The sequence below is a fragment of the Cytobacillus oceanisediminis genome (genome assembly GCF_004366035.1).
Classification (GTDB): Bacteria; Bacillota; Bacilli; order Bacillales; family Cytobacillaceae; genus Cytobacillus; species Cytobacillus oceanisediminis_C.
Genome location: NZ_SOEE01000007.1, coordinates 56,889 through 169,957 on the forward strand (window position 1 = coordinate 56,889; position 113,069 = coordinate 169,957).

The 113,069-nt window shown below is 40.6% G+C and carries 122 protein-coding genes and 2 riboswitches (2 of these 124 cut by a window edge); of the genes, 78 read left to right on the forward strand and 44 right to left on the reverse strand.

The annotated features are described in order from the left end of the window. The 12 genes from DFO72_RS17850 to DFO72_RS17900 all read left to right on the forward strand — a co-directional run. Positions 1–953, forward strand: partial view of a SpoVR family protein gene (locus DFO72_RS17850; RefSeq protein WP_113883507.1) — the 3' portion only. It extends 460 nt beyond the left edge of the window; 953 of the gene's 1,413 nt are visible here — the last part of the coding sequence; its start codon lies off the left edge, out of view; its stop codon occupies positions 951–953. Between the two features lie 365 nt (positions 954–1,318). Then, positions 1,319–1,453, forward strand: coding sequence for a hypothetical protein (locus DFO72_RS30430; RefSeq protein WP_258549823.1), 135 nt, complete (start codon positions 1,319–1,321; stop codon positions 1,451–1,453). Between the two features lie 116 nt (positions 1,454–1,569). Continuing rightward, complete coding sequence (locus DFO72_RS17855) at positions 1,570–1,914, forward strand: rhodanese-like domain-containing protein (RefSeq protein ID WP_113883506.1); 345 nt, start codon at positions 1,570–1,572, stop codon at positions 1,912–1,914. Positions 1,915–1,935: 21 nt separating this feature from the next. Next, positions 1,936–2,196, forward strand: coding sequence for a metal-sensitive transcriptional regulator (locus DFO72_RS17860; protein WP_113883505.1), 261 nt, complete (start codon positions 1,936–1,938; stop codon positions 2,194–2,196). 103 nt (positions 2,197–2,299) lie between these two features. Then, entirely contained in the window at positions 2,300–2,659 is a 360-nt protein-coding gene (locus DFO72_RS17865) for a rhodanese-like domain-containing protein (protein WP_113883504.1), read from the forward strand. Positions 2,660–2,674: 15 nt separating this feature from the next. After that, positions 2,675–2,974, forward strand: a complete 300-nt coding sequence (locus DFO72_RS17870; protein ID WP_113883503.1) for a rhodanese-like domain-containing protein — start codon at positions 2,675–2,677, stop codon at positions 2,972–2,974. A gap of 155 nt (positions 2,975–3,129) precedes the next feature. Next, positions 3,130–3,606 carry a DsrE/DsrF/DrsH-like family protein gene (locus DFO72_RS17875; protein WP_113883502.1) on the forward strand — a complete coding sequence of 159 codons (477 nt, stop codon included), beginning with the start codon at positions 3,130–3,132 and terminating at the stop codon, positions 3,604–3,606. A gap of 21 nt (positions 3,607–3,627) precedes the next feature. After that, positions 3,628–4,206: a sulfurtransferase TusA family protein gene (locus DFO72_RS17880; RefSeq protein WP_113883501.1), complete on the forward strand. Its 579-nt coding sequence runs from the start codon at positions 3,628–3,630 to the stop codon at positions 4,204–4,206. Between the two features lie 42 nt (positions 4,207–4,248). Continuing rightward, entirely contained in the window at positions 4,249–5,370 is a 1,122-nt protein-coding gene (locus DFO72_RS17885) for an MBL fold metallo-hydrolase (RefSeq protein ID WP_113883500.1), read from the forward strand. A gap of 53 nt (positions 5,371–5,423) precedes the next feature. Continuing rightward, on the forward strand, positions 5,424–5,651 hold the full coding sequence (locus tag DFO72_RS17890) for a sulfurtransferase TusA family protein (protein WP_035326750.1): 228 nt from the start codon (positions 5,424–5,426) through the stop codon (positions 5,649–5,651). A gap of 62 nt (positions 5,652–5,713) precedes the next feature. Continuing rightward, positions 5,714–6,490 carry a sulfite exporter TauE/SafE family protein gene (locus DFO72_RS17895; RefSeq protein WP_113883499.1) on the forward strand — a complete coding sequence of 259 codons (777 nt, stop codon included), beginning with the start codon at positions 5,714–5,716 and terminating at the stop codon, positions 6,488–6,490. 100 nt (positions 6,491–6,590) lie between these two features. After that, positions 6,591–6,953 (forward strand): YidH family protein, encoded by a 363-nt coding sequence (locus DFO72_RS17900; protein ID WP_113883498.1) that lies wholly within the window; start codon positions 6,591–6,593, stop codon positions 6,951–6,953. Positions 6,954–6,987: 34 nt separating this feature from the next. Here DFO72_RS17900 and DFO72_RS17905 read toward each other — a convergent pair whose 3' ends face one another. Beyond that, a complete protein-coding gene (locus DFO72_RS17905; RefSeq protein WP_113883497.1) occupies positions 6,988–7,881 on the reverse strand; it encodes a YitT family protein in 894 nt (297 codons plus the stop codon). Positions 7,882–8,232: 351 nt separating this feature from the next. On the opposite strand from DFO72_RS17905, the gene DFO72_RS17910 reads away from it, so the two are divergent. Continuing rightward, positions 8,233–9,135 carry a YihY/virulence factor BrkB family protein gene (locus tag DFO72_RS17910; RefSeq protein ID WP_113883496.1) on the forward strand — a complete coding sequence of 301 codons (903 nt, stop codon included), beginning with the start codon at positions 8,233–8,235 and terminating at the stop codon, positions 9,133–9,135. A gap of 31 nt (positions 9,136–9,166) precedes the next feature. Here the strand turns inward: DFO72_RS17910 and DFO72_RS17915 are convergent, their stop codons facing one another. Then, positions 9,167–9,481 carry a DUF948 domain-containing protein gene (locus DFO72_RS17915; protein ID WP_113883495.1) on the reverse strand — a complete coding sequence of 105 codons (315 nt, stop codon included), beginning with the start codon at positions 9,479–9,481 and terminating at the stop codon, positions 9,167–9,169. A 288-nt stretch (positions 9,482–9,769) separates the two neighbouring features. Next, positions 9,770–9,871: riboswitch (purine riboswitch) on the forward strand. Between the two features lie 89 nt (positions 9,872–9,960). Here DFO72_RS17915 and DFO72_RS17920 point away from each other — a divergent pair. Together DFO72_RS17920 and DFO72_RS17925 are read left to right on the forward strand one after the other, a co-directional pair. Then, a complete protein-coding gene (locus DFO72_RS17920) occupies positions 9,961–11,256 on the forward strand; it encodes an NCS2 family permease (RefSeq protein WP_113883494.1) in 1,296 nt (431 codons plus the stop codon). A gap of 211 nt (positions 11,257–11,467) precedes the next feature. Then, positions 11,468–12,391 carry a cation diffusion facilitator family transporter gene (locus DFO72_RS17925; RefSeq protein ID WP_113883493.1) on the forward strand — a complete coding sequence of 308 codons (924 nt, stop codon included), beginning with the start codon at positions 11,468–11,470 and terminating at the stop codon, positions 12,389–12,391. 13 nt (positions 12,392–12,404) lie between these two features. On the opposite strand, the gene DFO72_RS17930 is transcribed toward DFO72_RS17925, so the two are convergent. Continuing rightward, positions 12,405–12,722: an ArsR/SmtB family transcription factor gene (locus DFO72_RS17930; protein WP_113883492.1), complete on the reverse strand. Its 318-nt coding sequence runs from the start codon at positions 12,720–12,722 to the stop codon at positions 12,405–12,407. 82 nt (positions 12,723–12,804) lie between these two features. Next, the gene (locus DFO72_RS17935) at positions 12,805–13,443 is read right to left on the reverse strand and encodes a hypothetical protein (RefSeq protein ID WP_113883491.1); all 639 of its coding nucleotides are present in this window, start codon (positions 13,441–13,443) and stop codon (positions 12,805–12,807) included. A 183-nt stretch (positions 13,444–13,626) separates the two neighbouring features. Between DFO72_RS17935 and DFO72_RS17940 the strand changes: the two genes are divergently transcribed. Both DFO72_RS17940 and DFO72_RS17945 read left to right on the forward strand, forming a co-directional pair. Beyond that, on the forward strand, positions 13,627–14,328 hold the full coding sequence (locus tag DFO72_RS17940) for a response regulator transcription factor (RefSeq protein ID WP_113883564.1): 702 nt from the start codon (positions 13,627–13,629) through the stop codon (positions 14,326–14,328). Continuing rightward, a complete protein-coding gene (locus DFO72_RS17945) occupies positions 14,318–15,739 on the forward strand; it encodes a sensor histidine kinase (protein WP_113883490.1) in 1,422 nt (473 codons plus the stop codon). The genes DFO72_RS17940 and DFO72_RS17945 overlap by 11 nt, the downstream gene beginning before the upstream one ends. Before the next feature lie 46 nt (positions 15,740–15,785). Here DFO72_RS17945 and DFO72_RS17950 read toward each other — a convergent pair whose 3' ends face one another. The 5 genes from DFO72_RS17950 to DFO72_RS17970 form a co-directional block, all read right to left on the reverse strand. Further along, complete coding sequence (locus DFO72_RS17950) at positions 15,786–17,141, reverse strand: hemolysin family protein (protein WP_113883489.1); 1,356 nt, start codon at positions 17,139–17,141, stop codon at positions 15,786–15,788. A gap of 64 nt (positions 17,142–17,205) precedes the next feature. Then, positions 17,206–17,607 (reverse strand): MerR family transcriptional regulator, encoded by a 402-nt coding sequence (locus DFO72_RS17955; protein ID WP_113883488.1) that lies wholly within the window; start codon positions 17,605–17,607, stop codon positions 17,206–17,208. Positions 17,608–17,959: 352 nt separating this feature from the next. Next, positions 17,960–19,252, reverse strand: a complete 1,293-nt coding sequence (locus DFO72_RS17960) for a hemolysin family protein (RefSeq protein ID WP_113883487.1) — start codon at positions 19,250–19,252, stop codon at positions 17,960–17,962. Between the two features lie 242 nt (positions 19,253–19,494). Then, on the reverse strand, positions 19,495–20,037 hold the full coding sequence (locus tag DFO72_RS17965) for a GNAT family N-acetyltransferase (protein ID WP_113883486.1): 543 nt from the start codon (positions 20,035–20,037) through the stop codon (positions 19,495–19,497). Positions 20,038–20,168: 131 nt separating this feature from the next. Further along, the gene (locus DFO72_RS17970) at positions 20,169–21,308 is read right to left on the reverse strand and encodes a histidine kinase N-terminal domain-containing protein (protein ID WP_113883485.1); all 1,140 of its coding nucleotides are present in this window, start codon (positions 21,306–21,308) and stop codon (positions 20,169–20,171) included. 270 nt (positions 21,309–21,578) lie between these two features. On the opposite strand from DFO72_RS17970, the gene DFO72_RS17975 reads away from it, so the two are divergent. Beyond that, the gene (locus DFO72_RS17975) at positions 21,579–22,046 is read left to right on the forward strand and encodes a helix-turn-helix transcriptional regulator (protein ID WP_009331481.1); all 468 of its coding nucleotides are present in this window, start codon (positions 21,579–21,581) and stop codon (positions 22,044–22,046) included. A 50-nt stretch (positions 22,047–22,096) separates the two neighbouring features. On the opposite strand, the gene DFO72_RS17980 is transcribed toward DFO72_RS17975, so the two are convergent. Further along, a complete protein-coding gene (locus tag DFO72_RS17980) occupies positions 22,097–22,633 on the reverse strand; it encodes a universal stress protein (RefSeq protein ID WP_113883484.1) in 537 nt (178 codons plus the stop codon). Between the two features lie 513 nt (positions 22,634–23,146). Here DFO72_RS17980 and DFO72_RS17985 point away from each other — a divergent pair. Further along, entirely contained in the window at positions 23,147–25,222 is a 2,076-nt protein-coding gene (locus tag DFO72_RS17985) for a transglycosylase domain-containing protein (RefSeq protein ID WP_113883483.1), read from the forward strand. Positions 25,223–25,765: 543 nt separating this feature from the next. On the opposite strand, the gene DFO72_RS17990 is transcribed toward DFO72_RS17985, so the two are convergent. After that, positions 25,766–26,089 carry an HPr family phosphocarrier protein gene (locus DFO72_RS17990; RefSeq protein WP_113883482.1) on the reverse strand — a complete coding sequence of 108 codons (324 nt, stop codon included), beginning with the start codon at positions 26,087–26,089 and terminating at the stop codon, positions 25,766–25,768. Between the two features lie 262 nt (positions 26,090–26,351). Between DFO72_RS17990 and DFO72_RS17995 the strand changes: the two genes are divergently transcribed. The 10 genes from DFO72_RS17995 to fumC all read left to right on the forward strand — a co-directional run bounded on the left by DFO72_RS17995 (position 26,352) and on the right by fumC (position 36,776). After that, entirely contained in the window at positions 26,352–27,638 is a 1,287-nt protein-coding gene (locus tag DFO72_RS17995) for an MFS transporter (protein ID WP_113883481.1), read from the forward strand. Between the two features lie 152 nt (positions 27,639–27,790). After that, positions 27,791–28,354, forward strand: a complete 564-nt coding sequence (sigY, locus tag DFO72_RS18000) for an RNA polymerase sigma factor SigY (RefSeq protein WP_113883480.1) — start codon at positions 27,791–27,793, stop codon at positions 28,352–28,354. Further along, complete coding sequence (locus DFO72_RS18005; RefSeq protein ID WP_113883479.1) at positions 28,308–28,658, forward strand: YxlC family protein; 351 nt, start codon at positions 28,308–28,310, stop codon at positions 28,656–28,658. Before sigY ends, DFO72_RS18005 begins: the two co-directional genes overlap by 47 nt. Further along, the gene (locus DFO72_RS18010; protein ID WP_113883478.1) at positions 28,655–28,855 is read left to right on the forward strand and encodes a sigma-Y antisigma factor component; all 201 of its coding nucleotides are present in this window, start codon (positions 28,655–28,657) and stop codon (positions 28,853–28,855) included. The genes DFO72_RS18005 and DFO72_RS18010 overlap by 4 nt, the downstream gene beginning before the upstream one ends. Before the next feature lie 15 nt (positions 28,856–28,870). After that, the gene (locus tag DFO72_RS18015; protein ID WP_113883477.1) at positions 28,871–29,074 is read left to right on the forward strand and encodes a hypothetical protein; all 204 of its coding nucleotides are present in this window, start codon (positions 28,871–28,873) and stop codon (positions 29,072–29,074) included. After that, positions 29,055–29,372, forward strand: coding sequence for a YbjQ family protein (locus DFO72_RS18020; protein WP_019381404.1), 318 nt, complete (start codon positions 29,055–29,057; stop codon positions 29,370–29,372). The genes DFO72_RS18015 and DFO72_RS18020 overlap by 20 nt, the downstream gene beginning before the upstream one ends. A 381-nt stretch (positions 29,373–29,753) precedes the next feature. After that, positions 29,754–30,542 carry an alpha/beta fold hydrolase gene (locus DFO72_RS18025; protein ID WP_113883476.1) on the forward strand — a complete coding sequence of 263 codons (789 nt, stop codon included), beginning with the start codon at positions 29,754–29,756 and terminating at the stop codon, positions 30,540–30,542. Between the two features lie 628 nt (positions 30,543–31,170). After that, positions 31,171–32,928, forward strand: coding sequence for an ABC transporter ATP-binding protein (locus tag DFO72_RS18030; protein WP_113883475.1), 1,758 nt, complete (start codon positions 31,171–31,173; stop codon positions 32,926–32,928). Beyond that, a complete protein-coding gene (locus DFO72_RS18035) occupies positions 32,925–34,937 on the forward strand; it encodes an ABC transporter ATP-binding protein (protein WP_113883474.1) in 2,013 nt (670 codons plus the stop codon). Before DFO72_RS18030 ends, DFO72_RS18035 begins: the two co-directional genes overlap by 4 nt. A 456-nt stretch (positions 34,938–35,393) precedes the next feature. Then, positions 35,394–36,776 (forward strand): class II fumarate hydratase, encoded by a 1,383-nt coding sequence (gene fumC, locus DFO72_RS18040; RefSeq protein ID WP_113883473.1) that lies wholly within the window; start codon positions 35,394–35,396, stop codon positions 36,774–36,776. Between the two features lie 67 nt (positions 36,777–36,843). Here the strand turns inward: fumC and DFO72_RS18045 are convergent, their stop codons facing one another. Further along, on the reverse strand, positions 36,844–37,062 hold the full coding sequence (locus DFO72_RS18045; RefSeq protein WP_035326833.1) for an alpha/beta-type small acid-soluble spore protein: 219 nt from the start codon (positions 37,060–37,062) through the stop codon (positions 36,844–36,846). Positions 37,063–37,356: 294 nt separating this feature from the next. Here DFO72_RS18045 and DFO72_RS18050 point away from each other — a divergent pair, with 294 nt between their 5' ends. Further along, positions 37,357–37,599, forward strand: coding sequence for a hypothetical protein (locus DFO72_RS18050; RefSeq protein ID WP_113883472.1), 243 nt, complete (start codon positions 37,357–37,359; stop codon positions 37,597–37,599). 108 nt (positions 37,600–37,707) lie between these two features. Here DFO72_RS18050 and DFO72_RS18055 read toward each other — a convergent pair whose 3' ends face one another. Both DFO72_RS18055 and DFO72_RS18060 read right to left on the reverse strand, forming a co-directional pair. Continuing rightward, positions 37,708–38,817, reverse strand: a complete 1,110-nt coding sequence (locus tag DFO72_RS18055) for an ABC transporter ATP-binding protein (RefSeq protein WP_113883471.1) — start codon at positions 38,815–38,817, stop codon at positions 37,708–37,710. A gap of 113 nt (positions 38,818–38,930) precedes the next feature. Continuing rightward, positions 38,931–39,824, reverse strand: a complete 894-nt coding sequence (locus tag DFO72_RS18060) for a PucR family transcriptional regulator (protein ID WP_113883470.1) — start codon at positions 39,822–39,824, stop codon at positions 38,931–38,933. A gap of 128 nt (positions 39,825–39,952) precedes the next feature. Between DFO72_RS18060 and DFO72_RS18065 the strand changes: the two genes are divergently transcribed. Next, the gene (locus tag DFO72_RS18065) at positions 39,953–40,213 is read left to right on the forward strand and encodes a metal-sensitive transcriptional regulator (RefSeq protein WP_113883469.1); all 261 of its coding nucleotides are present in this window, start codon (positions 39,953–39,955) and stop codon (positions 40,211–40,213) included. 115 nt (positions 40,214–40,328) lie between these two features. Here DFO72_RS18065 and DFO72_RS18070 read toward each other — a convergent pair whose 3' ends face one another. Both DFO72_RS18070 and DFO72_RS18075 read right to left on the reverse strand, forming a co-directional pair. Further along, complete coding sequence (locus tag DFO72_RS18070) at positions 40,329–40,514, reverse strand: hypothetical protein (RefSeq protein ID WP_113883468.1); 186 nt, start codon at positions 40,512–40,514, stop codon at positions 40,329–40,331. A 90-nt stretch (positions 40,515–40,604) separates the two neighbouring features. Then, entirely contained in the window at positions 40,605–40,811 is a 207-nt protein-coding gene (locus DFO72_RS18075; protein ID WP_113883467.1) for a YheE family protein, read from the reverse strand. A gap of 96 nt (positions 40,812–40,907) precedes the next feature. Here DFO72_RS18075 and DFO72_RS29575 point away from each other — a divergent pair, with 96 nt between their 5' ends. Then, complete coding sequence (locus DFO72_RS29575) at positions 40,908–41,081, forward strand: hypothetical protein (protein ID WP_166672517.1); 174 nt, start codon at positions 40,908–40,910, stop codon at positions 41,079–41,081. A gap of 57 nt (positions 41,082–41,138) precedes the next feature. On the opposite strand, the gene DFO72_RS18080 is transcribed toward DFO72_RS29575, so the two are convergent. Genes DFO72_RS18080 through DFO72_RS18095 form a run of 4 tightly spaced genes read right to left on the reverse strand, consistent with a single transcriptional unit; the run spans position 41,139 to position 46,155 of the window. Beyond that, positions 41,139–42,338 (reverse strand): YheC/YheD family protein, encoded by a 1,200-nt coding sequence (locus tag DFO72_RS18080; RefSeq protein ID WP_113883466.1) that lies wholly within the window; start codon positions 42,336–42,338, stop codon positions 41,139–41,141. Further along, positions 42,335–43,699, reverse strand: a complete 1,365-nt coding sequence (locus tag DFO72_RS18085; RefSeq protein ID WP_113883465.1) for a YheC/YheD family protein — start codon at positions 43,697–43,699, stop codon at positions 42,335–42,337. Before DFO72_RS18085 ends, DFO72_RS18080 begins: the two co-directional genes overlap by 4 nt. Then, positions 43,677–44,780: a YheC/YheD family protein gene (locus DFO72_RS18090; protein ID WP_113883464.1), complete on the reverse strand. Its 1,104-nt coding sequence runs from the start codon at positions 44,778–44,780 to the stop codon at positions 43,677–43,679. The genes DFO72_RS18085 and DFO72_RS18090 overlap by 23 nt, the downstream gene beginning before the upstream one ends. Further along, a complete protein-coding gene (locus tag DFO72_RS18095; RefSeq protein ID WP_113883463.1) occupies positions 44,740–46,155 on the reverse strand; it encodes a YheC/YheD family protein in 1,416 nt (471 codons plus the stop codon). The genes DFO72_RS18090 and DFO72_RS18095 overlap by 41 nt, the downstream gene beginning before the upstream one ends. Before the next feature lie 224 nt (positions 46,156–46,379). On the opposite strand from DFO72_RS18095, the gene DFO72_RS18100 reads away from it, so the two are divergent. From DFO72_RS18100 to DFO72_RS18110, 3 genes are all read left to right on the forward strand, one after another. Beyond that, the gene (locus tag DFO72_RS18100; protein ID WP_113883462.1) at positions 46,380–47,525 is read left to right on the forward strand and encodes a DUF445 domain-containing protein; all 1,146 of its coding nucleotides are present in this window, start codon (positions 46,380–46,382) and stop codon (positions 47,523–47,525) included. Positions 47,526–47,633: 108 nt separating this feature from the next. Further along, positions 47,634–47,984, forward strand: coding sequence for a YlbF family regulator (locus DFO72_RS18105; protein ID WP_113883461.1), 351 nt, complete (start codon positions 47,634–47,636; stop codon positions 47,982–47,984). Between the two features lie 131 nt (positions 47,985–48,115). Further along, complete coding sequence (locus DFO72_RS18110; RefSeq protein ID WP_113883460.1) at positions 48,116–48,640, forward strand: D-glycero-alpha-D-manno-heptose-1,7-bisphosphate 7-phosphatase; 525 nt, start codon at positions 48,116–48,118, stop codon at positions 48,638–48,640. 73 nt (positions 48,641–48,713) lie between these two features. Here the strand turns inward: DFO72_RS18110 and DFO72_RS18115 are convergent, their stop codons facing one another. The 5 genes from DFO72_RS18115 to DFO72_RS18135 form a co-directional block, all read right to left on the reverse strand. Continuing rightward, a complete protein-coding gene (locus DFO72_RS18115) occupies positions 48,714–48,914 on the reverse strand; it encodes an alpha/beta-type small acid-soluble spore protein (protein ID WP_009331452.1) in 201 nt (66 codons plus the stop codon). Positions 48,915–49,134: 220 nt separating this feature from the next. After that, positions 49,135–49,914: an energy-coupling factor transporter transmembrane component T family protein gene (locus tag DFO72_RS18120; protein ID WP_113883459.1), complete on the reverse strand. Its 780-nt coding sequence runs from the start codon at positions 49,912–49,914 to the stop codon at positions 49,135–49,137. Next, complete coding sequence (locus DFO72_RS18125) at positions 49,901–51,601, reverse strand: ABC transporter ATP-binding protein (protein ID WP_113883458.1); 1,701 nt, start codon at positions 51,599–51,601, stop codon at positions 49,901–49,903. Before DFO72_RS18125 ends, DFO72_RS18120 begins: the two co-directional genes overlap by 14 nt. After that, the gene (locus DFO72_RS18130) at positions 51,585–52,181 is read right to left on the reverse strand and encodes an ECF transporter S component (RefSeq protein ID WP_113883457.1); all 597 of its coding nucleotides are present in this window, start codon (positions 52,179–52,181) and stop codon (positions 51,585–51,587) included. Before DFO72_RS18130 ends, DFO72_RS18125 begins: the two co-directional genes overlap by 17 nt. Before the next feature lies 1 nt (position 52,182). Beyond that, positions 52,183–52,788, reverse strand: a complete 606-nt coding sequence (locus DFO72_RS18135) for a YkoF family thiamine/hydroxymethylpyrimidine-binding protein (RefSeq protein WP_113883456.1) — start codon at positions 52,786–52,788, stop codon at positions 52,183–52,185. A gap of 88 nt (positions 52,789–52,876) precedes the next feature. Then, a riboswitch (TPP riboswitch) is annotated at positions 52,877–52,978 on the reverse strand. A gap of 231 nt (positions 52,979–53,209) precedes the next feature. Between DFO72_RS18135 and DFO72_RS18140 the strand changes: the two genes are divergently transcribed. The 4 genes from DFO72_RS18140 to DFO72_RS18155 all read left to right on the forward strand — a co-directional run bounded on the left by DFO72_RS18140 (position 53,210) and on the right by DFO72_RS18155 (position 58,572). After that, entirely contained in the window at positions 53,210–54,076 is an 867-nt protein-coding gene (locus tag DFO72_RS18140) for a Cof-type HAD-IIB family hydrolase (protein ID WP_113883455.1), read from the forward strand. Positions 54,077–54,327: 251 nt separating this feature from the next. Beyond that, entirely contained in the window at positions 54,328–55,842 is a 1,515-nt protein-coding gene (locus DFO72_RS18145; protein ID WP_113883563.1) for a coproporphyrinogen III oxidase, read from the forward strand. A gap of 150 nt (positions 55,843–55,992) precedes the next feature. Continuing rightward, positions 55,993–57,621 carry a long-chain fatty acid--CoA ligase gene (locus DFO72_RS18150; RefSeq protein WP_181782346.1) on the forward strand — a complete coding sequence of 543 codons (1,629 nt, stop codon included), beginning with the start codon at positions 55,993–55,995 and terminating at the stop codon, positions 57,619–57,621. Between the two features lie 159 nt (positions 57,622–57,780). Continuing rightward, positions 57,781–58,572 carry an enoyl-CoA hydratase gene (locus DFO72_RS18155; RefSeq protein ID WP_113883453.1) on the forward strand — a complete coding sequence of 264 codons (792 nt, stop codon included), beginning with the start codon at positions 57,781–57,783 and terminating at the stop codon, positions 58,570–58,572. Positions 58,573–59,005: 433 nt separating this feature from the next. Here the strand turns inward: DFO72_RS18155 and DFO72_RS18160 are convergent, their stop codons facing one another. Beyond that, positions 59,006–59,191 (reverse strand): YhzD family protein, encoded by a 186-nt coding sequence (locus DFO72_RS18160; protein ID WP_113883452.1) that lies wholly within the window; start codon positions 59,189–59,191, stop codon positions 59,006–59,008. 179 nt (positions 59,192–59,370) lie between these two features. Between DFO72_RS18160 and DFO72_RS18165 the strand changes: the two genes are divergently transcribed. Both DFO72_RS18165 and DFO72_RS18170 read left to right on the forward strand, forming a co-directional pair. Next, on the forward strand, positions 59,371–60,270 hold the full coding sequence (locus DFO72_RS18165) for an ABC transporter ATP-binding protein (RefSeq protein ID WP_113883451.1): 900 nt from the start codon (positions 59,371–59,373) through the stop codon (positions 60,268–60,270). After that, positions 60,263–61,513, forward strand: coding sequence for an ABC transporter permease (locus DFO72_RS18170; RefSeq protein WP_113883450.1), 1,251 nt, complete (start codon positions 60,263–60,265; stop codon positions 61,511–61,513). The genes DFO72_RS18165 and DFO72_RS18170 overlap by 8 nt, the downstream gene beginning before the upstream one ends. 338 nt (positions 61,514–61,851) lie before the next feature. Here DFO72_RS18170 and DFO72_RS18180 read toward each other — a convergent pair whose 3' ends face one another. Continuing rightward, complete coding sequence (locus DFO72_RS18180; protein ID WP_113883562.1) at positions 61,852–62,484, reverse strand: LysE family transporter; 633 nt, start codon at positions 62,482–62,484, stop codon at positions 61,852–61,854. A gap of 213 nt (positions 62,485–62,697) precedes the next feature. Between DFO72_RS18180 and DFO72_RS18185 the strand changes: the two genes are divergently transcribed. From DFO72_RS18185 to DFO72_RS18210, 6 genes are all read left to right on the forward strand, one after another. Then, positions 62,698–63,927 (forward strand): metallophosphoesterase family protein, encoded by a 1,230-nt coding sequence (locus DFO72_RS18185; RefSeq protein ID WP_113883449.1) that lies wholly within the window; start codon positions 62,698–62,700, stop codon positions 63,925–63,927. 14 nt (positions 63,928–63,941) lie between these two features. After that, positions 63,942–66,935, forward strand: coding sequence for an ATP-binding protein (locus DFO72_RS18190; RefSeq protein WP_113883448.1), 2,994 nt, complete (start codon positions 63,942–63,944; stop codon positions 66,933–66,935). A gap of 176 nt (positions 66,936–67,111) precedes the next feature. Beyond that, positions 67,112–67,450 (forward strand): CidA/LrgA family protein, encoded by a 339-nt coding sequence (locus tag DFO72_RS18195; RefSeq protein WP_258549824.1) that lies wholly within the window; start codon positions 67,112–67,114, stop codon positions 67,448–67,450. Beyond that, the gene (locus tag DFO72_RS18200) at positions 67,447–68,136 is read left to right on the forward strand and encodes an LrgB family protein (protein WP_113883446.1); all 690 of its coding nucleotides are present in this window, start codon (positions 67,447–67,449) and stop codon (positions 68,134–68,136) included. The genes DFO72_RS18195 and DFO72_RS18200 overlap by 4 nt, the downstream gene beginning before the upstream one ends. Positions 68,137–68,338: 202 nt before the next feature. After that, on the forward strand, positions 68,339–69,283 hold the full coding sequence (yhaM, locus tag DFO72_RS18205; RefSeq protein ID WP_113883445.1) for a 3'-5' exoribonuclease YhaM: 945 nt from the start codon (positions 68,339–68,341) through the stop codon (positions 69,281–69,283). A gap of 122 nt (positions 69,284–69,405) precedes the next feature. Next, positions 69,406–69,591 (forward strand): sporulation YhaL family protein, encoded by a 186-nt coding sequence (locus DFO72_RS18210; RefSeq protein WP_113883444.1) that lies wholly within the window; start codon positions 69,406–69,408, stop codon positions 69,589–69,591. Positions 69,592–69,651: 60 nt separating this feature from the next. Here DFO72_RS18210 and DFO72_RS18215 read toward each other — a convergent pair whose 3' ends face one another. Then, complete coding sequence (locus DFO72_RS18215) at positions 69,652–70,548, reverse strand: peptidylprolyl isomerase (protein ID WP_113883443.1); 897 nt, start codon at positions 70,546–70,548, stop codon at positions 69,652–69,654. 359 nt (positions 70,549–70,907) lie between these two features. Between DFO72_RS18215 and DFO72_RS18220 the strand changes: the two genes are divergently transcribed. Continuing rightward, positions 70,908–70,991 (forward strand): YjcZ family sporulation protein, encoded by an 84-nt coding sequence (locus tag DFO72_RS18220; RefSeq protein WP_064503397.1) that lies wholly within the window; start codon positions 70,908–70,910, stop codon positions 70,989–70,991. Positions 70,992–71,053: 62 nt separating this feature from the next. Further along, positions 71,054–71,146: a YjcZ family sporulation protein gene (locus DFO72_RS18225; protein ID WP_076261102.1), complete on the forward strand. Its 93-nt coding sequence runs from the start codon at positions 71,054–71,056 to the stop codon at positions 71,144–71,146. Positions 71,147–71,560: 414 nt separating this feature from the next. Here DFO72_RS18225 and DFO72_RS30020 read toward each other — a convergent pair whose 3' ends face one another. From DFO72_RS30020 to DFO72_RS18245, 4 genes are all read right to left on the reverse strand, one after another. Next, a complete protein-coding gene (locus DFO72_RS30020; protein WP_009331432.1) occupies positions 71,561–71,740 on the reverse strand; it encodes a hypothetical protein in 180 nt (59 codons plus the stop codon). A gap of 156 nt (positions 71,741–71,896) precedes the next feature. Continuing rightward, entirely contained in the window at positions 71,897–72,445 is a 549-nt protein-coding gene (locus DFO72_RS18235) for a DUF3267 domain-containing protein (RefSeq protein WP_113883441.1), read from the reverse strand. 229 nt (positions 72,446–72,674) lie between these two features. Beyond that, positions 72,675–73,250, reverse strand: a complete 576-nt coding sequence (locus DFO72_RS18240) for an HTH-type transcriptional regulator Hpr (protein ID WP_113883440.1) — start codon at positions 73,248–73,250, stop codon at positions 72,675–72,677. Between the two features lie 288 nt (positions 73,251–73,538). Then, complete coding sequence (locus DFO72_RS18245; protein ID WP_113883438.1) at positions 73,539–73,895, reverse strand: YtxH domain-containing protein; 357 nt, start codon at positions 73,893–73,895, stop codon at positions 73,539–73,541. A gap of 190 nt (positions 73,896–74,085) precedes the next feature. On the opposite strand from DFO72_RS18245, the gene DFO72_RS18250 reads away from it, so the two are divergent. Continuing rightward, complete coding sequence (locus DFO72_RS18250) at positions 74,086–74,277, forward strand: hypothetical protein (RefSeq protein ID WP_113883437.1); 192 nt, start codon at positions 74,086–74,088, stop codon at positions 74,275–74,277. A 41-nt stretch (positions 74,278–74,318) separates the two neighbouring features. Here DFO72_RS18250 and DFO72_RS18255 read toward each other — a convergent pair whose 3' ends face one another. The 3 genes from DFO72_RS18255 to DFO72_RS18265 all read right to left on the reverse strand — a co-directional run bounded on the left by DFO72_RS18255 (position 74,319) and on the right by DFO72_RS18265 (position 76,650). After that, complete coding sequence (locus DFO72_RS18255) at positions 74,319–74,846, reverse strand: tryptophan transporter (protein ID WP_113883436.1); 528 nt, start codon at positions 74,844–74,846, stop codon at positions 74,319–74,321. Between the two features lie 128 nt (positions 74,847–74,974). After that, the gene (gene serC / locus DFO72_RS18260; RefSeq protein WP_113883435.1) at positions 74,975–76,057 is read right to left on the reverse strand and encodes a 3-phosphoserine/phosphohydroxythreonine transaminase; all 1,083 of its coding nucleotides are present in this window, start codon (positions 76,055–76,057) and stop codon (positions 74,975–74,977) included. Positions 76,058–76,230: 173 nt separating this feature from the next. After that, complete coding sequence (locus DFO72_RS18265) at positions 76,231–76,650, reverse strand: HIT family protein (RefSeq protein WP_113883434.1); 420 nt, start codon at positions 76,648–76,650, stop codon at positions 76,231–76,233. A 649-nt stretch (positions 76,651–77,299) separates the two neighbouring features. Here DFO72_RS18265 and DFO72_RS18270 point away from each other — a divergent pair. From DFO72_RS18270 to DFO72_RS18280, 3 genes are all read left to right on the forward strand, one after another. Beyond that, positions 77,300–78,040 carry an ABC transporter ATP-binding protein gene (locus tag DFO72_RS18270; protein WP_113883433.1) on the forward strand — a complete coding sequence of 247 codons (741 nt, stop codon included), beginning with the start codon at positions 77,300–77,302 and terminating at the stop codon, positions 78,038–78,040. Next, on the forward strand, positions 78,033–79,253 hold the full coding sequence (locus tag DFO72_RS18275) for an ABC transporter permease (protein ID WP_113883432.1): 1,221 nt from the start codon (positions 78,033–78,035) through the stop codon (positions 79,251–79,253). Before DFO72_RS18270 ends, DFO72_RS18275 begins: the two co-directional genes overlap by 8 nt. Positions 79,254–79,316: 63 nt before the next feature. Next, positions 79,317–80,042, forward strand: a complete 726-nt coding sequence (locus tag DFO72_RS18280; RefSeq protein WP_113883431.1) for an EcsC family protein — start codon at positions 79,317–79,319, stop codon at positions 80,040–80,042. 197 nt (positions 80,043–80,239) lie between these two features. On the opposite strand, the gene DFO72_RS18285 is transcribed toward DFO72_RS18280, so the two are convergent. Continuing rightward, positions 80,240–81,448: a M20 family metallopeptidase gene (locus DFO72_RS18285; protein WP_113883430.1), complete on the reverse strand. Its 1,209-nt coding sequence runs from the start codon at positions 81,446–81,448 to the stop codon at positions 80,240–80,242. 159 nt (positions 81,449–81,607) lie between these two features. Between DFO72_RS18285 and DFO72_RS18290 the strand changes: the two genes are divergently transcribed. Continuing rightward, positions 81,608–82,264 (forward strand): phosphatase PAP2 family protein, encoded by a 657-nt coding sequence (locus DFO72_RS18290; protein WP_243856212.1) that lies wholly within the window; start codon positions 81,608–81,610, stop codon positions 82,262–82,264. 38 nt (positions 82,265–82,302) lie between these two features. On the opposite strand, the gene DFO72_RS18295 is transcribed toward DFO72_RS18290, so the two are convergent. Then, positions 82,303–83,709, reverse strand: coding sequence for a hypothetical protein (locus DFO72_RS18295; RefSeq protein ID WP_113883428.1), 1,407 nt, complete (start codon positions 83,707–83,709; stop codon positions 82,303–82,305). Between the two features lie 252 nt (positions 83,710–83,961). Between DFO72_RS18295 and liaF the strand changes: the two genes are divergently transcribed. Genes liaF through DFO72_RS18310 form a run of 3 tightly spaced genes read left to right on the forward strand, consistent with a single transcriptional unit; the run spans position 83,962 to position 86,474 of the window. Continuing rightward, on the forward strand, positions 83,962–84,786 hold the full coding sequence (gene liaF, locus DFO72_RS18300) for a cell wall-active antibiotics response protein LiaF (protein WP_113883427.1): 825 nt from the start codon (positions 83,962–83,964) through the stop codon (positions 84,784–84,786). Positions 84,787–84,792: 6 nt separating this feature from the next. After that, positions 84,793–85,839: a sensor histidine kinase gene (locus DFO72_RS18305; RefSeq protein ID WP_113883426.1), complete on the forward strand. Its 1,047-nt coding sequence runs from the start codon at positions 84,793–84,795 to the stop codon at positions 85,837–85,839. Then, a complete protein-coding gene (locus DFO72_RS18310; protein WP_113883425.1) occupies positions 85,836–86,474 on the forward strand; it encodes a response regulator transcription factor in 639 nt (212 codons plus the stop codon). Before DFO72_RS18305 ends, DFO72_RS18310 begins: the two co-directional genes overlap by 4 nt. Before the next feature lie 34 nt (positions 86,475–86,508). On the opposite strand, the gene DFO72_RS18315 is transcribed toward DFO72_RS18310, so the two are convergent. Further along, positions 86,509–87,018, reverse strand: a complete 510-nt coding sequence (locus DFO72_RS18315; RefSeq protein ID WP_113883424.1) for an antibiotic biosynthesis monooxygenase family protein — start codon at positions 87,016–87,018, stop codon at positions 86,509–86,511. A gap of 290 nt (positions 87,019–87,308) precedes the next feature. On the opposite strand from DFO72_RS18315, the gene hemE reads away from it, so the two are divergent. The 5 genes from hemE (at position 87,309) to DFO72_RS18340 (ending at position 93,813) form a co-directional block, all read left to right on the forward strand. Beyond that, complete coding sequence (gene hemE, locus DFO72_RS18320) at positions 87,309–88,355, forward strand: uroporphyrinogen decarboxylase (protein WP_113883423.1); 1,047 nt, start codon at positions 87,309–87,311, stop codon at positions 88,353–88,355. A gap of 126 nt (positions 88,356–88,481) precedes the next feature. Next, positions 88,482–89,414, forward strand: coding sequence for a ferrochelatase (gene hemH, locus DFO72_RS18325; protein WP_113883422.1), 933 nt, complete (start codon positions 88,482–88,484; stop codon positions 89,412–89,414). A 30-nt stretch (positions 89,415–89,444) separates the two neighbouring features. Next, on the forward strand, positions 89,445–90,884 hold the full coding sequence (gene hemY / locus DFO72_RS18330; RefSeq protein WP_113883421.1) for a protoporphyrinogen oxidase: 1,440 nt from the start codon (positions 89,445–89,447) through the stop codon (positions 90,882–90,884). 114 nt (positions 90,885–90,998) lie between these two features. Continuing rightward, complete coding sequence (locus DFO72_RS18335; RefSeq protein WP_113883420.1) at positions 90,999–91,571, forward strand: TetR/AcrR family transcriptional regulator; 573 nt, start codon at positions 90,999–91,001, stop codon at positions 91,569–91,571. Between the two features lie 73 nt (positions 91,572–91,644). Next, entirely contained in the window at positions 91,645–93,813 is a 2,169-nt protein-coding gene (locus tag DFO72_RS18340; protein WP_113883419.1) for a YhgE/Pip domain-containing protein, read from the forward strand. Positions 93,814–93,865: 52 nt separating this feature from the next. Here DFO72_RS18340 and yhfH read toward each other — a convergent pair whose 3' ends face one another. Next, complete coding sequence (yhfH, locus tag DFO72_RS18345) at positions 93,866–94,000, reverse strand: protein YhfH (protein ID WP_009331400.1); 135 nt, start codon at positions 93,998–94,000, stop codon at positions 93,866–93,868. Between the two features lie 227 nt (positions 94,001–94,227). Here yhfH and DFO72_RS18350 point away from each other — a divergent pair, with 227 nt between their 5' ends. From DFO72_RS18350 to DFO72_RS18380, 7 genes are all read left to right on the forward strand, one after another. Beyond that, positions 94,228–94,962, forward strand: a complete 735-nt coding sequence (locus tag DFO72_RS18350; RefSeq protein ID WP_113883418.1) for an MBL fold metallo-hydrolase — start codon at positions 94,228–94,230, stop codon at positions 94,960–94,962. A 12-nt stretch (positions 94,963–94,974) separates the two neighbouring features. Then, entirely contained in the window at positions 94,975–95,964 is a 990-nt protein-coding gene (locus DFO72_RS18355; protein ID WP_113883417.1) for a lipoate--protein ligase, read from the forward strand. Positions 95,965–96,167: 203 nt separating this feature from the next. After that, positions 96,168–97,724 carry a fatty acid--CoA ligase family protein gene (locus DFO72_RS18360; RefSeq protein ID WP_113883416.1) on the forward strand — a complete coding sequence of 519 codons (1,557 nt, stop codon included), beginning with the start codon at positions 96,168–96,170 and terminating at the stop codon, positions 97,722–97,724. A gap of 126 nt (positions 97,725–97,850) precedes the next feature. Beyond that, on the forward strand, positions 97,851–98,627 hold the full coding sequence (locus DFO72_RS18365; protein ID WP_113883415.1) for an enoyl-CoA hydratase-related protein: 777 nt from the start codon (positions 97,851–97,853) through the stop codon (positions 98,625–98,627). A 191-nt stretch (positions 98,628–98,818) separates the two neighbouring features. Further along, on the forward strand, positions 98,819–99,829 hold the full coding sequence (locus DFO72_RS18370; protein ID WP_113883414.1) for an ABC transporter substrate-binding protein: 1,011 nt from the start codon (positions 98,819–98,821) through the stop codon (positions 99,827–99,829). 54 nt (positions 99,830–99,883) lie between these two features. Continuing rightward, positions 99,884–100,906, forward strand: a complete 1,023-nt coding sequence (locus DFO72_RS18375; protein ID WP_113883413.1) for an ABC transporter permease — start codon at positions 99,884–99,886, stop codon at positions 100,904–100,906. Next, positions 100,881–101,675: an ABC transporter ATP-binding protein gene (locus DFO72_RS18380; RefSeq protein ID WP_113883412.1), complete on the forward strand. Its 795-nt coding sequence runs from the start codon at positions 100,881–100,883 to the stop codon at positions 101,673–101,675. Before DFO72_RS18375 ends, DFO72_RS18380 begins: the two co-directional genes overlap by 26 nt. A gap of 99 nt (positions 101,676–101,774) precedes the next feature. Here the strand turns inward: DFO72_RS18380 and DFO72_RS18385 are convergent, their stop codons facing one another. Continuing rightward, positions 101,775–102,326 carry a helix-turn-helix domain-containing protein gene (locus DFO72_RS18385; RefSeq protein WP_113883411.1) on the reverse strand — a complete coding sequence of 184 codons (552 nt, stop codon included), beginning with the start codon at positions 102,324–102,326 and terminating at the stop codon, positions 101,775–101,777. Positions 102,327–102,462: 136 nt separating this feature from the next. Here DFO72_RS18385 and DFO72_RS18390 point away from each other — a divergent pair, with 136 nt between their 5' ends. The 3 genes from DFO72_RS18390 (at position 102,463) to DFO72_RS18400 (ending at position 104,949) form a co-directional block, all read left to right on the forward strand. Beyond that, positions 102,463–103,179 (forward strand): AzlC family ABC transporter permease, encoded by a 717-nt coding sequence (locus DFO72_RS18390; protein ID WP_113883410.1) that lies wholly within the window; start codon positions 102,463–102,465, stop codon positions 103,177–103,179. A 5-nt stretch (positions 103,180–103,184) separates the two neighbouring features. Next, positions 103,185–103,490 (forward strand): AzlD domain-containing protein, encoded by a 306-nt coding sequence (locus DFO72_RS18395; protein ID WP_009331384.1) that lies wholly within the window; start codon positions 103,185–103,187, stop codon positions 103,488–103,490. Positions 103,491–103,656: 166 nt separating this feature from the next. Further along, positions 103,657–104,949 carry a M48 family metallopeptidase gene (locus DFO72_RS18400; RefSeq protein ID WP_113883409.1) on the forward strand — a complete coding sequence of 431 codons (1,293 nt, stop codon included), beginning with the start codon at positions 103,657–103,659 and terminating at the stop codon, positions 104,947–104,949. 45 nt (positions 104,950–104,994) lie between these two features. On the opposite strand, the gene DFO72_RS18405 is transcribed toward DFO72_RS18400, so the two are convergent. Together DFO72_RS18405 and DFO72_RS18410 are read right to left on the reverse strand one after the other, a co-directional pair. Beyond that, positions 104,995–105,639: a Type 1 glutamine amidotransferase-like domain-containing protein gene (locus DFO72_RS18405; RefSeq protein ID WP_113883408.1), complete on the reverse strand. Its 645-nt coding sequence runs from the start codon at positions 105,637–105,639 to the stop codon at positions 104,995–104,997. A 62-nt stretch (positions 105,640–105,701) separates the two neighbouring features. Beyond that, positions 105,702–105,938: an IDEAL domain-containing protein gene (locus DFO72_RS18410; RefSeq protein WP_113883407.1), complete on the reverse strand. Its 237-nt coding sequence runs from the start codon at positions 105,936–105,938 to the stop codon at positions 105,702–105,704. A gap of 199 nt (positions 105,939–106,137) precedes the next feature. Here DFO72_RS18410 and DFO72_RS18415 point away from each other — a divergent pair, with 199 nt between their 5' ends. Continuing rightward, positions 106,138–106,692 (forward strand): competence protein ComK, encoded by a 555-nt coding sequence (locus tag DFO72_RS18415; protein ID WP_113883406.1) that lies wholly within the window; start codon positions 106,138–106,140, stop codon positions 106,690–106,692. Between the two features lie 98 nt (positions 106,693–106,790). Here DFO72_RS18415 and DFO72_RS18420 read toward each other — a convergent pair whose 3' ends face one another. Continuing rightward, a complete protein-coding gene (locus DFO72_RS18420) occupies positions 106,791–107,180 on the reverse strand; it encodes a hypothetical protein (RefSeq protein WP_113883405.1) in 390 nt (129 codons plus the stop codon). A gap of 232 nt (positions 107,181–107,412) precedes the next feature. On the opposite strand from DFO72_RS18420, the gene DFO72_RS18425 reads away from it, so the two are divergent. From DFO72_RS18425 to lepB, 4 genes are all read left to right on the forward strand, one after another. Continuing rightward, entirely contained in the window at positions 107,413–109,398 is a 1,986-nt protein-coding gene (locus DFO72_RS18425) for a S9 family peptidase (RefSeq protein ID WP_113883404.1), read from the forward strand. Between the two features lie 435 nt (positions 109,399–109,833). Further along, positions 109,834–110,763 (forward strand): LCP family protein, encoded by a 930-nt coding sequence (locus DFO72_RS18430; protein ID WP_243856201.1) that lies wholly within the window; start codon positions 109,834–109,836, stop codon positions 110,761–110,763. Positions 110,764–110,894: 131 nt separating this feature from the next. Continuing rightward, the gene (locus DFO72_RS18435; RefSeq protein ID WP_113883402.1) at positions 110,895–111,518 is read left to right on the forward strand and encodes a TVP38/TMEM64 family protein; all 624 of its coding nucleotides are present in this window, start codon (positions 110,895–110,897) and stop codon (positions 111,516–111,518) included. A gap of 28 nt (positions 111,519–111,546) precedes the next feature. Continuing rightward, complete coding sequence (gene lepB, locus DFO72_RS18440) at positions 111,547–112,101, forward strand: signal peptidase I (RefSeq protein ID WP_113883561.1); 555 nt, start codon at positions 111,547–111,549, stop codon at positions 112,099–112,101. Positions 112,102–112,245: 144 nt separating this feature from the next. Here the strand turns inward: lepB and DFO72_RS18445 are convergent, their stop codons facing one another. Next, the gene (locus DFO72_RS18445) at positions 112,246–112,572 is read right to left on the reverse strand and encodes a hypothetical protein (protein ID WP_113883401.1); all 327 of its coding nucleotides are present in this window, start codon (positions 112,570–112,572) and stop codon (positions 112,246–112,248) included. A 253-nt stretch (positions 112,573–112,825) separates the two neighbouring features. Between DFO72_RS18445 and fabG the strand changes: the two genes are divergently transcribed. Beyond that, a protein-coding gene (gene fabG / locus DFO72_RS18450) for a 3-oxoacyl-ACP reductase FabG (RefSeq protein WP_113883400.1) crosses the window boundary here: on the forward strand, positions 112,826–113,069 show its 5' portion. Its footprint extends 497 nt past the window's final position; the window shows 244 of its 741 coding nt (coding positions 1–244); it begins with the start codon at positions 112,826–112,828; its stop codon lies off the right edge, out of view.

Consider the following 113,069-nt stretch of genomic DNA (forward strand, 5'->3'; position numbering starts at 1 on the left):
CAGTGCTGGCAATTGAAGAACATATTGATCCGTCTCTTATGAGACCGAAGCTCGCATGGAGTACGGAAGATGAATATGAAAGCAGCGGTGATACGGCAGCGCCTAGCCCTTATGATGATTTATGGGGTTTGGATGAAAGGAACAAGAAGCATGAGCCGAAGAAGAAGAAAAAGAAATTCCCTCCAAAACCTGAAAAGGATTTACTATTATTTATTGAAAGCTACAGCAGGGAGCTGACCGATTGGCAGCGGGATATATTAACTATGATGCGGGAAGAAATGCTCTATTTTTGGCCGCAGCTAGAAACAAAAATCATGAATGAGGGCTGGGCTTCCTATTGGCATCAGCGTATTTTAAGGGAAATGGATTTGACATCTGCAGAAGCGCTTGAATTTGCCAAATTGAATGCAGGAGTGGTTCAGCCGTCAAGAACCGGAATCAATCCATATTATCTGGGTCTGAAAATTTTTGAAGATATCGAAGAAAGGTATAACAATCCGACGCAAGAAATGAAGAGACGCGGTGCAGTTCCAGGTTCAGGCAGGGAAAAAATGTTTGAGGTACGTGAAATCGAATCAGATATTTCTTTTTTGAGAAATTATTTAACAAAAGACCTTGTCATGAGAGAAGATATGTATCTTTTCCAAAAGCAGGGAAAGGATTATAAAGTTGTTGATAAACAGTGGGAGCATGTTCGTGATCAGCTTGTCAGCATGCGTGTAAATGGAGGATTCCCGTATTTGACGGTTAATGACGGCGATTATATGAAGAATGGAGAGCTTTACCTAAAGCACTGGTTTGAAGGAGTGGAGCTTGATCTTAAGTATCTAGAAAAAGTACTGCCATATGTATACCAGCTTTGGGGAAGAGGAGTCCATATGGAAACCATGGTTGAAGGCAAGAACATGCTTTTTACTTACGATGGGAAGAGCATCCACAGAAAATATTTATAGAAAAACGGACGAACCACATATGTTGCGGTTCGTCTTTTTGGGTTATGAAACAAACAGTTTTTTCAAAAATGGGCAGAATAAAACTAAATACTTTCCTTCCTAAGGTGTATTGCAGTAATATTAACGTGTACAGGCGGGGGTATTGGGCAGGTAATTTGATGACCCCCAGTTACTGATATTTGCTTTATATTTATTGATAAACTGAGGAAAGGATGATGATCTTGAAAATTTCAGATTCAGCTCGGGATCTGCTGAAACAGGTTCTTCAAGAGAAAAATACTGGCGGCATTAGAGTTTATTTTGCAGGCTTTGGCTGAGGAGGCCCGCAAATTGGACTGGCTCTGGATGAGCCGGAAGCAGATGATATGATTGAAACAATAAATGAAATCCAGGTGGCAATCGACCCGGAAATCAAACCGCATACGGAAAGTATGATTCTAGACTATGATCAGGAAAATGAAAGACTAGTCTTGTTAGGCAATGAAAGCGACTGCTGCTAAATCAAAAACACCCGCTTGGGTGTTTTTTTATTTTTAAAAACTAAGGTATTGACTATATACCTATTAGGGTATATTGTATGAATTGTAATTGAATTATTTATGCAGAGGAGAGAAATATGCTGCTGATTTTTTTAACCTTGCTGCTAGGCAGTTTCCCATTAATTAAAAGGTATTATCCTGTTAGAGACATCCCTTGTTATCATTTGGATCAATGCCTGCCCAAGGAAGGCATAGCACTGCTGGATGTCAGGGATTATAATGTTTCCTGTCATTGTGAAATACCCGGAGCGATCAATCTGCCCATTCCATATATAAATAGGCATATAAAAGATATACCTTATAACCAAATCCATTTAGTTGCATCCAGTTCATTAGAGAAAAATATGGGAATAAGGTTGCTCCGAAAAAAAGGGTTTAAGATAGTTGGTTTTTCAATGCCTGATTGCCAATGTGTAAAATAAAACTATAATGGGGTGAAGCTTGTGCTGTTCGATGCAAAAACTAAAAATCGAATCAAAAGGGCGGAGGGCCAGCTTAGAGGGATTTTAAAAATGATGGAGGATGAAAAAGATTGCAAATCTGTTATTACCCAGCTAACAGCTTCAAGATCAGCAATTGATAAAGCAATTGCAGTTATTGTCAGTTCGAATCTTGAACAATGCATTATTGAAAACTCGGAAAAGGGAATTGAGAGTTCCATGATGATTAAAGAAGCTGTCAACTTACTTGTTAAAAGCAGATGATGGTTAGTTGACTTCCTTTTTTTATTTAGTTATAATATACCCTACAGGGTATTATTAACCGAGTATAAAAAAATTTGAATCACCTAAATTCGGAGGGAAGCAAATGACTATTGCAAATGGAATTATTATCGCCCTGCTTATTATTTTTCTGGCTCAGAAGCTGATTCCGGTAAAGGGCGTAAAGCAGTTGACAACTGCTCAGCTCAAGAATGAAATGAAGGACAAAACAAAGCAATATATTGATGTGAGAACATCAGCAGAATTCAACAGCTTCCATATTACGGGATTTAAGAACATACCTCTTCATCAGCTTCACCAGAAAATGGGACAGCTATCAAGGGACAAGGAAATAGTTGTTATCTGCCAAAGCGGAATGAGAAGCAGCAAAGCAAGTAAAATGCTAAAAAAATCTGGATATAAGAACATTACTAACATAAAAGGCGGAGTAAGCGCCTGGAGATAAAGGGGAGAATATTATATGAAAACAACTACTGTGAAAGAAGTTGAGCAGCAACTTGCTGCCGGAGTAAATTTAAATATCATTGATGTGCGTGAAGCAGATGAAGTAAAAGAAGGAAAGATACCTTCAGCTATTCATATTCCGCTTGGATTAGTTGAATTTCGTATGCATGAGCTGGATAAGAATCAAGAATATGTTATGGTTTGCCGATCAGGCAACCGCAGCGGATTAGCTGCACGCTTACTTGAAGGGCAGGGGTTTAGTGTAATTAACATGCTTGGCGGTATGGTGAATTGGGAAGGGCCATTAGATTATTGATCTGCAAAACAACCAAGAATAGGGTATTGACAGAAAGTCAAATATACTCTAGTATATACCCTGTTAGGTATTTAAGTTCTTTTTAAAAGCGATAAGAAATAAATATATTTTTTTGATTATAAATATACCCTGTAGGGTAAAGGGAGGATAAAAGATTGGAAAAGAAAAAAACAACAATTGTTCTATTCAGCGGAGATTATGACAAAGTGATGGCGGCTTATATTATTGCAAACGGTGCAGCTGCTTACGATCATGAGGTAACCATCTTTCACACTTTCTGGGGACTGAATGCTCTTAGAAAAGATGAGCCAATTCAAGTTAAAAAAACATTTATGGAAAAAATGTTTGGCAAAATGATGCCAAGAGGTCCGGAAAAGATGGGCTTATCGAAAATGAATATGGCTGGAATGGGTCCTAAGATGATAAAAGATATTATGAAAAAGCACAACACTATGCCAGTAAGCGACCTTATTGAAATGGCTAAAGAACAGGACATTAAGCTTGTAGCATGTCAAATGACTGTTGACCTTCTTGGATTTAAACAGGAAGAAATAATTGATGGTGTGGAATTTGCCGGAGTAGCTGCTTATCTTGCAGATGCAGAAGACGGCAATGTCAACTTATTTATCTAAAAATATAAGGAGGAATTATAAATGGAAGTTTTAAAAACAAACTTTTCAGTAGATGCAAAGGGGCTTGCCTGCCCAATGCCGATTGTAAGAACGAAAAAAGCAATCAATAATCTGAATCCGGGGGAAGTGCTTGAGGTGCTTGCAACAGATAAAGGTTCAAAAGCAGATATCCAGGCTTGGGCAAAAAGCTCGGGACACCAATATCTTGGCACCATGGAAGAAGGCGAAGTGCTTAAGCACTATATACGAAAAGCAGGTGAAAATGAAGAGCGCGAAGCTGCAACATTTGAGCCTGTTGCCTCTAACGATGATCTTTTAAAAGAGATGGAGTCAAATAATGATATAGTTGTTCTAGATGTCAGGGAACCTGCTGAATATGCATTCGGCCATATTCCCAATGCCATTTCTATCCCCTTCGGAGAATTGGAGGAGAGAATTAGCGAGCTGAACCAGGATAAAAAGATTTTTGTAGTATGCCGTACAGGGAGCCGAAGTGATATGGCATCCCAGGTATTAGCTGAAAAAGGCTTCTCGAATGTAATTAATGTAGTCCCGGGGATGTCTGAATGGAATGGACCAACAGAAACGAAGCTTAACTAAAAAATTTTTAAACATAACTATACATCAGGGGGTATATAAACAATGAAAGCAATGTCTGCTAAAGAAGTAACAAAAAAGGTTATTCATAATGAAGAACTATTTATACTTGATGTCCGTAATGAAACCGACTTTAATGATTGGAAGATTGAAGGCAAAAAATTTGATTACTTGAATGTTCCATACTTCGATCTTCTTGATGGGGTAGAACCTATTCTTGATAAAATTCCGGCTGATAAAGAGCTTTTAGTAGTGTGTGCAAAAGAAGGTTCTTCTGTAATGGTCGCAGAAATGCTTGAAGAAGCAGGACGCGATGCTTCCTACCTGAAAGGCGGGATGAAATCTTGGAGTGAACACCTTGAGCCTGTTAAAGTGGGCGATTTGAAGAATGGCGGAGAAATGTATCAATTCGTCCGCATCGGAAAAGGCTGTCTGTCCTACATGGTGATTTCAAACGGTGAAGCTGCAATTGTCGATGCAACAAGAATGACAGACGTATTTACTGATTTTGCTGCTGAAAAGAATGCAGAGATCAAGCATGTCTTTGATACACATCTGCATGCAGATCATATTTCAGGCGGCCGCAAAATTGCTGAAAAAACGGGTGCTTCTTACTGGCTTCCTCCTAAGGATGCAGAGGAAGTAACATTTGAATACAGCCGTCTTGAAGATGGAAACGAAGTAATGATTGGTTCTACTAAGATCAGTATTCAAGCTGTTTATTCACCAGGCCATACAATCGGTTCAACATCTTTTGTAGTGGACGATCAATACCTTCTTTCAGGTGATATTCTATTCATCGATTCAATCGGACGTCCAGACCTTGCCGGTAAAGCTGGGGATTGGGCTGGAGATTTAAGAGAAACACTTTATAAGCGTTATAAAGACCTATCAGGCGAATTAGTTGTTTTGCCTGCACACTTCATGATTATTGAAGAATTAAATGAAGATGGCAGCGTATCCGAAAAACTTGGCACATTATTTGCTGAAAATCACGGACTAAATATTGAAGACGAAGGGGAGTTCAGAAAATTGGTTTCTGAGAATCTTCCTCCTCAGCCAAATGCTTATCAGGAAATCCGCGAAACAAATATGGGGAAAATCAGCCCGGACGAAGAAAAACAGCGTGAAATGGAAATCGGTCCAAATCGCTGTGCCGTAAGATAATCTTTTAGTAATATAATTCAAAATACTAATAATAAAAATTGGAGGAATGGAACATGAACGCAGCAAAAGTACTGGATGCAAAGGGTTTAGCTTGTCCAATGCCCATCGTAAAAACGAAGAAAGCAATAGGTGAAATCGAATCAGGGCAAGTGCTTGAAGTTCATACAACAGATAAAGGCGCCGTTAAAGATTTGGCTGCCTGGACAGAGTCAACAGGACATGAGCTTTTAAAACATGAGGATGACAATGGAGTGTTAAAGTTCTGGATAAAAAAAGGCTAATCTATTAAAAGGTAAAAGGGGGTTTCTACTCCCTTTTATCGCTAAAAGGAGGAGATAGCCACATGGATTTAACCTTTTTACTCGTTATATTTTTAATTGGTTTTATCGGGTCTTACATTTCCGGCATGGTAGGAATTGGAGGCTCTATCATTAAATATCCTATGCTTTTATACATTCCGCCTTTATTTGGATTAGCTGCTTTTTCTGCTCATGAAGTATCCGGAATCAGTGCAGTACAGGTGTTTTTTGCAACAATCGGGGGAGTCTGGGCTTACAGAAAAGGCGGATACCTGAATAAAACACTTATTATTTATATGGGTTCAGCTATACTAATTGGAAGTTTAATCGGGAGCTACGGTTCAAGGTTTATGACTGAAGGCGCCATTAATCTTGTATATGGTATATTGGCTTTAATTGCGGCAGTCATGATGTTCGTGCCGAAAAAAGGATTGGATGATATTCCCTTAGCTCAAGTAAGGTTCAATAAATGGCTTGCAGCCTTTTTTGCTTTGATTGTCGGCATCGGAGCTGGAATCGTAGGTGCAGCTGGTGCATTTTTACTGGTTCCTATTATGCTGGTTATATTAAAGATCCCTACGAGGATGACAATTGCGACATCATTGGCCATCACGTTCATTTCATCGATTGGATCTACAGCTGGTAAATTGGCAACCGGCCAGGTGGACTATTTTCCAGCTGCCATAATGATCATTGCCAGCTTAATTGCTTCTCCATTAGGAGCTGCTGCAGGAAAGAGAGTGAATACAAAAATCCTCCAAGTCATATTGGCTGTTTTAATTCTGGCAACATCAATCAAAATCTGGATGGATATTTTATAATTAATAGGGAGGGGGCAGCGGATGCTGTTCCCTTTAAGTTTAACCTATCGTTAAGAGGAAAATATATTCTTATACTTTGTTAAGGGGAGAGCTGATTCAAATGGAAGAAGCTAAAGAGTCGAAATACATACAGCAGCATCTGGCGAATGAAAGAACCTTCCTCGCATGGGTCAGGACTTCTATCGCTGTAATTGGAATAGGCGTTTTGGCTTCAACACTGCATTTTAATAATGTGCAGAGAGTAAATAAGTTCGCTGACAGCATTGCCATTTCATTAAGTCTATTTTCTTTGGTTACCGGTCTGACAATCCTGGTATACTCTACCCTGAATTACTTTCAGGTCAGAAAAAGAATTAACATGCAGACCTACTCATCATCCCAATCTCTAATATACTTAATAACAGCTGTTATCTTTTTGATATTTATCTTATTGCTAACCTATTTATTTGTTATTTTAATTTAACTGCCGCATCCAGGGTTCAGCAGCAAAGGATATCTTAGTGAATGGCTTTCTTTTTAAATCTGCCGCCTCTGACTTCAGCAATATCAGCTACTGCCAAAAAAGCACTCTGATCTATTTCTTCGACAATTGATTTTAATTTTGCTTCTTCTAGTCTGGTTATGACACAAAAAATTACTTTTTTGTCATCTCCAGTGTATGCACCTTCCCCATTCAAGTAGGTAACGCCTCGTCCAAGCCGGGCCAGAATCGCTTCGCCTATTACCTTGTGCTGGTCGCTGATGATCCAGGCGGATTTGGATTCATCCAATCCGCTGATGACAACATCAATAGTCTTGAAAGCAATGAAATATGCAAGGATTGAATACATGGCACGGTCCCAGCCGAAAACAAATCCTGCAGTAGCAAAAATGAAGACATTGAAAAACATAATAATTTCCCCGACAGAGAACGGGAGTTTTTTATTTACCAGAATAGCCAGAATCTCTGTTCCATCTAAAGATCCCCCGTATCTGATCACCATTCCGACCCCAAAGCCAAGAACAATACCGCCAAATACTGTAGCTAACAGCAAGTCCTCCGTAAATACGGGAACATCATGCAAGAGGAGGGTAGTGGCTGATAATACCGCAATGCCCAGCAATGTAGACAAAGCAAAGGTCTTCCCTATCTGTTTGTATCCTATGTAAAAAAATGGAATATTTAAAATGAATATAAACCAGCCGAGTTTCCAGCCGGACATGTGAGAGAGGATAATGGAGATTCCTACTATTCCGCCATCCAGAATTTTATTGGGCACTAGGAATTCTTCGATTCCGACCCCCATAAGGATGGCTCCAAATATGATGAAGAAAATCCTTTTTGCAAGTTTGCCTTTAGTCAACCCTTTATGTACATTTGCTTCAACAGCAGCTTCAAGTGAAACGTTCATAAATGACCCCCATTTTAATTGATGAAAAATCTGTCAGACTAACGAGCATCTTTAATAAGCTAATAACATAATATGATAGCTTGTGCCACTTTAGCTCAAATTAATTATTCGATAAAGCTGATAAAAACTATATCTAATTATAACATTTCTTATATTAAATAAGGGATACCCTGATTCATAATGAAAAGTTGTGAGTCCTTATTAGAATAATTTCAGTTCTGGTGGAAAGGCGTCTTTTTTATTTATCTATCAAAAATGGAATGAATATTTTATTAAAATACGATTAGCTCAAAGGTCTTAGGGGAAATAAACACATACAAGCTATAAGCTGATTAAGGGAGGAGTAGTAAAATGCATAAGGTTATTCAATTTGGCAAGAAGCTCGGAAAGGAATTTAAGAAAGATCGGGCAACCGGGCTTGCAGCCGAACAAGCCTATTATTATATGCTCTCCATTTTTCCTTTGTTAATTCTGCTTATCTCTATTGTTCCATATCTTTCACTGGATCCTCAAAAAGCATTATCATACTTGCAGAGTGTAATGCCGTCAGATTCATTTAATGTTGTTGAAGATAATGTAGTGGATATCATTACCAAGCCGAACGGCGGCCTGCTGACGTTCGGTATCATAGGTACTTTATGGTCCGCTTCTAATGGAATGCAGGCTTTCATAAGAGCCATGAATGACGCCTTTGATGTGGAGGAGACGAGGTCATTTATAAAATCCAGACTAATATCCATAGGTTTGACTCTTGGTTTGCTCGCAGCATTCATCATTGCTATGGTTCTTCCCGTGTTCGGAAAAGTCATCATGAACTTTGTTGAGAATTTTATTAATATACCTGATGGGATGCAGATCCTGATCAATGTATTGAGATGGGCCATTGCTTTTGTAATCATGGTTACAGTCCTGGCTATTCTTTATAAGGTGGCACCGAATAAACATTTTCCTTTCAAACAGGTCTTGCCAGGTGCAATAGCCGCAACAGTTATGTGGCAGCTTATATCATTTGGATTGTCCTTTTATGTAAGCAATTTTGGGAATTATTCCGCCACATACGGAAGCCTAGGCGGAGTCATTGTATTGATGCTATGGTTCTTTTTAACCGGACTTGCCCTTGTTATTGGCGGGGAAATCAGTGCTCTCTATCACAGAAATAATACATTCAAGCCTGGCAGAGGAAAGAAAGATGACAAAGATAATTCCAAGGTGCAAACAGATGCAGAAGCATATCGTACACTTTCAATAAAATAGGAAAAAATAAAACGAGGGCTCAGCCCTCGTTTTATTTGATGTGGTGGATAAAAGGTATTTTGATGGTCCACCATTTCTTTATTTTCTTCGGTGTTTCTTTTACAGCGGAAATCGTATTATTAAAGGTCTGTTTCTTATAATTGATATCTCTTTGAATTTCTTTCTGGGTTGCTGTCAGTTCATCAACCCCATTTTTTAATTGATCTGCTTTTAGCTGCATAACAGTGCTTATAGCTGTCAGTTTCTTAATTGCCGGTTTGGCATCCTTGTATGCTTTAAAAGCATAGAAGCCCAGAAAGATCAGGGATGCTGCAATAAGAATCAAACTTGCATATACAATGAACATTGTGACCTGCCTCCTCATGCTGGTTTTTAAGAAAATTTTCAAACTTCGATTACTCCTGGCTCCGGCCCCTTCCCCCTCGAGTTTTCGGGGGTAACCAAGGCACTTTGCTTTCCTTATTGTTTACCCATTACAAAAAAAAATTAACATTAAACCCCTGTAACCAACTTTAAGATAAAGGGGAATACTCAGAATAAATTAAAGAATTGACCTTCATATATGAGTTTGCTAGAATTGTTTTCATTATATTAATATATAATTTTATTGGGCAGGACATTGATCAATTGATGTGCTGTGGCAATAGATTTTACCTGTATATGTTCAGAGATAGGGTCTGAGCGTTTCTACCGGGCTGCCGTAAATAGCTTGACTACAGGGGATATAGCTTGTTCGAATCGGCATGCTATTTTCTTCTGTTTCTTATGGCAGCTTCGCATATTGCGGAGCTTTTTTTATTGGTTACTAAATAAGGAGGGAATGGCATGTCATCTTTTTTCCGGTTTCATGAAAGAGAAACATCATATAAACAGGAAACAATCGCAGGTTTAACGACATTTTTATCAATGGCATATATATTAATTGTAAATCCAATTATACTTAGCCAGGCTGGAATGGATAAAGGAGCTGTCTTTACGGCTACTGCACTGTCGGCAATTATTGGCTCTTTATTAATTGGCTTGCTGTCCAATTATCCAATTGGGATTGCACCAAGCATGGGACTCAATTCTTTCTTCACTTTTTCTGTCTGCATCGGGATGGGCATTCCATGGCAAACGGCTTTAACTGGTGTATTTGTTTCAGGGATTTTATTTGTGATTTTAAGCTTATTAAAAATACGGGAAAAAATTATTAACATTATACCCAAGGATTTAAAGCATGCAATAGCAGGGGGCATTGGCTTTTTTATTGCTTTTATCGGATTGAAAAATGCCGGTCTGATTGTAGGAAATGAGGCGACATTTGTTGCAATTGGCGATTTTAAATCCCCAGTCACACTGCTTGCAGTTTTCTGTTTTATCTTAACAATCGTTTTAATGGTAAGGGGAGTTAAAGGTGCCATTTTCTATGGTATGGTCATTTCAGCTGCTGCTGGAATGTTAATTGGCCTTATCGATAAACCGGAAAAAATTGTTGGGGCCATTCCGAGCCTTGAACCGACATTTGGTGAAGTTTTTCTGAATATTGATCAAATCTTTACGCCGGAAATGCTGGCAGTCATATTCACTTTCTTATTTGTTGCCTTTTTTGATACGGCTGGAGCCTTAATCGCCATTGCAAGCCAGGCGGGATTGATGAAGAATAATGAAATCCCTAATGCTGGAAAAGCGCTTCTGGCAGATTCAAGTGCTACTGTAGTCGGTTCGGTGCTTGGAACTTCTACAACTGCCTCCATGATTGAGTCCAGTTCAGGGATTGCGGCCGGAGGAAGGACAGGATTCACTTCTGTTATCATCTCTGCATGCTTCGCTATTGCATTATTCTTTTCTCCATTGCTCGGTGTAATTACCGCCGAAGTTACGTCTCCGGCACTTATCATTGTCGGAGCACTGATGGCTATGGAAGTTAAACATATCGATTGGGGAAAATTAGAAATTGCTATTCCGGCATTTGTAACGATCTTAATGATGCCCCTGACTTTCAGTGTAGCAACGGGGATTGCACTTGGCTTCATCTTATACCCAATCACAATGCTGGCATTGAAAAGGCCAAAAGAAATTCATCCAATAATGTATGGACTATGTATTGCATTTATGGGGTATTTTGTTTATCTTGCATAAGGAAGAGGGCTGCCTGTATACTCAGGCAGCCTTTTTGTGAATCCTATAATTGCTTTGAAAAAATGGCTTTCTGCTGGATATCATTAAATGTTTGACTCCACTCCTTTAGTCTAAATTAAAAGAAAACAATAAAAATTAAAAAATCATTGAACAATAAGCCAAAGTAATACATAATATATATGAGCATATATTCATATAAGGAGTGGAACGAATGGGACACAGTCATGGTCACGGACATGGGCATTCACATGATCACCATCACACAGGCAATAAAAAGGCTTTAATGTGGGCATTTATTTTGATTGCTTCATTTATGATTGTAGAAGTAATTGGAGGAGTATGGACTAACAGCCTTGCACTGCTATCGGATGCTGGACACATGCTGAGTGATGCAGCTGCGCTTGGCTTAAGTTTTCTGGCAATCAAAATAGGGGAAAAAAAGGCGACAAATTCAAAAACATTTGGCTATAAACGATTTGAAATTATTGCTGCTTCAATTAATGGAATTACACTGCTCTTGATTTCTCTCTATATTTTCTATGAAGCCTACAGCCGCATTCTTGAGCCGCCGGCTGTTCAAAGTATGGGAATGCTGGTGATTTCATCAATCGGGCTGCTCGTAAATATCGCAGCGGCATTTATTTTAATGAGTGGGGATAAGGACCATAACTTAAATGTTAGGAGCGCTTTTCTGCATGTTCTTGGTGACTTGCTTGGTTCTGTTGGAGCTATAACAGCTGCGCTTCTAATTTATTTCTTCGGCTGGGGCATTGCGGACCCCATTGCCAGTTTAATGGTAGCAGTTCTCATCCTTATAAGCGGATGGAGGGTGGTAAAAGAGTCTTTTCATATTTTAATGGAAGGGACACCTTCCCACCTGAACCCTGAGGATATTAGAAAGAAACTCCTTGGCCTAGCACATGTAAAAGATGTTCATGATCTTCATATTTGGACGATTACTTCAGGTTTTCCTTCTCTTAGCTGTCATCTTGTGATTGAACATGATGGCGGTCACGATGCAGTACTTCATGCGGCGCAATCGGTACTGCATGATGAATATGGCATTGAGCATAGCACAATTCAAGTGGAAGGAGAAAGAAAAGGCTGCCCCGGCCAAAATGAAAGCTGCAATTAATAGGGGCCAAAGTTCATGAATGCTGGCTATGTTCGATTGCCTGGTTCAATAAACTAATGACGTGTTCATCATCATGGCTGTAGAAAAGAGTGGTTCCTTCACGGCGGAATTTTACCAGCCTCAGGTTTTTCAAAAAGCGCAGCTGGTGAGAAACCGTAGACTGAAGCAGTGATAAATTTTCGGCAATCTCATTTACCGAATACTCCCCGTGAAATAATAAATGAAGAATTCTAAGCCTGGTTGGATCTGATAATGCTTTGAATGTCTGGGAAACCATGAATAAGGTTTCTTCATCCAGATCGGCTGGGTTCTGCGCGTTTTCTTCTGTCATTTTGTTCACCTCTGCCTTCCATTATAATTCTGTTCTGAATAAAACGAAACCGCAGAGGTGTTCCCTCTGCGGTTTTAACATATTATTTTTTCTTTCTGACTTCCTGGTGAATTTCATCAACCAGTTTTTTCATTTCTGCATGGATTTGTTCCTTTTCCAGTTTCAGTTCCTTTTTTATTTCAGGCATTGATTTTCCTTGTTCCTTCATTTGAATTATTTCGCCCAGATCCTTATTTGCCGCCTTTGCCATTGCTGCACCTGAAATAAGGTAACGAAGAGGGACTCCTTTGTCAAGATACCCCTGCAGCACTTGAGGGGACTTTCCGGAATACTCGGAGACCTTTTGCAGAACAACTTGTTTATTGGTTTCCAGGAACTTATCCATGTGATGCTGGTGCTTTTTTATTTTCTCTAAATCCACTCCATACTGCTGTGCTGTTTTTTCCCAGGAAGAGTTATTTTTTTTATAAAATGCCAATATGTCCCCAACCTGTTTATTTGAAAACTTTGCAATGTGGGCAGCTATGAAGATTTCCTTTTTGGTGAATCCTTGTTCCAGAAGGGACTTCATTAGGGATTCGTCAATCATTCTGTGATGGTGTTCATGCTTCTGCTCTTGTGCCGGTGATTGCCCCTTTGGTGCTGTTTCGGCGTTAACGGATAAAGCCGCCCCCATTAAAATAATGGAAAAAGACAATACTAATAGTAATTTTTTATTCATGCTGCACTGCACTCCTTTCAAAATTATAATTCGTATATAGCATTTCCCAAGATATAGCGAAAGCATAAATAAATTTGGTTATCTTTTTCACGAAAACGTTAAGGACAGATATATTCATTGAAAAAAAACACTCATTTCGATTACATTAAGAAAAGAAGACTGTTCGAGGACGGTGATGGGAAAATGAAAATACTTGTTGTGGAAGATAATGAAAGTGTCTGTTCAATGCTTGAGATGTTCTTTATGAAAGAAGGGTACCAGGGTGTCTTTGTACACGATGGGCAGCAGGGGTTTGAGCATTTTAATAAAGAAAGATGGGACCTGCTTATTGTTGATTGGATGCTTCCTATTATGGATGGAGTGACTCTCTGCCGTAAAGTAAGGGAATTGAGCAAAGTCCCGATCATTATGCTGACGGCTAAAGATAGCGAGTCCGATCAGGTTCTGGGCCTTGAAATGGGTGCTGATGATTATGTGACTAAGCCATTCAGTCCGCTGACGCTAATGGCTAGGATCAAAGCGGTGACACGCAGGTTTCAGGCTGAAGCAGGATCAGTGGATGAATCCCACTATGTTGCCAGTGAATACTTCAAAATCAGCAAAGAATCCAGAGAGGCCTATTATAATGGGCAGCTTCTCAAGAATTTGACCCCAAAGGAATTTGACTTGCTGTATTATCTTGTAAAACATCCGAAACAGGTTTTTACAAGAGAGCAGCTGCTTGATAGTGTATGGGGTTATCAGTTTTATGGAGATGAAAGAACGGTAGATGTACATATTAAAAGGCTCAGGAAAAAAATAGGTACAGATGAGCAGCCTTTTATCCATACAGTATGGGGTGTGGGCTATAAATTTGATGAAACGGCAGCAGACAATGAAAGTTAAATATTTTTATCAGCTGCTGATAAGTCATGTCAGCATCCTTATTCTGGCATTTCTGTTATTAAGCCTTCTTTTCTCCCAGTTTGTTGAGAGTTATATTTTTGAGAATAAAGTGGCAGAGCTTGATTCCTATGGCGAACAGATCCTGACTGATTTAACAGTCAGGATAGAGGGTGATGAACAATTTTTAACAGAATACAGCCAGCTGCTTGATGCAAGGAATATAAAATACATACTCTTTGACCATAAAGGGAGGGTCTTATATCCCGACCTTAAATCAGATCCGATGATTCAGCTGACCAAATCTGAGTGGGCTGAAATTTCGAAAGGAAATAAAGTAACTGTAAAGCATGATATAGAACGCTTCGGCCAGGAGGTAACATTGGTTGCCATGCCTTATATGCAGGGGGGCAATCTGGTTGGCGGAGTTTTGCTTCTGTCACCTATAACTGGAGCAATGGAGGTTGTCAGCCAATTAAATCGATTTTTGCTATATACCATCTTTATTTCACTCTCTGCGACCATTCTGTTAAGCCTGGTTCTCTCTAAAAATCTAATCAAGAGGATAACGGATCTCAGGAATGCTGCCTCTATGATTTCTTCCGGGAACTATGATGTGAATGTACCATACACTTATATGGATGAAATCGGTGAATTGACTAAAGACTTTAACGATATGGCAGCCAGATTGAAGGAATCTAATGAAGAAATTAAAAGACTGGAGAATAGAAGGAGGAAATTCATTGCTGATGTCTCGCACGAGCTGAGGACTCCTTTGACCACCATCAGCGGCTTGGCTGAAGGCATTAAAGGCGGGCTGATTCCGGAAGCGGAAAAAGAAAAAGGGATGATCCTGATTGACAGGGAAGCAAAGAGACTTATTCGTTTGGTAAACGAAAATCTGGATTATGAAAAGATCCGGTCCAATCAGCTGCAGCTGAATAAAATGGATATTGATCTTCTGGAAGCATTTGAAATAGTTAAGGAACAGCTGGAATTTCAGGCAGGGGAAAAAGGAAACAGGATATATCTTGAGGCAGAAGAAGGAGTTTCAGTTCATGCAGATTATGACCGGCTAATTCAAATTTTGGTTAATATTGTTAAGAATAGCATTCAATTCACCTATCAAGGCTCCATATTTTTAAGAGGACAAGAAGATCCTGATCAAACAGTGATTGAAATAGAGGACACGGGCATAGGCATCGATCCTCAAGAAATCGAGTCTATCTGGCTGCGTTTTTATAAAGCGGATCTATCCAGGACCAACCATTCCTTTGGTGAATTTGGCATTGGGCTTTCCATTGTTAAACAGCTTGTTCAGCTGCACAGCGGAGAGATTGCTGTCAGCAGTGAAAAAGAGAAAGGGACTAAATTTACGATTAAGCTTCCTCGGAAAACAGCATCTTCGCAATAAGGAAAAAAAAGGAACAGCCCTCTGACAGGCTGTTCCTTTTAATCATTTATGATAATACCTCTGTTTCTGTAAAAGGCACTTCTTTTGTGGGTGCCGACTCTTCTGTTTCTGGTACTGCAGTTACTTCAATATACTTAATATGGTGCTCTTCCATATCCAGGATTGTAAACCGGTAATTTTCATGTTCGATCATATCGCCTTGTTTGGCTTCGTAATTTTCTGTCAAAATCCAGCCGCCGATGGTATCGATATCTTCATCATTGATGTTTGTTCCCAGCAAGTCATTAACTTCGCTGACAAGAACTTTTGAATCAATAATATATTGGCCTTCTTGCGTCTTTCTGACCATGGGCACCTCATCCATGTCGAATTCATCACGGATCTCACCCACAATTTCTTCAATGATATCCTCAACAGTGACTAACCCTGAGGTACCGCCGTATTCATCCATTAAGATTGCCATGTGAATTCGTTCTTTCTGCATTTTTAGCAGCAGCTCATGAATAGGTATGCTGTCAATGACCCTGATAATGGGACGAATGTAAGATTCAAGGGTGCTTGATGATAATTCCCTGTTCATAATGAGATCTGTCATGACTTCTTTAATATTGACCATGCCAATGATATGATCCTTATCTCCATCTATAATGGGATAGCGAGTGAATTTCTCTTCCTGAACGATTTGCAGGAAGTCTTCAAGTGTATCATCTTTTGAGAGAGAAACAATTTCTGTACGCGGAACCATTATTTCTTTGGCGATACGATTATCAAACTCAAAGATTTTATTTACATACTTAAACTCAGATTGGTTGATTTCGCCGCTTTCATAGCTTTCCGATAAAATAATGCGAAGTTCTTCTTCAGAATGTGCCAATTCGTGTTCAGAAGCAGGCTTTAATCCAAACATGCTGGTCAATAGGCGGGCAGAACCATTTAGCGCCCAAATAATCGGATACATAACCCGGTAAAACCAGATTAAAGGACGTGTTGTTAACAGTGTAACCGCTTCTGCCTTTTGTATCGCCAGAGTCTTTGGAGCCAATTCCCCCACAACTACGTGCAGGAAGGTAATAAAAGCAAAAGCAATGCTGAAGGAGATAACATGCGAAATGGAAGATGGCAATCCGAAACTATTGATCACTGGCCGCAGCAGGTGTTCAATTGTCGGTTCACCCAGCCAGCCAAGACCCAGGGCTGTAATGGTAATTCCCAGCTGGCAGGCTGAAAGGTATTCATCCAAATTCGATATGACTTTCTTCGCAGCAATTGCATTTTTATTACCTTCTTCAATTAGCTGATCAATCCTGGAACTTCGTATTTTAACAATGGCAAATTCCGATGTAACGAAAAAAGCCGTTAAAGCAATTAAAATGGCTATAAAAACCAAGTTTAATATGTCCAAATAAGTTCCCCTTATCCCGCCTAAACGGGCAGGGTGTCACCTCCTGATTTTGTGAAAAATGGGATCAGCTGGTTAAGTCTGAAAGGGAACGGAGCAATGCAGTGCTTTCAATAGTCAGCTTCTTGGAAAAGCCATCTTTCTGTTCATCATCCAGTGTATTAATAAGCGGCATGAGAACAGCTATTTCTTGATGAAGCTGTTTAATCTGCAATGTGACTGCGTTAATATGCTTTTCAACTTCCCCTGTCTGAATCTCCCTTTTCGTTTTCATTTCTAGTTTTCTCTTAATCTCTTCAAGCGGAAGATGCAGCAGTTTGCATTCCTCAATAAATCTTAAATCAGACAATACTTCTTCTGAATATATGCGATAATTTGATTTTGAGCGTTTCGCTTTTATTAGGCCAATGCTAGTGTAGTAATCTATAGTTCTTTTAGAAACATTAGCAATATTGGCTAATTCGCCGATACGATAGTAAGCCCCATCATATCACCTCTGTTTTGAATACTTATATCCCATGAAAGTGCTTTACATCAAGAGATATAGTTAGAATCAATTATACGTTAGCACAAACCATACAGTCAAACGTAGTAGTTTGGAAAAAAGGGTTATATTTATTTTATGAAATTATGCATAAAATATGAAGTGAAAAGATTCGGAAAAATTAAATTTTTTTAGTGCCCAAAAGAGCCATATAGACTTATTCAATCTGAAGGTAAGGCAGCTTTCTGACAGGCAGAGGACTATATCAGCATTTGCAGCCGGATGGCAAACAAAAACCAAGAGCAAAAAAAACGCTCCCGGTCATTTCAAATAAAGGTCATATTTTCACAACTTCAATATAGGAAATATGATGCCCTTCCATTTCCTTAATAATAAATCTGAATCCTTCTTCTTCGATAAAGTCTCCTTGAGCGATATCATACTTCTGCGTCATTATCCAGCCTCCGATGGTGTCTACATCATCATCAGATAATGATGTTCCAAGAAGATCATTTGCCTCTGAAATCAGCAGCTTTGCATCCAGGATATAATGATTTTCTCCTGACTTTTGAATAAACGGAAGTTCGTCGGCATCGAATTCGTCTCGAATTTCACCTACTATTTCTTCGAGAATATCTTCAACTGTGACCACTCCAGCTGTTCCGCCGTACTCATCAAGGAGAATTGCCATATGGAAACGCTCTTTTTGCATTCTTAGGAGCAAATCGTGAATGGGTATGGTTTCAATCACCCTGATGACAGGTTTAATATATTGCCGTAAAGGATGTTTGCCTTCGCATTTTTTTCTAACGCAGTCAGTTAAGATTTCCTTTACATTAATAATCCCGAGAATATTATCTTTATCACCCGCCGTAACAGGATATCTGGTGTATCGCTCATTCAATATGAGGTCCAGGGTTTCTGCCAATGATGAATCTTCCGAAAGGGTAACGATCTCGGTTCGAGGAACCATTATCTCTTTAGCAATTCTATTGTCAAACTCAAAAATTCGATCTACATACTGATATTCTGATGGATTGATTTCTCCGCTCTTTAAGCTTTCAGATAGGATAATCCGAAGCTCTTCCTCTGAATGGGCCATTTCACTTTCCGATACAGGCTTCAGTCCAAATAATCCTGTAATAATTCTTGCTGAACCATTTAAAATCCAAATAAATGGATACATAATCCTGTAAAATAATATTAATGGTTTTGAAAAAGATAACGTTATTGCCTCTGCTTTCTGTATGGCAATGGTTTTTGGAGCCAGTTCTCCAATAACCACATGGAGAAATGTCACAACAGAAAAAGCAATGACAAAAGAGAGGATATGAGTTATGGAAGCCTGTAAGTTAATGCTTTCAAATACGGGATGGAGCAGCCTCTCAATAGTCGGTTCACCAAGCCAGCCGAGGCCCAGTGCTGTAATCGTAATCCCAAGCTGACAGGCAGATAAGTATTCATCCAGACTGCTTATAACTTGTTTTGCTGAACGGGCTTTAGCATTTCCCTCCATAATAAGCTGGTCAATTCGTGAAGTCCTTACTTTAACAATGGCAAATTCAGATGCAACAAAAAAAGCAGTTAATGCAATTAAGAAAATTAATAAAAATAGGTTAAGGGTGATCATATAAAACCCTTACACGATATGTAAGGGGCCGGCACCTCCTTTATTATAAGTACTTTTCCCTTATTCATGAATTTTACAGATAAACCAGGAATAAAGGATTTCCTTAATAAGAAATTACCCTTAATTAGGAGGAAGGTAACCGGTAAATAATAAAAAAGCCTGATGGCAGGCTTTTTCGAAAGATAAAGATATAAGTTCTGAAGTTAGATAACTGTCTAGCTCCAGGCGTCATCCGGTTTTATTTAATAACTCCATTCTCTTGCCAGAAGTCCATATACGGCAAGGTCGTGATATCGATTATAAAGGTACTCTCCATCCCGGATGATTCCTTCTTGACGAAAGCCGAGCCTCTCCGGTATCGCACGGCTTTTTCCATTTCTGATCCCGCAGCGTATTTCGATTCTGTTCAGTCTTAAATCAAAGAAAGCATGATTAATCATGGCTTGCACACTTCGTGTCATAATTCCGCTTCCCTCAAAATCTTTTGCAAGGTAATATCCAATGCTGGTTTGTCTGTTATTCCAGTCGATCTGGTGAAAACCAATAGAGCCTGAAAGCTTTCCCTGATAACGGATTCCTGCATTAAAGCCGTTGTTATCGGCAAACTGTTTCAGCCATATTGGAATAATAGAGTGATACTGTACAGGTGAAGCCATATTATCTACCCATGGGAGCCATTCTCTTAAATGACTGCGGTTGCTGTCCACCAGGTTGAAAAGCTCTTCTGAATGATGCAGCTGGAATAATTGCAATTCTATATCTTCATCTGCTTTTAAGGAAAACATGGGACCATCTCCTCCAATAATCTGTAAATATATTAATAATAATCTGAAATTGAATAAAAATATATATTTTGGTTCAAAATTATGTAAGCTATTAAGCCAGGAATAAGAAAAAGCTGCTCCTCAATTGGGAGTCAGCCTTTGACTTTTGCCTGTTTTTCAGTTGGCAGGATTATGCTGAAAACGGTCCAATCCGACTCTGTATCACAGGTAAGAGTCCCTTGATGTTTTTCAATTATCTCTCTGCATACAAATAAACCAAGCCCTGTTCCAAGTGTTTTTGTTGTAACAAATGGTTCGAAAATGGAACTGACGAGATGCTCTGGAATTCTCGGCCCATTGTTGGCAATATCTAGTTTTATGTGTCCTTCTGGAGTCCATTTGCTTTTAATATGAATGACTGGGTCGCTGCGGTACTGAGTAAGCACATCAATGGCATTGAAAATAATATTAATGAATACTTGACGGATTTCATCAGCATAGCCATTCAAATATATATCTTTGTTCATATCCTGAAGAATCTTAACCTTTCCATCCAGGATACTGGGATATAGAAATATCAGGACTTCATCTATTAATTCATTTAGAGAGAAAGTGATTTTCTCTTTTCCGATCAGTTCCTTTTTAGAGAGGAGCAAAAATTGTGAAATTCTAAAATTCAGCTGCTCCAGTTCATTTGAAATGATATCCAAATATTTCATGGTAGGATTTTCGGATTTTAACAGCTGGATAAACCCCTGTACAGATGTAAGCGGATTTCTGAATTCATGAATAAAGCTGGAAGTCATCTGGCCCAGCAGAGTCAATCTATCTTTATGGGTGGAATCGATAAATTGTGTCTTTTCCTTAATAATCTGATCTTTGGCATCCGTATATCTGGATACAGCGTGATATAAGAATTTATCGAAGCAATAACCGATTTTTTCGTACAGGCTCTGAAGTTCATGAAAATGTATTTCGGAACGATTCAATATATCGAGAAAGATTGTTCTTCCCAAGTTGACATTATAAACAAAGTCTCCGATATTAATTTCTGCTTTCACTCGCTGCTCAGCGACAGAGTAGGCCAGCTTCTGAATATATTCTTCAAGTTCATCGCCGTCTTTTATCAGAAATTGAATAATCAATTGGAACATGGCGGTGCCATTATCTTTGATTTTATCTTTAAAAGGATCATCCTTATTAATAAGGATTTTTTCATTCCATTCACTTAAAAGGTTTTCTTTCTCCGTTAGCAGAAGTTCCAATATAGCCTTATTTGTTTCAATCGTCATTTTACCCTCCACTTTTTCACATTAAAACAGTTATCCCATAGATTTCGATAGATTACAGCAAAATCCTCTGTTAATTTAATGGAAAATAACAGTAATTTTACCCTATGGATTATGGCTGTACTTGTGACAAAAAGCACACTCGTTTTTTTAGGAGAATTGATATATTTAAAGAACAAGGCAGTTTTTTATTTGTAAAATTGTCACTATTTCTTTTATAATATAGAAACAGGTGTAAATTTACACCAACAACAAAAAGGGAATGAAGCTGCATTGACTAGAGATGAAATTATACTGAAAGTTTCAGATAAGATCCGTCTTATCCGTACAGAGGCAGGATATACACAGGATAAGATGGCGGAAATTATTGGTGTTTCAAAGAAGACCCTGGTTCAAATTGAGAAAGGGCGGGCAGAAGCAGGATGGTCGACTGTGGTGGCTGTTTGTGCCTTATTCAGGGAAACGGAAACAGTCAGGTTTCTGTTTGGAAACGAACCCCTTGAAGTTCTGGAGACAATTGCTAGAGAGGGAATCGATTATAGGAAAGAAAAGACTCTTGGCGGAAAGCTCTGGTGGCGGGAATTGAAGAGAAGCAACGGTTTGATCCTTCAGCAGAATATCATCAGCCAGCATTACAGGATTATTGATCAGGACCATTTTAGAATTTACAGCAGTTTCGATGAAGCATCTTCTAAGGAACGGTTTGAGGAGCTGGCTGCAGAAAATAAAGGTCTTCAATAATAGGTTTATTCTATTAATATAAAAAGCAGCCGCCGGGCTGCTTTCCTGTTTTAAGGGATTTGCGGATTTTCCTTATCTTTAGCTATAAGCACAGGGCAAGGAGCATTTTTGGCAATTTTTGTGCTGGTGCTCCCAAGGAACATCTTTTTAATTCCGCCTTTGCCTGAGCTGCCCACTATAATTAAATCGGCATTTTCGACAGCAGCATATTCAGATATGCTGTCAGCGGGACTTCCTTCTATAACATCGAACTTTACATTAATGTTATATGGCTCAAGTATTTCCCTTGCATTAAAAAAAGTATTGTCAACACTATGTTTCACTTTTGCGTGAGTCGTGGCAGAGGATTCATCATGATATACCGGCAGGGGCGGTATTTGAATTCCTTCCAGCAGATACCCATTTGTCCTTACAGGCTCTATTGCCTTCTCATTGCTTATGGGAACATTTTCAATTGTCTCCTCAAAGACTTGTGTAATCAGAAGCTGGGCTTCAGGGTGCTGCTTAACCAATTCGATCGCCATATATAAAGCCTGTCTGCTTCCATCTGTATCATCATAACCTACTACAATTTTTTTAAAGAACATACTAGTTCACCCCTTCTTAAGGTAAGGAAACTTATTGGACATATACCCTTTATTGCAAGAAGCCAATCATTGAGAAATCAAATGGCTCCTGAAAAATTTGTGCATACCCCCATAAAAAACGATATTGCTTCGTAGACTATTAATAAAAATGAGGCAAACTCATATGGAATGCTATGAAGCAGTCCAGTTCCAAGCGTCTGCAAAAATTCCATTTTATCAAAAAGCATTCGGCCTACGATTGCTTTTTTTCATTGATGCCGGGTTTGGGAGATTTGCCGGCTTTTAAACTGGATTATAAATACCAGGTCTTACAGACTAAAAAGAAAATGTACAAAAGATGATAAAAAATTTGATTTTTTGGGTATATGTATATGTCTGGAAGAATTATAGTTTTTAGCTGGGAACAAAATACTATATGAAAACATATTCTTTGCAGGTATGCTGATATCGTTATAGCCTGAAGGTGACGTTAAACTGGCAAAATGATATTCAGCAAGAGATATTGGAGGAAATATGAGAAAGAGAACTTCTGTTATTAAAAAGTTTCAGTCAACTTGGAAAAAGCTGCACCTGACACAGGTAGCCATATTGCTTGCATCTACATTAGTCTTGGCTTTCTTAAGCTTCGTATATTTTTCATACAAGGATGCGGATATAAGTGCACTTGAAGCAGGGCTTGCACAATCTACAGTCATTTATGACGCTGATGAGGAAGTAGCCAGCAAGATTTCTGCAAACAAAAATGAAGGCATTTCAATCGATCAAATTCCTGATCATATGAAGAATGCGGTTATTGCCATTGAAGACCATCGTTTTTATGAACATGGAGGAATCGATTTAAAAGGTATAGGCAGAGCCTTTTTTACAAACCTGAAGGCTGGCGGAATTGTTGAGGGTGGCAGTACGCTTACTCAGCAGCTGACTAAAAACGCCTTATTGTCTTCAGAGAAAACATATAAAAGGAAGCTGGAAGAATTCTTCCTTGCGCTTGAGATAGAAAAGGAATACAGCAAAGATGAAATTCTTCAGATGTATTTAAACCAGGTTTATTTTGGAGAAGGCGCCTGGGGGATAAAGCGTGCAGCAATGAAATACTATGCAAAGGATGTTGAGGATCTCTCAATTAGCGAAGCAGCACTGCTTGCAGGGCTGGTTAAAGCCCCTTCTGCGATAAATCCTTACCAAAATGAAGAAATAGCAATTGAAAGAAGAAATCTCGTGCTTGATCGCATGAAGGAACACAGCTTTATTTCAGAAAAGGAATGGGAAAAAGCTAAGAATGAAAAGCTTGTTTTTGAAGACGGCGGGGGAGATCCCCTTAAAGGGAAGTACCCTTACTATGTAGATGTGGTTCTTGAAGAAGCTATTAATAAGTATAATATTTCCCTTGATGATCTTCTTAGCAACGGTTATCAAATATACACAGAGCTTGATCAGGATATGCAGGGCAGTGTAGAAGAAACCTACAAAAATGATCAATTATTCCCTAAAGGTACGGGGGAACAGCCAGTGCAAAGCGGAGCCATACTTCTGGATCCCCACAATGGCGGAATCCGTGCTCTTGCAGGGGGAAGAGGTGAACACACCCTTCTGGGACATAACCGCGCTGTCCATAAAGTAGGCCAGCCTGGCTCGACAATGAAGCCGATTGTACCATACGCAGCTGCACTGGAAGCGGGTTGGGGAATTACTGATGAACTTAAAGATGAGAGAATGACATTTGGCGAAGATTATGAGCCGAATAACTATAATGGCCAGTTCCGGGGAAATGTGCCGATGTATGAAGCGGTCAAGGATTCTTTGAATGTTCCTGCTGTATGGCTTTTGGATGAGATCGGTGTGGAAAAAGGGGTGGATGCCGCAAAGCGGTTTGGCATACCTGAAGCTGCCATCAATCAAAATCTGGCACTCGCCCTTGGGGGTACAAATGAAGGAGTTTCACCGCTAACCATGGCACAGGCATATGCTGTGTTTGCAAATGGCGGTGAAAGGCCGGAAGCCCATTCCATTACAAAAATAGTTGATAAAGATGGAGAGACAGTTGCTGAATGGAAAGGTGAAAACAAGAGAGTCATTTCAAAGGATGTTGCAGATAAAGTGACAACCATGCTTCTTGGGGTAGTTCAGCATGGTACAGGGAAGGCTGCCCAAATACCCGGCAGAGAAGTTGCGGGGAAAACTGGAAGTACACAAATGACCATTGAAGGCATAGATGGCGTTAAAGACCAATGGTTTGTCGGCTATACACCACAGCTGGTAGGTGCTGTGTGGGTTGGCCACGATATGACAGATGCAAAAAACTATCTTACAACCTCTAGCAGTGAAGGCACGGCTCCGATATTCCGGGAAATCATGGCAGAAGCCCTGAAAAACCAGGAAGCAGAATCATTTCATGTCCCTCAAATTGCTGGCCTGATGGAACAGAGGGAAAGGGAGCAGCAAAGAAAAGCATGGGAGGAAAACATAAGAAAAGAAACAGAGAAGGTAAAAGAAAAAATTGAAAAAGAAAAGGAAAAATGGAAAGAGAAATGGAGTAAAGGGAAAGAAAAAGATAAAAAGAAAGAAAAAGATAAAGGTAAAGAAGAATGATTAACAATATACATTTAATGAGTACAGTGAAAAACTGTACTCTTTTTTTAGGGGGTTCTGCATCATGGCAGAATAATTGACACCTTCCGGCAATTAGCGAAAAATCTATCGGAAGGACAATAAGTGAAGCTGAATGGTGACACCTGAACATCCAATTTTTGCAGGCAAAAATACCATAACCTTTCAATTGTAGGATTGGCATCAGAATTCTGACGTATATGATTTTCGGCATTTCACATTGGTGGGAAAAGACGGAACCTGGGATGTGGCGGAAAGAAATTACCAGTGAGGGTCCATTAAATATAAACGTAAAAAGCTGCTGCTGGGAGCTGGATTCCGGCTGTTTAAATGGTTGAAGAATCTGGTTTTTATCAGCCATTTAACATAGCTTATAAATAAAAAAAGGCCGGATGGCCTTTTTTAATAGAAATTATTTAGAATAACCAGCTGATTATCGCGCCAATTACCACAATCGCTCCAACTACCATAAAAATTGTACGTATCATTTATCTTCACTCCAATCACTTTGCAATAAAATGGTCATTATAGCTGAAATGTTTCAGCCGAATTAATTAAGCGTTTTTCAGACATACGAAGCACTGAAACATGGTTGCTGCACATTTCTTTGATTTCTTCCAGGTGCTTCTGAACTTCATTTCCTTCTACAATGATTTTTAGGGTCGTTTGCGGCTTCACTGTTAATAGGAAAGACACTAATTTAGACAGGTTTGAGGCATCCACAGCTTTGTGTTTGCTGTAGAGGTATGTAGTGCCTTCAAATTGTTTTGCTCCTTGATAAATTTCAAGCATTTTCTTCATTGTGAACCTATTTTGAACTAAAACATTGGTAGAAATAATTTCTTTCATTTTAATAATCTCCTTTTCAAAAAGTATTTTATATATTAATCGATTAATGATGTGGTTGTACTAGGGATTTACCCATGTAATCTGTACCGTAAACCACCCTGAATCAAAGTGTGAATAATTACCTTTTTTAAGTCGTTAATGATAACCAGGGTTAAGGCACTATCAGTCTCCGGAAGGAGATAAAAACCATCAAAAGCCGCTTAATCAATTGTTTGCCATTATTTAAACTGGTGATATAAACCGTGAAAATGAGGTAAAAGGGATGGAAAAATTCAAAAGAATCTTTCAAAATGCAAATTATGTGAAATTATTCTTCGCTAACTTTACTTCTCAGATGGGCAGCACGATTGGTTTAACTGCATTCATGTTTTATTTGCTTGACCGTTTCTCGGAACAGCCTTTTTATGCTACATTAACTGAATTGATGTTCTCTGTTCCGACTCTGGCGGTGTTTTTTTTAGTTGGAGTGTTTGCGGATAGGATGGATCGCCAGAAAATTGCTTATTATTGTGACTGGATCAGCTCATTATTATCAATTGTACTTTTGCTGACTGTTATCATCGGCTGGATGCCGCTCATATTTGCAGTATTGTTCCTGAGGAGTGCAATCCAGAAATTCTTCTTTCCCGCTGAGCATGCAATGATTCAAGGAATATTGAAAAACGAAGATTATACCACTGCTGCGGGCTTAAACCAGGTTGTGATGAGTCTTTTCATGCTGTTCGGAAATGGCCTTGGTATTTTTGTATACTGGACAATGGGAGTATACGGCGCAATTATGACTGATGCTCTTACCTTTATCATCAGTGCATTATTAATAAGATCCTGCCGTATCCCCGAAGAAGTCCGCCTGCCGAATGGCGGCCATAAACTTAAAGACTTGAATATCGCGCTTGTCTTCAAGGACTTTAATCTTGGAATGAAATATATTCTAAAGCACAGGTTGTTATCTGCTCTGCTTGTTGGTTTCTTCGTTTTCGGAGTGGTAAACGGCGGGTTTTCCATAATGCCAATTTTTATGCTGAAATATAAGCTGGATCCGCACGCCTATGAGGAATATTCAGTCCTGCTTGGAATAACCTTTGGGATTGGCGTTCTGATTGGGAGCGTTGCCGCCTCTTTGCTTGCTCAAAAATTCAAACTTTATCAGCTGATCATTGCGGGATTATTGTTATCCGGGAGTTTCATCATTGCTGCCTCTTTTGCAGAAAGCACGTTCATTTTCCTTTCTCTATTATTTGCTGCAGCATTTGGCCTTCCTTTAGTGAACATTGCCATTGGCGGCTGGATGCCAAGCATTGTTGATCCGAAGATGATGGGAAGGGTACAGGGATGGATAAGCCCGCTGATGATGCTTTCCCAATCCTTAACACTCGGATTTATTGCTGTCAGCTTTCCTGGACTTCTCAAAGTGGAAATGCTTTATTGGATGGTAGGGGGCTGTTTAGCGCTTGTTGGTGTTTTTTACAGCCTTATGCTTCCAGGTTTGACGAAAAAGTCAGAAAAAAGAAGTGAAGCACATTCTTCGGAACAGACTGGTGCAGTATAATGTAATAAAAGACTAAAAGTCCCTATTTTAGGGGCTTTTTATTTGTGAAAAAACTTTTTAAATAAAATATGAACGTTTTCATCTCTTGAGCGTCTTATGAGTGAAATAAATAGGTAACAATGGGATGATAGGGAAGAGAGGAACAGAAGCTGATGGAGGAGAAAGACCTTATAATAAACGCCAAACGAGGAGATCAGCTCGCTTTTGCCATGCTTTTTAAAAATAACTATTCCTTTCTGGTTAAATACTTAATCAAAATCACCATGAATCCTGATGAAGCTGAAGAGCTTGCCCAGGAAACAATGGCCAAATGTGTTGAAAAAATTGGCCTCTTCAATGGCAAATCGAAATTTTCTTCCTGGCTGATTTCCATTGCGACCAATTTGTATATTGATCAGAAGCGAAAGTTGAAAAGAGAGAGTAAATGGAAAGCAGAGGAAGAAGTATCCCGACGCATGAAATGGCATCTTGAAAGCCGAAATGAAGAATGGAATGATGCCTTATCTGCATTGGGGAAATTAAAAGACGAGATAAGGATACCTATCGTTCTTAAACATTATTATGGCTACTCATATGAGGAAATAGGAGAAATGATGAAGATATCTTCAGGCACTGTCAAATCAAGAGTGCACAATGGAATCATGTCTGTAAGGGAGGAGTTGAAGCTTCATGGCGAACAGGAAAGTGCTGCAGCTCGAACACGATCATCAAGATGAAAATTATCTGTCTGCTGTAAAGAAGATAGAAGACGGATTGGAATCGCTGGAAGAAAATGTCCCGGTTTATACACCTGATCTGCAATTTTTTGAAAACTTAGTTGCGGAGCAAAAACAGTCGATGAAAAGGAATTTGATCAGGGACTTAGCTATTTTTACTGTAGCGGCTCTCCTCATTGTAACTTCTTTATTATTCATGCTGTATCAGGTTCCAGCTGTATTTTTTATTCTGCAGGGAATTGTTACTGTTTTTATTATGGCTTATAGTACAGTCAGCTTTGTTAAGCAGGTGAATGGCACATGAGCAGCGAAGAAATTTCCCTCCCTTTGCTGATTGCTGTGGGGATCATCTTAATTGCACAGAGTACCTTCCTATTCCTGGATGCAAGAAAGAATGGCCACAATTATTGGCTATGGGGAATTATCGGTTTAATTCAGGCGCCAATGCCGACGCTGTTTTACTTGATTTTCGTCAGAAAGATTTGGCAGAAAAAAGACTAATTGAGGGATGGAAGGATGAAAAAGTTAAAACAGATGCTGCTGCTTACAGCCACAGGAGGCCAGCTGCTTGGAATAGCCATGCTGTTCATCAATATTAAGGCAGCGATTATGTTTTATATCTTATATACTTTAATGATTTTTGCGATATTTATTGTACTGATAGCTGAAAGAAAAAAAGAAAAAGAGGAGGAAGAGCAAAATGATTATCGTGACTACTGATGCGGTACCTGGGAAAGAGATTAAAGAAATTAAAGGTTTTGTAAGAGGGAGTACAGTACAGACAAAACATATAGGAAAAGATATTCTAGCAGGATTGAAAACAATTGTAGGCGGAGAAATTGGCGAATATACTGAAATGATGGATGAAGCAAGACAGAAGGCCATAGGCAGAATGGTTGAAGATGCAAAAGCAAAAGGGGCCAATGCAATCATTGGAATGCGTCTGCAGACATCAGCTGTTATGCAGAATGCTGCAGAGATCATTGCATACGGAACCGCAGCTATAATTGAAGAATAACAGGAGAAAAACCAGCTGACACTTTAGCTGGTTTTTTTATTTTGATAGATATGACTGGTTTCTTTTTGTGATAAATAGGGAAAGATTTGCAGGTGAATATTTGGCAGAAAATACTTGAAAGGAAACTAGTGAATTTTTTGTGATTTTAAAAGCAATTTACATTGAAATCCTTTACAATAGAGTGAAACTTCTTTTAAATAAGGCTTTTTTAGTTTTTTTAACTTAGTTTAATATACCGAGGAGCTCTGTTCCTTTCCTCGGAAAGCAAGTGCCCGCAGTGGAGATGAATGGGCTGAATTTATAGGCAAAATACAATCTATAAGAAAATAGCTTTAAAAACAACACTATGAAAATGACACTTGAATGTGGATTGGAGTTTATATGCTATATTACCGTACGTATGTAAAAGATGAATCATTGCCATGGGTTACCTTTGTTCATGGTGCAGGGGGCAGTTCTGCAATTTGGTACAAACAAATGAGAGAGTACAAAAAGCATTTCAATGTTCTGCTGGTAGATTTGCGGGGACATGGTCAATCTGGAAGAGGCACCTGGGAAGAAGGAGATCATTTTTCGGAAGTATCTCTGGAAATAGTTGAGGTGCTTGATCATCTTCAGATCACCGAGTCCCATTTTGTAGGTATCTCGCTGGGAACAATAGTGATCCAGACAATTGCGCAGGATCATCCGGAAAGAGTGGCTTCCATGATTTTGGGCGGAGCCATAACAGAATTGAACTGGCGTACAAGATTTTTAATAGCCATTGCCAATTTAACTAAGTATATGCTGCCGTATATGCTTCTTTATCAGCTTTTCGCCTGGATTATCATGCCAAAAAGAAATCATCTTGAATCAAGACATGCCTTCGTAAGACAGGCAGCAAAAATGTGCCAAAAGGAATTCATCAACTGGCTGTCCTTAACAAAGTCAGTCAATCCGTACCTTGGAAAAATCCAGTCAAGCATATCCCACATTCCTACCCTTTTCATTATGGGGCAGGAAGACCATTTGTTTATTAAGTCTGTAAAGATCATTGCCCAGAAAGCGAAAACAGCTACAGTCAAAGTCATTACAGGTGCAGGACATGTATGCAATATTGATAAGCCTGATGCCTTTAACCAGATAACCATCGATTTCATCAGGAGGCAGAAAAGAAGATTGGCATCATAAGAATAGCGGAAGCGTCTTGTCCACCCCCGACACCTCGAGGGGGGAGGCTGCTTGCGCTAGACAGTTCTCGAGGTTTTAAATTTTTTAAACGAGCAGATGACAGAAAATTTTTAAGAATAGGAAAAAGGCGGATTGACTTTTGGTGAGAGCGGTGATAATCTTACCAATATGGAAAAAAATGAAAAGGAGGGTTACAAAATGATCTTAATTCATCATCAACAAAAAACAACAGAAAAAAGAAAATTTGTAACCTCTTCTTTAAAGCATATAAAAATGTAAACAGGATCTGCCTGTACATTTTGAAGGAGCACAGGTTACATTTTGTGACGTGGGCTCTTTTGTCTATTTAAGACATATCGCATGCCGCGGTATGTCTTTTTTTGTCCGATAATACAAAAGTAGCAAAAGGAATTGCAGGTTCAGCCTGTTTCCATATATTTAAGCTTTTATAAGCGGCTGTTTCGGCAGCAATACAAAAAGGAGGGTAATTTTATGAATGCTTTCAGAATGAAAAGAAAGACAATTTTGCCGGAGGATCTGGATGGAGGCTAGTTATGGATTTGCGGCTGTTTATGTATGAAAGCTCGTGATTAATACTTGAGCTTCATGCGGGAAAGGGGAGAGAACGTTGTTTTCGATACTGGGAAAATTAAGCTGGTTTTTTAAAGAAAACTGGAAAAGGTACACAATTGCCATTACTCTGCTAATCATTGTCGGAATCCTTGATGTAATGCCTCCAAGGCTTGTAGGAATGGCAATTGATGATATTCATCTGGGTGAAATGAGCAGTGCTAAAATAATAGAGTACCTTGGTTTATTGGCTATTATCACAATTGTTTCCTATGGAATTACGTATATTTGGATGTATCAGCTCTTCGGAGGGGCATTTTTGGTAGAAAGAAAACTGCGTTCACAGTTTATGGGACACCTATTGAAAATGACCCCAACATTTTTTGAGAAAAACCGGACTGGTGATTTAATGGCCAGGGCTACAAATGATTTGAAAGCTATATCGGTTACAGCCGGATTTGGAGTATTGACACTGGTGGATTCCAGCGTATTTATGCTGACGATATTATTTACAATGGGATTTTTGGTTAGCTGGAAACTAACCTTTGCAGCAATATTGCCTCTGCCTATCATGGCTTATCTGATAAAGATTTACGGAAAGAAAATTCATACACGGTTTATGAGTGCACAGGATGCCTTCGGAGAACTCAATGACAGAGTTCTTGAATCCGTTTCGGGAGTCAGGGTAGTGCGGGCTTATGTGCAGGAAAGAGCGGATCAGCAGCGTTTCCATGAACTTACTGAAGATGTATACAACAAAAATATTGAAGTGGCCAAAATTGATTCTCTATTTGAGCCAACCATAAAAGTGATTGTGGGCTTAAGCTATCTTATAGGACTTGGTTACGGTGCTTATCTTGTTTTCCATCAAACCATCACCCTGGGCCAGCTCGTGTCATTTAATGTGTATTTGGGTATGCTGATTTGGCCGATGTTCGCTATCGGAGAATTAATTAATGTTATGCAAAGGGGAAATGCCTCCCTTGATCGGGTACAGGAAACATTGTCCGCTAAGCAGGATATAAAGAATCCTGAAACTCCGTCTATCGTTGAAACCCCTGCCAGTGTTACCTTTAGTGATGTTCATTTCCAATATCCTTCCTCAAAAATGGCTAATCTCAAAGGGATTAAGCTGCATATCAAGCGAGGGGAAACGCTGGGGGTTGTAGGGAAAACAGGAAGCGGGAAGACCACTTTCATAAAGCAGCTATTAAGAGAATACCCATCAGGCACCGGGATGCTTGCAATTGCAGATGTTCCAATTGAAGAGCAGGAGCTTGAAAGAACGAGGGGATGGATCGGTTACGTTCCACAGGATCATGTTCTTTTCTCCAGAACTGTCCGGGAAAACATCCTTTTTGGAAAAGAGGAAGCGACTGTAGCAGACATTCAAAAAGCAATTGATTTGGCAGCATTCCGCAAAGACCTTGAACTGTTGCCTGAAGGGCTTGAAACAATGGTCGGTGAAAAGGGAGTGGCCTTATCAGGAGGACAAAAACAGCGGATTTCCATTGCACGTGCACTAGTGAAGGATCCGGAAATTCTGATCCTTGATGACTCACTTTCAGCCGTTGATGCCAAAACGGAGAAAAAGATCATTGATAATATCCGGACTGAGCGCAAGGGTAAAACTACAATAATTACAACCCACAGGATGTCAGCCGTCCAGCACGCTGATCATATTATCGTCCTTGATGAAGGAGGAATTGCAGAAGAAGGCACTCATGAGAACTTAATGACTGCGGATGGATGGTACAAGGAACAATTTTTGAGGCAGCAAACTCAAGTCTCTGAGGAAGAGGAGGTGCTTTCATGACCACTGGGAAGCGTTTAATCCGGTACGCACTTCATTATAAAAAAACGATTATTGCTGCATTGCTTATGCTTACGATAGCTGTAGCGGCAGACCTGGCGGGGCCTTTCATAGCGAAGAAAATGATCGATGACCATATCCTTGGCATAGAATCAGTCTGGTATCAGACAGAGGGCGGAGAAGGTGCTGTAGAATATGATGGTCATTTTTATAAAAGAGAGAAAAACCTTGATCAGGGTGAGCAGAAAATAGATCAGGCCCGAATCTTGCAGGCAGGAAGCCAATTCGTCTTTATGAGCGGTGACATTGCTTTTGATGGAGAGCGAACCTATAAAGATGGCAAATTGCTTATTGAAAAAAGCGGCCAAACCGAAACATATGAAGGGAAGGCTTTGACTGGTGAAGAATTGATGCTTTTTTATTCACCTGAGATTCCTAAGATTGTTCAGCTTTTGGCCTTTTACTTTGGATTGCTGGTCATCGCTTCATTTTTTCAGTACGGCCAGCGGTTTTTTCTGCAAAAGTCGGCAAATAGGATCATTCAGCAAATGAGAGAGGATGTCTTTGGGCAGATTCAAAGACTGCCGATCAGTTACTTTGACAATCTGCCGGCAGGCAAGGTAGTTGCCCGTATAACTAATGATACAGAAGCCATACGTGAGCTTTATGTGACAGTACTGGCAACCTTTTTTACAAGTGCCATATATATCTCAGGTATTTATATCGCTTTATTTATTTTAGATGCCAAGCTTGCTGCATTCTGTTTAATCCTGCTCCCGATTTTATATGTATGGGCAATTGTGTACCGTAAGTTTGCATCGAAATACAATCATGTAATCCGTTCCAGGGTGAGTGATATTAATGGCATGGTGAACGAATCGATTCAGGGAATGAATATCATCCAGGCGTTTGGCCGCGAAAAAGATACACAAAAGGATTTTGAAAAGCTGAATATAGAGCATTTTACCTTCCAGAATAAACTTTTGAGCCTGAATTCACTGACCTCACATAATTTGGTGGCAGTGCTGAGAAACGTGGTCTTTGTTGCATTTATTTGGTATTTCGGGGGAGAATCGCTAAATGTATCATCTGTCATTTCACTCGGAATGCTTTATGCATTTGTAGACTACATTAACCGCCTGTTTCAGCCGGTGCAGGGTATTGTTAATCAATTGGCCAATCTGGAGCAGGCACTTGTTGCCGGTGAAAGAGTCTTCAAATTGCTTGATGAAAAGGGCATTGATATTAGTGATAATAAAATATCCCGCTATAAAGGGGATGTGACATTCGAACATGTGCACTTTGGCTATAAAGAGAAGGAATATGTGCTGAAGGATCTAAATTTTGAAGCAAAGCACGGAGAGACAGTTGCGCTGGTAGGCCATACCGGATCAGGGAAAAGTTCAATCATGAATCTTCTCTTCCGTTTTTATGATTGCCAGGAAGGAAAAATTATGATCGACGGAAGTGATATAAAACAAATTCCAAGGCAGGAGCTCCGCAAACATATGGGCATCGTCCTGCAGGATCCTTTTTTGTTTACAGGGACCATTGCTTCCAATGTCAGTCTTGATGATCCCGAAATAACGCGTGACAAAGTGGAGAAAGCTCTGAAGGATGTCGGTGCAGATAAGATTTTTCAGCATCTTGAAAAAGGTTTCGATGAGCCGGTTATTGAGAAAGGAAGCACGCTCTCCAGCGGGCAGAGGCAGCTCATTTCCTTTGCGCGTGCCCTTGCCTTTGACCCGGCTATCCTGATACTCGATGAAGCAACATCAAGCATCGATACTGAGACAGAATTGATTATCCAGGAAGCCATGGATGTGCTGAAAAGAGGGAGAACCACTTTTATTATCGCCCATCGTCTGTCGACGATCCGAAATGCTGATCAAATCCTCGTTCTGGATAGAGGCAGAATAGTTGAAAAAGGCAACCATGTTGAATTAATGGAGAAAAAGGGTAAATATTACCAAATGTATCAGCTCCAGCAAGGATCAACACTTGCAGGATAGCAGGGAAGCGCCGGAAGGCGCTTTCTTCTTTAGGTTTTTAGGTTTCTTTACATTGATATGATGAGCATATCCGCGGAAAATTAAATTCATCCTTGAAATCTTTTGTTTTATCCGCGAATCGCATCCCCAATAATTTACACAAACATTTTGTTCAATAAAATTTCACTTTTCGGACACAAAATAGTACTGCGCAAAGAATTTCTGATCAGTCAATTCATGGTACTTTGATATTATCTTAAACATATCTGGGGGAGATTCATATGGAGGAATTTTCTATTACTTTGGTGATAGCAAGCATTATGGTACTTGGATACTTCATAGGATATACTATTGTGAAAGCATAGCTGCCGGCTTTACCGCCGGCAGTTTTTTAATTCCAATTTTTATCATTAAAGTTTGGAAATAAGGGAAAAGAATAAATATGAATCATAGTGTTAATTTAAGGAGGTATGAAATTTGGCTGATTTCAGAATTGAAAAGGATACACTTGGAGAAGTAAAGGTGCCTGCGGATAAATATTGGGGAGCCCAAACGCAGCGGAGCAAGGATAATTTTAAAATCGGCATTGAAAAAATGCCGATGGAAGTAATTTATGCTTTTGCAAAGGTAAAGCGTTCAGCTGCAGTGGTCAACAATAAACTTGGGAAACTGTCTGATGACAAAAAGGATGCCATCACAAGGGCCTGTGATGAAATTCTTGATCATAAGTTTGACAATCATTTTCCGCTGGCTGTCTGGCAGACAGGGAGTGGCACACAATCAAATATGAATGTAAATGAGGTTGTGGCGAAAAAAGCAAACGAATTCCTGGAAAAGAAGGGTCAGCAAGAAATTAAAGTTCATCCAAATGATGATGTCAATATGTCTCAAAGCTCGAATGATACATTTCCGACTGCCATGCATATCGCGGGCTATACCGAGATGGAAGAAAAACTGCTTCCATCATTAAAGGATTTAATAAACACAGTCAAATTGAAAGAGGGGGCCTTTAATACAATCGTGAAAATAGGCAGGACCCATTTACAGGATGCAACTCCCCTTACATTGGGCCAGGAGATCAGCGGCTGGCGTGCAATGCTTGAAAAGAACGAAAAAATGCTGACGGATGCAAAGCAGTACCTGCTTGACTTAGCCATTGGCGGTACAGCAGTGGGTACAGGCATTAATGCAGATAAGTCATTTGGATCTGAAATGGCAAACGAAATATCCAGACTTACAGGCTATTCATTCAGATCTTCTGAGAATAAATTTCAGGCCCTGACCAGCCATAATGAAATTGTCCATGTTCATGGCACATTGAAGGGGCTTGCGGCAGATTTAATGAAAATCGCGAATGATGTCCGCTGGCTCGCGAGCGGGCCGCGCAGCGGAATTGGGGAATTGTCGATACCAGCAAATGAACCTGGCAGTTCAATCATGCCTGGCAAAGTAAATCCGACACAGAGTGAAGCCCTTACGATGGTGGTTTGCCAGGTCTTTGGAAATGATGCCTCGATTGGATTTGCTGCCAGTCAGGGGAATTTCGAATTGAATGTGTTCAAGCCTGTTATTATCTATAATCTTCTTCAAAGCATCAGAATTCTTGCAGATGGAATGGCCTCTTTCAATGAAAATTGCATGATGGGACTGGAAGCTAATAAAGAAGTGATTAATGGCCATGTTGAGAGGTCGCTAATGCTTGTAACGGCACTTAATCCGCATATCGGCTATGAAAAAGCAGCGGAAATAGCAAAACTCGCATTCAGTGAGAATTCAACATTGAAAGAAGCAGCATTAAAAACAGGCTATATTACTGAAGAACAATATGAGAATTGGGTTGTACCCGAAAAAATGATCTAAATATTAAATGGCCCTCCTTTCAGAAAGGAGGGCCAAAGCCAATTTATTCAATTGTTATCTTGCTTTATTAGAAAGAACCGCCGCCAAGCTGTTGTTCAGCCATTTGTACAAGGCGTTTTGTGATTTCTCCGCCAACAGATCCGTTAGCGCGAGAAGTTGTTTCTGCACCAAGGTTTACACCAAATTCAGTAGCGATTTCGTACTTCATTTGATCAAGTGCTTGTGCTACTCCTGGTACTAGTAATTGGTTTGAGGAATTGCTTCTGCTAGATGATTGGTTGTTCATGTGATTTCCTCCTCGAAATATAAGTGTTGGTTTTTTGGTTGGGTTAGCTGGAATTGCACCAGCGCAAGGATTATGTCCTGCTCCACTGCCTGGCGTAACCCATCGTTTATTTTGCTGGTGCTTGATGCCGCTTTGTTACTCTCTATTATGTTTGATTTATAAAAGTTTATTCTTTTAGCAAATCGGGAATTTTTTCCTGAAAAGACTTTCTGATTAGGAGTTTTACATAACGAAGCTTAAAAAAACAAACCATATTAAATATCAGCTAAGTTAACGAAAGTGAGAGGATTGGAAATGGCGATATGCCCTGTCTGCAACGGGTTTGAGAAACTGGACGCAACCTGCAGCTCCTGTGGAAGCAGTATGGAGGACAGTGGAAGAGTAATGGATTTTTACGATGATTACAGTGCCTATATGCCAATCGACCAGATGAAAATGGAAGATGGCTATCCCCAGGATTATCAAAGGGAAGAATGTCCGCATTTGCTCAAGTGTCCATCATGCGGTCAGGATTCAGTAAAGTTTATAAAAGAATAGAATGGAAAAGAAAAGCTGAGCCGCAATTAGACAAGTTTGTGACCTCGAAGGGGCAGGCGCTGGAGCCAGGCAGTATTAAAAAACCCCGTCATCGACGGGGCTTCAATATTATTCTTTTTCAGAGCGAATTCTTCTTTCGGAGTTTGCATCAAAGAAATGCGCTTTATTCATATCGAAAGCAAGCTCAAGGTTTTGGCCTGGCTTAATATCTGTGCGGGAATCCACGCGTGCAACAAAATCCTGTCCTTCGATGCTTGAGTAAATCATTGTTTCAGCACCAGTCAGTTCTGAAACGTCAATGCGGGCATTGATTTTAGAACCGGCAGAAGCATCAATAAATACTGGCTCATCATGAATGTCTTCTGGGCGAATGCCAAGGACAATGTCTTTGCCAGTATAACCTTGATCACGAAGAACCTTCATTTTACCCTCTGGGACGGCAATCTGGGTTTTGCCAATGACAAACTTTCCGTCTTCAAGCCTTCCGTTAAAGAAGTTCATGGCAGGTGAACCAATAAATCCGCCTACAAATACGTTTTCAGGCTTCTCATAAACTTCTTTCGGTGCGCCAACCTGCTGGATTACTCCATCTTTCATAACAACCAGGCGGGTAGCCATTGTCATGGCCTCTGTCTGGTCATGGGTTACATAGATGGTTGTAGTTTGAAGACGCTGATGAAGTTTGGCAATTTCTGCACGCATTTGAACACGCAGCTTTGCATCAAGATTTGATAAAGGTTCGTCCATCAGGAATACCTTTGCATCACGGACAATCGCACGGCCCAAGGCTACACGCTGCCGCTGACCGCCTGACAGTGCTTTAGGTTTGCGGTCAAGATAAGGCTCCAGACCAAGAATTTTAGCAGCTTCCTTTACACGGCGGTCGATTTCGTCTTTGGGAAATTTACGAAGCTTAAGGCCGAAAGCCATGTTATCATACACAGACATATGCGGATAAAGTGCATAGTTCTGGAAAACCATTGCAATATCACGATCTTTTGGAGGGACATCGTTGACACGCTTTTCATCGATATAGAAGTCGCCTTTTGAAATTTCCTCAAGGCCTGCAATCATACGGAGAGTTGTTGATTTACCGCAGCCGGAAGGACCGACAAATACGATAAATTCTTTATCCTGTATATGAAGGTTAAAATCCTCTACTGCCGTTACTTTATTGTCATAAACTTTATAAATATTATCGAGTTTTAATTCTGCCATCAGGGTAACCTCCCAATATTCTTTTCTTAATAACAGTTTAATGGATATTTGGGTTTTCCCATATGGCCAAACTGCACAAAAAAGCTGAAAGCGTTTTTATGCAATGTGCTCAATCATTTCTGTTCAACAAGCAAACAAGCTAAATAAACAGTCAGGGCACTGTTGAAATCTTTTAATTGAATGCCGGTTTTATCTGTGAATTTATCCAGCCTGTATTGCAGCGTATTGCGGTGGACATACAATTTTTTCGCAGTTAATGAAACGTTGGAGCTATTCTGTAAAAAAATTTTTATGGTGTGCAGAAGTTCTGGGTCTTCTTGGAGTAAAGAAAGGCGTGAAAGCAGGCTGTTTTTTAAAGTTGCATCCAGACTTCCGGTGACAAGAGATGGAAACAGCGTTTCGTATTTCAGCACCTTTTCGGCTGGAAGCAAAGAGGAGGCTTGCTCAAAAAAACGCTGTTCTTCTTTAAAATAATTGCGCAAATGTGCATCCAGCCTGTTCGGAATGCCGATGTAAAAGGCTGTTTTTACAAAAAAATCGCTTTCAAAAGCATTGGAAATAGCAATGAATTCTTCTTCGGCAAGAGGGGCGTTAGCTTCCTCAACAATGACTCCTCCAGCTGGCCCGTTCCATAAAATCATAATGTCCTTTTCAAAAAAACCTTTAAAAGCAGCTTCCATATCCTCGCGTATCCAATCTCCTTCAGACATCTTAAATTGAATAAGCCTGTACGGAACATCTTTTGCTAATGATGGAAATTCTCCATTGGAAAATAGGTATTGAAACCAGGCCTGAGAAGCGGGAGCATGGTGTATGGAGCAGTCATGGAATTCAAATAAAGTTTTTAAGAGCATCAGACCGTCTGAAGATACCTCTTGAGATGGGATGCCAAGCCATTGACCTGAATCTTCATGATGAAGCCAGTACATATCAGAGTAAAAGCTAAAATCAGGTTTTTCATTTTCAAGCAGAGAGCCCGGATATTGGTCATGTAATTTTTTTAACATATCATTACCCTTTAGTTTGATAAATTTTTGTGTTTCTTATATTATAGCAGTTATAATTTAATTGAAAAAATTAACTTAATCTGTGATTGTTTCTATAAAGTAAATTGAGAGTGTAAGGGGGGAGACTCATGGAATATACACCGGAAATGAAAAACCGCTTGAAGAGGCTGGAAGGGCAGGTGCGGGGTGTTATCCGAATGATGGAAGAAGAAAAACACTGCAAGGATGTTGTAACACAATTATCTGCTGTCCGTTCTGCAGTTGACCGTGCAATGGGATATATTGTAGCTAAAAATCTGGAGACATGTATTCGGGAAGCTGCTGACGAAGGCAAAAATGCGGAGAATGCAATCCAGGAAGCAGTGAATATGATTGTAAAAAGCAGATGATTAGAAAAGCTCCAGGCGCCAGCTTATCGGCGCCTGGAGCTAGACAGTTATCTAATTCAAAATTATTACAGTTTAATCTTTATAAGAGGCACCTGAATTAAGGTGCCTCTTAATATTATTCTGCTTCATCTGGAGGTTCTTCCTCATGCAGTTCCCTAGCCTGTTCAATATTAACATCATCACCGCGTCCATGAACGGAGCCTCCAGACAGACCTTCGTTTATGATTCTGTCTATATCCATATAAGCTTTGTCCCTGCCTTCATAGTTCACGTCCTCTGAAACCTGGCGTTTCTTATCCATGTTTGAATCGCTCCTTTAAATGAAATATCCTGGCGGGATTATTTTTCCAAAAGAACCTTAGGGTCATGCATGGATCCTCTAACTTTTTTCTCATTCATACACATGAAATAACATTAATTCATGGATTTGGGATTTCAGGTCATCCTCCTGACCAGCAGGGTCTCCGGATGTCCATTCAATTTTACCGTCAGGATGATAGATGCCAGTCATTTTTTGCTTTTTAAAGTAAAAAGAAAATGTCCATCCCGGCAATTGTTTATTTTCATATAAAGGTTTGAACTGAAAGTGTGTCAGCATTAGGATTCCTCCAGATGTTGTAATATCCCGTTTAATGTTCCTGAAAAGGGGAATGGAATAGATGTAGAAACATTTTAACATTAAAAGGAGGCAAAGATGATGAAAAGAAACAATAAATTTATGATGTCAGCCATGGCACTTGGAGCAGCTTATTTAATGAGAAACACGGAGGCACGCCAAAAGCTTAAAGACCAGTTTAAGTCATTCGCCGGAAGTGCCTCTAAAAAAGATAAAATGAAGACAGCGAAAAGCCCTGTAACGACTTATTAATCCTTTTGCGGTTTTGGATGGAACTTGTAAAAAATCGCATAAAAATAGCCGTGCACACTATGGTGTACGGCTATTTTTATTGGTGTGAGAGAAGCCCGCCAGCGAGAAAAATAAGCGGGTCAGTTCTTCAATTCTTTTTTCTTCTATCCAAACTTCATCAAAACTCATGGGTTTGGAATTTATTTCATAAATCACATAAGTGCCCTGGTCAGTTAATCCTGCATCAATAGAGTATTCCCCATAAAAACCTTTCGTCTTCTCAAGGAGCTTTCCTGCCTCGGCTGCTGCAGTATGAATAAACTCATCATGTTCTTTCGTACGGACACTTTCATATGGAATCATTACCCCGCCATTCGGTATGTGTGTTGTAATATCCTGTTTCTTAGACTGCCTGATGCCAATCCCTGTAACAGAATAGTTGCCTTCTCTGAAATGGGCCAGAATTCTAAAATCAAATCGCTTGCCTTCCTTTAAGGCAGGGCTGATCGCTTTTTGTGCTAAATAAGATTTATTCGTCAGAAGAATACCCCATTGGTTCCAGAAATTTTCATAATCAGTGAAACTGAATGAATTGTGCAGGCCGTTCAATCGTATTCCATTTCCCAGCTGGCTTAAATGGTAAATCCCTTTGCCCTTGGACCCGTTTGCGGGCTTTAAGTAGATATTATTATATTTGCGGATAAAATCCTTAAGCTCTTTTGGACTGGAGACAAGAATGGTTGCAGGAATATACTCCTGCAACGGGGGATGGTCCTTAAATAGCTGGAAAACTTCCAATTTGTCCAGAAAACCCGGGTTGAAAAATGGAATATTATGCTCCTTAAAAAAACGGCTCGCTTTATGAAAGGCTTCAGTTTTTTCAATTTTCCGGAAAGGCACCCTGTTGTAGACAAGATGCGGAAGAGGGCATTTTGCCTCAATCCATTTATCCTGCTGGGGAAAATAAATATAGCCATTCACTGAATTCTCCCTCAGGTCGTCTGCCGTAAATACATAGGAAACCCCATTTTGCTGAAGTAAGTTTTTCTGCAGTGACTTAAATAAAGGGCCATTGCCTGCGATAGACTGGTCCTTTCCTTTTCCGGTCAGAATGCCTATCACCGGTCCTGCATTATCGTTTTGCATTGACAATGAAAAGGAAATCGAATTTAGTTCCGCCTTCGGCCCAATGGTGCTTAGAGGATGAGGATCCCTTCCCAGTGTACAGCTGGTGCTGCTGAACCATTTCCTGCTGGCCCAGTTATAATAAATCCTCATCTGATTATTTCCTGGGGTTTCATAATGGATGCTTCGGCAAGGAAGACTGCAAATGCAAGCGAAAGCTTGCGGGTAAGAAAGTCGAACTCCCGGAGCTGAGGGTGTTTAAATATAGATCTGCCAGGCTTCGAGTTTGCTTCGAAAAGCCACACATGGCCATTTCGGTCCAAGCCAAAGTCAAAGCCGATTTCACCAATGATTCCTTCCATGTTCCGTTCCAGGGCTTTGCTGATTTTTAATGCCGCCTTACTCAACTTTTCCACTGCTTCTGCTTTTTCAGCATCGGATTCAAACAATTCTTCCAGGGTTTTGATTTCACCGCCGCTTTTAACATGGGTTGTAACACTGCCGGGCCCCGCCATTTTTGCAGCTGAAGCTGTTACATTCCATTCCCCATTTTCATCTTTATTCGTATGAATCCTGAAATCAATTGTCCTCTGTTCATGGCGGAGCAAGCGGATTCCCTGCTGAACAAGCATCCGGCTTAAACTCCGTCCTGCAAAAATATTCCCCATCAGGTTTTCCAGACTGTTAAACTTTCTCAAACGGTTTTCATCCCGAACTCTATATCGGCAATAATAATGCCCATCCTTTTTATCATAAATAATTTGATGAATCCCAAGCCCCAGGCTTCCATTAATCGGTTTTAGGAAAACATGCCCATAATCAGCGAGCATTCTTTCAATGACAGAAAATGAAGAAAAAGGGTGGGTTTCCGGCAGGTAGTGACTAATATCATCATCGTTCTGCAGTCTTTCATAAACATCCAATTTATTAAAGAAACCAGGATTATACCAGGGAATTAAATAGTCTTTCTGCAGGCGGTCCCGTACTTCTTTAAGTTCGTTCCTTCTTTCGCTTTTTCTATTGGGTAGCCGATCATATACAACATTCGGAAAAGGCACATCAAACGTTTCCCATCCTTCCTCATGATAAAAAAGCCCCCTGATTGTTCCTTGTTCCCAGTTGATATGCTGGTCACCGAACAAATACGGAATTGCTCCAACCGTTTTTTTGACAGAAAGCAATTTGGCAAAAAACAGAGTCCGATCCCCGACTGGTCTTAAAGGAAAAGAGGTAAATCCTGATGTGAAGATTCCTACAAGGGGGCCGAGGTACAGTGTCCCCTTATTGGCAAAGGCATGCAAAGGAATTTTGAGATCAGGGAAATGCAGCGCATCTGCCATATCTTTACTTATAATGATGGAGTTTTTCTTTGTTTTCTGAAGTAAGAAAACGGCATCTGTCGAATGTGTGCCAAAAGCCAGTTTCGTCAAATGAGTATGAAGGTTAAGCTCATTAGGAATATAAACTGTTTTGGAGGCAGAATTGGAAATTTCAATTTGATATTGTTTTCTCATGATTCGTTCTCCTTTCCAATTCCTTATCGGCTGCCAGGAACTTGGCATAGTGAAGGGGAGCAGTATATAATTCTTCCTTCTTTTCAGGCTGGCTGTTCAGGATGGTTTTTCTGCCTGGTTTTGAGTTAATATCCAAAATCCAAATGGAGCCGTTGTTTTCCACTCCAATATCAATTCCCATTTCAAATAGCGGAGGAAGCTTTCGTTCAAGCGCAGCGGGGAGTGTATCGATAATGTCATAAAGCTCATCGCAAAGAAAACTCCTCAATGAAGATGGGTATTCAGTAATCCAGTCCTCGAAAGAAATATTGCTGCCGCCCGTGCTTAAATTGGACACGATGCCGCCATTTCTGCCTGCCCGAATGCCCCGGCCCAGCTCCCTCCAGGTGCCATTCCTGTCCTTTTGAAGCAAAATCCTTATATCAAAGGGCTTTTCTTCCTTGCTCGATAGATTCACATATGGCTGGAAGAGGTACCGCCGTTTTGCCGTCAGGTTATTAAGCCAGCCTGCTGCTTTTTCAGCGCTTTCAAAGCTGTGGGAAACCTGAGCGTTTTTTTTATCAGTTTTAACAAGAATGTTTTTGCCAGTTTTCTCAATATAATAGATTCCGTGCCCCTGTGAACCGCTAGCTGGTTTTAAGATGAGGGGATGATCAGGCAGGAGGCTGTCTAAGAACCGGTCAGCGTCAGTATAGGGTTCTGTTTTTAGCAAATAGGGTGAAATATTTGTGCAGGAGAGGATTTCATACAATTCAAGCTTATTAGGCAAGCCGTAGCCAAGGAATTGGATGTCATTTCTTGCCTTGAGCCAATTTACGATGGACATGCATTGTTTTGAGTGGGAATCATTTCCGTAAAAACAGCGATCATAAAGGATTTCGGGCGCTGTAAATTCTGCTGGCTCCCATCCGCCTGAAGCAGGGTTATAGAAATCACCTGTAATTCTTTCTGTAATAGGATTGATCTCTGAAGGCACAAACCGGAAGCAGTTAATGTTATATTCATTAGCTCTTCTGGCCAACTCCATAAAATATGGCTGTTCACTCCGTTTGTTCAATGTCATGATTCCGAATGAAAGCATGCTGTAATCCTCCTTTATGGATGAATGATAAAGCCGTTGCATATTCGATCAGTGCCTTGGCTGAGGGTCTTACTCTTTTTTCTTTGTCTTCGAAATTTTTGGAGGGCTTAGAATTCACTTCGATGATCCATAGTTTTCCATTTGTATCTAAACCAATATCAATTCCGAGTTCTCCGACAAGCCCTTCGCATTTCTGGCTGATGATCGTTGCTGTTTCAACTGCAAGCTCCTTCAATAAGGCCAGCTGCTGAACCGCTGTTTTCTGATCAGACAGCATCGAGAAAATTCTTAGAGGTTTCATGATTTCCCCGCCTCTGGCAATGTTTGAAACAAATTGCTGCTCAGCAGAAATCCTAGCGACTGCAGAAGTGGCTTTCCAGATATCCTGAAAATTTTTGTGGCAGAGCACACGGAAATCAAGTTGCCTGTTTTTAAAGGTTTGCAGAGGGATGGCCTGCTGTGCCAGAAAAATGGTTTTCTTTTGGTATTGCTGGAACCACTGTACAAAGCGGGTATAATTTTTGAAAGTGATTGTATTCTCCCTGCCGTTTCCGGTCGATAGTTCTGCCATTATTTCTTCGCCGTTTAAACTCAGCCTGATAATATTCCGGCCCTGGCTGCCGTGAATGGGCTTTAGGAATAATAGTCTGTGTCTGGCCAGCATATCTATAATGGTTTGTTCATCTCCTATGGCCGTATCAGGCAGATATGGCTGCATATGATCCTCAGAAAATAGCAGGTTATGAACTTCCTTTTTTGATAGAAAACGGTCATTAAACACTGGGATATTAAATTTTATAAGGTTGTTTTTAAATGATTGAAAAGCGGTACTTGCTTCAAGCATTCGGGAGTGAATCCGGTTATAGATTACACTCGGCAAAGGAACCGGATGTTTTATCCATTTTCTATCCTGAAGGCAGTATCCTTGCAGACTGCCTTTAATAAAATCCCTAAAGTGAAACACATAAAAATATCCCCCCATATTTGAAACAACTTCATGCAATTCTTCGCAAAATGAATGAATAGAGCGAAAGTCAGGCTCTTCGCCATTATCATTGAAATCTGTCATCAGCCCTATAATCGGTCCGGCAGTAATAGTAAGGTCCTTTCGGGAGTAACTGGCAACAAAATGGAGATCTTCAATTGGCAAGCAGCATTCCTGTAGAAGCGGCTCACTGAAACCAAGCTCATCTTTCGTAATGTTTGCTCCTTCAATGGTTATCTGAATGGTGTGCTTGCCGATTTGCAGCAAATGGGGCATTTGCAAATCAATATTCCAGTAATGGACGAGAGAGTGGCTAATTTGAATGCGAAATTGATTTTCCTGAAACATTTTTACCGGAACAATCGTAATAGGCAATAAAGAAACTGACATGATCATTCCTCATTTGTTAATCTTTATTTGAGCCTTTTCTAAAAATCCGCATGCTGTATACAAATTGATTGCTGATTTTAACCTGCGGCAGGAAGTGCAAAACTCCCATTGATGAAGTTTTCACTGTATAATGAAAAAATAGGCAAAAGCTGATGCCATATCGTATGTTCTGGGCAATAAAATGGTGCGTCTAGAGAGGCGCTTGTAACTTAAGGAAGGTAGAGATGAGTATGGAAATTGCAATGACAATAATTTTAATGATGTTAATTGGGGCTCTCATTGGCGGGTTTACTAATTACCTGGCTATTAAAATGCTCTTTAAACCTTATAAAGCCGTTTACATAGGTAAATGGAAGGTTCCATTTACCCCGGGGCTGATTCCTAAACGAAGGGATGAAATGGCTGATCAGATGGGCAAGCTTGTTGTTAATCATCTTTTGACACCAGAAAGCATCAAGAAAAAGTTCATCAATGCTCAATTTCGGAGTGATATGACTGGGCTGGTTCAAAAAGAGCTTGAGACTATCCTGCTGTCGAAAAAATCAGCAGAGGACATACTTGAAGCGTTTGGAATCGCGGATGGGCAAGCGAAAGCAGAAAACCGCATTAACTTATTAATTGAGCAGAAATATGAAAAAATCATTAGTGAATATCGGAGCCGGCCCCTTAAAGATGTTATTCCTCAGGCTCTTTTAGATAAAATGGATGAAAAAATCCCGGCAATCAGTTCAACGATCCTTCAAAAAGGGATTGATTATTTTTCCAGCATTGAAGGGAAATTAAGAATACAAAGAATGGCAGATGATTTTGTCCGTGAACGCAGCGGCATGCTGAGCAACATGCTGCAGATGTTCATGGGGAACATCAATATTGCAGATAAAATTCAGCCGGAAATCATAAAGTTTTTAAGTAATGAGGGAACATCCGATCTGATTACTGCTCTTTTACAAAGAGAGTGGGATAAAGTTCTTGAAATGGACACTGCAGTTATTGAAGAGCAGCTTGAAAAAGAACAGATTCTTTCAGTATTAAAGAATATTGCCCATAAGGTCATTAATCTGGAGAATTTATTTAAAACGCCTATTTCATCTTTTATGGCCCCTTATAGGACAGTATTAATAGATGAAGTGGCTCCTAAAAGTGTTCAAATGCTTTCTGATTGGCTTTCAGAAAAAACTGAAATGTTCATGGAAAGACTTCGTCTCGCCGAAATTGTCCGTGAACAGGTCAGCAATTTTTCGGTGGAACGACTGGAAGAAATGGTCTTTTCCATAATAAAAAGCGAGTTAAAAATGATTACTAATTTAGGGGTCCTCCTTGGGGGGATTATCGGGCTCATTCAAGGATTCATAGCCATATTGATTAATTAAGGGCATCGCCTCGCGTTTACTGTCATAGTTTGTTATAGTGTAGTGGATGTTCAAAATGGGGAAGATGAATTTTCCTTACTGAACGAGAATTGGAAGGAGTGTTTTTTTATGGCAGTAAATTTATATGATTCAGCCTATGAATTAGAAAAAGCGGTGCGGGAAAGCGATGAATATAAGGCTCTAAAACAAGCATACGATGATGTAAATGCAGATCCGTCTGCCAAAGCAATGTTTGATAACTTCCGCAAAATCCAGATGGAACTTCAGCAAAAACAAATGATGGGCCAGGATATTACACAGGAAGAAGTAGAGCAGGCACAAAAGACAGTCGCACTTGTACAGCAGCACGCCCAAATCTCAAAGCTTATGGAAGCAGAACAGCGCATGAGCATGATGATTGCAGAAATGAACAAAATCATCATGAAGCCTCTTGAAGAGCTTTATGGTGCAGTTGAATAAATCAGTATTGGAATACTCCCGGAATTGATTTCGGGGGTTTTTTTTATAAGAATAAGCATCTTCCTATATTAAACTGAACGAGGTTTGGGTACCTTTATGATAGATATTGATTTAAAGGAAGGGGCAGTAAATTGAAAAAAGCTATTTTTCTGGACCGGGACGGCGTTTTGAACGAGGTTTTATCAGATAGGGTGAAATTCGTTAACAAGCCTGAGCAGTTATATTTACTTGAAGGAGCAGCAGAAGCTGTGGCAGAGCTGACCCAAGCTGGATATGAAATTTTTGTTGTGACCAATCAGGGCGGCGTGGGACTCGGTTTTTTGAAAGAAAGAGAGCTAAGGAGAATCCATGAAAGGCTGCAGGAGCTTGTTGCAGAAAAAGGCGGTCATATTAAAGAGGTGGCCTATTGCCCTCATAAACCGAAAGCAGGGTGCGAATGCCGCAAGCCAAATGCAGGCATGCTGGTGGAATTGGCGGAAAGGCACCATCTTGATCTGGCTAAGAGCATTATGGTAGGTGATCACGAGCGGGACATTGAGGCAGGCAAGAAGGCTGGCTGTAAAACTGTTTTCATCGGCTCTGATCCAACTAGTGCAGATATCCAGGCCTCTTCACTTTTTGAGGCAGTGGAAGATATTTTGCAAATGCTTAAATAGAGGAGTAGTAAAAAAACCGCTTCCAGGATTGTCTGGAAGCGGCATTTTATTTTACTATGATTGCGTGGAAGGACTAGCGTGCTCCGCCAAGCTGCTGCTCAGCCATTTGCACCAGGCGCTTTGTGATTTCTCCGCCTACTGATCCATTTGCTCTTGAAGATGTTTCCGGACCAAGGTTCACACCGAATTCTGTTGCGATTTCATACTTCATTTGATCAATTGCCTGGCTGACTCCTGATACTAAAAGCTGATTAGAATTGCTGTTTCTTGCCATGTAAATCATCTCCTTTGGTGTAGTTTTCTTGATTGTTACACTCATAGCTTTAGGAGAGAAAATAAGATTTATTCATAGGTGTATATGGTAAATTAAGGTAATTTTCGACTGACTCTAATGTGTATTTAACTTGAAATCAGCTATGCGCATATAATTTGGGCATTAGCGCACAGAAAAAACCTTATCCGCACATAAATTTCCTCCATCCGCACATGAATTTCTAAAGTTCGCCATTGTAAAGCTGCAGAAAACCGAATAGCCATGAAATATAGGCACTTGCCAGCACTGCTCCTATAAAAAAGGCGAAATATGCCCAATCCTTCCAGGAAACAGAGATTTTTTGATAGAAATCCCGGTTTCTATCTCCGGTGAACCCTTTTGATTCCATTGCCATTGCTGTCCTCTCTGCTTTACGGATCGCTCCGGCAAGGAGAGGAACTGAATACCTCTTAAGTTCTGCGATTTTTTCAGAAAGTGTCCGGGCTTTGGGGATTCCCCTGATCCGGTGGGCGCTTCTGATAATCTCAAATTCATCTTTCATTAATGGCAGAAACCGATAGCCTGCCATGATTCCATATGCAAGCTTTGGAGAGAGCCGGCATTGCTGCATAAGACTGAGCAGGAATTCTGTCGGCTTTGTGGTTAAAATGAACAGAAGGGACAGCGAGGTAAAACTTAAAACCCTCATGCCAAGAGATAGGGCACGCTGAAAGCCCTCCTCAGTCAATGTGAAGATTCCCCATGTCCATAGGATGGTCTCTCCTTCAATAGTCTTTGAAAAAATCAGAGCTGACCAAATATATATTATAGCCATGAAGATAAACGGCGAGAAAAGTAAAATCCATCTTTTGAATGAAACCTTACCAAAAATAAAGGTGGCCCCTGCAGTCACCACTAAGGTCAGAAAAGGAGTAACCGGGTCAAAGAAAAGGGACAAAATCAATACACAGACAATCACAGTCAGAGCTTTTATGCTTGGGTTAAATTCATGTAAGAGCAAACTTGTTCCTCCCATCCATGGCATCAAGTTTGTTCCTGAGTTTTTCTGTGTAAGGAACCTTTAGAGAAGCCATTTTCATAATCTCATGTTCCTTCCATAATGAATCAGGCAATCCCTCGTAAATCTTCTCTCCTTCTGAAAGGACAATCACTTTATCGGCATAGGAATGCAGGATTTCCATGTCATGAGTGATCATTACCACGGAGCCTCCGCTATGGATCTTTGTTTCCAAAAGCGCCATAAGCTCCGCCGAGGTCCTGGCATCCTGTCCAAATGTTGGTTCATCAAGGAGCAGCATATCCTGTTCATTCACCAGCATCGATGCAACACTTAGCCGCCGCTTTTGTCCCTGACTTAAGGAAAAAGGATGCATGTCAGCGTGCTGGAGCAAGTTCACTTGATGCAGAACATCTTCAACCATTTTTTGTATTTCGGCATCTGTCATTCGCTGTATTCTCAGACTGAAGGCGATTTCCTCATAAACAGAATCTGCAATAAATTGGTGTTCGGGATTCTGAAAAACGTATCCTAATTTTAGTCTTAACTCCTGCTCCTTCCATTGGGAAAGGGAGCGATCATAAAAAAGGATGTTGCCTTTGGATGGAGCATATAATCCTGTCAGCAGTCTGGAAAGCGTTGTTTTTCCAGATCCATTTGAACCGGCTATTGCCACAAATTCACCCTTATTAACTGAAAAACTAATATTTTTAAGCAAATCCTTCCCATCCTTATGAAAAGAAAGATTCTCTGCCGATAGGATGACCGGCTCTTCAGAGACTTGATGTATTGTCTTCCTGTTATCTAAAATCTGAAGTGCAGTATAGGGATTTACAAATCCATCAATTAATTCCCGATCAGTTAACGGAAGATTTTCCCCTTTGTAAATCCCTGCTTTTTTTCCTAATAGGCCTGCTCTTACTGCGCTTGGCAGCCAGATACCCTCAAGCGTAAGTTCTTCTGCATATTTATTAAAGCAGTCTGCAGTGCTTCCATTAAATAAAGTTTCTCCATCCCGGTTTAGCACCACGCAGCGGTCGGTCAAATCAATCCAATCATCCAGCTTGTGCTCAATTATTAGAAGGGAAAAGGATTGCTCCTCTTTAAGCTCTTTGATGATGCGGGTAAGTTCATAGCTTGAAGCCGGGTCAAGATTTGCTGTCGGCTCATCCAAAATCAGGATATCCGGATTTAATGACAATACACATGCAAGTGCAAGTTTTTGCTTTTGTCCCCCCGAAAGGGTATGTATTAAGGCATGCTTAAATGACAGAAGATGAACAAGTTCCAGTGCTTCATCTATCTTGCTCTCAATTTCTTCAGGAGGTGTTTTCATATTCTCAAGGCCAAATGCCAGCTCTTCTTCAACTGTTGGCATGCAAAACTGGCTTTCCGGATCCTGAAACACAATGCCGATGTGTTGATTAATTTCACCTGGCCGGAATTCATCCAGAATCTTTCCTTTGAAAGAAATGGTGCCATTCAGTTCGCCATCAACGGCTTCCGGATATAATTTATTTAAGCAGAAAGCAAGCGTGCTTTTTCCGCAGCCGCTGGGGCCTAATAATAGAACAGCTTCCCCTGGGTAAAGGCTGAAATTCACATTCTTAAAAACAGGATTCTTCACTTCTTCATGCCGGAAGGAAAGCTGTTCAGTTATTAATAAAGGCTGGTTATGATGTAATGCCATTTTGGGATTTTTCCCTTCTCAGCTCTTTTCCGATAGGAAAGCTGTTTAATGCCCCCGTTTTAGCAAGACTCTCACTCAGCCATTTCCCTAGCAATCCAGCAAGCAAAGCACCGCTAATTAGTCTCACAAAAAACATCGCAGTAACATAATCGGGTGATAGGGCTGCATAGCCGGAAATGAAATAGCCCCAAATAAAGCTTGTAACAGAAGAGCCCATGCCGGCAGCAATTAAAACCCATGTCCGGTAGTTGTTCCATTTTGCTGCCGCAAAAACAGCTTCTGCTCCAATCCCCTGAATCATGCCTGAAAGAATCAGGCGAGGGCCTACTGCATTGCCAATCATGACTTCAATGGCTGCTGCGATGGTTTCCGATAAAAAGGCTGCTCCGGGTTTTCTGATTATATACGCTGAGATGATTGAAACAATAAACCAAATGCCAAAAATCAGATCATAGCCAATTAAGCCAAACATCCCATATAACACGTTGCCAAATTGCATGAACACCAGGTATACAACTGCAAACACAACAGCGAGTACAGACAGGACAATGACCTCACGAAGCTTCCATTTTTCTAGCATATTACACAGCCCCCTTCTTGGAAGGACTGTTCGCAGACATATTCACCGTCATGACAATATGAGTGGAATCGCTTTTCTTACTGCTTTCGAAAGCATCTTCCAGCGTTTTAAAAACATCGTGTGCATCTCCATCTAATCTTGAAGCATAATGCACACCTTCAGTAAACGTTCCCTGAGCCTTAGCGAGCTCGACTTGGTTCATAATGACGTCCATGTATGAAGGAATCCCCATCGGATAAAGCGCGAACTGTACAGCGACCTCCTGGCTGATTCCTGCAGATTTTTTTTCATTCGCCCTATCTTCATTTTCAGCAAGATAAGCATCTCCGGCAGTATCCCCGGGGCATCCATTTGAAAATGTGCCGTTAAACACTACATGGTCACCATGCCTAACAGTCTCAAGATAAATAGCTTTGACTACATCAAAAACATGAATGGACCTGCCGCGCACACAAGTGCTCACATCATCTGTTTCCATCCATACTTTGCTTGTATCCACTTCCTTTAGAGCAGATAAAATAACATCCACAAACCTGTCAGTCATTGGATAAATCGAAAACCTGCACCCTGTAATCTCGCTTGTTCCGCATAAGTAATTTTCCTGCATTTTGCCATCCTCCTGGATTATATAAAATTAAAAAACTGCATTCCCATAAGGAAATGCAGTTGAATGATATCAATACACTAGAAATGATAGCCGTTCACCTGCACTTCCCCACGCTGGTATTATCCAGATCGGGTGATAAGAGTCAGAACGGATTGTTCTTCTCAGCCAAAAAGCTCCCCTAGTGCAAAATAAGATATGCAGTTTTTTATTGACTCCATCTTAATACGGAGTATACAAATTGTAAATGACTAATTTATAATTCTTTAAATCAAATGATCTATGAAAACAGATAAACGCCTTCACTGGCACAGGTCAGCTGTGAAAAAAAATTCTGCATTGTCCATGTCATGTTCTAATCCAATCCTTCCCTTCATAAAAGTGTAATAGGACAATTTCACACCGAGAATAGGGGGCAAAATGGATGATATATAGAATGCTTGCTTTAAATATTGACGGAACACTACTCCAATCAAATGGAAGACTTCATAAATCAACAAAAGATGCGATTGAATATGTGCAGCAAAAAGGAATTTATGTAACACTTGTCACATCCAGAAGCTTTCCATCCGCGAAAAAAGCGGCCAAAGCATTGAAAATCAATTCCTTGCTGGTCACACACAGGGGGGCTTATATTGCTGCTACTCAGGAAAAGCCTATATTTGTAAAAAGGATACAGGAAGATGAAACGTTTGAAATCGTGCGTCTGCTTGAAGGCTTTACCTGTCAAATCAGGCTGGTGCACGAAAAGTATTCCCTTGCCAACAAAACCAAGCTAAATACCAATATGCTTGCTAAAACTGTTTTTACAACCGGCGATCCCATTTTTTACTCGCAGCAATTTGTGGATTCATTAAGTGACACCATTTTAGATGAGCCGGTCACACCGCCAAAAATTGAAGTGTATTTTGAAGATAAAGGCGACCTTGAGGATGCTCAGGCAGCCATTAGGGGCATGTTTGAAAATGTAGAAGTCATTAAGTTAAGTGATCTTCGGATGGACATTGTTCCTGCCGGAGTTTCAAAGCTGAATGGTTTGCTCTATTTATGTGAACATCTCGGAATTTCACGAAACCAAATGGTCGTTATAGGTGACTCGGAGGATGATCTGGAAATGATTGAAGCTGCCGGCCTTGGTGTGGCTATGGGCAATGCCCCTGCCGAAGTCAAAAAAGCAGCAGACTGGCTGACTCGATCCAATGACCAGAACGGCGTAAGCTACATGGTTAAAGAACATTTCCGCAAACAGCATCCAATTGATTTCCTGAAGAAAATGAATCTATTAAAATAACATCAATGAAAGAGAGTTCGATTAGTCTAATCGGCTCTTTTTTTTTGCTTTACGATACTGGAAAAAGAGAAAAGAAGCAGAATGAATATATATAAGTAATCCAACAGGAATCCTTTCCCTTATATTGACCTTGTTTCCCCATTTCTGTACACTAAAAGAAGTTTGTCAACATGAAAAATAGACACTTTGCAGCTGCCCCAAGAAAAAAAGACATCGGCAGATTAATATATTTTCTAAAAAAGGTGATCAATTTGAAGATTTCAATTTTAGGTATACAGGATGATCGGTTCCACCGGCCGCTCCGGCTGATCGGGAACCTCTTTTTTGAAGAATGTGCAGTGATGCTGGGTGAGAATGCCGCAGCCAATCTGACAATTAATTTTCAGCTTGAACATGGAAAGCACATTAAAGCCATGGCAAGGCTTTCTGATAAAGATGGCAAGAATCTTTCAGCAAATTTTGAGAAGGAATTCATACCGGCTGAGTCAGAAAAAGAGAATTTCAAACAAATAAAAAATGCAGTATCCCATGTATATCTGACTGTGTTGCAGGAATGGACAGGCATTACCCAGAAGTGGGGAATTCTGACTGGGGTACGTCCCACAAAATTGCTTCACCGTGCCATACAGCAGCAGACACCTCTCCATGAAGTCCATCAGCAGCTGAAGGAAGAGTATTTGATTACAGATGAAAAAATCCAGCTTATGCAGAATATCGTAGACAGGCAGCTTGCTGTCGTACCGGATCTTTATGACTTAAAAAATGAAGTCAGCATATATATTGGTATTCCATTCTGCCCGACAAAATGTGCGTACTGCACTTTTCCTGCATATGCGATTAATGGCAGGCAGGGTTCAGTAAACTCATTCCTTGGCGGTCTGCATTTTGAAATGCGCAAAATTGGCGAGTGGCTGAAAGAAAATGATGTGAAAATTACTACTGTCTATTATGGTGGAGGGACTCCGACAAGCATTACGGCGGAAGAGATGGATATGCTTTATGAGGAAATGTATGACTCTTTTCCAGATGTAGAAAACATACGGGAGGTTACTGTGGAAGCCGGCCGTCCGGATACAATCACACCTGAAAAGCTTGAAGTGCTGAAAAAATGGAATATTGACCGCATCAGCATCAATCCCCAGTCCTATATTCAGGAGACCCTGAAAGCCATTGGCCGCCACCATACAGTGGAAGAAACCGTGGATAAGTTCCATCTGGCTCGCAATATGGGAATGAATAACATCAATATGGATCTGATCATTGGGCTCCCAGGAGAAGGTGTGCAGGAATTTTCGCATACTTTGGATGAAACTGAGAAACTAATGCCGGAATCCCTGACAGTTCATACTTTATCCTTTAAACGAGCTTCGGAAATGACGAAGAACAAGAAAAAATATAAAGTTGCCGAGCGGGAAGAAATTGAAAAAATGATGGACATGGCTGAGGAGTGGACAATAGAGCATAATTACCATCCTTATTATCTTTACCGTCAGAAAAATATTCTCGGCAATCTTGAAAATGTCGGCTATGCCCTTCCGAATCAGGAAAGCATCTATAACATCATGATTATGGAAGAACAGCAGACAATCATCGGGCTTGGATGCGGGGCCTCCAGTAAGTTCATTGATCCTCAGACAGGGAAAATCACTCATTTTGCAAACCCGAAGGATCCTAAATCGTATAATGACAGTTTTGAGCATTATGCAAATGAGAAATTGAAAATATTAAAAGAACTTTTTAATAAACACGAATCCCTGGCCGAATAGGCGGGGATTTTTTAAAAAAATATATTTTTAGAAAATTTAGAAATATATTAAAGGAATTCCTGAAAATAAAGAGAATGAAATAGGTAATAAAGATCATAGAAGTCTATGAACCTAAATGTGAGCGCTTTCTAAAAAGGGGGAATTATAATGATGATGCAGACACCTTTGACTATGACGCAAATGATAAAGCGTGCAGAAAAATATTTTCCAAGGAAGACAATCGTTTCAAGAACAGCAGGCGGAATTCAGAGATTTACATATAAGGAGGTTGCAGAACGGACAAGGAAGCTGGCAGAAAGCCTGCAAAACATAGGAGTGAAAAGAGGGGACAAGGTCGGGACCCTTGCGTGGAACCATCATCGCCACCTGGAGGCTTATTTTGCCATTCCATGCAGCGGAGCTGTGCTCCATACGATTAACATTCGTCTGTCACCCCAGCATATTACTTATATAATTAACCATGCTGAAGATAAAGTGCTTCTGATCGATCCTGACATTGTACCCCTAATTGAGAAGGTTAAGGATGAACTGAAGACGGTCAAGGCGTTCATTATTATGACGGATGAAGATGAATTGCCGGAGACTTCTCTTTCGCCGGTTTATCACTATGAAACGCTTATCAATGAAGCAAGCGGTGCATATGAATATCCTGATGATCTGGATGAAAATTCAGCAGCTGGAATGTGCTATACCTCTGCAACGACAGGCAACCCTAAAGGTGTCGTCTATTCCCACAGGGGCATCGTCCTTCACAGTATGGCACTGGGTATGGCAGATAGTGCAGCGGTAAGCGAGAAAGATATCGCACTTCCGGTAGTGCCGATGTTTCATGTAAATGCATGGGGACTCCCTTTTGCTGCTGTCTGGTTTGGAACGGCTCTTGTGCTGCCGGGACCGTATTTTACACCTAAACTCCTGGCGGAGCTTATCCAATCAGAAAAAGTCACCATAACAGCCGGAGTGCCGACAATCTGGCTCGGACTATTAAAAGAACTTGATGAAAATCAATATGACATGAGTTCACTCCGATCGGTTCTGTGCGGAGGATCGGCTGCACCAAAAGGCATGATTAAAGCTTTCGAGCAAAAACACAATATTCCATTCATGCATGCTTACGGAATGACCGAAACAAGCCCTCTTGTTGTTATTTCGACTTTAAAAAGCTATCAGGAAGAGTTGTCAGCCGATGAGAAGCTGGACATAAAAGCCAAGCAGGGCATACTTGTCCCAGGATTGGAAATGAAGATTGCCGGCAAGGATGGCGAAGCAGCATGGGACGGAAAGGAAATGGGGGAACTCGCCATAAGAGGACCATGGATTGCTTCCGAATATTACAAGGACGAGCGGACCAATGAGGCGTTCCGTGATGGCTGGCTCTACACGGGTGATGTCGTAACCATTGATGAAGAAGGGTTTATGAAGATTGTTGATCGGACAAAAGATTTGATTAAGAGCGGAGGAGAATGGATTTCTTCTGTTGATATCGAAAATGCCCTGATGGCTCATGAATCGGTATTTGAGGCAGCGGTTGTTGCTGTCCCGCATGAGCAATGGCAGGAACGGCCAGTGGCATGCGTTGTTCTGAAAGAGCCATTTAAAGGGCAGACAACAAAAGAAGAACTTTATGAATTTCTGAAGCCGCAATTTGCAAAATGGTGGCTTCCGGATGAAATTCTTTTCTTTGAAGAAATACCAAAAACCTCTGTAGGAAAATTCCTCAAAATGGCATTAAGAGATCAGGTCCAAAAAGAATATACAGGTAATGCAAAGCAGGTATAATGCAGCATCCTTCTGCGGATGCTGTTTTTTTAGTGCAGGTTTTGGAATACAGCACAAATCTTTAATAAGTGACAAAATTAAAAATCTTTAGACAAAACACTTTTTAAATATAATAATACTCTTTATAATAAAAGAAGCACAAAAAGGAGGGAAAGGATTTTGACAACAGACTTTGTAACAGATACTGTCAGCGTACAGCTTGATGGGCGAGTGGCCACAGTTGAGATGAACAGGCCGGAATCACTGAATGCATTGAATGTGGAGATGATTAAGGGGCTCCTGACTGCTATGAAGGATATCAGCCAAATGGATGAGGTGGATATAGTTGTATTAAAAGGAAAGGGCCGCGCATTTTCCTCAGGCGGGGATATTAAAACAATGCTTTTGGAAACAAATGAAAGCGACTTCCCGGTTGTGATGGACTGCATCAACGAGCTCGTTGTGACTCTTTATAGCATGCCGAAGCTGACAATCAGTGCTGTTACAGGCGCAGCAGCTGGTTTGGGATTAAGTCTGGCATTGGCCACTGATTATATTTTGGCAGACAAGAACAGCAAGCTTGCCATGAATTTTATTGGAATTGGATTAATTCCTGATGGAGGGTCTCACTTCTTCATGCAGCAGCGAATTGGCGAGGATAAAGCCAAGCATTTAATCTGGGAAGGAAAAGTGCTGACTGCAAATGATGCTTTACAAATGGGGCTGATTCACGAAATAGCAGGAGCTGATTTAAGTACAGCAGTTGATGCAAAATTGAGCAAATGGCTTAACAGCCCAACTGAAGCAATGATTAAGACAAAAAAAATTCTTGCAGATAAAAACCGGCCGCTCCTGCTGAAAGTACTTGAGCTTGAAAAGCTCGGCCAGCATAAAATGAGGCAAACAGAAGATCACAAAGAAGGAATCCAGGCCTTCATTGAAAAAAGAACGCCTGTGTTTAAGGGCAAATAAGGATGGAACGAAGAAAAAGCAAAGAGCTGAGCCCTTTGCTTTTTTATATAATCAGAATGTACATCGCTGAACTCAGATAACTGTCCAGCTCCACATGGAACGCTTCGATAGCATCTTCATCGCACGACTAAGAGCATTAGCTTTTAGGAGGAGCGCCTCCCCTTCGAGGTCAAAAGCTTATCTTGTTGCGGTTCCTAGGGACTCGGGGTCATAAGCCGTTTTCTTTTAGAAAGAAAACACCTTCTTACAGGAACCGTCTTAAGCATGGCATCCCTGAGCAGTCGCCTCATACATTTCGGACAATCCACCCAAAAAGGCAAAGAACGCCTTTCAGGTAGGCTCGCCTTGAGCTTGAGGCCCCCAGGATGGGGGTCATGCAGACGTTGCCATTTAGTCTGCGTTCCTCAGTGGCAAGGCGCCTCCGCTTTTCTTACTATCTATGAAACAAAATCAGCTTTCCGGCCGGAGAGGTGCAGCGGTGCGTTTTTTCATCCAAACCTTTTTCCTTAAGAAGGTTTTCTCCCACACTCTTAGCTTCGTCATCTGTAGCTGCCTGGAATGATTCATCCAATATCTTTTCTCCGTCCTGTTCAAATGCAGTTAGCTTGTATGTTTTCATAATAAGATACTCCTTTATTATAAAATTCAGATAGTTACTATTATTCTTGCATAATTTTTATAAATGTGCAAAATATTTTTTAAAAGAAATGCCGTAAATTAAAATGCTAAATTTTAAAAAATAGTGAACCTTTTTTATGTTATGGCCGTATTACCAATTAGGCAAAGGAGGAGTTCGATATGGCTTTAGAGCTTGAACATGTAACAAAGCGTTTTGGTAAGTTTACTGCAGTTGATGATTTATCTCTATCTATTCCAGAAAGTGAGATGTTTGGGTTTCTGGGGGCGAATGGCGCCGGTAAAACGACTACCTTCCGAATGATACTGGGGCTATTGGATCCCAGCGGGGGAAAGATTACATGGAATGGAAATCCAATCGATTATTCAACTAGTCCTCTGATAGGCTATCTTCCCGAAGAAAGAGGCTTATATCCAAAGCTGAAGGTTAAGGATCAGGTAGTCTATTTAGCTAAGCTGAGGGGGATGGCAAAGCAGGACTGTTTAAAGGAATTAACATATTGGCTTGAGCGCTTTAAGGTTCCCGAATATGCCAATAAAAAAATTGAAGAGCTATCAAAAGGAAACCAGCAAAAAATCCAGTTTATTACTGCAGTTATACATAAGCCTAAGCTATTAATATTGGATGAACCATTCAGCGGGCTGGATCCGGTTAATGTAGAACAGCTGAAGGATGCTGTGCAGGATTTGAAGGATAGCGGAACAACGATTGTTTTTTCCTCCCATAGGATGGAACATGTAGAAGAACTTTGTGAGCATTTATGCATCATGCAAAAAGGACGGCCTGTTGTGCACGGGTCTCTAAAAGAAATTAAACGTTCCTTTGGCAGGAAGAATCTTGTTATCCATGCAGACTATGATTTAAGCTTTTTGGCTGATAGCAGGGGAGTGGTGAAAGCCAGACAGACAGCTGAGGGAATTCAGCTGCAGATTTCCGGAGAAGAAGCAGCTGAAGACATTTTCAGGGTGGTTGCAGAGAAGGGTTTTGTCCGTAAGTTTGTACTGGAAGAGCCGTCCCTGAATGATATTTTTATAGAAAAGGCTGGTGCTTCCTATGAGTAATTTTATGACGATCCTTCTTCATACTTACTTAAGCAAGCTGAAGACCAAGTCATTTATTGCAACGACCCTTATTACTGTGGTGATTGTTGCAGGGCTTGCCAACTTATCAAGTATTATTGATTATTTTAATAAGGATGATGAAGAAAGAGTTGCAGTGATCGATGAGACTGGTGTGCTGTTAACTCCACTTCAGGAACAAATGGATGCCCTGAATAACAAGATAACTTTAATTGCATATAAAGGGTCTGAGGCAGAAGGGGAAACTGCTGTTAAAGATGGAGATTATAAAGGACTTTTACTGTTATCCTTTACCACAGATGAACTGCCGGAAGCGGCCTATAAAGCCAGAAGCATAGCAGATTCAGCCATCCCTTCCGAATTGCAGGGGGGGCTGCAGCAGCTGAAAACACAAATGGCTGCCACTCAAATTAATCTTAGTCCAGAGCAATTAAGCAAGCTATATGAGCCGGTACCTTTTGATAAGACCGCTCTAGAAGAAAACGCCAAAACAGAAGAAGAACTGAATCAGGCAAGAGGGCTTGTTTACGTTCTATTATTCATCATTTATTTTGCTGTAATCTTATATGCCAATATGATTGCCATGGAAGTAGCAACAGAAAAGTCTTCCCGTGTCATGGAAATCTTAATATCCAGTGTTTCTCCAATCAAGCAGATGTTCGCAAAAATATTGGGAGTTGGGCTGCTTAGCCTGACACAGATGGCACTTATTCTATTAGTAGGCTATTTTTCAGTCAAACAAAATCTTGATACGATGGAAGGCGGCTTTTTTGAATTCTTCGGCTTTGGAAACATTCCAGCTTCGACCATCGCTTATGCACTCACCTTTTTCATTCTTGGATATTTCCTTTATGCCACACTGGCTGCTTTTCTTGGTTCGCTGGTAAGCAGGATTGAAGATATCCAGCAGATGATTACTCCAATGACCATGATGGTTGTGGCAGGCTTTATGATTGCTATGTTTGGCTTAAGCCAGCCGGAAGCATCTTTTGTAACAATCACCTCTTATATTCCATTCTTCACTCCAATGCTCATGTTCATGAGAGTGGGGATGCTGTCACTGCCTGTATGGGAGCCAATTCTCGGAATCGTGATCCTGCTGGCTGCCATTATATTACTGGCTGTCTTTGGAGCGAGAGTCTACAGGGGCGGAGTATTGATGTATGGAAAGTCGAATTCCTTTAAAGATATCAAAAAAGCCTTACAGCTTACAAAAAACGAATAAACAGGCTGTTGTTCAAGTTTTTGCTTTAAGACAGTTAGTTTAGTTTAACAACTGAGTTGATTGGAGCGGAGGGCGCTTGATCCTCGAAAATGCATATGCATTTTCTTCGTGCGCCGCTGATTCAGGGAAGATTATTCAATGTCCTGTGGGAGCAGCGGGTCAGGTGAGACCCCGCAGACGCAGAGCGTCGAGGAGGCTCACCGCACCCCCCACGGAAAGCAAGTGCCTGCAGTGGAAATCAAAGGACAGAATTTATAAGAAAAATTACTATCTATAAGAATAGCCCTATTGAAAAAAGCTCCGTCTTTTAGAAACGGAGCTTTTTTATATGGGGGTTATTAAGCAAACAATGCCTTTAATCCTTCAAATGCAAAATAAAGCCCAAATCCAATCAGTGATATTCCTGAAAGAATCGAGATAACGATAATTCCTTTTGAAGTTAGGAATTGACGAAACCCTGTGGTCAGTCCAGCTACAAACAGATCCCAGAGCATGAGACCCAGAAAAATCATTGTACTGTATAAAAAGAGCTCTGTTTTTCCATAGGCTGCTGCTGTTTTAGCGAGAACTGATCCATAGATGCCCAGCCAGAACAGAATGGAAAGAGGACTTGATATAGACATAATAAATCCGGAAAAAAAGCATTTAAACAATGAATCCCGGCTTCGCACATGGCTTATTGAAATTTTATTGGCATTTATAATGCTCTCAATCCCTGTATATAAGAGTATAAATCCACCAAAAAGCCACAGGAAGATCTGTACGATAGGGGTGTCCAAAAAATGGACAAGACCAAGATATACAACCAGCATATAAAAGGCATCAGCAAACATGGAGCCAACTCCAACAATCCACGCATGCCAAAATCCATTTTTTAATCCCTTTTCAAGCCTGACAGCATTTACCGGCCCGATTGGAGCTGCCAGGGATAGTCCGAGAAACACATAACTTAAATAAATTCCAATTCCCAATACACCACTCCGCCCTTTAAATTTTCCTTGAAGCTGCAAACCTGTCCTCTAGGAAAGAGTCCTTGTACATTTTTATGCACATGCTTCCCAGTCTAAAACAAACTTCAGGAAAATTTACAAATGGGCATATATAGCAATTTAATTTCGAATAGGAACGTGCATTCGCTTTTTGGATGAGGTAAAATGAGAGAAAAGGAATGAAAGGAAGTTTACATGAAAAGGGTTACGTTTATTCATGCAGCTGATTTGCACCTGGATAGTCCAATGTCCGGTTTGAAGCATTTGCCCCCATCCATTTTTAAGAAGCTCCAGGAAAGTACTTTTGAAGCATTTACGAAAATAGTTGATTTAGCCATTTTCCATAACGTGGACTTTATCATTTTAGCCGGAGATTTGTTTGATGGTGAAGACAGAAGTATAAGGGCACAAACACGTTTTCGGAAAGAGATGGAGCGGATGGCTGAATGCGGGATTACTGTTTATGCAGTCCATGGAAATCATGATCATATGGATGGGAGATGGGCACACTTGCCTTTGCCGGAAAATGTCCATATCTTTTCCCATGAAGTTGAAGTGGCGAAGCATATTGCTGAAAATGGTACATCCGTTCACCTTTATGGTTTCAGCTACCCTAAAAGACATGTGGCGGAACGGATGATCGATCAATATAGCAGGGAAAATGGAGCTGACCTGCACATTGGAATCCTTCATGGTTCTTTTGAAGGCAGCAGTGATCACGCTCAATATGCCCCATTCCGAATAAATGATTTGCTTGAAAAGGACTTTGATTACTGGGCTCTCGGACATATACATAAACGAGAAATCTTAATCTCCCAGCCACCCGTCATTTACCCTGGTAATATACAGGGAAGGAACCGGAAAGAAACTGGTCCCAAAGGATGCTATTTAGTTGATCTGGATAATTCTGGTGCAAAGACGGAGTTTCTGGAGGCTGCTCCTGTTATATGGGAGAATGCAGAAATAGATGCTTCAAAATCGGAAAGCTATCAGGAGATTTATGAACTTTGCTTAAGTTTGATTGAAGAAAAGCGCCAAAACAGAAAGGGGACAATCATAAACCTGACACTCAACGATGTAGGCTTGCCTGATCACGAGTTCAGAAGCATAACGAATGGTGAGCTGCTCGAATCTTTGCAGGAGGAAGAGGCAGAAGAGGAGTCTTTTGTATGGATATCCGGTCTTGCTGTAAATGAAAAAAGGATGTGGAATAAAGAAAAACTGGCACATGAATCGGATTTTTTCAGTGAGCTTTTTAAAACTGCGGGTTATTTTGCAGAGGGCAGTGAAAGTGCTCTGATCTTGTATGCACATCCCCTGGCAAGAAGATTTATGGGTGAGCTCACTAAGGATGAAAAACAGAGAATTGCAGAGGAAGCCGAAGCACTGCTTGTGGATCTTCTATACAAAGCTGAAGGACATTGAATGGAGGTGGACCTTTGAAAATTACAGATATACAAATTTACGGATATGGAAAGCTTACTGACTTTAGGCTAACTGATGTTCAATCATTGCAGGTGATCTACGGAGAAAATGAGGCAGGCAAATCTACAATCATGTCTTTTATCCATAGTATTCTTTTTGGCTTTCCAGCAAAGACTCAATCGGAATTAAGGTATGAACCCAAGGAAGGAGCAAAATATGGCGGCAGGCTTACAGCGATTTTTCCGGATAGAGGGAAGGCAGTTATAGAGCGTGTGAAAGGTAAAGCATCCGGAGATGTCAGTGTCTTGCTCGAGGATGGAACAAGGGGAGGGGAAGAGCTTTTAAACGATCTCCTTCACCACATTGATAAAGGGCTGTATCAATCTATTTTTTCCTTTAACATTCATGGGCTGCAAAATGTAAATCAAATGAAGGGCGAAGAATTGGGGAGATATTTGTTTTCAGCAGGTTCACTCGGAACGGATCATCTGGTTTCTGCGGAAAATATACTTCAGAAGGAATTGGAAAGCCGCTTTAAGCCAAACGGAAAAAAGCCATCCCTGAATGTAAAGCTAAAAGAGATGAAGCAGCTGCATCAGGAATTGAAAAAAGCGGAGCAAAATAATGAGAAGTATTGGACATTGCTGCGTGAAAAAGAGAATCTTGAAAACGATTTAAACAGATTACATCAGAGACTGGAACAAGCTCAGCAGGAGTTTTTCCGTTTAAAAGAATGGCAGGATCTATATCCATTAATAGCAGAGGAGCATGAACTGATTAAAGAACGGGAAAAATTTGCAGACATTTCCTTCCCGGCAAATGGGCTTGCTCTTTTGGAGAAACTTGAAAGTGTGATTCAGCCCCTTGAAGGGCGAAGAGCTAGTCTGGAATCGAGAATAATCAACCTGGAACAAGAGCTGGAAAGTAATCAGCCCGATCATTTGCTCCTTAAGCAAGAACATTACATCAATGCAGCGGTGGAGGGGCTGCCGTTTTTGGAAAAGTTAAACCAAGAAGAAAAAGAATTATCAATTAAGCTGGAAAGTATTACAGAAGAAATAGTTAATCTTCAGGAAAGACTTCATCTCCAAATTGACGAACAGCAGCTTGAACAAGTTGATACGAGTGTTTTTATGAAGGAAAAGGTTAATAATGCGGACAACCGCCGTAACCGTCTTAAAGCAATGAAACAGGAATTGGATGATCGATTTAACGATGAAAAATCAGTGCTGGAGAACATAGAACGAAAAATTGGCGAATTGAAAGAACAGCTTCTTAAGGAAGAGGAACGTTCAGCCATTAAGGAAACATTAAGCTTCACTGCAGATAAGCATAATATCGAAAAAGAACTACAGGATACACAAGAAAGGCTTCAGTTCCTTCAGGGAGCAGAAAAAAAGGAGCAGGAAACAAGACGGCAAAAAACATACCAGGAGAAAAGGCAGCTGTTTTTCTTGGGAGTCCTTTTTGCTGCTTTGTTCGGCTGGGGAATCTTTAGCCAATCATGGGTGATTGCAGGTGCAGGATTTATAGGCGCAGCCTTTTGTTTTGCCATTGCAAATAAAAGAGAGCCTAAGGGGCAAGACAGCTTTATTAAGAATGAGATAAAAGCTCTGAGTGAAAAAGAACGCTCACTGCTTGATAAATTAAAGCAGCCTGACATTCAGCATGCAGCCAGCCTGGAGGCACAGCTGAAGAAAGACAGCGACCGGCAAAATCAGCTTATCCAATTGCTGTTTCAACTTGAACAGGCAAATGAAAAATACGAAAAGGTCATTGCCTCTTTTGAAAAATGGGAGAATGAATGTGCCGAACTTGAAAATGAACTGCTGCATCTGGGTAAACAGCTATTTCTACCTCATGACATCTCCAAAACCTTTTTGAGTGAAGCTTTTAATCTGATTGAACAGTTAAAAGCCCTCTATAGGGAAAAGAAATACACTGCAGAAAGAAAGGCATCAGCAGAAAAGGGAATCAATGAGAAGCTCCATACTTTTCATAAGCTAAAGGGCTTATTGGATAGTGAGCCGGGAAGTGTACAGGAAATTGGCTATCAATTGAAAATTAGACTGAAAGAAGAAACGGAAAAGCATATTAAGCAGGGTGAAAGGGAAGCGGCGCTTCATGAGTTAAAGCTAGAACACAGCACAGTGCTGGCCGAACTTATCCACTTTCAAAAAGAATACGAATATCAGCTTTCCCTTGCTGGAACCGATGCAGCTGAAGAATACAGGGAAAAAGCTGCTGAAGCACAGAAGTTAGCAGAACTAGAAGAAAAGATTAAACAGGTCCGCAAGCATATTAATCTTAACTCTTTTTCACAGGAAGAAATCAATCAATATTCCAATGTGACAAAACCAGAAGCAGAAATCCAAGCTGTCAGTGAAGAAGCTGCTCTGCTTCAGGAAAGCATCCCTGGTGTGCAGAGAAAACTTGCTGAGGTCAAATATGAAATTCAAATCCTTGAAGAGGGCGGAACCTATGCGGAACTCCTTCATAAGTTTGCCTTGCTGAAATCTGAATTTGAAGAAGAAGCAAGGGAGTGGGCAAAATATGCTGCTGCCAAGGATATATTAGATAGAACGATAAACAGTTTTAAAAATGAGCGTTTGCCTAAAATGCTGGGAAAGGCAGAGCAATTTCTTTCTTTTTTAACCAATGGCGGTTATGTACGGATTTTTCCTAAAGAAGAAGGAAGCGGGTTTCTTATAGAAAGTAAGACAGGAGCAGTTTTTGAAGCAAAAGAACTGAGCCAGGCGACTGCTGAACAGATCTACGTATCATTTAGGCTAGCACTTGCCATGACCATTTATGGCAAGTATCCCTTCCCCATTATTATAGATGATAGCTTCGTGAATTTTGATCATGTCCGTACTGAAAGAATGATTAACCTGTTAAAGAACCTTTCAGGCAGGCAAATTTTATTTTTCACCTGTCATAAGCATCTTCTGTCGCATTTTCAGGAAGAACAAATACAATCCGTTGCAAAGGAAAAGCTGTCTGTCTAATTATAACAGGCAGCTTTTTATTATGTAGAGTAAGCAAATCTTACAAAAACTCACAAGCATTTAAAAAAAGTGTGTAAAGGAACCTTACAAATATCATGTCTTTTCTTTTCTTATTCAGTAAGATGATAAAAAGCGGTTAGGAAGGAGAAAAAAAATTGCCCTGGCTGATTCAAGTATTGTTACTCGCTATTTTTCTGATTGCAGGGGAATTTGCGGCTGCGTTCTTTCATATTCCGCTTCCTGGAAGTGTCATAGGGATGCTTATGTTACTAATCCTATTGGTAACCAATTCTATTAAATTAGAATGGATAGAGAAAGCAGCATCTTTTCAAATTAAACATATGTCCCTGCTGTTTATCCCCTTTGTCATTGGATTATTTTTATCTCCAAATTTTATTCCTCTATTGAATTTTCATTTCCTTTTGGTCCTGATTCTAAGCAGCTTTTGCTGTTTATTGGGCACAGCGTATTCTGTTCAAATGTATGAGAATATAAAAAGGAGGCGCCAAAAATGAGTTCTATTTTATTCAATAGTATAGGGTGCATCTTGATGACTCTTGCCAGTTATATCGCAAGCCTGCAAGTTTTCAGGAAGTTTAAGAAGAGCTGGTTAAATCCTTTATACACCGGAACTGCGCTCTTGGTTACCATTCTTTTATTGTGCAACATCCCTCTATCAGTCTATCAAAAAGGAAGCAGTCTGTTTGAACTACTCCTCCAGCTTTCGGTTGTCTCTTTTGCTGTTCCTTTATATAAGGAGTGGCCCTTAATGAAAAGACATCTTAAGAAAATATTCTCAGGAGTCTTTGCCGGAACCTCCTTAGGCATATTTTCAGTTTACATCATGTCACAGGTTTTTCACTTTAATCAGGAGATTATTGCATCTCTTATTCCACGATCAGTAACACTCCCGGTAGCCTTAACGGTCTCTGATGGCTTAGGAGGGACTACAGCCTTTACCGTTTTCTTTGTGCTATTTTCTGGTCTTTTTTCCGTTATGCTGGGCCCAAACCTATTGAAGTGGCTTGGAATAAATAGTAAAGCCGCCAAAGGATTGGCAATGGGCACTTCAGCACAGATGCTGGGAGCCAGCCGTTCACTTATGTGGGGAGAGGAAGAAGGTGCCATGGGGTGTATAGCCATGACAACTTCTGCAATTATCCTTTCGTTATTCATTCCAATATTGCTGCTTTTGCTGTAACCTTCAAATACCACAAAAACCCATTCATGAAAACGTGAATGGGTTTTTATGACGGGCAAAAGTCATGATTAATTTAGGAGAGTGCAGGATCTGTGTGGTATACTAGTTTAATAGAAATGCATGTTTAATAAGGGCTGCCAAAGACTGTATGGATGTTAGTGCCCTTTTTAAACAACCTCGTGAAGGGAGCGTCGGTGCGCGTATGTCAAAAGGAATTGTTTATTACGAAGTAGGAGAACAAATCGAGCTTTTTCTGCTAATCAAAAGTGCAGCTAAAGGGATTGCAAGTAATGGAAAACCGTTTTTGACCCTAATTTTCCAGGACCAAAGCGGAGAAATTGAAGCAAAGCTTTGGGATGTGTCTGATGATGATGCGAAAAACTACAGCCCTGAAACCATTGTAAAAGTAACAGGGGATATTTTAAATTACCGTGGACGCAATCAGCTAAGAATCCGCCAAATTCGGCCGGCGTCCCCAACAGACCCGGTCAAGCTGGCAGACTTTCTTGAAACAGCGCCATTAAGTACAGATGAAATGATGAGTAAAATTACTCAATATATATTTGAAATGAAAAACCCGAATATCCAAAGGGTTACTCGCCATTTATTGAAGAAGCACCAAAAGGACTTTCTTGAATATCCGGCCGCTACGAAGAATCATCATGAGTTCGTATCCGGTCTTGCCTATCATGTAGTTTCCATGCTGGATTTGGCAAAGGCAATTTCAGGTTTGTATCCAAGCCTGGATAAGGACTTATTGTACGCTGGAGTCATTTTGCACGATTTAGGAAAGATTACAGAACTGTCTGGACCGATTTCAACTTCTTACACAATAGAAGGAAACTTGCTTGGACATATTACCATTATGATCAATGAAATTGGTAAAGCAGCTGAGGAACTGGGAATTAGCGGTGAAGAAATTATGATTCTTCAGCATATGGTTTTATCCCATCACGGCAAAGCGGAATGGGGCAGTCCAAAACCGCCGCTTATCAAGGAAGCAGAAATTCTTCATTACATTGATAATATTGATGCAAAAATGAACATGCTTGATAGAGCCCTTGAGAGGGTGAAACCGGGAGAGTTCTCCGAGCGGGTATTTGCTCTGGATAACCGTTCATTCTATAAGCCGAGTTTTCATAAATAATAACTGCCATCCTTCCTAATGGAAAGGATGGCTTTTTTATTTTCTGTCTATCATATTTTTCCTGGTTTAACATACATTTATAGTAAGTGGACAACCATTATGAAAAGAAAGAGGGGAAACTGATGATTCCAATTTGGATATATTTTGTTGCAGCCGGAATCGTTGTAAGTGCATATATGGCGGTGACGACGGGCAGGGAAGAGAAAAAGGTGGAGCAGGACAGCATTGAACGTGAGGGTGAAATATATATGAAGCGTCTTGAAAGAGAAAAAGAGGAGCGGAAATCCACTCAGCAATCTGCAGGCTGATTTGGAATCCGTCTAAATAAACATAAAAAACGGGACTCAAGCCTGGAGTCCCGTTAATCATTATTTTTCTTCAGTTCCTGCTTCCCCTTCAGACCCAGCTTCCGGTTCTTCAAGAACTCCTTTTAATTCCTTATCTTTAATATCAACATCAGCAGCCTTTAATTCACGATCCATTGCCTGCTGAATTTTTTCGCCGTCAAGCTTGGACACTTTCACTTGATATTCCATTTCCTTCTTCATTTCATCAAATGATTTTTTCTCTTTTTTCTCTGTTACTTGAATAATGTGGAAACCATGCTCAGATTTAACAGGAGCGCTGATTTCGTTCACATCAAGGGCATAAGCAGCCTCCTCGAATTCAGGAACCATTTTACCTGGGCCGAACCAGCCTAAATCTCCGCCATTTGCAGCAGATCCTGGGTCTTTTGAATATTCTGTGGCCAGGTCTTCAAATTTTCCGCCTTCGTCCAGCTTTTTCTTTACTTCGTCAGCAGTTTTTTCATCCTCTACAAGGATATGGCGTGCTTTAATTTCCGGTTTGTAGTTATCGTAGTATTCTTTAACTTCTTTTTCTGTTGCTTCAATATCTTTAATAGCTGCTTTTTCCTGGAGCAAGCCTGTTTTGAAAGTTGCCCTTAGATCTTCTTCATCCTTATAGCCATATTGCATAAGCGCCATCTCAAAGTTTGCGCCAAGCTGCTGTTTTAATTCGTCGATTTTCTCGTTAAGTTCCTCGTCTGTTACTTCGTATTTATCAGAAAGAACTTTTTCGTAAATGAGCTCCTGGAGCGCCTGTTCGCCGTATTTTTCCTTCATTGCTTCATAAAGCTCGTCCTTCGTAATGTTTCCGCTCTTTGTTTCAACGACAACATCTCCTGATTCCCCGCCGGTGCTGCTGCATGCGCTTAATCCAATTACTCCGGCTGCAATGGAGAGGGATAGCATCCATTTTTTCATGTTGAACACTCCTAAATTAATTTTCAATTCGGCTCTGGTGAGCTGGAACTGGAATTTTTAGACTCCTCAAAAACAGCAATTTTCTTCACAGAGCCTGTATTTATCACAATCCCTACTATACCATAAATGTAAAAAATAACAAAAGAAGAAAGTACTGTTTGGTCGATAAACACAGCGTTTTTTAAAAAATCTGGGTATTCGCCCATCCCATTCAGGACAATTGTACATATGATACATGGAATCCTCTGATGGGAGGTTCAAACACCTAAAAAAAGTTAGGGTAGCCGGGATATAAGCCTATCCGACCACAGAGGCAAATGAATAGGATATGGTAGCAACCTGAAGGGGAGGTGTTATCCATGGGTGCTGGATACGGCGGAGGTTTTGCGCTAATCGTTGTATTGTTTATCTTGTTAATAATTGTAGGCGCAGCTTGGCTGTAAGCCTAGTTTGGGTATAGGGTCCATTGTGGGCTCTGTGCCTTAAATTGAAAGGAGGATTCCATATGTCCGGAGGATGCGGATACGGCGGAGGTTTTGCGTTAATTGTCGTGTTATTCATTTTGCTGATCATCATTGGAGCATCTTGGCTTTACTAAGATGATAAACAGAAAAGCGGAAGCGCCTTGCCCACTGAGGAACGCAGACTAAAAACGCCACGTCCTGTGGCAACGTATGCATGCCCCCATTCTGGGGGCCACAAGCACAAGTCGAGCCTGTCAGAAAGGCGTTCTTTGCCATTTTGGGGGATTGTCCGAAATGTGGAGGCGGGTGCCCAGGGACGCCAGACATAAGACGGTTCCTGTAAGAAAGTGTTTTTCCTTCTGAAAGGAAAAGGCTTATGCCCCCGAGTCCCTAGGAACCGCCGCAAGACAAGCTTGTGACCTCGGGGGGGGGGGAGGCGCTGGGCTGGACAGTTATCGACGTTCAAAATTTGAAACTTATTAATATATATAAAAAGCGGCGGAAAATTTCCGCCGCTTTTGCTCATGTTTAAGAGCTCTCAGGATATCCTAAGCATACAAGATTTCTACAAAAGAAGAGATTAGCAATATGGTAATAAGAATGTTAATGGTTCTGAATACTTTGGGCTGCCGTTCCTCAGGAATCTCTTTTTGGAGACAAAGCGAATTTGTCATCTTGTTGATATAAAATAAGATAAAAACGGCAAAAATAATAAAGATGGAGATCATCCAAGATTCCCTCCTTGGGCAGTCATATGATTGCTTTTACATGTTTTGTCTGTTATTTACAATAACAAAGTTCACAAAAAAAAGATAGTATTAAAGGTTGCCTGTCCGGTAACTAAAAGGTATCCTTTGTCAGGATACCCGGGATTTATGCTTATGCTACTGGTTTGAGTGAAGCAATATCTCAAACCCATCTTCATTTTCTTCAACATAAGATTGATTTGGGGCATTCAGCACATTTTTGGCGCACACAATGTCAGAAAAAGATAAGCCTGCATGGAATGCAAACAGAATTATTAAATAATGAACATAATGCGGAAAAATAAAGCAAGCTGCCAGAAGCACACTGTTTAAAATAAACATAGGGGCCAAAGTGGCAGTCAGGAATAGCCGTTTTGAAATAGGCTCCGTTATTCGAATATATATAATCGGCATAAAGCCATATTTAATCTTCAGCTGTTTTTTAACAATACTTCCAAGGTGTGCAACAGGCAGATAGTGAAGCAGCTTGTGCACAGGATACATCAGCCATAAGCCGGCTGCAAAGAAAATAAAATAATTATCGTAAAAGGAACCCGGCACAAATACATATGTTGCAGGAACATATGTAAATATGAAAGTAGCCAGCATGGTTAAGGAAGACAGTATAAAAAGTCTTTGCGATCCATATTGCTTCGTGAAGTTAATCGTCTTCCAGCAATTCATCATAAAAATACCTCCAAAAGGAGTAAAATAGTAATCTTTCAAACTCACTTAAGATACTTTACGATGAATAAATGAAAAAATCAATAGGGAAAACTAACACATTTTGTCGAAAAAAATTTTTATATAATAAAACATATGTGAAACTATGAGCAACTGATTTCATAAATACAAAGCGAATAGCATGCATTCGCTTTGTAAGGGTTTACATAATGATAAGTGGAACTCTATCTATTTAAACAAGTTCCTTTTCAGCTGTTGTTTTTTTCTTTAATTTGCCCTCATCTTCATCAAATTGATTTTCAAGGTTAGCAAAGGACTTTTCAAAAATTTCCATGAAATCGTCACCATATATATTGCGGACTATCGCCATAATCTCAATGATATCTGGAAATTTCCCATACAGATCCCTTAATGGCAACGCACCTGAGAACACGGCATTTTTCTCGGGTGAATAGGTTTCCATAAGACTTAGTAACACCTTTTCGCCGTCATCAGTCAATTTAATATAGGTATTTCTTTTATCGCTTTCTTTTTTAGAAAACTGAAGAAAGCCTCGTTCTTCAAGCTTTTTGGAAAAATTGAATGCAGTAGAAACATGCATTACGCCAAACTTGGCAACATCGGAAATCGATGCTCCGTTTAAATGATAGGCAATCCATAAAATATGGTGTTCATTAATATTTAAATCGTAGGGTTTTATCCATTGCTGCCAATCTTTTTCTATAGACTTCCACAGGGCTTTACTCAGCTGTGCCACTCGCTGGCTGAAGATCATTGCTTCCTTCATAGAAATTGGTTTATCCGACATTCAAAAATTCACCTACTTTGTAAAATTAAGTCTTTCTGGTCAAACAGCCAGAAGTTTATTTTCTTTTCATAGTATCATTATGCCAATAAAACAAAAATTAATAAAGATATAAATTTACAAAATTTTTAGAAATATAATTAGATATTTCTATAAAAGGCTTAAGGACAAGGGATGAGAGCTTGTTCAAAGCTTTATAAAAATTTGAAGCATTTTCATAATATATTGGTTTTCGTTCAAAAACAAAAAAATCCTTCTTTTTAACCAAAGAAAAAAGAAGGATTTTTTTATTCACTTTTTATTTAAATTTGTTTCAAGTTCATGGATGGCTGCTTCAATTTCCTGCAATTCTCTCTGAAGTTTGTGCTGATGTGGAAGGATTTCGTTTTTCCAATTGCTGATGGAATATTTGATGTCGTTTGAGAATTCCTTTAAAGCGGTTTTTCCTTCCTTCGAAGCAAATGAAGCTGATTCCTTTATGGCAAGCAATTCAGATTTTAATTCGGTCAGCTGCTCCTTCAGGGTGTTTGTCGTATTTTTTAACTGCTGTCTTGTATCCTTTCCTGAAGCAGGTGCAGTCAATAGGGTTGATATGCCGGCTGCAGCGCCGCCAGCTAATAGTCCAAGCAATAACGATTTGGCTTTCATAACCATCACCTCAAAATCTTGTTTATATGTCTATTTTACTACATTACTCATTTTTCTAAAGCGGAAAATGAAAAGTCACCGTTTCTATATCTATATCACAAAAATTAGAAGGGTAAACCATATCCTCATAGCTCCCGGCATACAGGCATACAATTCAGTAGAGGGATATAAAGCGAAAGGGGGAGATAGGTTGTCCGGAGCGGCGGCTGGAATTTTTGCATTGAGTGTGGTTCTGTTTTTAGGAGGTATTCATTTTTTTCTTTCAATAAAGAAACCGGGAGTCTATCCTCCGAAGTATGTTCTGAAAAAGAGGGCAGCTGCTTTAGCGGCAGGCGGTGTACTGTTGTTCCTGCTGGGAATGATTGTAGGGAGCTTCCAATAATGTAAATATAAAAAGCCCGCTTATTTTGCGGGCTTTGTCTATTATTGGCTGAACGTCTGCTGAGTCAGCTTTGTTCTGTTTGCAATTGATTGTGCTACTGGATAAAGGATAACCATTGCAGCCGTGTTAACTGCAGCTGCAGGCAGTACAACTGCTGCAAATAATGCAGTGAATGGTCCTGGCAATCCGACAATCAGGTATGCGGAAGTTAAAAACACAATTCCGGATACAATTGTTCCTGCTGCTGTTAAGACAGCTGCACTGATGATATTCTTCCGGAATTTCTTTAAGATCAGGAACAAAGCAAAAAAGATAAATGCTGTAACAGGCTTATCAATAATATTCGGGATTAATCCTCCAGGAAAAGTTGTGGTAAGCCCGGATATCAGGCCTGTAACCAAACCTAAAAGCAAAACGCTTTTGCTGTCTGGAAAAAGGATTATGCCCAAAAACATCATGGTAAGCATCATGTCCGGTTTCATCCCAAGAAAGAATCCTGGTACAACGGCATGAAGCACTGCGCCCATCCCGACTAATAGGGATAAGGCCACTAAATTTTTTGTATTCATTTCTCATCTCTCCTCTGCTATTCTCAGACTAAGCTCTGTTCGTCTCTCCTGCAGTGCACTCTTTGCCTGCAGCGAAAAACTTTAACTCATTATAACACATATCCCTGGGTTGAAAAGGTGTTATATTTTTAATTATTATTCTTAAAGGCTTTCATAAATGCGGCCAGTTTTTCAACATGGTGTTCTGGCACAGCATTGTAAATGGAAGCGCGGCAGCCGCCTATGGAACGGTGTCCTCCGAGCCCAACAAACCCTGCTTCTTGTGCCTTGTGCAGGAATTCCCTGGAGAGGTCCTCATTTTGAAGATTAAAAGTGACATTCATACAGGATCTGCTGTCTTTATGAGCATGTCCTATGTAAAAGCCTTCGCTTTCATCTATTGCATCATAAAGCATTTTCGCCTTCTTCTCATTGGCCTTTTCAATCTGTTGAAGGCCGCCTTTCTTATCCGCCCATTCAAGCACCAGGGAAAGCAAATAAATAGCCAGAGTGGGAGGTGTGTTATATAAAGAGTTATTATTGGCAAACGTATTATAATTCAGCATTGCAGGGAGCTTTTCTGATGATCTTTGTAATAGTTCTTTGCGGATAATGACTACTGTTACACCAGAAGGGCCGAGATTTTTCTGGGCGCCTGCATAGATCAAATCAAATTGCTCCACTTCCAATGGACGGCTTAAAATATCGCTGGACATATCTGCTGCAAGTGGTGTTTTTTCATTCGAAGGAAAGGTTTTCCATTGTGTGCCGTAAATTGTATTGTTGCTGGTAATATGAAGATAGGCAGCACTGTCAGGAATGTCATTTTGATTGTATTCTGGGATGAGGCGGTACTTTTGATCCTTACTTGAGGCAGAAATAACGGTTTTGCCAATTTTATCTGCTTCTTTTAAAGCTTTCTCCGACCAGGAGCCGCTGAGGATATAATGGGCTTCTTGATCTTTTCCCAGCAGGTTCATCGGAATCATTGAAAACTGGAGACTTGCACCTCCCTGGATAAATAGCACCTCATAATCATCCGGAATGGCTAGCAGTTTTCTCAAAAGTGTTTTTGCCTGATCATGTACTGCCTGATACTCTTTGCTCCTATGGCTTAGTTCCATTATGCCCATTCCCGTATTGCTGAAGTTCAATAAATTCTTTTCCGCTTCTTTTAATACCTCTTCCGGCAGGGCTGCGGGACCTGCATTAAAATTTAGAGCACGGTACATTTTTCTCCCTCCAAAAATATAAAATCAATCCACTATAACGCTGTAAAGAAATAAAGATATTTAATATGTTAACAAAATTTACTGATTTGTACAGAGAAAAAAATGAACATTTTGAAAATTGGGGGATAAAGAAGGCAAAAAAATTCCTCCTGCAGATCAGGAGGATGAGAGAGTTACATGTGTTTTGCTATGGCCTCAGAGATCTCCTTAAGATCTGAGGCTGAATATTCCGATTGATGTGATTTCCACACAACTCCTAAGCCATCTCCTTCTCCATAACGGGGAATAAGGTGAGAGTGAAAGTGGAAAACGGTCTGCCCGGCTTGTTCACCATTGTTATTAATTAGATTCATGCCAATTGGATCAAATTCAGCCTTGATGGCTCTTGCAATTTCCGGAACAGATTCGAAATAGCTGCGGGCTGTTTCCGCATCCATTTCATATAAATTTTCTTTATGTACTTTCGGGATGACAAGTGTATGCCCTTTAGTGACCTGGCTTATATCCAGAAACGCCACCACATGCTCGTTTTCGAAAACCTTGGCTGATGGAATCTCGCCATTGATTATTTTACAGAATATACAATCGGTCATTATGTCAGCTCCTAACTAAATATACTTTTACACAATTCTACCATATCCGCCAAAAAACAAAAAAGTGAAACATATTATTGGGGAGAAGGGATGATTGCATTGTCCTATTCATAAAATAAAAAGGCAGGATCCGCTTGGAATCCTGCCTTCGGTGAAGGGGAAGCTTCTATTGGAACGTTTCTACTTCAGGTAAATTCTCTTTAACAAACACCTCATTTATGAATGAATTGTGTTTATATCTAGAGAAATTCGATCTTTGTTCAATCGGACCATCCCCTTATTTCTTTATATGCATTCACGGGCGTATAAAGCATGGATGATAGTCTTTAACAAACACCTCATTTATAAAATGACTTAGTGACCACTTTCGGGTGAAGCGATCAAGTGTTTAAGATCATCAGGTTTCATATGCAATGCAACCATCCCCCTATTAGGAACGTTTGAAGCTTATACTGAAAGGAAACTGTCTGCGACAGACACCTCATTTCAAGTTTTGATCATCTGAATGTTGTTCAAATGATTTGTTTCCCCTTCAAAGATTAGAATGTCCGGATTCGGGATTTATATGCAGGGATTTTCCCCAAACTGGACAATATCCTTTGGCTTTTTTTACAATGGTCTTACATATATAGTAGGAAGGACGTTGAAAATGGCGCTGCTCGAAATTAAAAACGTTACCGGCGGCTATACAAGAAACCCGGTTTTGAAGGATGTCTCCTTTGATGTGGCAGAAAAAGAAATTGTCGGCCTGATCGGTCTTAACGGAGCCGGAAAAAGTACGACAATCAAACATGCAATTGGTTTAATGGAACCGAAGGAAGGCGAAATTACGATCAATAGCATGCAATTCCTTAAGGATAAGGAAGGGTACCGCAAGCAATTCACCTTTGTTCCGGAAACGCCGATATTATATGATGAATTAACACTGGAAGAACACCTGCGACTAACAGCCATGGCATACGGCCTGCCTGAAGCAGACTATAAATCAAGAGTGGCGACACTCCTAAAGGAATTCAGAATGGAAAAAAGACTGAAGTGGTTTCCTGCCCATTTTTCTAAAGGGATGAAACAGAAGGTAATGATTATGTGCGCCTTTCTGGTGCAGCCGTCATTATACATAGTTGATGAACCGTTTGTAGGTCTTGACCCGCTGGGTATTCAATCACTTCTTGATTTGATGAAAAAAATGAAAGAAAGCGGTGCAGGCATTCTTATGTCCACCCATATACTGGCAACTGCTGAAAGATATTGTGATCGTTTTGTGATTTTGCATGAAGGAAAAGTAAGGGCAAAGGGGACTTTAGCAGAGCTGCAGCAGCAATTTGCTATGCCGGGAGCAACTCTTGATGATTTATATATCCAGCTCACAAAGGAAGAAGATTATGTTTGATGAAAAACAGTTATGGAAGGAGAGATTCGGGAGGACAGTCAAAGAGCTTTCCCGCTATCTGCGTTATATTTTTAATGGCCATATTGTCATTGTCATGGTGTTTCTTCTGGGCACTGCCGCTTTTTATTATCAGGAGTGGATAAAGACGCTTCCCAATCACTTTCCTGCTGCAGCGGTAATGGCAATTATTTTAGCTCTTCTGGTTACATACAGCCCGATTTATACATTTTTTTCTGAGGCAGACAAAATTTTTCTTCTGCCGCTTGAAGATAGGCTTTCAGGTTATTTTAGACGTTCGCTGGCAGTCAGCTTTTTGGTGCATGCATACATCCTGGTAATGGGGCTGGGAATTTTTATGCCCTTGTATGCCAGAGTGAATGATGGCAATTTTAATACGTTTTTACCTTTTCTGCTTATCCTGCTGTCGTTAAAAATTATCAATTTGCTGATCCGCTGGAAGATTCAATATTACATCGAAACAAGCGTACATATCCTGGATGCATGTGTCCGTTATTCAGTAAACGCTGTTTTTCTATATTTCCTTTTTAGCGGTGCCTCCATCATTTTTATGCTGGCGGCAGGCGTGCTGCTGATTCTGTTATACTTGTTCTTCAGCATGAAATCCAGGGATAAAGGACTAAAATGGGAGATTTTGATTGAACAAGAAGAGAGGAGAATGACTTCTTTCTACAGGCTTGCCAATATGTTTACAGATGTTCCGAAGCTGAAAGATCGCGTAAAAAGGCGGAAATGGCTTGATTGGCTGATGGCAGGCATTCCTTTCAAACAGGAAGCGACTTTTAAAAACCTTTTTGTTAGAACGTTTCTCCGTTCTGGTGATTACTTCGGTATATTCATTCGTTTAACGTTCATTGGTGCTGGAGCGATTTATTTAATCTCGTATGGAATGGGACAAATACTGCTTGTACCGCTCTTCATGTACTTAACAGGCTTTCAGCTCCTGCCTTTATGGAATCATCATCAGGATAAGCTGTGGGTGAATTTATACCCGGTTAAATGGGACATAAAGGAGAAGTCCTTCAAACAGCTGCTTACAGGCATCCTATATGTTCAGGCACTCCTCTTATCGCTGGCTGTCCTGGCAAATGGCGGCTGGATGGCATCACTGCTGTCTTTGGCATTAGGGATTCTATTTGCATATGCTTATACTCATTTCTATATTCAGAAACGGCTGGCGGGCAGCAGGACATAAAATGAAACCATTGCTGTCTTGCATACGTATATATAGTCATCCTGAATGAAGGCAGGTATGAAAATGAGGGAATATGAATTAAAAGCGTATCACGAAATTGAAGAGTGGAAGAGGCGAATAAACAAGCGTTCCAGTATGCTGAATCGCCTTTCCAAAAAAGCTCAAACAAAGGTAAATAGTATAATACCCGAAAAAGCTCATCAAATTATTACAGACAGCATAAAAAATATGGTGAAGGCAACCTTGATTGGATCAAATGCAACGACCAGAAAAAAGCAATCTGCGAGCCGCGGACTTGAAGTAATGGATCACATGCTAGAAGACAAGGTTTCGACCTACCGCAAAACAGCTGCGGTTGAAGGTGCCGGGACCGGGGCAGGTGGAATTTTCCTTGGCCTGGCTGATTTTCCTTTACTGCTGAGCATAAAGATGAAATTTCTTTTTGAAGCTGCAGCCATATATGGATTTGATACAAATGATTATGAAGAGCGCCTGTTTCTCCTGCACGTCTTTCAGCTCGCATTTTCCAGTGATGACAAAAGGAAAGAAACACTGAAGCTGATTGAAGAATGGGATGACAGGAAGGAAGCATTGGCTGACATGGACTGGAAGGTATTTCAGCAGGAATACCGTGATTATATAGACTTCGTTAAGATGCTCCAGCTGGTGCCCGGTATAGGTGCTGCTGTTGGAGCGTATGCTAACTATAATTTGCTTGACCATTTAGGAGAAACCGCAAAAAATGCTTATCGTCTGCGGATATTAAAGACAGCCCCGAGGCCTGATTAGGCCTGGGGCAGTTTTTTTGCAATTTTTGATTGAGGCAAGTGAGTTAATTGCACCAATTTGTCCGAGGTATCCGGTAAAAGAGAAATTGATTGAGCAAATAAAAATGGTTTTAGCGCCAAACATAAAATCCGCTGATAAAAAGGTCCACACCACCACAAAAAATGGGCCAGTCGCCTGGCCCAATCTCATATTTCCTCTTACGACCTTACCTCAACAGAATCCTTGCTTTCATAAAAACTATGATAGTTTAAAGCTGCTGTTCCCAATGTTTTGGCTGCGATCAGCATCGCTTTTTCATCGATATCAAACTTTGGATGATGATGCGGGTAATTTTCAACTGTGTTTTCCGGTCTTGCACCTGTAAAGAAGAAGGTGCCTTTTACATGCTGCAGATAGTAGGCAAAATCTTCGCCGCCCATTTCAGGGTCTGTCTCTTCAACCAATTTGACTTCGTTAATTTTCCCTGCCAGCTCAGCCAGGTATTCGGTTTCTTTTCTATGATTCACAACAGCAGGGTAGCCTCTATGGAATTGATACTCATATGCACTGTCTGCTGTGTAGCATGTTCCTTTTACTATACGCTCGATTTCCGCTTCGATATTATTACGGACGACTTCGTTAAATGTGCGGACAGTACCGACCAATTTTGCTCTATCGGCAATTACATTAAATGCGTTATCAGCTACGAAGGATCCAACTGTTACAACTGCAGAATCAATGGGATTTACTTTTCTGCTGACAATTTGCTGGAGATTGACGACCAGCTGGGCCGCAGTTACAATAGCATCCTTTGTTTTGTGAGGCTGTGCTCCATGTCCGCCTTTTCCTTGTATGGAAACTTCAAATCTGTCTGCTGCCGCCATAAATGGACCGACTCGATATTGAATTTTCCCTGTTGGTTCGGATGCCCATAGGTGAGTTCCAAAAATGGCGTCGACTCCCTCAAGGCAGCCATCTGCGATCATCGATTTCGCTCCGCCTGGGGCATATTCCTCGGCGTGCTGGTGAATCATGACATATGTACCTTCTAATTCGCCGGAAAGTTCATTGAGTGCCTTTGCCAGCACAAGCAAAGTTGCTGTGTGCCCATCATGTCCGCAAGCATGCATAACACCTGGTACCAATGATTTATATGGGACATCCTTTTCATCTTGGATAGGAAGTGCATCAAAGTCGGCTCTTAAAGCGATGGTTTTTCCTGGTTTGCTGCCATGGATCTTAGCAACAACTCCATTTCCTCCTACTTGCCCCCGGACTTCAATCCCCAGATTTTCATAATAGGTTTTGATATAGTGAGCCGTCTTTTCTTCCTTAAAAGATACTTCAGGGTTCTGGTGAAGATAGCGGCGGATGGAGACCATTTCATCGTAATAGTTTTCCAGTTTTTTAAATAATGTTTCGGACATGATTCCCTCTCCTATCTGTATAATTTTTTTCATTATTATAACATTCTTTAATAGGTTAAAGGAGAAATTCTTTTTTTCTCAAACTTAACATAATACAAGTGAAGAAGAGATGATACTATAAATTAAAAGGCTAAATGGGAGGTATTAGTAAGATTGGAAATGCATAAATCTAAATGGGCATATTTTTGCCTGGCTGTATCAGCGGCAGTTTTTCTTTATTTTTTGGCTTCTGTTAATATCGGAACATCCCTGGAATTTGATCGTTATTTTTCAAAGTTTTTTACAGGTTTGTTTTCAGAAAATACCTATCCATTTTTTGAAGCTATGGACAGTTTGGGGGATAAAGCCGGTGTTGGAATCATCACATTGGCATTCTTATTGATACTTTTGTTTAAATATAGGAATTTTGAAGCGATGGCATCAGTTGTTTTTGCTGTTGCAGCGGGAAATGAGGTAAATAAGTGGCTTAAAGAGGCTATTGGCAGGCCGCGTCCTGATCAGGAACATCTGGTTGATGTGGAGAGTCTCAGCTTTCCGAGCGGACACGCTATGATTGGGATGATCCTGTATACGGTTATCGCCTATTTTATCATTAACGAAATAAAGTCCAAGCCTGCCAAATGGGTGACGGCGATTTTAGCTGGCATATGGATTTTTCTAATGGGAATCAGCCGGATTGTGATGGGGGTACATTATCCGTCAGATATTGCAGCGGGATTTGCAGCAGGATATATTTGGGTATTTATTTCGATTTCACTTTACGCAGCACTAAAGTCAATGTTCAGAAGAAATTCACACAAGAGAGAATCGGCATAAAAGCAAAGAGACTATCGCAGATAGTCTCTTTGCTGCTTTTAAAGGAGGAACATGGCTGCAATAGTTGTCACAATTAAACCAATTGTTACCGGAAGCAAATTCCTCCGAGCCAGTTCAAAAGCGTCTACATTACAGATGGCTGCTGCAGGGATGAGGGCCCAAGGAACAAGCGTACCGCCGCCTACCCAGATTCCGGCTACCTGGCCTAGAGCTGTTAGGGTTGCCGCACCTGTGCCTATGGCTGCTGCGAACAAGCTTGCAATCGAGCCGGCAAGAGATATGCCGGAAAAACCAGATCCATCCAGGCCGGTAATGGCGCCAACCACTGTTAATGTAATGGCACCTACTTCTTTGCTTAAAGGTACAGCCGAAGCCAGGCCAACTCCAAGGTCATTAACGATTCCATGAGAGTTTTTTGGCAGAAAGTCTCCTATCATTTGTGTAAATCCAGCGTCCCCCAGATAAAAGAAAGCAGCAATTGGAATTACAGGGCCAAATACCCTAAAACCAAATTGGAAGCCTTCAACTAAATAGCCAGTTGTTTTTTCAAGACCTTTATTGCGGTGTGCAGAGAGCGTAATTATCAGAAGGATGAAAATCGATGTCCCGCCTACTAAAGCTGTTGCGTCACCGCCCTGGAGGTCCAGTGCAAACATGGCAGCAACATCAGCAGCAAATAAAACAGGAATGAATAGGGCAAAAAAACGCTTTTGATTAAGTGATAGCAAATCTTGTTGACTGGCGTCAGACTGAAGTTCGGCCGGGGTATCCACGGTGAGTCCTGTTGCTGCAGTCAGCTTTCCGCTTTTCATGTCTCTCTTTATAAGATAAAAAGCTGTAATAGTTGTCACTGCTCCCATGATAATAACAAGCGGAATACTGGCTGATATGACTTCCCCGACAGGAAGCCCGGCTGCATCGGCAGTTAACTTCGGTGCAGCCTGGATTATAAAATCCCCAGATAGTGCAATGCCGTGCCCGAACAGGTTCATGGCCATTGCCACTCCCAATGCAGGCAATCCAACCCGAATGGCTACTGGAAGAAGTACTGCGCCCATTAATGCAACTGCAGGAGATGGCCAAAAAAACCATGATATGACCATCATCAAAATCCCAATAGTCCAATAAGCAAGTGCAGGTGTTCTGATTAATTTGGTAAAAGGAGAGATCATGACATCATTTATTCCCGTTATGGTCAGTATCCGGCTCATGGCGACGATTATCGAAATGACCAGTATAGTGGAAAGGAGTTCTGTAATGGCAAATATAAAACTGGTAAAAATACTGCTGACTGAACTGCTTAAGGAGCCGGTAGCCGTTATGGCAATTAAAAAGATGCCTGCAATACAGACAAGGGTTGTATCTCTCCTCATAATCATGAAACCAATAATAAACAGAATAAAAAGAACATAAATCCAATGGATGACTGTTAGTTCAACTCCCATTTATAATTTCCCCCTTTCATAATTCCATAAGAGAAGCCCCGATTTAGGCGAATCACCCGATTTGGAATGTAGTACAGAATATGATGGAAAGAATTAAATGGTGATATGGATTGCATCCGTCCGAAGGCTGAGGCTGAACCACTCTGTGGAATGTTTCGGTAAAATAGCAGAGTGATAAAATGAATATGTTGGAGGAAAAGGTTTCTATTTTAGCGAATACAAGAATAGGAGAAAAGAAGGAAGGGAACGCCTATGAGATACAGGTCAGTTAATCAGATAATCTTCGCGGTAACTTTATCAGCAATTGGAGTTTTGCTTCTCCTTATGAACATAGGTGTCATTTCCTTGGAAATAAAAGAGGTATTTGTCGTAATTTACCCCTATATTCTATTGGCTGCAGGATGCCATTACCTGCTGTCATATATGTTGAAGAAAAGCCGGAGCGGAATGTTTCCCGGGTTATTTCTAATAGTATTTTCATTTCTATTAATCCTTGATCGTTTCGAAGTAATTGAATTTAGGTTTATGGAAATATGGAAACTCTGGCCCCTGTTTCTTATTTTTTTCGGCATTAATATTTTATTGAAACGAGATCGTTTGAAGATTCATTTTGAACAGGATTTCCCAGCGGATATATATGAAAAAAACAAAGGAGCAGCGGAGAAAAAGGTTATTAATATCTCAAAATACGAAAGCCCGCAGCCGCTTAAAAATATAAGAGGTTTTTCGATTGGCGATGTGGATTTTAAACAGCCAAATTGGTCTCTGGAGCCAATGGATTTATATACAATGATCGGTGATTATTTTATTGATTTCAGCAAGGCTTTCATCCCGGAGAAAGAGACACCTGTCATTGTAAGAGGGTGGATTGGGGATGTAAAAATGATTATCCCTGAAAACATTCCGGTGATGATCCAGTCAAATATTAATATAGGAGACATTCGCATTTTTGATCAAAAGACAGGTGACATTAACCGCAGTCTTCAATATAAGTCACCCGGATATGATGAAGCATCAAGAAAGCTGAGAATCGCTGTACAAGTAAAAATTGGATCCATCCGGATCGATAAAGTATAGGTGTATATGATGAGAAAAACCGGAATCAGGTATTGGTTTGTACAGAGTTTTATTATGATGGCCATTATAAGTTCATTAATCTTTTTTGTCGGATTACAGGTGTATCTATTTTATAATCCTGTATCGCCAATGACGATAAAGAGCACCTTCTGGCTTTTTTTGTATGCTTTAACCATTTTACTGCTTACAGGAGCCTACTTTGGGCTCAAGGGCAGCTACTTAATTAAAGGCAGGCTCGGTGATATTTTATTATTTGTTTCAACATTAAGGAGCGGCAAGTATGCTGATCGGATGGAATCTTATGAAAAAGATGAGATTGGGTTAATTTCAGATGAACTGAATCAGCTGGCGGAAAATATCCAGGAGCAGGTTTTTTCCATGCAGCGCCTTGCTGATGAAAAGTCTTTCCTGGCACAAACAGCCCATTCTGCTGCTGTGATGGAAGAAAGACAGCGCCTGGCAAGGGATCTGCATGATGTAGTGAGCCAGCAGCTTTTCGCTTTGAGTATGATGTCTTCTGCTGCCCTGAGAGTTTTTGATTTGGATAGTGATAAAGCAAGGGAGCAGTTAAATGAAATCTCTGACATCGCAGCGAAAGCGCAGGGGGAAATGAGGGCGCTTCTGCTCCATTTGAGGCCTGTGCAGCTGAGTGATGACAGGCTATGCGATGGAATTATTAAGCTGATACAGGAGTTAAAGGCAAAGACAAACATCGATTTTCACGCAAGCATTGATGAGATCGAAAATCTTTCGAAAGCAGCAGAAGAGCATTTGTTTCGGATTGTGCAGGAAGCCCTATCCAATGTGCTACGCCATGCTGATGCAGGGAATATAAAAATTACCTTAACGGAAGAAGACGATTACATTTATCTTTTTATTGCTGATAATGGAAAAGGTTTTAATCCTCATAAAGAGAGGATAACCTCCTATGGGCTGAAGACAATGAGGGAACGTTGCGAAGAAGTTGGCGGAATATTCAAGATACGTTCTAAGAAAAACGAAGGAACCTATATAGATATTAAAATTCCGGCAAAAGGAGAGAGGCTGAAATGATCAGGGTTGCTGTAGTGGATGACCATGAAATGGTAAGAAAGGGGATTATTTCTTATTTGGCAACGGAAGCTGGCATAGAGGTGATTGGGGAAGCAGAAAGCGGAAGTGAAGCTGTAAAGCTAGTACTCAAAGAACGGCCGGAAATCGTTCTGATGGATCTTCTTATGGAAAATGGGAACGGAATTGAAGCGACAAGGGAGATTTTAAAAAGCTATCCTGGATGCAAAATTATAATTATAACCAGTTATTACGATGATGAACAAGTTTTCCCGGCAATTGAAGCGGGTGCGTTCAGCTATATGCTTAAGACAGCAAATGCGGCCGAGGTTGTGAATGCAATTAAGAAAGCTGCACAAGGAGAGCCCGTTATTGAATCAAAGGTTGCAGGGAAAATGGTTAGCCGTTTTAGAGAAAAAGAAAAAAAGCCTCATGATGATTTAACGGAAAGGGAGTTTGATGTCCTGCTCTGCATTGGGGAAGGGATGACAAACCAGGAAATAAGTAAAGAATTGTTCATTGGCATCAAAACAGTCAAAACACACGTAAGCAATATCCTCGGTAAACTGGGCGTTACTGACCGTACACAGGCAGCAGTTTATGCCAATCGAAATGGTATAATTAAAAAGCAGGCATAAAGAAGGATGAGCCGCTGCAGCCCATCCTTTTCTATTACTCCTCTTCAGGGATATAAAATTGGGTCGCATATGAAGGGCTGGAGAATATATTCGGTGTCTTATCGATGCCGCTTTCCGTCCCGCGTTTTTCATGTGCTTTTTCATATGCTTTGGAATTCTGCCAATTCTTAAAGGATTTTTCATCCCGCCATAATGTTAGAATGATATATGTGTTTGATTCAAGAGGCCGCAAAACCCGGATGGCCGCAAAACCCGGTTCATTTTCAATAAGCCCTGCCCTGTTTTTAAATCGGTGCTCAAAAAGCGGCCTGCCTTCATCTGTAACAGGTATATTGTTCAGAACTGCAAACCCTGCATCCGTGAATACCCCGGCAGAATCAATTACTTCATAGGAACGGGGTTCTTTAAAAATGGAGGTTCCTGCTGTTTCATGGATTAATAAGGCGCTCTCTGTATTCTGCATTGTAACCATATTTTCATCGGAGTGCTTTTCCTCAATTTTTTTCAAAAAATCGTAAGTTCCTCTGGCCATATAAATCTTCATTTTTTCTCACTCCACTTGGAAAAGTTTTATAGTGTTTTTTGAAAGGAAATTCATTATAAACACTTCATTCATAAATTGAAATTTTTAATGTGCTAATATCCTTACAATCTTTAATTTTCCCTCATTTAGACAGTTAAAAACGTCAATTTTTTGACATTTAGCCTTCAAATCTATACAAAAACAGAGAAAACAGGATATAGTCATAAAGGATAGATACTGGCGATTTCTAATTTTGGTATATATATATTACAATTATACGCAGACAAGTCTTGAAAGGTGGATAAAATTTAATGACAAACTCATTTAATGATACATTTCTGAAGGCGGCTAGGGGGGAACAGACAGATTATGTTCCTGTTTGGTATATGCGCCAGGCTGGCCGCTCGCAGCCGGAATATAGAGCGATAAAAGAAAAATATTCCCTATTTGAAATTACACACCAGCCTGAGCTTTGTGCCTATGTTACAAGGCTGCCGGTAGAGCAATATAACAATGATGCTGCCATTCTTTATAAAGATATTATGTCACCGCTTCCTGCCATTGGGGTTGATGTGGAAATTAAATCAGGAATCGGCCCTGTTATTTCAAATCCAATCAGTTCCATAGGGGATGTAGAGAAGCTTGGGGAAATCAATCCGGAAGAGGACGTTCCATATGTCCTGGAGACTATTAAGCTTCTTACTCAAGAACAGCTGACTGTGCCACTAATCGGTTTTGCAGGGGCTCCATTTACTCTTGCCAGTTATATGATTGAAGGCGGGCCATCAAAGAATTACAACAAAACGAAAGCATTTATGTATGCAGAACCTAAAGCCTGGTTTGCTTTAATGGACAAGCTTGGGGAAATGACTATTACATATGTGAAATCCCAGGTCAAAGCAGGTGCAAAAGCCATCCAGATTTTCGATTCATGGGTTGGCGCCTTAAATGTGGAGGATTACCGCTATTTTATTAAGCCAGCAATGAATCGCATTTTCTCTGCCTTAAAAGAAGAGAATGTCCCGCTGATTATGTTCGGAGTTGGCGCTAGCCACCTGGCTATGGAGTGGCATGATCTGCCGCTTGATGTAGTGGGGCTGGATTGGAGACTTCCGATTCAGGAAGCAAGGGCAAAAGGCATCACCAAAACAGTCCAGGGCAATCTTGATCCGGCTATTCTCCTCGCACCATGGGAGGTTATAGAGGAAAAAGCAAAAGCTATTCTCGATCAGGGAATGGCCCAGCCTGGTTATATATTTAATCTTGGGCATGGTGTTTTCCCGGAGGTTAATCCGGACACATTAAAGAAATTAACTGCTTTCATTCATGAGTACTCTGCTTCCAAACTAAACAAGTAACCTTTTAGACGGCCTTATGCAATGTCTGGCAAACGGTTTGGCACATTGCTTGAGCATTAGTTTTGGTAATCAATTTAATTTTTGGCACAATAAGGACTGGAGACAAAACTATTTGAGGTGGAAGACATGGGTAAAAAGACAGTTGGTTTACTTGTAATGGCTTATGGAACTCCCTATAAGGAAGAAGACATTGAGCGTTACTATACACATATCCGCAGGGGAAGAAAGCCTTCGGAGGAAATGCTTGAAGATTTAAGAAGCAGATATGAAGCGATTGGCGGAATATCTCCTCTTGCAGAAATTACTATAGATCAGGCTGAAAAACTTGAACAGCATTTAAATGAAATTCAGGACGATTATGAATTCAAAATGTATTTAGGATTAAAACATATTGAACCTTTCGTAGAAGATGCGGTTAAACAAATGCATGAGGATGGGATTGAAGAGGCTGTCAGCATTGTTCTTGCACCTCATTTCTCAACCTTTAGTGTAAAATCATATAACGGCAGAGCCAAAGAAGAGGCTGAGAAGCTTGGCGGTCCTGTAATAAAATCAGTTGAAAGCTGGTACAAAGAGCCTAAGTTTATCAAATATTGGGCCGATCGCGTAAAGGAAACCTTCGATAAAATGCCTGCTGAAGAAAAAGATTCTGCAGTGTTAATTGTTTCTGCGCATAGTTTGCCGGAGAAAATTCTGAAATCAGGGGATCCATATCCGCATCAGCTGCAGGAAACAGCTGACCTCATTGCCGAACAGGCTGATGTCAAAAACTATGCCGTTGGCTGGCAAAGTGCAGGAAACACACCTGAGCCTTGGCTTGGCCCTGATGTACAGGATTTGACAAGAGACCTTTTTGAAAACAAGGGCTACAAGGCATTTGTTTATACTCCTGTAGGTTTTGTGTCAGATCATCTTGAAGTGCTGTACGACAATGACTATGAATGCAAAGTTGTCACTGATGAGCTTGGTGCAAGCTATTACCGTCCCGAAATGCCAAATTCTAAGCCAGAGTTTATTGATGCGATGTCAGATGCCATTTTTAAATTGCTGAATAGATAAGCAAAAAATTAGAAAAGAAGGCGATTTACCGTGCAGGGAGAGAGACAGAAAATTGTTATTGCCGGAGGAGGAATTACTGGTCTTGCTGCAGCTTACTATCTGCAGAAGGAAGCCAAAGAAAAAGGAATGGCCCTGGATGTAAAGCTCATAGAAGCTTCACATCGACTTGGCGGCAAGATTCAAACAATAACACGGGACGGTTTTGTAATCGAAAGAGGGCCAGATTCCTTTTTGGCCCGTAAACAAAGTGCGTCCCGGCTTGCCAAGGAAGCAGGGATGGAAAAAGAGCTTGTGAGAAATACAACCGGTAAGTCCTTTGTGCTTGCAAGACAGCGTCTATTTCCAATGCCGGGCGGATCAATCATGGGCATCCCTACCCAAATTGCTCCCTTTATTACAACCGGCTTATTCTCTCCCGCAGGGAAGGCAAGAGCTGCGGCAGATTTTGTGCTGCCGCGCTCCAATCCTTCCCATGATCAGTCACTGGGTGCCTTTTTTAGAAGAAGGCTTGGTGACGAAGTCGTCGATAATTTGATTGATCCGCTTCTTTCTGGCATATATGCTGGCGATATTGATCAATTAAGCCTTATGGCCACTTTCCCGCAGTTTTATCAGGTTGAGCAGAAGTATAGAAGTTTAATTCTGGGAATGAAAAAGTCCACAGGCTCTCAGCCAAAACAGGCCGCAAACGGCAAGAGCAAAGAGGGGATGTTCCTTACTTTCAAATCGGGGCTTCAATCGCTTGTCGATGCCCTAGAGAACAAGCTTGAACCTGGAACTGTACTGAAAGGCCATCGAATTGAATCGATCAAGAAGACTGGCAGAAGCTATACAATTGAAATGAATGGCGGAGAAAACCTTCAGGCAGATTGCATGGTTATGGCTGTTCCCCACCATGCTCTGTGTAGCATTTTCTCTGGCTGGGGACTTTTTGAGCAATTCAAAGACATGCCGTCCACTTCTGTGGCAACTGTAGCGCTGGCTTTTCCGGAGGAAGCGATTGAAAGGGATATTGACGGAACCGGTTTTGTTGTTTCACGCCATAGTGATTTCACCATTACTGCATGTACCTGGACACATAAGAAATGGCCCCATTCGACCCCAAAAGGAAAAGTGCTTCTGCGCTGTTACGTTGGCAAAGCCGGCGATGAAGCAGTGGTGGATCTCTCAGATGATCAAATTGTTAAAGTTGTACTTGATGATTTAAATAAAACGATGAATATTAAAATGATTCCGGACTTTGTTTATGTAACAAGATGGAAGGATTCAATGCCACAGTATACTGTAGGACATAAAGAACGAGTCGGGCTGGCAAAGAAGCAGGCACAGGAAAAGCTGCCGGGCATTTTTCTGGCAGGAAGTTCATTTGAAGGTCTTGGCGTTCCTGACTGCATAGATCAGGCAGAAGAGGCAGTTCGAAATACAGTTGAATACTTGAAAAGCAACAAGCAAAAAGCTGTCCGTGTGTGACAGCTTTTTATATTGGCATCATTTCAGGTTGCTTTTTCATTTGGAGTATGATAAATTACTTTTTGTACTAATGACCAAATTGTTCATTTAGTCATTTCCTAATGAGGTGAGTTCATGTCAGCAGATCGGAAACAGCAAATTATTGAGGCGGCCACTAAATCATTTTCTCTGTTTGGATATAAAGCAACCACTATGGATCAGGTTGCAAAGCTTGCAAATGTAGGAAAAGGCACTATTTATAATTTCTTTAAAAATAAAGAAGAGCTGTTTGATGAAATTATCCATACGCTCATCGTGGAAATGAAAAGCGCAGCTGATGAAGCGCTTGATCCTTCTTTGCCTTTTCATAAAAACGTTCATCGGGGATTGTATAAAATACTTGAATTCCGCATGAAACATCAGCTGACCATCAAGCTTTTCCAGGAAGCAAAGGAAATGGGAACTCCTGCTGTTACAGAGGTAATTGGGAAAGTAGAGGATGCGATATTAAATTATGTAAAAGAAAAAGTTGCACAAGCGATTGAAAAAGGAGAAATCCGGGAATGCGATCCGGAGCTGACATCTTTTGTGATGCTGAAGCTTTATATTGCTCTCATATTTGATTGGGAGCAGCGTCATGAACCTTTGGAAAAAGAAAAAATAGCTATGCTGTTTGAACAATACATTATGAAAGGATTATCGAATTAGATAGTCCTAAATTTTTTCAGAAAAATGACCAAATGAGGGATTTAGTCATTAAGTTATAACGGAGGGATTTACGATGAAAAACAAACTTTTCTTGAAGGAGTTTTCAGCAATTATAAAAAACAAAAAGCTGCTGATTCCTATTATCGCAGTAATGTTCATTCCTATTTTATACAGCGGAATGTTTCTTTGGGCATTTTGGGATCCATACGATCATCTAGATGACCTGCCTGTTGCTATCGTTAATGAGGATGCCGGTGCTGCATTTGAAGGTAATGACTTGCATCTTGGCGATGATCTTGTTGATAAATTAAAGGAAAGCAAGGACTTTAATTTTCAATTTGTTGATAAAGAGGAAGCATATAAAGATCTAAATGATCAGCAATATTATATGCTTGTTGAAATCCCTAAGGATTTTTCCAAGAATGCAACCACTCTCCTGGAAGACAATCCGGAGAAAATGAACCTGATTTACGTTCCCAATGAGAGCTACAATTTTTTATCAGCTCAAATTGGCGGAACAGCTGTGGAAAAAATAAAAGCGTCTCTGTCAGAAAAAGTGACTGAAACATATGCTGAAACAATGTTCGATAAGGTAGGGGAATTGGCAGATGGCATTGGACAGGCAAGTGACGGGGCCTTTCAAATCAGTGAAGGAGCTGCAGATTTAAAGGTTGGTTCTAACACGCTGCATGAGAAGCTGGCGCTTTTGGCCGATAAATCAATTGAGTTCAATAATGGTGTAAGCTCAGCAAGAAAAGGTTCAGAAGAAATGTCAGAAGGTGCTAAATCCCTTTCAGAGGGTTTAGGGAAATTGGCTGAAGGCCAATCAGAATTAAGTAAAGCTTCTGATCAGCTGGAATCTGGAAGTCAAAAGCTTTCAGCAGGTGTTACACAAACAAAAGAAGGGATTGTTATAGTAAAGGAAAAACTTCCTGTTATGATTGATGGAACCGAGCAGCTGGAAAATGGATCGAAAAACTTATCTTCATCTTTGGAACAATGGCAAACGGAGGCACAAAAACTCAGTGGAGGCACTGCTCTTTTAGAGCAAAAACTGCAGGGCTTTATTTCGCAGCTTCCTGATGGATCTCCTGAAAAAGCTGAGCTTCAGACTGTGCTTGCCCAGCTGAAGGCTGGATCAGCCCAGCTTGCTGAGTCAGCTGGTAAACTATCTGCGGGAGGAGCCGAATTGTCCAAAAAAATGGGGCAGCTAAATGAAGGACAGCTGCAGCTCCAGCAGGGAATAAATCAGCTAGCCCAAGGGGCATCCGAGCTGGAAGCTGGTTCGCAGCAGCTAGTACAGGGCCATAAAGATTTCAGTGCTGGGATGCAAACATTTGCTCAGAAATTTGGTGAAGCCCAAGCCGGAGCAGACAGGCTATCAGGCGGTGCAGCAGATTTGTCAGGAGGCCTTGGCAAACTGACCCAAGGTTCAGCAGCATTTGCAGATGGCACAAAGCAGCTTGAAGATGGCGCAGGCAAAGTAGCTGAAGGTAATACACAAATTTATGAAGGATCTTCTGAGTTAGCAAATAAATTAGCGGATGGCGCTGAAAATGCTTCATCTGTAAATGCCAGCGATAAAACTTATAATATGATGGCAAATCCGGTAGAAATAGATAATGAGAAGATTACTGAAGTTCCTAACTATGGTACGGGGTTCGCGCCTTATTTTCTGTCTCTTGGACTTTTCGTAGGTGCTCTGCTTCTTTCTATTGTATTCCCGCTTCGTGAACCGGCTGGCGTACCGCGGTCAGGATTTAGCTGGTTTGCAAGCAAGTTTGGGATTCTTGCAGGAATAGGCGTTATTCAGGGTCTCATTGCAGCCATGATTCTATTGCTGGGACTTGGCCTGGAAGTGCAGAGTGTACCTTTGTTTCTTCTGTTTACCATCATAACCAGCCTTACGTTCATAGCGCTAATTCAATTTTTTGTCACCGTCATGGGTGATCCTGGCAGGTTTGTTGCCATTATCATATTAATTCTCCAGCTGACAACAAGTGCTGGTACTTTCCCGCTTGAGCTGATTCCTAATGCACTTCAGCCAATCAGTTCATACTTGCCTATGACCTATTCTGTTTCCGGGCTAAAGGCTGTTATTTCTAGCGGGAATTTTGATTTCATGTGGGAGAATACAGTCATTCTATTGAGTTTCGCTGCCCTGTTCATTGCAGGAACTTTTGTTTACTTTACTGCCATGCACAAGAAAAGATTTGCAGCTGCTGCAGGGCAGGCTGATTGATTATAAGCAAAAAACAAAGCCAGCCCACAGGGCTGGCTTTTAAAATATTATTCTATAAATCTGTTATTCCCATGCATTTATCACACTTGTTTCCGTAGCATTCATGCTGCTCTTCGATAGACTTCCCGCATTCTGAACATTGTTTTGCCGGCAGGTTTCTGAAAAACTCCATAATGTTTTGAATCATGTTGAAGCCTCCTGATTTGTGGATTTGTTCTAAATAGTTTGATTATTTAAGTTAATTGTATTATAACAGTATCGGTATGTCAACTTCTGTTTCAATACAATATTAAAAAAGTGAAAAAATAGGCATAATCGAGTATATTGGACATAGTAAAGCTGGGCCTTTCTTGGCGAGTCTGGTTATCAGTCATAGCGTAGGAGCTTACGCTTTATTAATAAGGAGGAAACGTGATGAAGTTAACTGTAATTGGGAGCTGGGGCGGCTATCCTAAAGCTGATGGGGCCAGTTCTGGGTATTTGCTGGAGCATGATGGGTTTCATTTGCTGATCGACTGTGGAAGCGGCGTTCTTTCAAAAATGCAGAATTTTTTTCAGCCGGAAGAATTAGACGCAGTAATTATCTCGCATTACCATCCAGATCACATTGCGGATATAGGGGTTCTGCAGCATGCCAGGCTCATTCAGGGTTTTTTAGGAAGGAAAACAGGTACACTCCCAATTTATGGTCATTCCCTTGATCAGCATGAATTTGCCAAATTTACATACAAGGATATCACAAAGGGAGTCTGCTATGATCCTGATGTCACTCTCTCTGCAGGGCCGTTCCAAATTCGCTTTTTAAAGACTAATCACCCAGTGCCATGCTATGCAATGAGAATTGAAGCAGACGGCAAAACACTTATTTATACGGCTGATACCTCATATAAAGAAGAGCTGGCAGCATTTAGCGAAAATGCTGATTTATTAGTTTGCGAATGCAATTTTTATGGTCATCAAAATGGAAAAAATGCAGGGCATATGACAAGCTTGGATGCTGGAACATTGGCCAGCAAAGCAAAGGTGAAAAATTTGCTGCTGACACATTTGCCTCATTATGGTGAACTTCGAAAGCTGAAGGAAGAGGCTTCAACAAAATATACCGGTCCTATTTCTATTGCGGATTATCAATGGTCCCATACTTTTTGAGGAGGAAAACAGATGCTTTTTATTGACAACCAGGGAATCACAGATCCCAGAATTAACCTTGCTATTGAGGAATATGCACTAAAAAATCTTGATATTGAAGAAACCTATTTGCTTTTTTATATTAATGAACCTTCCATTATTATTGGAAAAAACCAGAATACCGTTGAAGAGATTAATACTGAATATGTCGAGAACAATGGTATCCATGTAGTCAGAAGGCTATCTGGCGGAGGAGCTGTTTATCATGATTTAGGCAATCTCAATTTCAGCTTTATCACAAAAGATGATGGAGAAAGCTTTCATAACTTCCAAAAGTTCACAGAACCAGTGGTAGAAGCTTTGCAGAAGCTGGGAGTTAATGCTGAATTGAGCGGCCGAAATGACCTGATGGCAGAAGGCAGAAAGATATCCGGGAATGCCCAGTTTTCTACTAAAGGCAGAATGTTTAGCCATGGCACCCTCTTGTTTGATTCCGAAATAGAAAGTGTCGTTTCGGCACTAAAGGTAAAGAAAGATAAAATTGAATCGAAAGGGATTAAATCTATTCGAAGCCGGGTTGCTAATATCTTAGAGTTTCTGGATAAAAAAATCACAATTCAAGAATTTCGCACTTTGCTGCTTAAGAATATTTTTGGTGATTTAGATGAAATTCCTGAGTACAAGCTTACGAATGATGATTGGGAAAAAATTTACCAGCTGTCCAAGGAGCGCTATCAAAACTGGGATTGGAATTATGGAAAATCTCCCAAATTTGATCTTCAGCACTCGCATCGTTTTCCAGTGGGGCAAATTGATATTAGACTTAATGTCACAAAAGGAAAAATTGAGGAATGTAAAATTTATGGAGACTTCTTTGGGGTTGGCGATGTAAGCGAAATTGAAAACAAGCTTACAGGAATTCGCTATGAAAAGAAAGAGATTGAATGTGCTCTTGAAGGAGTGGACATTAAGCATTACTTCGGAAATGTGACAAAGACCGAATTTATCAACCTGGTTTATTAATGTGGAATTTACTGGAAAGCTGGCATCATGCCGGCTTTTCTTATATTTATATAAAGTCTTGCGAAAGGCAGTCCGCTATAAAAAAGAAATTGTGAACAATTCGCTTTCCTACTTGAATACAAAAATTTCTTTCAATATAATATATTTAGAAAATTTATTTAATAAAAATGAATGACTATTCATTCATTATAGGGGGAGTGTAAATGAATTTAACAGAGCAGCTCCATGAAACGGCAATCAAGATGGGCAGCAAGACTGCCTATTATTTTATGGATCAGTCCAGTACCTATGCGGAGCTTGATGGTGCTGTGACTAAATTTGCAGATGGGCTCTCAAAGCTGGGAGTGAAAAAAGGAGATCATATTGCTCTTTTACTCGGGAATTCACCGCATTTTGTCATTGGCCTGCATGGAGCACTGAGGGTTGGAGCAACTGTTATACCAATCAATCCAATCTATACACCGGATGAAATTGGCTACATTGTTAATAATGGTGACGTAAAAGCGGTTGTTACGCTTGACCTATTAGTGCCTTTGATTGAGAAGATGCATCAGGCTCTTCCAAAGGTGGAAAACTTTATTATTTGTGAAACCCCGCAGGGACAGGCTTCAAAGGCGGACCCAACTGCATTATCAGCTTTCTCAAAAATGAAATCGTTTACACGAGTAATAGCTTCAGGAGATTTAGATTTTAAAGGCCCTGAGCTCGAAGAAGATGAAACAGCCGTTATCCTATATACTTCAGGTACGACAGGCAAGCCAAAGGGTGCCATGCTGACACATAAAAACCTCTACAGCAATGCAAAGGATGTCAGCGACTATTTGCATATGAACGAAAAAGACCGGGTTATCACTACTTTGCCGATGTTTCATGTTTTCTGTTTAACGGTTGCTCTTAATGCACCGCTGATGAATGGGGCTACTATTTTAATAGATCCAAAATTCAGCCCGAAAGAAATATTTAGACTCGCTAAAACATATGAACCTACTGTTTTTGCCGGCGTACCGACCATGTACAATTTCCTTCTTCAGTTTGATGATGGCAATCCGGAAGATCTTAAATCGCTAAGGCTTTGCATTTCGGGCGGTGCTGCCATGCCTGTTGCACTTCTTCACGGCTTTGAAAAAAAATTCAATGTCATTGTTTCAGAAGGATATGGTCTTTCAGAGGCTTCACCGGTTACCTGCTTTAATCCGCTTGATAAGCCGCGCAAGGCAGGCTCAATCGGGCAATCTATTATGAATGTTGAGAATAAGGTCGTAAATGAACTGGGTGAGGAAGTTTCCGTTGGCGAAGTAGGTGAACTGACTGTACGCGGGCCCAACGTGATGAAGGGCTACTACAAGCTGCCCGAGGAAACCGCGGCCACTATTCGCGATGGCTGGCTTTATACAGGAGACCTCGCAAAACAGGATGAGGAAGGTTATTTTTATATTGTTGACCGTAAAAAGGACCTTATTTTAGTCGGCGGATATAATGTGTACCCGCGGGAGGTAGAAGAAGTGCTCTATAATCAAGAGGATGTAGTTGAAGTTGCTGTATTGGGCGTGCCTGACCCAAATCTGGGAGAAGCTGTGAGGTGCTATGTTGTATCTAAAAATCCTCAGCTGACAGAAGAGTTACTGCTTGAATACTGTGCTGAGCATTTGGCTAAATATAAAGTGCCGTCATCGATTGAGTTTTTAGAGGAGCTGCCAAAGAACACAACTGGTAAAATTTTGCGGAGAGCATTGAGGAATCAGGTATTACAGACTAAATAGGTTCTTATGGACAGGCATGGGATGTGTCTGTCCTTTTCTATTCCGATTTCAAATTGACTAAATTTGAAAGGGTTTTCACTAAATTTGTCGAATTATTAGATAGTACTTGAAAGAGGAGAGATACATATGAGTTCTATTGCAGTCGAAACAAAAGGCCATATTGCGGTCGTATCGATTAACCGCCCTGATGCATTGAATGCTTTTAATTTTGATACTTTATCGGAGCTTCAGGAATCAGTTGAGAAACTGCGAACCAGCCCAGATGTTCGTGCAGTGATTTTTACAGGGGCTGGAGAAAAAGCATTCAGTGTTGGTGCAGATTTAAAAGAGCGCAGAACACTATCTGAAGAGCAAGTCCGCAGAAATATATATAAAATAGGTGAGGTATTCTCACTGGTTGATCAGCTTCCGCAGCCTACTATTGCTGCCATTAACGGTTTTGCCTTCGGAGGCGGGATGGAGTTAGCCCTAGCCTGCGATTTCCGCATCGCTGTTTCAGGTACTTCAATGGGACTTACAGAAACAAGTTTAGCCATAATACCAGGAGCAGGCGGCACTCAAAGACTTCCAAGATTGATAGGCCAGGCCAAAGCCCTGGAATTAATTTTGACTGCGAAAAGGCTTACTTCTGAAGAAGCGCTTGAATACGGCATCCTTACAAAAGTGACTGAAAAAGATAATCTCTTAAATGATTGTTATGAATTTGCCGGACAAATGCTTAATAACGGGCCGCTTGCCCTGCAGCAGGCTAAATTTGCTGTAAAACAGGGCATGGGTGTTGATTTGCAGACTGGGCTGCAGATTGAAAGGAAGGCATATGAAGTCATTATCCCAACGGAAGATAGAGTTGAAGCTCTTGCGGCCTTTGCTGAAAAAAGAAAACCTGAGTTTAAAGGGAAATAAAATGAATAAGCTAGTATTGGGACACGGCATTATTTGGCTGTGTCTTTTCTATTAAAATAATAAATTTTTAGAAAATTATTAAAAAATATCTTGAATAGTGTGGCTAATAACTATATAATTTAGTGAATAAAAGCATAAAAGCGTAAAAGTACTGAAGTGGAAAGATAGAGATAAAAGGGGGATCATCTAGTATGTTAGAGAGATTAAAATCATTTAAAGGAATAGCTGCAGCAGGTCTTATGGGAACATTGCTGCTAAGCGGCTGCGGGAGTGAAAGTACAAATGGAAATGCAGGTTCTTCTGAGAAAGAAAAGGAAGAATCATTTAACATAGGAGTTACGCAGATTGTCGAGCATCCCTCGTTAGATGCGGCACTCGAGGGCTTTAAGAAGGCATTAGAGGATTCTGGTATTGAAGCAAGCTACGATGTCCAGATTGCACAAGGGGACCAGAATAATAATCAATCCATTGCCAACAATTTTGCTGGAGATGGAGTAGACCTGATCTTTGCCAACTCCACCCCCAGTGCATTAAGTGCACTGAATGCAACGAAGGATATACCAATTGTATTTACTTCAGTAACTGATCCAGTGGGTGCGCAATTAGTAAAATCAATGGATTCTCCTGAAGGAAATATAACAGGTACAACAGATACGCATCCTGATGCGATACCCAACATGGTTAAATTTATAGATGAACAGTTTGAGGCAGGCACAGTGGGTGTTATTTACAATTCTGGAGAACAAAATTCAGAGGTGCAGATTGAAAAGGTGAGGGAAGCTCTTTCAGGTACAGATATGAAATTGGCTGAAGCTACCGTATCCAATTCTTCTGAAGTGAAACAGGCTGCAGAATCGCTTGTCGGAAAAGCTGATGCCATCTATATTATTACGGATAATACTGTCGTTTCCGCTTTGGAATCCGTCATTCAGGTTTCAAACGACAATGACATCCCGCTTTTCGTGGGAGAGCTGGACTCTGTTAAACGTGGGGGCTTTGCTGCTTACGGATTTGACTATGAAGATATCGGATATGAAGCTGGGGAAATGGCTGCAAAAATTTTAAAAGACGGCAAGAAGCCATCCGAACTTCCTGTCCAATATCCGCAGAATCTAAAGCTGGTAATCAATAAAAAGGCTGCAGAAGAAATGGGCATTGACTTAAAAGAGGAATGGAGCGATCTTGCTGACTTTGTGGAGTAATACCTTTAAATAACCACCAGCGCTTGCGCTTTTCTAATAGAAAGGGAGATTACTATGCCAACAGCGATCTTTGGTTCCATTGAGGCAGGAGCAATTTATGCCTTAATGGCATTAGGGGTTTACCTATCATTCAGAATACTGGATTTTCCCGATCTGACGGTGGATGGAAGCTTTGTAACGGGCGCATCTGTAGCGGCTGTCATGATAGTAGGAGGATACAATCCATTTTTGGCAACAATGACAGCTTTGCTTGCGGGGTTTGCAGCAGGCTGCCTTACAGGCCTTCTTCATACAAAAGGAAAAATTAATGCCCTTTTGTCCGGAATATTAATGATGATCGCATTATACTCTATCAATCTCCGGATTATGGGCAAGTCAAATGTTCCGCTGCTGTCTGAGGAAACGGCTATCACAAAGCTTACAGCATTCTGGCAGGAGCTTGGGATTGACCAGGCTATTCAAAGCCTGATTGGGGCATTAGGAATGGGTTTCATCCCAAAGACCTGGGGTATTCTGATTTTAATGTTAATACTAGCCTTTGCTGCGAAAGTATTGATTGATCTTTTCTTAAAGACAGATATTGGACTGGCTATACGTGCAACAGGCGACAATGAGACAATGATCCGAAGCTTTTCTGCTGATACAGATCTTCTGAAGATAGCTGGCTTGGGCATTTCAAATGCACTGGTTGCTTTTTCTGGAGCATTAGTGGCACAGTATAACGGATTCAGTGACGTCGGAATGGGAATCGGGATGATTATCATCGGACTTGCATCCGTAATCATTGGAGAAGCAATCTTTGGTGCAAAAACAATTGTACGAGCAACACTGGCTGTCATTGGAGGAGCCATTTTATATCGTATTATAGTCACTCTTGCATTGAGAGTTGAATTCCTTGAAACGGGAGATATGAAGCTAATTACAGCAGTAATCGTGATTGGTGCGCTTATTCTGCCAAAGCTTATTCAGCAGCAAAAAGAAAAGCAGAGAAAGCGGCGGAGATTAGCGGAAGCAAAAAAAACTAATGCTTACGGGAAAAGTGGTGAACATCTTGCTGCAATTAAATCAGATTCATAAAGTGTTTAATGAGGGAACTCCAGACGAAAAAACAGCACTACACAGAATCGATCTTCATTTAAAGCCAGGAGACTTCATGACGGTTATCGGCAGTAATGGAGCGGGAAAATCTACTCTTATGAATATGATTTCCGGCAAATTGATTCCTGATATAGGAGAAGTGCTGGTTGATGGCACTGATGTCACTCTTGTGAAAGAACATAAAAGATCCAGACTGATTGGACGTGTTTTCCAGGATCCGATGGCAGGAACAGCCCCTTCCATGACGATTGAAGAAAATCTTGCCATTGCTTATTCGAGAACTATGGCGCGTGGCCTTAGCAAAGGAGTTTCCAAGAAACGACGCGACTTTTTCCGGGAAAAGCTGGAAATGCTGCATCTTGGATTGGAAAACAGGCTTTCGGCAAAAGTCGGACTGTTGTCAGGCGGGGAAAGGCAGGCGTTATCCCTGTTGATGGCGACTTTCACAGAACCTAAAATATTGCTTTTAGACGAACATACCGCTGCCTTGGACCCAGCTCGTGCAGAATTGATTACCAGCCTTACGAAAGAGATTGTGGAAACATATAAACTTACCACATTAATGGTGACCCACAATATGCAGCAGGCACTTGACCTGGGAAATAGGCTGATCATGATGGATAAGGGCCAGATCATTTTTGAAACAAATGAAGACCAAAAGAAAGAGTTGACTGTCGAAAAACTGCTTGAAGAATTCCAAAAAATACGTGGAGAGAAAATGAGCAGCGATAAGGCTGTATTAATCTAAAGGGAGACCGGACAAAAGGCTTTTGGCTTTGTCCGGCTTGTTTGTTTTGGAAATATTCCAGTAAAAAAGCCTACCGCCCGCAGCGATATGCCAGCTTTTTCATGGATAATACATGACTGCCTGGCAGCGAATCAGTTCGTCTCCGATATTTTTATACGTATGCGCTTTATTTGCTGAGAATTTTATTGAATTGCCGGGGCGGACAGTGATTCGCTGGTCTCCGATTTCTATTTCAAGCGTTCCGGACATGACAGTGATATATTCTTCAACACCCTCATTATGTTTATCAGATGTATGCTGGCATCCCGGTTCAATTTCGACTGTGAAGATCTCGAATTTCTTGCGGGGGTCAAAAGGGAACACGGGATAAACCCTGTAGCTGCCCATGCTCTCCATTATTGGAGTTAGAGTCTTCAATTCTATGAGCTGGACATCTGATGGTTCCTCGTGAATAAGTGAGGAAAATGAAACCTGAAGGCCGCTCGCGATTTTCCAAAGGGTGGTGACAGTCGGGTTGGATTCCCCCCGCTCAATCTGCCCCAGCATAGCCTTGCTGACCCCGGTTATTTCTGCCGCTGCATCCAGGCTGTAACCTCTTGTTTTTCGAATATTCCTCAGGTTTTCCCCAATGCTTTTTTGAATATTCTCCATTATATCCTCCAAGTTTATTGTGTAATATAACGCACAAATGTATAATATATTATATCAACGCGTCATTCTTCAATATTAAGTCTATTATAGTATAATTTTCAGGCCTGGTATTATATTTTTTAAGGCGGTGAGCATTATGGCAGAACTTGCAGTCGGCAAGCCTTCCGGGGAGTATAGGAAAGGGGTGCAGTCGGGAATCAGCATCGCGATAGGATATGCACCCATCGCTCTAACATTTGGGCTGCTCGCCAAAGCAACTGGTCTTTCAATTGGTGAAACAGCTTTAATGAGTTTGCTCGTATTTGCAGGTGCAGCACAGTACATATCCCTGAGCCTTCTTTCATTGGGAACGGGCATATTTGAAATTGTTTTGACAACTTTTATCGTGAATATCAGGCACTTCTTGATGTCAACCTCTCTTAATGAAACGTGGGATGATGAGCAGGCTGCTAACAAGGTAATTTTATCTTTTGGGATTACGGACGAAACTTTCTCAGTTGCAGCAGTACGTGAAGAAAAGGTAACAAGCGGTTATATGCTTGGGCTTATCTCGGTTTCCTATGCAAGCTGGGTCATTTGCTCGGGGCTTGGGCACCTAATTGGTGCGAGCCTTCCGCAAACCTTGCAGGAAAGCATGTCTGTTGCTCTTTATGCCATGTTTGTCGGCCTTCTCGTTCCGTCTATGAAAAAGAGTGCAAAAGTTGTATTTCTTGCGGCACTGGCAGCGTGTTTTAACACAATTTTCACTTTGACTGATACGCTATCGACTGGCTGGGCAATTGTACTGGCCACGCTTTTATCAGCTGTAATAGTAGAATGGATTGAAAATGTAAAAAACAGGCACAGGGGGTAGCGGCAATGAGTAGCCATATCGTGTGGATGATTGTTGGGATGGCAGCAGTTACATATATCCCAAGGCTGCTGCCTTTCGTGCTTTTTAAGGGGAAGGAGCTTCCCGGGTTTGTTCAGGGGATATTAAAGAATGTGCCGTATGCGACATTAGGGGCACTCATTTTTCCAGGCATTCTGTTTATAAATGAGGATATTTGGTTTGGGCTGCTCGGGGCAGCTGCTGCTTTTCTGGCAGCCTTTTTAGGTGCAAATGTGATTGTTGTTGTATTAGGGTCGATTGCTGTGTTATCTGTATATTCTTTCTTATTTTAGAAAAGATTATTATTGATGTTCTTTAGCCGGTTCCTTCTAGAACCGGCTTTTTCAATAGAACTGCTGTAATAGGCTAATAACTTGGATTGTCCCATCAAAATAGTTCTAATTTCAGATTTTTATACTAAACTAAATATAGAAAGGTTGTACCATAAGGGGGGATCATATGGCGCGAAAATTAGGCTTTTACGGGGCGCTGGCCTTTTTCGTATACGGTTTATTTTTTTATTGGTATTTATTCTATTTTGCTGACAGCAGTTTGCCCTTTGAGTATGAAGGCTCTCGGGCAGATCCGGCTACTTTCCTGAACGGAAGGGAACTGATGCTCAGTGAGGAATATTCTAAAATAAGAAACCTGCTGTTTTTTATTTCTACACCTTTTGAATGGATTTTCTATCTATTCATTCTTTTATTTGGCTTATCCAAGGCTTTTAAGAAGTGGGCTGAGCAGACTGCACCTTATAAATTCCTGCAAACGGCGATCTATTTGATTTGGCTTTCTTTTTTCGCGTTTATTGCCACTATGCCATTAAGCTATATCAGCTTTTCACTTTCCAAAACGTATAATATCTCAACTCAGAGCTTCAGCGGATGGATGAAGGATGAGCTCATTGATTTTTGGATTAATTATGGAATGATGGTTCTCATTGTGTCTGTATTGTACTGGCTGATTAATAAGAGCAGGAAGAGATGGTGGCTTTATGCCTGGCTATTGTCTGTTCCATTTACCTTATTTATGATGTTCCTGCAGCCGGTTGTCATTGACCCTCTGTATAATGATTTCTATCCTTTGAAAAACAAGGAACTTGAAACGAAAATTCTTGATTTGGCAAATCAGGCTAAAATACCTGCTGAACATGTCTTTGAAGTCGATATGGCAGAGAAAACAAATGCGCTGAATGCATATGTGACAGGTATCGGATCAAATTCAAGAATTGTTCTATGGGATACAACCCTGAATAAATTAACTGAAGATCAGATCCTGTTTATAATGGCACATGAAATGGCCCACTACGTGGAAAAGCATATATATATCGGAATTGGCGGTTACTTGCTGCTTTCCCTGCTGGGACTTTATTTGACAGCCAAATTAATGGAGAAAGCAGTCGATAAATGGGGAAGGGCGCTAAAAATTCCTGCGGTAAATGATATTAGGTCCCTGCCGCTGTTTTTGATGATTCTTTCGATGCTGCTCTTTATTTCAAGCCCTCTTTCCAATTTTGTTTCACGTTATCAGGAAACAAGGGCAGACCGCTATGCCATCGAAATGACGAAGGACTCAATAGCAGCAATAGAATCATTTCAGGAGCTGACACGTGCAGGTTTAAGCCAGGTTAATCCGCCTCTTCTCGTAAAAATATTCAGGTATGGACATCCCACCATGCTGGAGCGTATTTCCATGCTTGAAGAATTTGAAATGGAACAGAGGCAAAATGAAAGGAAGCAGGCGGCAGACTGATTTGACAAAAATATGAGAAAAAAGCAGGCCATGTGGCTTGCTTTTTTATATTTCATTCTTATAAATATGTATGCGGCCTTCAATAACATTCTGAATTTCATTATAAAAATAAATGCCTGCATCATCATCAATTCCATAACCAGCCGCGACATTGGTTTTCCCGGCTGCCCTCTTTAAATTTTCCCCTTCATTCCATTTAGTGTAATGGACACTTATGACACAATCCCTGATTAACCCGATACCTTTTAGAAATAGATGCTGTTTTTCAGGTGTATCGATAGGGGGAATTATGCAATGCTCCGGAATGATTAGGGCACCTGCCGAAAAACCTGCTACCGGTATACCGTTCATATACATTTTGCCAATGTATTCTCCCACTTTAGTATCCACAATAAAACTTCTGTATTTTTCCGTTTCACCGCCTCCAATGATGATGCCGGAACAGGACACCAACTCTTGAAAAAAAGATTCTGATGGTGCAGGGGAAAGCGGAAGATAACAGAAATTCCTTGCGCCATTTTGAGTTAAGGCAGCAGTATACTTATTCATATAGCCTTCCCAGCCTTCCCTTTCCAAAAAGAGTATAGCTATTTTGCCAGTAGCTCCGGAAGCCAGCTCTGTAAACTTTTTTCCAAGCCTTTGTCCGAATGGAGGGCTTCCGCCCATTAAAAATAAATGCCTGCTGTCCATAAATTTTCTCCTGCCTTATAAAAATAAAATACCCCGCCAATTGGCGGGGGCAAACTGGTTTACTAAGTGCCAAAACGTTTGGAAAGTTCTTTGTACTTCTTTGATAAATGCATAAATGACGGTTTATTTCTTTCATCAATCGCTGCGTCTATTTTATTCATCAGCTTTTCTTTTTCGGTATTCAGCAGAATCTCGGAAACAAGCATATCAATATAAAGATCAAGAACAAAAGAATCCTTATGGTTTTTCCGTTTCATCCCATTGGTTTTCATCAATTCGGTGTATGATTTTTCCTTCATGGAAATCACCCCTGAGCTTTTTAATATTATATGGAATTGCCTCTAAATATTCAACTAAGTTTTTTAAATTTTTAGAAAATATTTTCGGAATGTCGAAATTGTGAACAAATTAGAAACTATTAAATAAATTAGTAATTTTTAGATAAATTGGTGTTAATATGGAAAAGCGAGAGCGAAATAGAAAAGGAGATGAAAATTTATGAGCCATAATACCCAAATGATTGAAGAGTATGAAGTCAATCCAAATACAATGATTATCAAACCCCTCGCTTATGGGCTGAAAGTTTATTCGCAAATCTGGGAGCTTGATGATGAGGTTACTTCCCCTTTTAAGCCAATCGATATAATTAAAAGCAGCTGCAGATATTTTGGATCAAGCTATGAAGGCAGAAAAGAGGGTACACGCCAATTAACCGGCATTACCCATAAAGCTCCAATAACGATCGACCCCACAAATTTCATTTATTTTTTCCCGACGGCTTCTCCAAACAATCCTGAATGCATCTGGATTGCATTGGATCATATCAATTATTTTAAGCGAGCGGAAAACGCACATACTCAAGTGGTTTTCAAGAATAAGCAAAGCTTCATCATTCCAGTATCTTATACTACTCTTAATAATCAGGTGCTCAGAACAGCTTTACTAAAAACGACATTGATAAGGAGGATAGAGGATTCAGAGAGAAAGGCACTGTACTTTTTGAATGGTTCCAAAATAATGAATGCTTCGGAGAGAACTGGAGCCTACCAATAGAGAAGGGAAAGGATAAATAAGAAGCATGCGGAATTTCATGCTTCTGTTTTCCGTGTGTATATTACATTATTAGCTGCAGGCTTTTCTTATTACAAATATTAATTTGCCTTCAGATTTTTTCCTGGTCCAGGTATAGGTTTTTTAATAAGATAATATGTCATCAGCTCCTGGACTTTATTGCGGATGCGGGGGTTAAAGTAATTATGGTGCTCCTCATATCCTTTGTAAAGGAACATGAACATAGTAAATGCCTCATCTCTCTTTATTTCCTGGACCTTAAGCTGGTGTTTATTCATATAGCGTTTTACCTCAGAGAGTTCACTTTGAATGACCTTCATTGTTTCTTCAACCAAATCAAGATAAGGCTGTTTTAGTTTAAATGGGCTTTTATTAATGACGATGGAGTCGCGATTTAAAATGGTTAGCACCATTGGCAAATAAATAGCCTGTTCCATGATATTACGGTCTTCCTCAGGAATTCTGGTCATGTTTTTTCTGCTCCCTTAATCAATAGTATCCTGTCAGCATTACAGAACAAGTGTTCTTGTTTAATTTTACAAAGGAATGTTTTTTCTTGCAAGAGCCTATATTTGTCGAAACGCTGTTATTCTTCATCATTTCCAATAATTAAAAAAAGTTTCAGCCAGCAGCTTATTGAGAAGGGATTTTATTTCTGATGTCGAAATAAGTAGAACAGCACAGTTAGGAAGGATGGAATAAATGACGCAAAAAAATACAATTAAACCGGAAGACCTTTATCTGTTAAAATCAGTAGCTGATCCGCAGCTATCCTTGAATGGAAATGACTTAGCTTTTGTTGAGACCAGAATGCTTGATGAGGAAAATACATATAGTTCAAATATTTTTTACTTAAACACCATTGAAGGCAATATGCCGGTTCAGTGGACTTACGGCAAACACCGTAATCATTCACCCCGCTGGTCTCCTGATGGGGAGTCAATCGCATTTGTATCCGACAGAGACGGAAAATCACAGATTTATGTGATGAGCAAAGCAGGCGGAGAAGCCAGACAGCTGACACACTGTGCAAATGGCGCTTCAAATCCTGTTTGGTCACCTGATGGGAAGAAGATTGTTTTCAATCTTTCAGTAAAACCTGGGGAAGATGCAGAAACAAAGGAAAATCAGGAAAAACAGGCAGACAAGCCCGTTCCGCTTGAAATTGAAAAAATGAAGCACAAATCAGACGCCCAGGGTTTTTGGAGCGGAAGGTACAGCCAGGTTGCATTAATAGATATTGAATCTGGCGGGATGGAGCAGCTGACATCCGGAGAACACGACTACCAATTGCAGGACTGGTCACCTGATGGAAAATGGATTGCTGTTACGGCAGATTTAAGTGAAGACAAAGATTTCTCATTTCTAAGCGATGTCTACATCATCCATCTTGAAACAAAAGACATGAAAAGGATTACAAATGGAAAAGGTTATTTTGGAAGCGCCACATGGTCGCCGGATGGAAAATACATAGGATTGTTCGGGCATGAAAGGGAATATGAAAATGCTACGCATACAAAGGTCTGGGTGTATAATCTCGAATTTGGGAATCTGCAGTGCCTGACTGCAGAATCAGATATATTGGCTGGTGATTATGCCATCGGAGATTTTCAGCAGGGTGCAGTAACACCGGGAATTCTATGGGCAGAGGACAGCAGAAGCTTTTATTTCCTGGCAACTGATCATGGCAATACAGTTGTTTATTATGGCTCTTTAGATGGGGAGTTATATCCTGCGCTGCTGGATCAGCAGCATGTATATGGATTGACAACAGGAGGAAGTATGAATAAAGCTGTTGTAGCCATTAGCAAGCCGTCATATCCAGGGGATTTATTTTTGCTTGATGTCCCATCAGGGGAATTAAAACAGCTGACAAAAGTGAATGAAGAGTTCCTGAACGGAGTTGAGCTGGCAGATGCGGAGCCAATTCAGTTTAAATCTTCGGATAATTGGGAACTGCATGGCTGGATCATGAAACCAGCCAATCTGAAAGAGGGCGAAAAAGCACCGCTTGTGCTCGAAATACATGGCGGCCCTCATGCCATGTATGCCAATTCATATTTCCACGAATTTCAATGTCTCGCAGCAAAAGGCTATGCGGTCTTATTTATCAATCCACGAGGAAGCCATGGATATGGCCAGCATTTTGTAGACGCTGTAAGAGGAGATTACGGGGGCAAGGATTATGAAGATATTATGGATGCAGTCAATTATGCGCTTGAAAACTTCGATTTTATCGATAAAGACCGGCTTGGCGTAACGGGAGGAAGCTATGGCGGGTTTATGACCAACTGGATTATTGGACACACCAGCCGCTTCAAGGCAGCAGTCACTCAGCGATCCATCTCCAACTGGATCAGCTTTTATGGAGTTAGTGATATCGGCTACTATTTTACTGATTGGCAAATCAAGAGTGATTTGAATGATATAGAAAAGCTTTGGAAACATTCGCCGCTTGCTTATGTGGATGATATGAATACACCGCTGCTGATTCTGCACAGCGAAAAAGATTATCGCTGTCCAATTGAGCAGGCAGAGCAATTATTCATAGCCTTAAAGCATCGGAAGAAAACAGCAAAATTTGTGCGGTTCCCTGAAGCCAACCATGAGCTTTCCAGAAGCGGAAAACCGAATTTAAGAATCAGCCGCCTGAATTACATTGCCGGCTGGTTTGATGAATATCTCTAAAATGTTACCGCAGGCCTTCGGGTTTGCGGTTTATTTGATAATATCAGAATTTATATCTTTGTACTTCAAGAGCTGTCTAGCTCCAGTACCCCCTCGAGGTCACATGCCGATCCTCCCAAAAGGCAAAGAACGCCTGCCAGAAAGGCCCGTCTTGTGCTTGTCGGGGGTGGCGAGGCGCTTCCTCTTTTCTAATAAAGCTGTAAAGTAACATCAAAATTGCCGATATAACAGTAAAATCAGTTTTCATTCAGCGTACAGAAACTATTTAAAATAAATTGCAACGAAACCAATTCATCTGCAAAGTATAAGGGTATACAGGATATACCAGCAGTGATATCGAAACTTTTTTATGGAAACCGCAGTCGAATATAGGTGAAGGTATTTTCATACCCGCGGCAGAATTATAATTTTACTGCAAAGAAAGGACTTATTCTTATGAGATCAGATAGACATGAAAAGAAGAAAAAGAAAAGAAAATGGAAGTCCGTCCTCCTGATTCTGTTTCTCTTAATTGCAGGAACCCTTGGCTATTCGTATTTTCAGTTCAAGCAAGGTGTTTCCCAGACAGAGGGAGAGGCAAATATACAGACAGAAGAGTTTGAATTTAACGGTGAAAAAGATAAATATGGAGGAACAAATATCCTGATCCTTGGAAGTGACGCAAGGGGAAAAGAGAAATCCAGGGCAGATACCATCATGGTTGCCCAGTATCATCCTGAAAAGGGAACATATAAACTTATTTCTTTTATGAGAGATATGTACGTGGACATACCGGGACATGGGCAAAACAGAATAAATTCCGCTCTTGCTTATGGTGGTCCTGAATTATTAAGGCAGACGCTCAAGGAAAACTTTGATATAGATATAAAATATTACTCAATTGTTGACTTTGAAGGCTTTGTCCATTTAATTGATGAAGCTTTTCCAAGAGGGGTAGAAATTGATGTGGAAAAAAGAATGTCTGCCAATATCGGTGTTACTCTGGAGCCGGGTCTGCAGCGTCTTGATGGTGAGCATCTCCTTGGGTATGTCAGGTTTAGGCAGGATGCCGTAGGCGATTTTGGAAGAGTAGAACGCCAGCAGAAGGTAATGAAAGAAGTAGCAAGCCAGTTTACAAGCCTTCAGACCATTACAAAGCTTCCAAAACTCATCGGGGTGGTGACTCCTTTTGTAAATACCAATATGAATACCGGCGATATCCTGTATATTGGGAAAGATTTCTTATCTAAGGATAACAGAAATGTAGAGACTCTTCGTGTTCCTGTTGATGGAACATTTGAAAACCAGAGAATTAATGGTGCTGCTGTATTAGGCATAGATAAAGAGGCGAACAAATCAGCAATCCATGAGTTTCTTTCGAAATAAAAAGTTAGAAACACAGTTTTTGGCGGATTAGGTGTACAATAAAAGGGGAAGTGGTAAAACTAGGGGAAACTTCCCTTTCATGATAATCGAACTAATAGGATTTTGCTGCATATTGGACAAGGAGATACTAAATGGATTTTGAACTGTTCAAAGATTGGTTTACATTGGATCATATAATGGATTTAATTCGGGAATATCGTTCATTTGGGCCGCTTCCCGGTATACTGCTTCCAATGCTAGAAGCATTTTTGCCTTTTCTGCCCCTGGTTTTGTTTGTTATGGCAAATGCGAGTGCATTTGGTCTTTGGCTGGGTTTCTTATACTCCTGGCTCGGCGCGGTCGCAGGAGCGCTGCTCGTTTTCCTGCTCGTCAGGAAATATGGCCAGAAACGAATACTCCGTTTTTTGAAGAAGCATAAGCAGGTACAGAGGCTTATGAAATGGGTGGAAAAGCATGGGTTTGGGCCATTGTTCATCCTGCTCTGTTTTCCGTTTACTCCTTCGGCAGTCGTAAATATTGTCGCGGGGCTTTCGAATATTAGCATGGCTCAATATATGCTGGCAGTCCTGAGCGGCAAAATAGTGATGATTTTTACAATAAGCTTTGTCGGATATGATATCAAATCATTAATAACACAGCCAATTCGGACAGCCATTGTTGCATTGGTCATTTTCATTCTTTGGTATGTCGGCAAAATCATTGAAATAAAGATGAATATGAGCGTAGAAAATGATCGCGGGAATAAAAAGCAATGAATGCATAAGTATTGGGGGAGATGAAACTGTGAAGGAAGGATTGAGAAAAGAAGGAGCGGAATGGCTTAAGGCTTTTGCAATTGGCATCATTATCTTTGCTTTTATACGGACTTTTTTCTTCTCCAATTATGTTGTGGAAGGTGAATCCATGATGCCCACCCTTCAGGATGGAAATAAGCTGATTGTGAATAAAATCGGTTATCAGGTCAGTGACTTAGAGCGCTTTGACGTAATTGTTTTTCATCATAATGATCAAGAGGATTTTGTAAAAAGAATTATAGGGATGCCAGGAGATGAAATCGAATACCGCAATGATGAATTATTTATAAATGGCAAAAAAGTGGATGAGCCTTACTTGGAGAAATACCGGAAAGAAACATTAGGAGGCAAACTGACAGGTGATTTTACACTCCTGGAGATGACGGGCACCGAAACGGTTCCAGAGGGAAAACTATTTGTTATGGGGGATAATCGCCTCGGAAGCTGGGACAGCAGGCATTTTGGATTTATTTCAGCCGGCCAGGTTGTAGGAAAAGTAAACCTGCGCTATTGGCCGCTTGATGAAATGGATGCGTCATTCTAAACAAACTTATCTTGTGAAAAAGGGACTCGATAATACTAATTATCGAGTCCCTTTTATTTTCCTGTCCAGCTCTCCAGCGCCTCCCCCTCGAGGTGTTAGGGGTGGGCAAGGCGCTTGCGCTTTTCTAATTGCAGGCAAGACATTTCAGATAACATGCAAATTAGGATTATTCCTATATTCAGGTTCGCAGTTTACACATACGTCTTCATCATAGTCAGTCATATTGACATCTTCACGATTGTATTCAATTCCACAAAGGGAGCAGGCAACCATTTTTTCTTCTTCCATTTCTTCTGGGGAAATTGGGATAGCGTCATTAATTGTAATGGGCTCTACGGTAATCCCGCGTGTATTTGCCATTTCGGCATTTAAATATTCCTTTGCGGTTTCTTCACTTTCCCAAAATCCCAAATCCCATAACAGCTCCTGGGCATCTCCGTTTTGAGCCATCAAGCCATAAACAATTTTCATGATAAATGCTCCTTTCAACTTTGCTGACTTTTGTTTTATATTTCTTAGCCTTTTTTTGCAGCGGCTAAACCGATTCAAAAAATTACCATCAGTTCCCTAGGAAGACTGGGATAGTTTTTTAACCATGAGAATATATTGCAGGGGACACAGGAGAAGCTGCAGGCTTTGTCGAATAATAGCCTGAGTAAACGTCAAAGGATCAGTTTCAGTATCTGATGTCGGAATATTTAAATATATCACGGAGGTGCAATTGATGAGGCTGAAGGATAAAGTCGCCATTATTACAGGTGCGGCGAATGGAATTGGTCTGGCTGCTGCCGAAAAGTTTGCAGGTGAAGGAGCGTTGGTAGCCATGGCTGATTATGATGCAGACATGGGAATTACCAGGGCTCAAGAGCTGAAGGAAAAAGGTCTTCAGGTTGAGTTTTTTCAGGTTAATGTCGCAGACAGGCAAAGCATAGACAGTATGACGGAAGCTGTAAAAGAAACATTTGGAA

Bases quoted from the DNA above. Each gene is read 5' to 3' on its own strand.
- DFO72_RS30430 (WP_258549823.1), top strand. From the start codon at position 1,319: ATGATTGAAACAATAAATGAAATCCAGGTGGCAATCGACCCGGAAATC.
- DFO72_RS17855 (WP_113883506.1), top strand. From the start codon at position 1,570: ATGCTGCTGATTTTTTTAACCTTGCTGCTAGGCAGTTTCCCATTAATT.
- DFO72_RS17865 (WP_113883504.1), top strand. From the start codon at position 2,300: ATGACTATTGCAAATGGAATTATTATCGCCCTGCTTATTATTTTTCTG.
- DFO72_RS17870 (WP_113883503.1), top strand. From the start codon at position 2,675: ATGAAAACAACTACTGTGAAAGAAGTTGAGCAGCAACTTGCTGCCGGA.
- DFO72_RS17880 (WP_113883501.1), top strand. From the start codon at position 3,628: ATGGAAGTTTTAAAAACAAACTTTTCAGTAGATGCAAAGGGGCTTGCC.
- DFO72_RS17885 (WP_113883500.1), top strand. From the start codon at position 4,249: ATGAAAGCAATGTCTGCTAAAGAAGTAACAAAAAAGGTTATTCATAAT.
- DFO72_RS17890 (WP_035326750.1), top strand. From the start codon at position 5,424: ATGAACGCAGCAAAAGTACTGGATGCAAAGGGTTTAGCTTGTCCAATG.
- DFO72_RS17895 (WP_113883499.1), top strand. From the start codon at position 5,714: ATGGATTTAACCTTTTTACTCGTTATATTTTTAATTGGTTTTATCGGG.
- DFO72_RS17900 (WP_113883498.1), top strand. From the start codon at position 6,591: ATGGAAGAAGCTAAAGAGTCGAAATACATACAGCAGCATCTGGCGAAT.
- DFO72_RS17905 (WP_113883497.1), bottom strand. From the start codon at position 7,881: ATGAACGTTTCACTTGAAGCTGCTGTTGAAGCAAATGTACATAAAGGG.
- DFO72_RS17910 (WP_113883496.1), top strand. From the start codon at position 8,233: ATGCATAAGGTTATTCAATTTGGCAAGAAGCTCGGAAAGGAATTTAAG.
- DFO72_RS17915 (WP_113883495.1), bottom strand. From the start codon at position 9,481: ATGTTCATTGTATATGCAAGTTTGATTCTTATTGCAGCATCCCTGATC.
- DFO72_RS17920 (WP_113883494.1), top strand. From the start codon at position 9,961: ATGTCATCTTTTTTCCGGTTTCATGAAAGAGAAACATCATATAAACAG.
- DFO72_RS17925 (WP_113883493.1), top strand. From the start codon at position 11,468: ATGGGACACAGTCATGGTCACGGACATGGGCATTCACATGATCACCAT.
- DFO72_RS17930 (WP_113883492.1), bottom strand. From the start codon at position 12,722: ATGACAGAAGAAAACGCGCAGAACCCAGCCGATCTGGATGAAGAAACC.
- DFO72_RS17935 (WP_113883491.1), bottom strand. From the start codon at position 13,443: ATGAATAAAAAATTACTATTAGTATTGTCTTTTTCCATTATTTTAATG.
- DFO72_RS17940 (WP_113883564.1), top strand. From the start codon at position 13,627: ATGAAAATACTTGTTGTGGAAGATAATGAAAGTGTCTGTTCAATGCTT.
- DFO72_RS17945 (WP_113883490.1), top strand. From the start codon at position 14,318: ATGAAAGTTAAATATTTTTATCAGCTGCTGATAAGTCATGTCAGCATC.
- DFO72_RS17960 (WP_113883487.1), bottom strand. From the start codon at position 19,252: ATGATCACCCTTAACCTATTTTTATTAATTTTCTTAATTGCATTAACT.
- DFO72_RS17965 (WP_113883486.1), bottom strand. From the start codon at position 20,037: ATGTTTTCCTTAAAAGCAGATGAAGATATAGAATTGCAATTATTCCAG.
- DFO72_RS17970 (WP_113883485.1), bottom strand. From the start codon at position 21,308: ATGACGATTGAAACAAATAAGGCTATATTGGAACTTCTGCTAACGGAG.
- DFO72_RS17980 (WP_113883484.1), bottom strand. From the start codon at position 22,633: ATGTTCTTTAAAAAAATTGTAGTAGGTTATGATGATACAGATGGAAGC.
- DFO72_RS17985 (WP_113883483.1), top strand. From the start codon at position 23,147: ATGAGAAAGAGAACTTCTGTTATTAAAAAGTTTCAGTCAACTTGGAAA.
- DFO72_RS17990 (WP_113883482.1), bottom strand. From the start codon at position 26,089: ATGAAAGAAATTATTTCTACCAATGTTTTAGTTCAAAATAGGTTCACA.
- DFO72_RS17995 (WP_113883481.1), top strand. From the start codon at position 26,352: ATGGAAAAATTCAAAAGAATCTTTCAAAATGCAAATTATGTGAAATTA.
- sigY (WP_113883480.1), top strand. From the start codon at position 27,791: ATGGAGGAGAAAGACCTTATAATAAACGCCAAACGAGGAGATCAGCTC.
- DFO72_RS18005 (WP_113883479.1), top strand. From the start codon at position 28,308: ATGGCGAACAGGAAAGTGCTGCAGCTCGAACACGATCATCAAGATGAA.
- DFO72_RS18010 (WP_113883478.1), top strand. From the start codon at position 28,655: ATGAGCAGCGAAGAAATTTCCCTCCCTTTGCTGATTGCTGTGGGGATC.
- DFO72_RS18015 (WP_113883477.1), top strand. From the start codon at position 28,871: ATGAAAAAGTTAAAACAGATGCTGCTGCTTACAGCCACAGGAGGCCAG.
- DFO72_RS18020 (WP_019381404.1), top strand. From the start codon at position 29,055: ATGATTATCGTGACTACTGATGCGGTACCTGGGAAAGAGATTAAAGAA.
- DFO72_RS18025 (WP_113883476.1), top strand. From the start codon at position 29,754: ATGCTATATTACCGTACGTATGTAAAAGATGAATCATTGCCATGGGTT.
- DFO72_RS18035 (WP_113883474.1), top strand. From the start codon at position 32,925: ATGACCACTGGGAAGCGTTTAATCCGGTACGCACTTCATTATAAAAAA.
- DFO72_RS18045 (WP_035326833.1), bottom strand. From the start codon at position 37,062: ATGAACAACCAATCATCTAGCAGAAGCAATTCCTCAAACCAATTACTA.
- DFO72_RS18050 (WP_113883472.1), top strand. From the start codon at position 37,357: ATGGCGATATGCCCTGTCTGCAACGGGTTTGAGAAACTGGACGCAACC.
- DFO72_RS18055 (WP_113883471.1), bottom strand. From the start codon at position 38,817: ATGGCAGAATTAAAACTCGATAATATTTATAAAGTTTATGACAATAAA.
- DFO72_RS18060 (WP_113883470.1), bottom strand. From the start codon at position 39,824: ATGTTAAAAAAATTACATGACCAATATCCGGGCTCTCTGCTTGAAAAT.
- DFO72_RS18065 (WP_113883469.1), top strand. From the start codon at position 39,953: ATGGAATATACACCGGAAATGAAAAACCGCTTGAAGAGGCTGGAAGGG.
- DFO72_RS18070 (WP_113883468.1), bottom strand. From the start codon at position 40,514: ATGGATAAGAAACGCCAGGTTTCAGAGGACGTGAACTATGAAGGCAGG.
- DFO72_RS18075 (WP_113883467.1), bottom strand. From the start codon at position 40,811: ATGCTGACACACTTTCAGTTCAAACCTTTATATGAAAATAAACAATTG.
- DFO72_RS29575 (WP_166672517.1), top strand. From the start codon at position 40,908: ATGATGAAAAGAAACAATAAATTTATGATGTCAGCCATGGCACTTGGA.
- DFO72_RS18080 (WP_113883466.1), bottom strand. From the start codon at position 42,338: ATGAGGATTTATTATAACTGGGCCAGCAGGAAATGGTTCAGCAGCACC.
- DFO72_RS18085 (WP_113883465.1), bottom strand. From the start codon at position 43,699: ATGAGAAAACAATATCAAATTGAAATTTCCAATTCTGCCTCCAAAACA.
- DFO72_RS18090 (WP_113883464.1), bottom strand. From the start codon at position 44,780: ATGCTTTCATTCGGAATCATGACATTGAACAAACGGAGTGAACAGCCA.
- DFO72_RS18095 (WP_113883463.1), bottom strand. From the start codon at position 46,155: ATGTCAGTTTCTTTATTGCCTATTACGATTGTTCCGGTAAAAATGTTT.
- DFO72_RS18100 (WP_113883462.1), top strand. From the start codon at position 46,380: ATGAGTATGGAAATTGCAATGACAATAATTTTAATGATGTTAATTGGG.
- DFO72_RS18105 (WP_113883461.1), top strand. From the start codon at position 47,634: ATGGCAGTAAATTTATATGATTCAGCCTATGAATTAGAAAAAGCGGTG.
- DFO72_RS18115 (WP_009331452.1), bottom strand. From the start codon at position 48,914: ATGGCAAGAAACAGCAATTCTAATCAGCTTTTAGTATCAGGAGTCAGC.
- DFO72_RS18125 (WP_113883458.1), bottom strand. From the start codon at position 51,601: ATGGCATTACATCATAACCAGCCTTTATTAATAACTGAACAGCTTTCC.
- DFO72_RS18130 (WP_113883457.1), bottom strand. From the start codon at position 52,181: ATGCTAGAAAAATGGAAGCTTCGTGAGGTCATTGTCCTGTCTGTACTC.
- DFO72_RS18135 (WP_113883456.1), bottom strand. From the start codon at position 52,788: ATGCAGGAAAATTACTTATGCGGAACAAGCGAGATTACAGGGTGCAGG.
- DFO72_RS18140 (WP_113883455.1), top strand. From the start codon at position 53,210: ATGATATATAGAATGCTTGCTTTAAATATTGACGGAACACTACTCCAA.
- DFO72_RS18150 (WP_181782346.1), top strand. From the start codon at position 55,993: ATGATGCAGACACCTTTGACTATGACGCAAATGATAAAGCGTGCAGAA.
- DFO72_RS18160 (WP_113883452.1), bottom strand. From the start codon at position 59,191: ATGAAAACATACAAGCTAACTGCATTTGAACAGGACGGAGAAAAGATA.
- DFO72_RS18165 (WP_113883451.1), top strand. From the start codon at position 59,371: ATGGCTTTAGAGCTTGAACATGTAACAAAGCGTTTTGGTAAGTTTACT.
- DFO72_RS18170 (WP_113883450.1), top strand. From the start codon at position 60,263: ATGAGTAATTTTATGACGATCCTTCTTCATACTTACTTAAGCAAGCTG.
- DFO72_RS18185 (WP_113883449.1), top strand. From the start codon at position 62,698: ATGAAAAGGGTTACGTTTATTCATGCAGCTGATTTGCACCTGGATAGT.
- DFO72_RS18200 (WP_113883446.1), top strand. From the start codon at position 67,447: ATGAGTTCTATTTTATTCAATAGTATAGGGTGCATCTTGATGACTCTT.
- yhaM (WP_113883445.1), top strand. From the start codon at position 68,339: ATGTCAAAAGGAATTGTTTATTACGAAGTAGGAGAACAAATCGAGCTT.
- DFO72_RS18210 (WP_113883444.1), top strand. From the start codon at position 69,406: ATGATTCCAATTTGGATATATTTTGTTGCAGCCGGAATCGTTGTAAGT.
- DFO72_RS18215 (WP_113883443.1), bottom strand. From the start codon at position 70,548: ATGAAAAAATGGATGCTATCCCTCTCCATTGCAGCCGGAGTAATTGGA.
- DFO72_RS18220 (WP_064503397.1), top strand. From the start codon at position 70,908: ATGGGTGCTGGATACGGCGGAGGTTTTGCGCTAATCGTTGTATTGTTT.
- DFO72_RS18225 (WP_076261102.1), top strand. From the start codon at position 71,054: ATGTCCGGAGGATGCGGATACGGCGGAGGTTTTGCGTTAATTGTCGTG.
- DFO72_RS30020 (WP_009331432.1), bottom strand. From the start codon at position 71,740: ATGATCTCCATCTTTATTATTTTTGCCGTTTTTATCTTATTTTATATC.
- DFO72_RS18235 (WP_113883441.1), bottom strand. From the start codon at position 72,445: ATGATGAATTGCTGGAAGACGATTAACTTCACGAAGCAATATGGATCG.
- DFO72_RS18240 (WP_113883440.1), bottom strand. From the start codon at position 73,250: ATGTCGGATAAACCAATTTCTATGAAGGAAGCAATGATCTTCAGCCAG.
- DFO72_RS18245 (WP_113883438.1), bottom strand. From the start codon at position 73,895: ATGAAAGCCAAATCGTTATTGCTTGGACTATTAGCTGGCGGCGCTGCA.
- DFO72_RS18255 (WP_113883436.1), bottom strand. From the start codon at position 74,846: ATGAATACAAAAAATTTAGTGGCCTTATCCCTATTAGTCGGGATGGGC.
- serC (WP_113883435.1), bottom strand. From the start codon at position 76,057: ATGTACCGTGCTCTAAATTTTAATGCAGGTCCCGCAGCCCTGCCGGAA.
- DFO72_RS18265 (WP_113883434.1), bottom strand. From the start codon at position 76,650: ATGACCGATTGTATATTCTGTAAAATAATCAATGGCGAGATTCCATCA.
- DFO72_RS18270 (WP_113883433.1), top strand. From the start codon at position 77,300: ATGGCGCTGCTCGAAATTAAAAACGTTACCGGCGGCTATACAAGAAAC.
- DFO72_RS18275 (WP_113883432.1), top strand. From the start codon at position 78,033: ATGTTTGATGAAAAACAGTTATGGAAGGAGAGATTCGGGAGGACAGTC.
- DFO72_RS18280 (WP_113883431.1), top strand. From the start codon at position 79,317: ATGAGGGAATATGAATTAAAAGCGTATCACGAAATTGAAGAGTGGAAG.
- DFO72_RS18285 (WP_113883430.1), bottom strand. From the start codon at position 81,448: ATGTCCGAAACATTATTTAAAAAACTGGAAAACTATTACGATGAAATG.
- DFO72_RS18290 (WP_243856212.1), top strand. From the start codon at position 81,608: ATGCATAAATCTAAATGGGCATATTTTTGCCTGGCTGTATCAGCGGCA.
- DFO72_RS18295 (WP_113883428.1), bottom strand. From the start codon at position 83,709: ATGGGAGTTGAACTAACAGTCATCCATTGGATTTATGTTCTTTTTATT.
- liaF (WP_113883427.1), top strand. From the start codon at position 83,962: ATGAGATACAGGTCAGTTAATCAGATAATCTTCGCGGTAACTTTATCA.
- DFO72_RS18305 (WP_113883426.1), top strand. From the start codon at position 84,793: ATGATGAGAAAAACCGGAATCAGGTATTGGTTTGTACAGAGTTTTATT.
- DFO72_RS18310 (WP_113883425.1), top strand. From the start codon at position 85,836: ATGATCAGGGTTGCTGTAGTGGATGACCATGAAATGGTAAGAAAGGGG.
- DFO72_RS18315 (WP_113883424.1), bottom strand. From the start codon at position 87,018: ATGAAGATTTATATGGCCAGAGGAACTTACGATTTTTTGAAAAAAATT.
- hemE (WP_113883423.1), top strand. From the start codon at position 87,309: ATGACAAACTCATTTAATGATACATTTCTGAAGGCGGCTAGGGGGGAA.
- hemH (WP_113883422.1), top strand. From the start codon at position 88,482: ATGGGTAAAAAGACAGTTGGTTTACTTGTAATGGCTTATGGAACTCCC.
- DFO72_RS18335 (WP_113883420.1), top strand. From the start codon at position 90,999: ATGTCAGCAGATCGGAAACAGCAAATTATTGAGGCGGCCACTAAATCA.
- DFO72_RS18340 (WP_113883419.1), top strand. From the start codon at position 91,645: ATGAAAAACAAACTTTTCTTGAAGGAGTTTTCAGCAATTATAAAAAAC.
- yhfH (WP_009331400.1), bottom strand. From the start codon at position 94,000: ATGATTCAAAACATTATGGAGTTTTTCAGAAACCTGCCGGCAAAACAA.
- DFO72_RS18350 (WP_113883418.1), top strand. From the start codon at position 94,228: ATGAAGTTAACTGTAATTGGGAGCTGGGGCGGCTATCCTAAAGCTGAT.
- DFO72_RS18355 (WP_113883417.1), top strand. From the start codon at position 94,975: ATGCTTTTTATTGACAACCAGGGAATCACAGATCCCAGAATTAACCTT.
- DFO72_RS18360 (WP_113883416.1), top strand. From the start codon at position 96,168: ATGAATTTAACAGAGCAGCTCCATGAAACGGCAATCAAGATGGGCAGC.
- DFO72_RS18365 (WP_113883415.1), top strand. From the start codon at position 97,851: ATGAGTTCTATTGCAGTCGAAACAAAAGGCCATATTGCGGTCGTATCG.
- DFO72_RS18370 (WP_113883414.1), top strand. From the start codon at position 98,819: ATGTTAGAGAGATTAAAATCATTTAAAGGAATAGCTGCAGCAGGTCTT.
- DFO72_RS18375 (WP_113883413.1), top strand. From the start codon at position 99,884: ATGCCAACAGCGATCTTTGGTTCCATTGAGGCAGGAGCAATTTATGCC.
- DFO72_RS18385 (WP_113883411.1), bottom strand. From the start codon at position 102,326: ATGGAGAATATTCAAAAAAGCATTGGGGAAAACCTGAGGAATATTCGA.
- DFO72_RS18390 (WP_113883410.1), top strand. From the start codon at position 102,463: ATGGCAGAACTTGCAGTCGGCAAGCCTTCCGGGGAGTATAGGAAAGGG.
- DFO72_RS18395 (WP_009331384.1), top strand. From the start codon at position 103,185: ATGAGTAGCCATATCGTGTGGATGATTGTTGGGATGGCAGCAGTTACA.
- DFO72_RS18400 (WP_113883409.1), top strand. From the start codon at position 103,657: ATGGCGCGAAAATTAGGCTTTTACGGGGCGCTGGCCTTTTTCGTATAC.
- DFO72_RS18405 (WP_113883408.1), bottom strand. From the start codon at position 105,639: ATGGACAGCAGGCATTTATTTTTAATGGGCGGAAGCCCTCCATTCGGA.
- DFO72_RS18410 (WP_113883407.1), bottom strand. From the start codon at position 105,938: ATGAAGGAAAAATCATACACCGAATTGATGAAAACCAATGGGATGAAA.
- DFO72_RS18415 (WP_113883406.1), top strand. From the start codon at position 106,138: ATGAGCCATAATACCCAAATGATTGAAGAGTATGAAGTCAATCCAAAT.
- DFO72_RS18420 (WP_113883405.1), bottom strand. From the start codon at position 107,180: ATGACCAGAATTCCTGAGGAAGACCGTAATATCATGGAACAGGCTATT.
- DFO72_RS18425 (WP_113883404.1), top strand. From the start codon at position 107,413: ATGACGCAAAAAAATACAATTAAACCGGAAGACCTTTATCTGTTAAAA.
- DFO72_RS18430 (WP_243856201.1), top strand. From the start codon at position 109,834: ATGAGATCAGATAGACATGAAAAGAAGAAAAAGAAAAGAAAATGGAAG.
- DFO72_RS18435 (WP_113883402.1), top strand. From the start codon at position 110,895: ATGGATTTTGAACTGTTCAAAGATTGGTTTACATTGGATCATATAATG.
- DFO72_RS18445 (WP_113883401.1), bottom strand. From the start codon at position 112,572: ATGAAAATTGTTTATGGCTTGATGGCTCAAAACGGAGATGCCCAGGAG.